Raw genomic sequence first — 112485 nt, 5'->3', positions numbered from 1 at the left:
CGGTATCGCTCCGATAGGCCGGGGGAGGTCAGGGCGGCGGCGTTCTGCGCTGCTGCCCGGGCCTGGGTGAGGGCCAGGCGGTGGGAGTCGGTGCCGGTCCGGATGAGGTTGCCGCCGAAGGTGAGCCGGTCGCAGGCGATGGTCTTGGTCAGCGCCTTCTCGTCCGTGGCCTCGACCAGCTCGTGGTCCACTCTTCGGCGGGTGACGCACCCTCACCGGACGGCGGGCCGCCTGCTTCCGTCAAAGGACGGGTTCGTACCCGGCAGCCGGGGCCCTCGCCGGCCGCACCGTACGGCGTAGATCCACTCTTCCGCCGAGCCGTGTCCGGGACGCCCCGGCGTGACACACGCGGTCCGCCGGAGGAGACCACCGCCTCTGTCGAGCCCCCGTCACCGCTTGCACTGGCAGATCTAACCCGTTCTGTGGCTTTGGTACCGCCGGGGGCATGCAGCGGACTGCCCGTGACCGGAGCCTGGACCGACGGGCAGAGGCCCCGAAGGCTGCAGCCGACGTGCGGTGGCACCATGGCATACATCGGCACACCACAAGCGCTGACCGTCCTCCCCAAGGGACCGGATGCCGCGCCACCGGTACTCCCGGAAGCCCACGCCACCGGGGCCGATCCGCTCCTGCTCAGCGGCACGGTCGGGGCCGCGCGGGCCGACGAGCTGGACACCGCCTTCCCCCAGTAAGAGAAGCGCTCGCCGGCCGCCGGATCATCGACGTGAACTCGACGATGAACGGTGGCGGTGTGGCCGAGATGCTGCGCCGGCTGCAGCGACACTCCCGTGGTGCGGGGCTCGACGCCCGTTGGTTCACCATGCGGGGAGATCCCGCCTTCTTCGCCCTGACCAAGCGGTTGCACCACTTCCTGCACGGGGCCGACTCCCCCGGCCCACCGCTCGGCCGAGCCGGAGCCGAGCATTACACGGCAGTGTGCGAGGCCAATGCACGCGCCCTGTTGGGCGCGGTACGGCCGGGAGAGGTGGTCACCCTCCACGATCCGCAGACCGGCGGCCTCGCCCCCACCTGCGGCGGGCCGGGGCGCGAGTGATCTGGCGGTGCCATGTCGGCACGGAGGACCCCAATGTGCACACCGCCCGGGCATGGGCGTTTCTGCGGCCCTGGCTGGAGACGGCGGATGCCTACGTGCTCTCCCGCGAGCAGTACGTTCCCGGCTGGCTCGCCGGGCGGTGGGTCGCCGTGATCCGGCCGTCGTTTGATCCCCTGTCGGCCAAGAACCGGCCCCTGGCCCCCTCGGCGGCTGCGGCCATCCTAAGCCGGGTCGGTCTGCGCGCACCTGCGGACCGGGACGGGCCGGCGATCTACCGCCGCGCGCAGAGCGCCACATTGCTCTGCACAAGCCCGGCCCGCCGGGCGATCCGCACGGCGACGTCCCCGACCCGCTGCTGCTGCGGATCGGCACCGGCGAGGTCGTCACCGCTTGCCTGAGCCTGCTGCGGCCCACTCCGACAAGCACATAGCCACGCAAGGGAGATGACGTTCGTGGTCCACCAATCCCCCCTCCCCCCCCCACGCCCCACCAGGTCGCGCGGACGGCCCCGACGGGCGTGTCAGGCCGCGGTGATCACCCGCGACCGTCCCACGAGCGTGCTGCGCACGCTGGACGCCTTGGCCGCCCTTCCCGAGCGGCCCCCGGTGATCGTGGTCGACAACGGTTCCGGCCCCCGGTCGACTCGTCCGGCGGCGGCGAGTGCCTGATCCGGCCGGAAGCGGTTCTTTGCGGACCTGACGCCGGGGGCGGACATGGCTCCTGTCGTGGGGCGAGTGAACGAGCATGTTCGTCCTGGACGCCGTACGGCCGCTCACGGCAACCATGCGCAGCGCTGACGGGCGCTGCCCGACTCGTCGCAGCGGGGGCCCGTGGCGGGCCGGTCAGACGCGGGTGGGCTGCGAAGTGAAAGCGCGCTCCAGGAGGGCGTAGAGGGTGTCCCGCTCCTCGGCGCTGAGGTTGTCCAGGCCGGCGCGCGTGGTGTGCATCTTGCCGCGGATCACGTCGATGACGCGTTCGCCCTCGTCGGTGAGGACGACGTTCTTGACGCGACGGTCGGTGAGGCCGGGCTCGCGGCGCACCAGACCGCGCTTCTCCAGCCGGTCGACGATCCCGGTCATGTTGGACGCGTCGCAGCTCAGGATGGAAGCCAGGACGCGCATCGCGGCGGGACCGCGGCGCAGGACGTTGAGCGTCTTGCCCTGGCTGGCCGTGAGGTTCTCGCTCGCTGCGGCCACCGTGAAGTCGCCGTAGTAGGCACCGAGCGACACCGAGAGCAGCTCCATGAGCTGCGCCGTGTCGACACCGCGGGTTCCTGTCATGTGAGTCACCCTAAGCCAGGAAGCTTGACCATCTCAAATATTGCCGGATACGGTCTGGGCTGGTGCTTGAAGTTATCAAGCATCGAGGTTCTCAAACAGTTAGGTCAGAGCTTCCGTGTCCCACGAAACGCACGCAGCGTCGACGAGGCCCTCCGGGCACACCGGGATCGTCCTGGTCCTCGGGCTCGCCGCGATGGTCGTCTCGATGATGCAGACCCTGGTGGTCCCGATCCTGGGCATCATCCAGAGCGACCTGAAGGCCACCACGGCGAACGTGAGCTGGGTGACCACGGCCACCCTGCTGTCGGCCGCCGTGTTCACCCCGCTGCTCGGCCGCTTCGGCGACCAGCACGGCAAGAAGCCCACGCTCGTCGGCGTGCTGATCGTGATGATCGCCGGGTCAGTACTCGCCGCCACCACGACCTCGCTGACGTGGCTGATCGTCGGGCGGGTGATGCAGGGTGCGGCGACCGCGATCTTCCCGCTCGCCCTCTCCGTGCTGCGAGAGGAGATCAGGCCGGAGAAGCTGCACGGAGCGATGGCGCTGGTCAGCGGCACCCTCGCGTTCGGCAGTGGACTCGCCCTGGTCGGTGCGGGCCTCCTCACCCGGGGCTCCGACCCCGACTACCACCGGGTCTTCTGGCTGGCCGCCGTACTCGCCGTGGTGGCCCTGGCGGGTGTGCTGATCACGGTGCCCGCTTCCCGGACGAAAGCCGGCGGACGCACGGACTGGCTGGGCGCGCTGACGCTGGGGATGCTGCTGGTGCTTGTGCTGCTGCCGATCTCGCAGGGGCATGAGTGGGGCTGGACGTCCGGCCGTACGCTCGGCGCCTTCGCCGGTGCTGTCGTCATGACGGGGGTGTGGGTCCTCACCGAAAGCCGGGTCAAGGACCCGATGGTGGACATGAAGATGTTCGTCCACCGGCCCGTTCTGTTCACCAACCTGGCGGGCCTGCTGCTGGGCTTCGCGATGTTCACGCACTTCATCGGCGTCTCGTACCTCGTGCAGATGCCCGAAGACCTCGTCGGCTACGGCTTCGGCGCGTCCGTCCTCGCCGCCTCCGTCGTCTACCTGCTGCCGACGACGCTCGTTTCCCTCATCGGCGCCCAGTTCGGCGGCGTGCTCGTGGGCAGGCTCGGCGCACGCTTCACGCTGGCCGCCGGGGCCTGCTTCGGAGTGCTCGGCTTCACCTGGCTGACCACCGCGCACGACACCACTGCCTCGGTCATCGGCGCGGGCATGCTCATCGGTCTGGCGATCAGCTTCGGCTACGCCTCCATGCCCGCGCTCATCGTCGCCGGCGTCCCGGCCCACCAGACCGGCATCGCCAACGGCATCAACTCGATCTCCCGCTCCGTCGGCAGCGCTGTCGCGAGCGCGGTGATCACATCGCTCCTGGCGTCGAAGTCCGTCCCCCTGCCGGCCGGCATGCCTGCCCTTCCCCAGGAAAGCCAGTTCACGCTGAGCTTCGCCCTCGCCGGAGCCGCGTTCATCCTGGTCGCCGCTGTCGCCCTCATCGGACTCAGGACGGCGTCCACGCCTCGCACTCCCGTGATGCGCAAGCTCGCAACGTCCGAGACGGCGGAGCTCGCGGGGGCCGAGTCCGGGGCCAAGTCAGCGTGAACGGCAGGCTGCTCGCGCCCTGACCGGGCGACGTGGTTGATACGTGCCGGATCCGAACCCCCTCCCTGCGGACCGGCTACGAGGTGGTCCGAAGCCTGCTCCCGCAGGACGGGCTACGAGGCCCTGGGGAAGACCAGCTCCCCCCCGGTCGCGCAGCGCTGGCACAACGCAAGTCCCCCCGCATGACGGCGTCCGACCCGCCGTCACCTCCGCCCCTCACCCCTGGAAAGGCACCCACGATGAACCCCCTGAACCGCCCGGCACACGGAGCCGCAACGGTCGACCACCGCGCCGCGATCGCGGTGGAGACCACCCGATTCGTCGCGGCGCTCGAGGACGCCGACCTGACGACCCCGGTTCCGAGCTGCCCCGACTGGACACTGGCCGACCTGGTCAAGCACACCGGCAGCGTCCAGCGCTGGTTCTCGAGCCTCCTGCACGCACGCGTTCAGGAACCCCCGCGCAAGCGGGAGGTGGACCTGCGGCTCCCGGACCGGCAGGAGGAGTACGCCGAATGGCTGGCCGACAGCGCGACCGTGGCCGCCCAGGCCTTCGCCGCCACCGACCCGGAACTCCCCATGTGGGCATGGGGCGTCGATCAGCACGCCCGTTTCTGGGTGCGCCGGATGCTCTTCGAAACCCTGTTGCACCGGGTCGACGCCGACCTGGCACTCGGTCGCCGGCCCACGATCGACCGCCCGCTGGCGGTCGACGGTATCGACGAGTTCCTCGTCAACCTCCCCTTCGCCACCTTCTTCGCACCCGACGTCGCCAACCTGCGCGCTCCCGACAAGGTCATCCGCTTCCAGGCGACCGACGGTGACGGCGACTGGTCCGTCCGCCTGAGGCCCGACGGCTTCGGACTCGAGGCGAGCCCCGCTTCGACCGACACCGCCGACGCAAGCGTCCGGGGAACCGCAGCGGACCTGCTGCTGCTCCTCTACGGCCGCCTGCACCACGACGCGACGGCCTTCACACACGACGGAGACAAGGACCTCCTGACGCACTGGTTCACCAACTCCGCCTTCTAGCTAGTCGGGGGATGACTCGTCGGCGAGTTGGTTGCTGCGGTCGATCTCCGGCATGTGCGTCTCGGCCCATACCCGCAGGGCGGAGAGCGGTATTTCGAGGGACAGGCCGAGCTCGGTGAGCCGGTAGTGGACGGCGGGCGGCACGGTGGGTTCGACGCGGCGCGCGGCCAGGCCATCGCGGACCAGGCTCTGCAGAGTGACGGACAGCATCTTCTGTGAGATGCCCGGGATACGGCGCCGCAGTTCCGCGAAACGGAGCTCGCCCGGAGCCTCCTCGGCCAGCACCTTGACCGCCATCGACGTCCACTTGGTGCCGATACGGTCGAGCAACTGGCGGGTCGGGCAGCGCGGATCCAGCAAGTCACCGCGCTCACCGGGCCGCCGGCTGGGTTCACCGGGCCTCGACGTGGTCACCCGGGGCTCACCACCTGAAGGGAAAGTGCCGTCTTGGACGGACCAGGTTAGTTCCCTAGCGTGACCTGGTCACTATCCCTCACCATTCCTGGAGTCCCTCCATGCCCGAGCTGCGACGCGTCCTCGCCAACGGTGTCGACCTGAACGTCGCCCTCTGCGGATCGGGGCCGGCCGTCCTGCTGCTGCACGGCTTCCCGCACACGTGGGAGCTGTGGACGGACGTCATGGCCGACCTCTCCGGCCGCTACCGCGTCATCGCGCCGGACCTGCGCGGGTTCGGCGCGAGCAGCCGGCCTGCCTCCGGATACGACGCGGGCACCCTGGCCGAGGACGCCGCGGCGCTTCTCACCACGCTCGGCGTGTCCTCAGCCGCGGTGGTGGGCATCGACGCCGGCACCGCGCCGGCCTTCCTCCTCACCCTGCGCCGCCCCGGCCTCGTCCGGCGCCTGGTCGTCATGGAGTCACTTCTGGGCAGGCTACCCGGCGCCGAGGACTTCCTCGCCGACGGTCCGCCGTGGTGGTTCGGCTTCCATTCCGCCGCACCTGGCCTTGCCGAGACCGTGCTGGATGGCCACGAGGCCGCCTACGTCGACTGGTTTCTGAGCACCGGCACTCTCGGCGACGGGGTGCGCCCCGCCCTCCGGGACGCCTTCGTCCGCGCCTACACCGGCCGCCAGGCGTTGAGCAGCGCGTTCTCCTACTATCGGGCCCTGCCCGAGAGCGCGGTACAGATCGAGCAGGCGGTCGCCACCGCCCGACTGACCGTGCCCACGATGGCGCTGGGCGCCCGGCCTGTCGGTGCAGCGCTGGAACGCCAACTCCGCCCGGTCACCGACGATCTCACCGCACATGTCATCGAGGACTGCGGCCACATCATCCCGCTGCACCGGCCGCGCGCCCTGCTCACACTTTTGCATCCGTTCCTGGCCGGCGAGGACGCGCGCAGCGTGACCGGGGCGGGGACTGACATTCGATACACGCCCTAACGAGCTCGTGCACGGTAAGCGGTGAGGCGTCAGCTTCTGATCGTCGATCATGGTCGCGTGGTTGGGCACGCCTCTCGTGCAGCGATCATCAACGACCGGAGGATTACGCGCCCGCCGCCGTGGCGGCCGGTGCGTTGTGTTCCCGCAGCATCGGCATGACGGTGGCGGGCGAGGGGTGCCAGCCCTTCCTCGCGCCCGTGGCGGTGACGAGCCGCTTGTCGATGTCGCGCCGGGTTGGTCTCCTGTCACGTAGGTGCGGAGCCATGGACAGCATGGACTGATCGGTGACATCCGCACTGCCGATGATCTTGCCGCGCTTGCGGGCGGACTCGTGGCCTTCCAGAGTGCGGTCGCGGAAGTACTCGCGCTCCATGCCGGACTCGCGGCGAGCACCGTGAACGCGTCCCGGAGGGATCGTGCGAGCCCCAAGCCCCTCGCCGAGCATGACGAGTTCAATGCCCCGGCCGAGTCGTTTGCGTTCGTCGAGGACGAAGGTGAGGGGAGCGCCGGAGGAACGGATCCCCCCCGGCGAGCTCCACAGCGGCCGCCGGCTGGGGCGCTTGGTGGCGCGAGTGGAGATCTTCTCCCGGAAGACCAGGCAAGCCGGGCGGAATACGGACGTTCGAACTGGGTGAGGCGGGCGCACCCACTGTGGTCCTGCCCGGCCTGCCGGTCAACGCCGACACCTGGGCGCCGGTCGTCGCGGCGGTCGGGCACGCCCGCGCCGTCGACCTGCCCGGCCTGGGGATGAGCACAGGGCGCCGCGACGACTGGAGGGCCTGGCTGACCTCACTGGTGACCGAGGCCGGTGCCCGTCACCTGGTGGGCCACTCCATCGGCGCCGCGGCCGCCGTCGAGGCCGCGACCGCCCACCCCTGTGCGGTGGACCAACTCACGCTCGTATCACCGTTCTTCTTGCAGATGCACCCGCCTCGCACCGCCAGGTGGACGCCCATGACCCGCTGGCACCTGAGCCGGACAACTCCCACAGCGCTGGCCGAACGGCTGACCGGGACCACGGACCACGCGACCGCACTGCAATCGGCTGTCGCAGATCTTCGCCGCGGCACTGTCGCGGCCACCACCGCCCGGCTCCTGGCCGCCACCGCGAACTCACAGTGGCGCGCAGACCTCCGGGCCAAGTTGCAGCGCTACCCAGGGCGCGTCCACATCGTCACGGGCTCCCACGATCCGCTCACCGTTGAGGGACAGTCCCTGCTGGACACCCTCCCGCACGCCACCGTGACAGTGATTGCCGGCGCGGGGCACCAGCCCCAGCTGACACACCCGGAAGACGTCGCTCAGGCCATCGGTGAGCAGACCACCTTCCCTGGCCCCCAGGGAGGACCTGGCGTCAGGACGGTACGCGAACGCCCGCGGTGACGAGGGGCTGCATGTCGGGGACTGTCCGAGACCTACTTTGGGGCTGGTGTCCGAGCTGGGACACGAGGCCAACCCTTGAGCTTCAAGCAGCTCAGCGCCGGTTTCGTCGACGCCAGCAGGTGCAACAGGTGGTATCACCAGTTCTGGTGAAGCCCCGCGGCGATGGAGCCCGCCGGGGCCGATGTCCGGTCAGCCGCAGCAGGAGGCCTCGCTCGAAGGTGTTGCCTGTGGTTCCACCGAGCCATCGCCCAGCTCGAGCTGGAACAGGCTGCGGCTGGGCCCCGTGCGGGTGTCCGGCAAGGCGATGGGGCTCGTTCTGAAGCGCACTCGTGACGTACGGGTTCTTTGCGCCGGGCGGTCGACGCCGGGTAGGTGCCGACCGCACGGATGACAGGCCTCCTCCGCGATCCAAAGTAGATTTGGCCCACGATGGCCGGATGGCCCGTTTCACGCCCTGGAAGTAGTCCTGCTCTCTGCCCTGGAGGCCCACTGTGCCCCTCGTTGGATCGCGACGGTCAGTCCTGCATGGTCTGACGGTCAGTGCGTGCCTCATCGTGTTCTCTGCGCTGACGAGTGTGCCCCCGGCTGACCGTATGGCAGGGCCCGCCGATCCAATGGATCTGGAAGCGAAGGTGATTCAGGTACTGCCGCATGACTCCAGCGCCTTCACCGAGGGCCTTGAGGTTCTGGCCGGCTCGCTGTACGAGAGCTCCGGAATGTACGGACAGTCCTGGGTACAGAAGGCAGATCTGTCCTCGGGCCGGGTGAGCCGACGGGTGGTGCTGCCCGCCTCATGGTTCGGCGAAGGGCTGACCCTAGCCGACGGCGGGCTGTGGCACCTGACGTGGCGTGAGCACACGGCCGTGTTCCGGGACGGCCGGACCCTGGCCGAGCTGCGCCGGGTGACTTACGACGGTGAGGGCTGGGGCCTGTGCCACGATCGACCACGGGGTCGGCTCATCATGAGTGACGGCAGCGCCACCCTGTCGCTGCGCAACCCGCAGTCCTTTGAGCTGCTGGGCCGGATCACGGTCCGCGACGGTGACGGGCCCGTAGGCGGGCTGAACGAGCTTGAGTGCACCGGCAGGGACGTGTGGGCCAATGTCTGGCCCACCGATGACATCGTCCGCATCGATCCAGGCACAGGGCGCGTGAAGGCGACCCTGCACATCGGTGCCCTCCCAGATCTTCCACCCGCAGCTCGGCGTCCCGGCAACGTGAACGGCATCGCCGTGGACCCTTCCACGCACGACTTGCTCATCACCGGGAAGTACTGGCCGCACGTCTACCGCGTCCGCCCACAGCCCGCCGAATGACAAGCCGACGCAGACCAGCCGTAACGCATCAAGCTGGTGGCTCCAGGTCGTTCTCAGAACTCTCGCAACAGATCATTCTTTTGAGAAGCCGTTGGGTGTGCGCTCAGGAACCCTTCGCGCTTTGGGCGACAGGCGCGCGGGCCAGGATGTGTCACTCACGAGCGGGTGCCGAGGACGTCGGCCAGGTCAACACCGTCGGAGTCGTCGCAGCCGCCAGCGAGGAACGCCTCCACGGCCGGCGCCGCGGCAAGGCGAGCCTGCGCGGTCTTGTCGCCGAGCGTCCGAAGCACCTTGAGGGGAGGCCCGACCCAGGTGAGTCCGGCGCCGGTGCAGCTCTGCGCGAAGTCGGCGTTCTCGGCCAGCAGCCCGTGGCCGGGGTGGACAGCGGCGCAGCCAGCGCTTACCACCGCTCCGACCGTGGCTGCCGCGTCCGGGAAGGCCCCCGACCCCTCGCCGTCGAGCACCACGACCTCGTCGGCCATGCGGGCGTGCAGCGCGTCCGCCTCGTCGCGGGAGTGCAGCGCCACAATCGGCAGGTCCAGCTCGCGGGCTGCGCGGATCACCCGTACCGCGATCAATTGAATGCGGTACGAATGAATCGTCAATCCCATTCCCGGCCAGGGCGACGATCCACGCGCGCAGACCCTTGTATTCGGCAATGGCGCGAATTCGGCTTCATCACGGCTTCACATCCCGACATGCTCTGGGTGCCCAAGCGCCTGCGCCGATGACCGGTCGAGCAGGCGTCTGCCATGGCGGTATGGGAGGAGTCTGCGCGGACTCAGGCTATGGAACGCAGCAGGGACATTCGGGTGTCGCGCCGGGGTGGGCCGCACCGAACGTTCGGCGCTTGCGGCCACACCCTTTCCCCCGGTACTCCGCCAAAGCCGGTTATCGGGTCCCGGCCGCGGTCGGCAGACCGCAAAAGGTAGCGCTCCTTCGAGCGAACACGGCATTTTCGGCCGGAAAGCACTGCGCACAGTTGCGAGATCGACATTCACCGCCCTATTTCAGGAGCAGGTCATGAAGAGAACGCACCATCGCACCGGGGCACTTCTGGCCACGGTGTGCGGATTCACTCTGTGCCTCCCCGGCGTGGCCCACGCGGCCGACGCACCGACGCCAGGTCTTTTCGCCACGACGCTGGTGAACAAGACCGGCACCACGATCACGGTCACCGCCGGAGTCGGCCGGGGCAACACGATCAGCGTCTGGCAGTCGGGCAGCAACATCAGAATCAGAGACACCGGAGACACGGTCGCACCGTCCGGCGACTGCACCGCCATCAGCACGACCGAAGTCGCCTGCAGGGCCGCCGACACGACCGAACTGGTGGTCAACGCCGGCGACCAGGACGACACCGTCACCTCCTCGCTGGCGTCCCTCGGCGTCACCCTCATCGGCGGAGCCGGCAACGACAACCTCTACGGCGGATCCGCCAACGACACCCTCGAAGGCGACGAGGGATCCGACTTCCTTTCCGGCAGCGCAGGAAACGACACCCTGACCGGTGGAGCCGAGGCGGACAGGATCTTCGGCGGCTCCGGCAACGACTCCATCGAGGGACGCGGTGGCTCGGACATCGTGGACGGCGGTGCCGACAACGACGTGATCTACGGCGGCAGCGGCAACGAGCGCATCGTCGCCGGCGCCGGCAACGACTACGCCGAGGGCGGCAACGGCCGGGACACCATCGACACCGTGGACAACGTCAGCGGCAACGACTACGTCGAAGGCGGCGCTGACGTGGACGACTGCCGCGCCGACTTGGGCGACAACGTCAGCGGATGCCCCTGACCAGCGTGAGTGAGCAGCACGCCAGTACCCGTAGACGGCGAGACAACACGAAAGGCGGGCACCGATGAGAACACGTGGTATCTGCACCACGGTAGTGGCCCTCGGCGCACTCACCTGCGCTCCGCTGACCACCGCTTCCGCCGCGCCCGGTGCGGCCCCCGGCGGAAGCCTGGCGGACACCACGGTCGTGCAAGAGGTGGGCGACACCCTCAGCGTCACGGCCGCCCAGGGTGTGGCGAATGACATCACCATCCGGCGTCAGGGCAACGTTGTCGTGGTGACGGACACGGGGGACACCGTGTCCGCCGTTGCCCCGTGTCAGCCGACGGGGACGCACACAGCGGAGTGTCCGCTGCCCGTCACGTCGATACGGGTCAACGCCAACGACTCCGATGACAGCGTCAGCATCTCCCCGAACCTGGAAGCCGCCGGAACGGTGATCGGCGGTGCGGGTGACGACCGCCTCAACGGCGGTCCCCGGGCGGACCGGCTCGTCGGCGACGACCCGGATGCCACTGGCCTGCGGGCGACGCCGGGCAACGACACCATCAACGGCGGCCCCGGCAACGACACGATCTCCGGGCTGGCCGGCAACGACACCATCTACGGCAATGCCGGCAACGACACCCTCAACGGCGACGACGGCAACGACACACTCGAGGGTGCCCAGGGCAACGACACCCTCACCGGAGGCCGCGGCAACGACACGCACATCGGCGGCGAGGGCAGCGACACCCTCAACGCCGTGGACAACGTGATCGCCAACGACGGCCTCGACGGCGGCCTCGGTTTCGACACCTGCAACCGCGACACCGGCGACACGGCCGTCAACTGCCCCTGATCAACCACTCGTTTCCTCAGTACTGCGCTGCTCAATCGGGTGAAGACGTCGCCGGACAGCCGTAGCGGCTGTCCGGCGGCAGGATGACAGCCGGTGATGAACGAGTGCTGTGCAGGTCCGCCCGGCGCCAGGGCGCGGCCGACGAGGCGCCCGGGGTGAGGTTCGCGTGCGGGTGGCATGGGGCACGGTGTCCTCGTCGTCCCTCAACGAGGCCGACCCTCGACCGTCGGCGTCCGCAATTGCCACGTCACCCGGACCGCGGCACTCTGGAACAGGCGGCAGGCGAGACACTCGCCCGCACTTCGCAGGCATCTGGGGCGAACCGGCCCCAACAGTCGGACACCACCCCTACACTCCCGGTCATGACGGGGGTTGAGACGGCGAACCTGGTGATCGGGATCGCGGGTGTCCTCGCCGCGGCGGCGGGTGTCTGGTTCGCCCATCACGATTACCGCGCGCGGCGATCCGGCGCGCGGCGCACACCGGAGCCACCGGACCCGCCGGCGCCCATTGGGCCGCAGGGGCCGTACGACGCCCTCGTGGCGTACGCCGCAGGCGACGCTGATGCCGCGGAAGTCCTCGCCCGTCGGCTGCACGAGGCGGGTCTGAACGTGTTCCTGGCGCGCTGGGTCGAACCCGGACTGGTCCCGCTGCTGGAGACCGAACGTGCGCTGACCGAGTCCGGCTGGGGTGTGCTGGTATTCGGTTCCGGCACGAAGGTCGATCTGCGTGCCCGTGACGAGTACGCGGCGCTGCTGCACCGCAAGTACGAGGGCAGCCTGCGGTTCGTGCCCGCACGCGCCACCCAGGACCAGCTGCCCCCGCTCGCCGCCATCCACCAGCCGCTCGACCTCACCCGGCCGGGCACCGACCACTACGACCGGGAGGTTGCCCGGCTGGTACGGATCATCCGCGCGCCTCGGCGCGCCGCGGGAGCCTGACATGGGGGTCACCCGGCCGTGGCAACTGCCACGGTGGACCGAGGTACGCGAACTGCACCAGGGACGCTGCGGGCGGACCGTCCTTGCCTGGCCGACGCCGTCACGGGCAGGCAGTGGTGAGACGCTGGAGTCTGGGCAGGCCGATGAAGGGCGTAAGGGTCCGGCCGTCGTACGCTATGTGCCCGCGCGGCTGCTGGTGCACCACACGCGCGCGGACGCGTTCCAGGAGGACGTCGAACGACTCAGGGGGTTGCTGCTGCCCGAAGCGGCGGTGCCGCAACGGTTCGTGCGAGCACCCGCGTTCCGGTCGGCGTATGAACGTTCGGTTGCAGCTGTCGGCGGAGCCCTCATCGAAGACGCCGTCGAAGGGACCACCCTGGCCCGCTTGCTGGAGCACCACGGGGCTCTGTCCCGGCACGCCGCGAGCGTAGTCTTCCTCGACCTCCTGCGCGCACTGGCCGCCGTACACACACGCGGGACGGCCCACGGCGGCCTGCATGCCGGGAAGATCATGGTCGATACCGACGGCAAGGTGAGGGTGACCGGCCTGGGCCTCGCGGCGCTCACCACCGGAGATCCGCAACTGCGCGCCCCCGAACTCTGGCAGGGCACCGGCGCCGCGTCCGCCGCAGCGGACGTGTATGCCGCCACATGTCTGCTGTACCAGTGCCTGACCGGTCAACCGCCCTTCGCCGTACCGCAGTTGTTCAGTCTCATGTCCCGGCACACCACCGCACCGCCACCCGTCGGGGGCATCCCCTCCTCGCTGCGCCGGCCGCTCGACGCCGGCCTGACGAAGGACCCCGGGCTGCGCCCGCGCGCCGACACCCTGCTGCGACAGACGTGGCACGGCGCGGCGGACGAGGGTCGGCAGGAACTGGCCGCCCTGGCGGAGCCCCTGATCGAGCCGCTCCCGCACACTCCGCCCGCCCCATCGCCGCCGCGGTGGTCGATCCGACCCGCAGGGCGAGGACCGATCCGTCCGTCACCCTCTCGCCGTACCACCTCCTACGCAGAAGAACCCAGTCAGTACGACAAATTCAACGCCCGCTGCACACGCGGGAGTTAACCCCTAGCCTGGTGGCCCGCAGGCCGACGGATCGGTCCCGAGAAGCGGACTACTCCCAGGAGGTCCAGCCCCTTGAACGACGTGTTCCTCTCCTACGCGGCCGACGACGCCGCCTGGGCCGAACGGCTGGCCGGAGAACTCGTCGCGCACGGGCTGCGGCCCTTCTTCGCCGAGTGGAGCATCGAACCGAGCGACGTCATCGTCCACCGCTTCGACGAGGCCTTGCGCGCCTCCGTCAACGGGATCGCCGTGATAAGCCCGGCCTCCGTACGATCCGCCCGCGCCATGGACGAATACGCGGCGCTGGCCACCGCCTCGGCCGAGCGCGGCCTGCGGTTCATCCCCGTACTGCTCGGACATGTCGCCGTACCGCCTTTCGCCGCCAACCGTGTCTGGCGGGACTTCAGCGAAGTCACCGAGGAGCAGTTCGAGGAGAAGGCCGCCGAACTTGCCGCGGTCGTCGCAGGACGGACCGCCCGCGCCGGCGCGGCGGCCGCCCAGGACAATCTCGGCGCTGCCCACCGCTCTGCCACGCGCCCGCTCACCCCGCCCGAGCGTCCCGCCCTCGTCGTCTGTTACGCCCCGGCCGACGCCGACTACGGCCGGGCGCTCGCCGGCCAGTTACGGCAGGCTGAGCTGCCGGTCTGGTCGATCGACGACCTGCAGCCCGGCGACGCCCACTTCTGGACGATTCGGCAGCAGTTGCGCAACGCACTCGCGGTCGTGGTCGTGATGACACCTCAGTCGCAGGACTCCGACGACATCACTCGCATGATCCTCGAAGGCCAAGTGCACGGGCGGCCGTTCGTCCCCGTCCTGCTGGACGGGGAGGTCAACTATCACCTCGCCGCCGTCTGGCACATCGACGCCCGTGACCGCGCCCTCCTCGACGACAACGAACTCGGCCTGCTGCAACGCCTCCACGACGACGTCACCAGGGCCCGCCCGCCCCGGCTGCCCGAACCACACCGTGGCACCGCACCTCGCACGGTACGACTGACACCCTCCGCAGGCCTGGAGCGGCTGCGCGCACACCTCGCGGAGGCCGAGCTGGAGCATGCCGACCTGCTGACCACCCGCCTCGTCATGGAGTCGGTCGGACGGACGGCGGAGGGCTGGCTCAGCGCCCGGCAGGCCGCGGGCATCCCGTGTGAACTGCTCGCGGGCATCGACGCCCTCTGGCACCGCCACTCGGACGGCCGACATGGCTTCCGGCACCAGCTCGCACTCGCCCCGGCCGGCGGCCGCCGCGGACCGGGCTTCCCCGACCTGGGCGCCGCACTGGGCTGGCGCGACTCGGCCGAATCCGCCGTCCCCCGGCTCTACCGTGACTTCGCCCGCCGTGCGGGACCTGGCAGCCGGCCGGGGTTTTACCCGACCATGCGCGACCCGGGCCACGAGAACGACCCGGACTGGTACGACCGTTGGAGCTCGACCGTGCTCGCGCTGCACGCGCGGCTGCGTGAATGGGGAACCAGACCATGATGTATGTGCTGCTCGTCCTGTCCGTCGTCGCCTTGGCGGTGGCCTGGAACGCCCGGGTCGTGGTCCCCGCCGACCATCTCGGCGTCATCACCCGGAGATATGTCCCCCAGCACCCTGACCGGGCGTACAAGCATGTCAACCCGTACAACGCACGCGGAGTGCTCGCCCGCACCCTGCTCCCCGGCGTCCACTGGCTGTGGCCGCTGATCAACTCGGTGGAGTGCGTGCCCAGGGTGCATGTGCCGCCGGACATGATCGGCGTGGTGACGGCCCTGGAGGGACACAACCGGCCCGGACGGAGCAGGCTGGCGCGGCACGTCGATTGCGACGACTTCCAGGACGGGGAGAAGTTCCTGCTCGGCGACGGCGAACGCAAGGGCCAGCAGGGCGTCCAAGTCAGGACGCTGAGCGGGGGTCAATCCTACTACATCAACCCCAGGCTCTTCCGGGTCGAGATGCGGCCGCGCACCTTCGTGCCCGCGGGCACGATCGGCTTAGTCCAGGCGAAGGAAGGCGGTGTACGGCCGCCGGACCAGCGCTTCGGCCGCCATGTGGAGTGCGACAGCTTCCAGGACGGTGAGGCCTTCCTCGCCGACGGCGGCCAGCAGGGACGGCAACTTGCCCTCCTGGGCGGCGGGATGTACTACGACATCAACCCCGAGCTCTTCGACGTCATCACGATCGACAATGTGACGGCTTCCCGCGAGGGACTGACCGAGGCGCATCTGCGGGAGATCTCCATCGCGGAGGACTACACCGGAGTGGTCATCACCCTCGACGGCGCCGATCCCGAAGACAAACCGGACGGCGCCGTGGCGCCCAGGGTGCCCGGCCACAGCAACTTCCGTCTGCCCTGGGTGTTCCTGGCTAACGGCGGTCGACGCGGCGTGCAGGAGGAGACGCTGGGCAAGGGTCCCACGTACGCGCTCAACCCGTGGTTCGTGCGCGTGATGCTGATTCCCACCCGGGTGCTGATTTTGAAATGGCACAACAAGGAACAGTCCGAGGCCGACAACTACGACGCCGACCTCGGGCAGATCACCGTCAAGGTCCAGGGCCGCTTCGAGCTCTCCGTCGACCTGTGGCAGAACCTCCAGATTCCGCCGCACGTGGCGCCCACGCTGGTCAGCCAGTTCGGGGGCACCAGCACCGCGGGACTGGGCGGACTCGTCGACGATCCGGCGCCCATGAGGCGGTTCGTGCGGGACGTCCTCGGGGTGGCCGTCACCGGATACTTCAACGAGATCGCCATGACCAACTCGGTCTTCGAGTTCTTGGAGAGCTACGAGGATGTCCGCAAGAACCTCACCGACCGGGTCAAGCACGCGCTCGGCAAGTGGGGTGTGGAGACACTGGAGACCAACCTGGGTGATTTCGAGCCCGCCGACCCGGCTATGCTCGAGGCCCTCAAGGCGGAGCTTTTCGAGGAACTGAAGGGCAAGAAGCTCGACCAGGCCGTCAAGAACGCCGAGCGCGAGGACGCGATCGACACATATCTCGCCCGTGCGGAGAGCCGCCGTGTCGGCATGGAGATCAAGGCCGAAGTCGAGGCTCTCGGCCGCGACAACGTGGCGATGATCCGCATCGTGCGGGAGTTCGCCGGCTTCGACGTCCCACAGTTCATCGGCGGCGGGGGTGACATCTCGGGCTACCTCTCCACCCTCCCGCTGCCCGCGGTCCAGGACCTCCTGACACGCCTACGCCAACTCCGCCTGGACCAACAGCTCACCGGGACACCGAACCGACAGGAACTGACCACGGAAGGTGCCGGGGAGAACAAGAACACCGAGAACACTTCCTGACATCCTCACACCCTTCAGGGGGAGGATGCCAACTGTCAGCGCGTGACTTCACAGTGCAGTGCACCTACGAGGAGAGCAAGGTGTAGGCCTTTTTCGCCGGGTCTTCCGGCTTGTCGAGGCCGGTGAACACCGACGCGGCCCGGGCGCAATGGATGGCGCAAGTGCTTGCGCAAGGGAGCCGAACCGGGGACCATCCCGTCGCGCGACGAGCGCCGACAGCTCGCCGAACGGCAGCCCGCCGCGCAGCAGATCCCGAGCGGGCAGGCCGACGCGTGCGGCGATGTCCCCGCGGTGTTGGCGTACGCCCCGAGGAAGCGGCACCATCGCTCACGCTCGTGCTCATCCGGCCGCCACTCGGGAGGGCGGCACGCCGCGCTCGTGGTCTGCGGAGACACCGGCCTGGCGCATCTCGCGGTGGCCCACGGCACCCCGTCCGTGACGCTCTACGGACCGGTCTCACCCCAGCACTGGGGTCCGTCGCGCGCACAGCGCCACATTGCTCTGCGCAAGCCCGGCCCGCCGGGCGATCCGCACGGCGACATCCCCGACCCGCTGCTGCTGCGGATCGGCACCGACGAGGTCGTCACCGCTTGCCTGAGCCTGCTGCGGCCCACTCCGACAAGCACATGGCCAAGCTCCCGATCATAGCGGGAGCACGGCAAGAGCATGACGCAGCTCACAAAGAAAGGGTGACAGGACGTTGTCGCGGGCAGCTGCAACTGTCGGCGGCATGACGAGCACAGATGAAGACTGCCTCCCCAAGACCCTGGCATTCAACGAGCAATTTGAGGCCGCCGCCGCGAGCCGTCCAGCTCGAGACCAAGCGCCGAGCGCAACCGTGCTGGCGCTCCTGAGGCGAAACCGGCTTGGCGGCGACACGCCACCAGTACGACTTCCGCACGGCCAAGACCGTGTCGTCGAGGGCGGAATGAGGGTACGGGTCTTCGTGCCGGACCACGTCGACGGCGTGTACCTGCACATCCACGGAGGCGGCTGGGCGTTCGGGTCCGCGGACGGACAGGACGAACGGCTCTGGCGGCTCGCCGAACAAGCACGGCTGGCCGTGGTAAGCGTGGACTACCGGCTCGCACCGGAACACCCGTTCCCCGCCGGGCCCGACGACTGCGAAGCGGCTGCACGATGGCTGGTGAAACACGCCGCAGCCGAGTTCGGTACCGAACGTCTGCTGATCGGCGGTGAATCGGCCGGTGCCCACCTCAGCGTCGTGACACTGCTGCGCCTTCGCGACCGGCACGGCATCACCGGCGCGTTCCGGGCGGCCCACCTGCTCTTCGGCCCCTACGACCTGTCGATGACACCAAGCCAGCGGACGTTTGGCCCGCGCCGGCTGCTGAGCAACACCGACACGATCCGCGGCAGCTACGAACTGTTCACGCCAGGGATGAGTCAAGAGCAGCGCCGTAACCCGGAGGTCTCGCCCCTGTTCGCGGACCTGACCGGGCTGCCACCCGCTCGGATCGTCGTCGGCACCGAGGACCCACTGCTGGACGACTCGCTGTTCCTGGCCGCACGATGGCAGGCGGCAGGTGAGCCCGTGCAACTCGGCGTCGTAGCCGGCGCGATGCACGGCTTCACCCTGTTTCCCCTGACCATCACCGAGCGGGAACTACGGCGAGAGCGGCACTTCCTGGCCTCCGCATGACGGTAGCGTCGGCAGCATGAACCGTACTGCCCGGCTGTACGCGCTGGTGGAGGACTTGCGTGCGGCGGCGCCGCGGCCGCTGACGGTCGCGGCGCTCGCCACGCGGTTCGAGGTCAGCACACGCACAGTACAGCGTGACCTGCACACCCTGATGGAGACCGGTGTCCCGGTCCGTTCCATACCCGGGCGAGGCGGCGGCTGGTCGATCGACCCGGAGATGACCCTGCCCCCGATCCACTTCACCGCCGACGAAGCCTCGGCACTGACCGCCGCGCTCGCCGCGGCAGACGCCTCCACCCCCTACGCCAGCGCGGCCCGCACGGCGGCCCAGAAGATCGCGGCCTCGATGACGGGCCCCGCCTCCGCAGCGGCACAAGAACTCGCCGCACGAATCGTGGCCCTGCCGACACGCAGCAACTTCGATGTCCGTACCGCGGTGGAGCAGGCCCTCGCCAACGACATGGCGCTCCAGCTGTCCTACACCGACGCGGCAGGACACGAAAGCAACCGTGTCGTGGAACCGGCCGGACTGCTCACCGCCAACGGCCGCTGGTACCTCGTCGCCTGGTGTCGCACACGCCGGGCCGGCCGGGGCTTCCGGCTGGACCGGATCACGGCAGCCGCTCCGACCGGTGAACCCGCCCAGCCCCATGACCTGACCGAACTACTACTCACCTCGGCCGCCGCCAATGCGGTGCGGCCCACCGCACTCGCCTCGCTCGCACCCCGGCCATGAGAAGCCGAAGGCACCGACCCGGCGAGCCTCCCGGATACAGCACTAGGCGGAGTCTGCTTGAGCGACAACGCCCGGCCGCATGGCCGCAGCACACACGGCGTCGAAGCGCCGCCCCCTCCCCCGCACAGACCTGCCAACAAAGCGCAAATGCCGCTCAATGCAGGTGAGCAACCCCGACTCCTGATCAAGTAGCAGCCGCGCGCTCGGCGGCGTCCAGACACTGCCGAGGCGGCGAGGTGCGGTGCGAACGGATCGTGGGGGCCCTCGCTGAGCACTGTCATCCGCTTTTCCACCCCGGACACCGCCCCTATCGGACCGTGCGGAACGACCGTCACGTGAGGCTGGACGGGACAATGCCGTAGCGGCGCATCTTGCGGTACATGGTGGCGCGCGAGATCCCGAGATCCTGCGCTGTTCGCTGGACGTTGAGGTTGCGCTCCATCAGCCCACGCAGAATGGCGTCGCGTTCCAGCGCCTCGATGGTGGTGAGGACCTTGTTCGACGATACCCGGCACTCCGGTGGCAGGTCGTCCGCGTTGATCGTCCGGCCCGTGGGTCGCCGCGCCAGGCCCCGGATCACGGACTCGAGCTGGCGTACGTTCTCCGGCCAGGGGCATCTCTGCAGCGTGGTCAGCGCGTCCGGGGAGAATCTGCCCTCACCGCTCGGCCGGTACTTGCGCAGGAAGAACCGCGCCAGGAGCTCGGCGTCCCCGTAGCGGTGACGCAGGGCAGGCACCTCCACCGAGGCGCCGCAGAGCTGGTCGAACTCGTCGTCGGCGCCGACCATCGACGGCTGACTGGTGATGACCAGTTGCGCGGTCGCGCTGCCGCGCAGCCGCGTCAGCAGGTTCGTCAGCCGCCGCAGCTGGTCGCCCAGCAGATGGGCATCGCTCAGGAGGAGCACGTGGGACGGCACGACGAGCAGCTCCGAGATATCGTCCAGCCAGTGCTCGGTGGCGGCAGGTGCATCCGACAGCGGCGCTTCCCGCATCTCCAGCCGGCGTCCGGCGCCGTGGGCCCGGTGCAGGGCTTCGACCAGCGTCCTCTTGCCGACGCCGGCTTCACCCAGGAGATGAAGCCATGTTCCGGCTATGAATGCCGTTTCACTGTCGGCGACCGCGCGCAGCCAGTGCGGGGACGAGCCCACCAGCCCCAGCTCGGAGCGGGCGGGCGTGGCGGAGACCGCCGGTGTGGGCTGGGCCCGTCCGATCAGCCGGACTCGGAAGACGGCGCCGGCGTCGCTGTCCTCGCGCTGGCAGGGACTGACCCTGAGTTCGGCGACCCGTCCCGAGGGCAGGGGAATGCTGCGGGTCCCCTCCAGCCGGTGATGCGCGGCGATCTCACGGGCGTGGTCGAGCAGCGCGTACTGATCGGGCCCGGTCACGGCGGCGCTGAGCTGCTCGTTCATCATGACGACATCGCGGTTCAGTGCCAGCACGGGTCCGGGGCGTGCCGAGGAGCAGGCCTCCATGTAGGCCTGGAAGAGGGCCCGTTCGCGCCGGGAGGTGATCACCGCTATCTCAGCCTCGATCTGGGCGGCAACGGAGCGTGCGAAGGCCATCAGCATGCCGTCGGAGCCCTGATGGATGGTGGTGAGGTTGAACGCTCCCAGCAGAGTGCGCCGAGTGGGATGCAGGATCGGTACGGCTGCGCAGCGGAACTCCCGCAGCTCCTCGACGTAGTGCTGCCTTCCGGCGATCAGGACCGGGCGACCGCTGGCGAGCGCGGTTCCGATGCCGTTGGTGCCCACGTAGCGCTCGGAGAACACATGGCCCGGGGCCAGACGCACGCGGTTGAGGTGGGTTGTCAGGCCCTGGTGTGACACCTTCCGGGACAGCACGACGCCGCTGCGGTCCGTGATCATCGTCGACACCGGGTCGTCGGCGAGCTGCTTGTGCAGCGTCTCCACGATGGGCAGCGCCGCCCTGGCCAGGGGGCTGTCCAGGTTGGGGTTGTCCAGGTAGGGAGCGTCCAGGCTGCCGGACTTCACCTGGTACTCGATCGAGCGTTGCCATGAGGCGACCACGAGCGGCCGGGCGCTCGGATCATTGGTGACTTCCTGATAGAGCTCTCTGGCTGCTCTCAGTGAGGTCCCGGGTTGGTGTCGGGGCATTTAACACTCCCGTGCGGCGCGCGTCACATTCCTCGGTGCAGTGATTGGACCAGCTCGGCGGCGGCGCGCCTACGACGTGTATCACATTGAGACATCCGCGGACGGATTCTGAGACATCGACCTGCGAGCGGCGGCCTGTGTAATCGGCACCACCCACCCGCCGATTCGCAGGGAGCCGCCATGAAAGCCGTGCAGGTCATCGAGTACGACGAGCCGCCCGTGCTCGTGGACGTGCCGGACCCGCAGATCACCGGCCCACTGGATGTGATCGTGAAGATCGGGGGCGCCGGGGTCTGCCGGACCGATCTGCACATCCTCGAAGGGCAGTGGAAGGAGAAGAGCGGGGTCGCCCTTCCGTACACGATCGGTCACGAGAACGCCGGCTGGGTCGCCCAGGTCGGGGAGGCCGTCACCAACGTCCAGGTGGGTGACCCGGTCATCGTGCACCCGCTGGTGACCTGCGGGTTGTGCCGGGCCTGCCGGGACGGTGACGACGTGCACTGCACGAACTCTGCCTTCCCCGGCATCGACGCCGACGGGGGCTACGCCGAGTACCTGAAGACGAGCGCCCGCTCGGTGGTGCCCCTCGACCCGTCCCTGGAGCCGGCCTCGGTGGCAGCCCTGGCCGACGCCGGGCTCACGGCGTACCACGCCGTAGCCAAGGCGGCCCGGGCTCTGTGGCCCGGTGACAAGGCCGTGGTCATCGGCGCCGGCGGACTCGGGCACATAGGGATCCAGGTGCTGAGGGCCCTGTCGCCGGTCGAGATGATCGTCATCGACCGCAGCCCCGAGGCCCTGGCGCTGGCCAAGGAGCTCGGTGCCGACCACACGCTCCTCGCGGACGGCAGCGAGGCCGACCGCGTACGGGAGCTCACCTCGGGGCACGGCGCGGAGGCGGTCCTGGACTTCGTCGGTGAAGGGGGCGCCGTCGAGACGGGCGTGGCCTGCCTGCGCCGCAACGGCAACTACTACGTCATCGGCTACGGCGGCCACCTCCATGTGCCGACCATCGACGTCATCTCCACGGAGATCAACTTCATCGGCAATCTCGTCGGCTCCTACAACGACCTCTCCGAGCTGATGGTGCTGGCGGCCCGCGGCAAGGTCACCCTGCACACCCAGCGCTACCCCCTCGCCTCCTTCCGACAGGCCCTCGACGACCTGGACGCCGGCGCCGTGCGCGGCCGAGCGATCTTGATCCCGTGACACCGCAGGAGAACCCCGATGCGCAGTAGACCGTACACACGTGTGGTCGCCGTCGCGGCCGTAGCGGCCCTGACCGCCACCGCGTGCACCACACAGAGCGAGGCACAGCACAAGCCCAAGAAGAAGGCCGCGCTGTTCAAGCCCGGCTCGGAGATCAGCTACAAGAAGTACGGCAGGAACTACCCGGCGACGAAGGTCAAGGACGGGCCCGGCTCCTGCAGCTACGAGTCGATCAGCCGCAAGGACTACTCCGGGCAGACTCTGAAGATCATCAGCCATGCCGTCCCGGTCATCGGTGAGCCGACGCAGCTGCACGCCAAGCAGTTCGAGGAGATCACCGGCGGGAAGGTCGAGGTGGTCAACGTCCCCTTCGGTGAGCTGCACCAGAAGATTCTCACGCCCCTCCAGGCAGGCCAGCCGGCGTATGACGTCATGTTCTACCCATCCCTGTGGATCGGCGACATGGCCCCGTACCTGGCACCGGTGCCGGAGGAGTACCTGAACACCCCCGGCATGCGGGACGTCACCCAGTCCTACATGGACGTGGCGACCTGGGACGGGAAGGTCGTGCAGTATCCGGTGGACGGTGACCGGCACTACCTCAAGGTCCGCAGCGATGTGCTGAAGGACCCCAAGTGGCAGGCCGAATACAAGAAGGCCACGGGCAAGGACCTGAAGGTCCCCACGACGTGGGCCGAATACCAGGAGACGGCTGAGTTCTTCAGCGGCAAGGACTTCGACGGCGACGGCAAGAGGAACTACGGCAGCGCCGAGGTCACCAAGCGCGATGACCTGACCTTCTCCGCGTTCATCAGCCGTGCGGCGCCGTACGTGAAGAACCCTAAGGTCAAGGGCGGTGTCTTCTTCGATGCCAAGACCATGAAGCCGCTGATCAACACACCGGGCTTCGTCCGCGCTCTGCAGGACATGGTCGAGGCGAAGTCCACCTGGGCACCCGGCGGCGCCAACTTCGGCCTGGGAGACGAGATCTTCTCCTTCGGAGGCGGCCAGACGCTGATGTCCTACTCCTGGGACGACGCCTTCATCCAGGCCCAGCAGCCGGACAGCAAGATCCGCAACACCGTCGAGGCGGCGCCACTGCCGGGCTCCACGGAGGTCTACAACCGCACCACGAGGTCGTGGGACAAGGAGGCGAACCAGGCTGCCTACTTCACCTGGGGTTGGACCTCCGCGGTGGCCAAGGCGTCCAGCCACCAGGAGATGGCCTTCGACTACCTGTGCTTCTTCAGCAACGAGGCCAACACCGCGCTCGATCTGACCATCGGACGTTTCGGCGTCAACCCCTACCGCATCTCCCACTTCGACCCGGCGTTCTGGGAGAAGCAGGGCTGGGACAAGGACGTCGCCAAGGCGTACGTGAAGACGCTCTCCGGCATGGAAGAGAACCCCAACCGCGTCTTCGACCTGCGTGTCCCCGGTGTCAACCAGTACATGTCCGCGCTGGCCAACGGCGTCGCCGCGGCGCTGGCGGGCCAGCAGCCCCCGCAGCGGGCGCTGGACGGCGTGGCCGACGAATGGGCCAAGATCACCGACCAGATCGGCAAGGACAAGGTCCGCAGCGCCTATCGCAACGTCGTCGCGCTCGAGGACAAGTCCTGATCCGAGCGCAGGGCCCCCGGGTGGCCGGACCTCACCGGCCGGCCACCCGGCGGCTCCCGCCCCCCTTCCGCGAGGAGAACCATGGACGGCCTGCGCCGGCACAAGAGCACGTTCCTGCTGCCGGGACTGCTCACGCTCTTTCTGATCATCATTTTCCCGCTTCTGTTCACCATCCGCGTCAGCTTCTCCGGCTGGAACGTCAGCAACCCTCAGATGGACTTCATCGGAGGCGCCAACTACACCGCGGTGCTGCACGACAGCCGCTTCTGGGCCTCCATCACCCGGCTGGTCCTGCTGGCGGGTGGCACGGTTCTGATCCAGTACGTCATCGGGTTCGGTATGGCCCTGCTGGTCTGGCGCGAGGCACGCGGCCGCAGGTTCTGGCGGGTGCTCTTCCTCGTCCCCATGATGACCACGCCCGTGGTGATGGCCGCCATCTGGCAGACGATCTTCCATGAGTCGCTGGGGCCGGTGAACGACCTGCTGGAGATGCTGGGCCTGACGGGCATCCCCTGGCTCACCGAGTCCGGACCGGCCCTGGCCGCGCTCATGACCGTCGAGATCTGGCAGTGGACCCCCTTCATGTTCCTGTTGCTGCTGGCCGGCTTGCTCAGCCTGCCCAAGGAACCGTTCATGGCCGCCGCGATCGACGGCGCCGGCACCTGGCGCACGTTCTGGAAGGTCACCTTCCCTTTGATGGCACCGGTGTCGGTCGCCGCGGTCGTCATCCGGCTGATCGAGGCGTCCAAGCTCTCCGACAGCGTCTACGTCCTGACGTCCGGCGGGCCGGGCTCCTCCACGGAGACCCCCGGTTATTACCTCTACATCCAGGGGCTCCGCGACCAGCAGACCGGCTACGGCGGGGCGATGTCGCTGACCTATCTCGTCCTGATGATCGTCACGCTCACGGTCGTCGCCGCCCTGCTCACCAGGGCCTTCAAGCTGAAGGGAGACTCATGAGGTCGCGCCTGTATCCCGTGTTCAAGTACACCGTGATCGCCCTGTGGGCCTGCTTCGTCGCGGGACCGTTCTTCTGGGCGATGACGACCAGCTTCAAGAACGCCAACGCTGTTCAGGGCGGTCCCACCTACATCCCCTGGGCGCAGTACGAGCCCACGCTCACCGGCTGGCGCAACATCTTCGGTGGAGCGGGGGGCGTCGATGTGGTCGGTCCCTTCGTCAACAGTGCCATCGTCACGGTCGCCGCGTCGGCCATCAGCCTGGCACTGGGTTCGCTGGCCGCCTACGCGCTGTCCCGGTACCGGTTCAGGCTGGGCTTCATCAAGAACAGCGACATCGTCTTCTTCTTCGTCTCCCAGCGGATCATGCCGCCCGTCGTCCTGGTGATCCCCTTCTTCTACCTCCTGCAGTGGGGCGGCCTCCTGGACACCATCCCGGGCCTGGTCATCGTGACGGTGGCGCTCCTGCTGCCGATCGCCGTCTGGGTGATGGTGGACTTCTTCAACGGCATCCCCCGCGAGATCGACGAGATGGCGATGCTGGACGGCTGCCCGCCGTTCCAGACCTTCGTACGGGCGATCCTGCCGAACTCCCTGCCCGGGTTGACCGTCGCGGCGATGTTCTGCGCCGTGTTCGGCTGGAACGACTTCTTCTTCGCCTTCCGACTGACCTTCACCGAGGTTCAGACCCTGCCCCAGGCGGTCGTCGCCCTCAACTCCTCCATCCCGCCGTGGTGGACGCTGTCCGCCGCCGCGCTCTTCGGCGTGGCACCGCTGATCCTGCTCGCCCTCTGGGTGGAGCGCCTGCTGTCCAAGGGAAACCTGTCGGGAGCGGTCCGATGAACCTCAACGCCACTGATCTGTGCCTGACCGTCGACGGCGTCGACCACCTCAGGAACGTGACCGCCACCTTCCGGCCGGGACGGCTCCACACCGTCATCGGCCGGACGATGGCCGGGAAGACGACGCTGCTGCGGGCCCTGGCCGGCCTGCAGAACGTGGACTCCGGCTCACTGACGCGCGCCGGAGAGGACTTCCTGAGGACGCCGGTGTGGCGGCGCGACACCGCCATGGTCTACCAGCAGTTCATCAACTACCCCCATCTCACGGTGTTCGACAACGTGGCCTTCCCGCTGAAGCGGGCCGGGCTGTCGCGGGACGAGATCCGGCACCGGGTCCAGCAGAGTCTGGCGAGCGTGGGGCTCACGGACTTCGAGAAGCGCAAGCCCTCCCAGCTCTCAGGCGGTCAGCAGCAGCGCGTCGCGATCGCTCGCGCCCTGGCCCGCCGCACCAGCATCCTCCTGCTCGACGAGCCCCTGGCGAACCTGGACTACAAGTTGCGCGAACAACTGCGCGACGAGTTCAAGGCCCTCTTCTCGGACCAGGGCGACACGATCGTCATCTACACGACCACCGAACCTGCCGAGGCGATGATGCTCGGGGACGTGGTCCTCGTCATGCACGAGGGGCGGATCCTCCAGACCGGCACCCCACAGGAGGTCTTCGAACGCCCGGCGACCACCACCGTGGCGTCCATCGTCAACGACCCCCCCATGAACGTGTTCGCAGGCCGGCTCAAGGGCGGCCAGGTCACGGTGGCCGGTTTCCAGGCCGCGCACGTCTCCGCACACCTGGCCGAACTATCCGACGGAGCCTACCAATTCGGCCTGCGTGCCACCGATATCAGCCTGGCCTCCAGCGGAGTCGAGGGCGAGGTCACCTACGTGGAGATCTCCGGCTCGGAGACCTTCGTCCATGTGGTCGTCGGCGAGACCCCCTTCGTCGTGCAGCTCGAGGGCATCCACGACGTCGACCTCGGCGACCTCGTGAAACTCCGGCTCCGCCCCGACCGGCTGTTCGCCTTCGACGAGCGGGGTGCGCTCGTACGGACACCCTCACACGATCTCGTCTCAGTGGAAGGCCGTTGATATGGCGCAGTTGGACATCGTCGACGTCGGGCACGCGTACGCGCCTGGTGCCGAGGAGGAGCGGTGGGCTCTCAAGCCGCTGAACCTGACCTTCGAGTCCGGCAAGACCTATGCACTGGTCGGACCCTCGGGCTGCGGCAAGACGACGCTGCTGAACATCCTGTCCGGACTGGTCAGACCGTCCCGGGGACGGGTGCGGTTCGACGGCGTCGACGTCACCGCCCTGCCCACCAAGGCGCGCAACATCGCCCAGGTCTTCCAGTTCCCCGTCATCTACAAGTCGATGACGGTCTACGACAACTTGGCTTTCCCGCTGCAGTGCCGGCGCTGGGACAAGGCGAGGATCGACGCCAAGGTGCAGCAGGTCGCCGAAGCCCTGGACCTGCACGACCGGCTCAGGCAACCCGCGCGCCGGCTCACCGCCGACGACAAGCAGCTGATCTCACTCGGCCGCGGCCTGGTCCGCGACGACGTGGCGGCCGTCCTGATGGACGAGCCGCTCACCGTGATCGATCCGCAGCTGAAGCACTCGCTGCGACGCAAGATCAGGGAGATCACCGAGCAGTTCCGGCCCACGGTGATCTATGTGACGCACGACCAGTACGAGGCGATGAGCTTCGCGCAGGAACTGCTCGTCATGAAGGACGGCCGCGCGGTGCAGCAAGGCACCCCTGAACAGCTGTTCGAGGCACCCTCCTCTACCTACGTCGGCTATTTCATCGGCTCACCGGCGATGAACTTCCTGACCGTGGACCACGGTGACGGTCCCTTCGCGCTGGGCGGCCGACCGCTGTCCGCGGCCTGGGATGTCCCGGCGAGCACGCTGAAGGCCGGTGAGGTCCAGGTCGGGGTCCGGCCCGAGCACGTCAGGATCGTCACGGATCCCGGCCCCAACACCTTCCCCGGGCGTCTGAAGGGCGTCAGCGACCACGGCGCGCAGCGCGTGCTCGAGGTGGAGATCGCCGGACAGCCCGTCAGGGCCAAGACGCCGCGGGATCAGGGAGTTCCGGTCGGCGAGGAGGTCTTGGTGCACCTGCCGCGCGCCAAGGTCCTTCCCTACGCGGACGGAGAGTTGGTACTCCGGTCCTGACGTCGTTCCGATGCATGAACGGCGGGTGAAGGTGAAGGCGGCGACGACCTGGTCGACGGGCAGCAGCGCACGGTTCCGCACCTGGCCGGGGACCAAGTACCTCGCGTCCTCCCCGCCGACGCGGGGGCATTCCGTCGGATGGATCGCCATGCCGCACAGGCCGTGGTCTCCGCGCCGATGCGCCACTGCTCCACCTCCAACAGCCCGTGCAGTCGTCGCAGCATCTGGCATGTGGCTGGGGCGGCTATTTCGTCCGCAGCATGAGGGCGTGTCGAGTGTTGTCCCCGTAGACGCCGGTCTCGTCTCCGTTGATGCCGTATGCGTTCTGGAATCGGGCCACTGCCTGACGGACCTCCGTGTCGTAACGGCCGTTGATGGCGCCGCCGTCATAGACGTGAGGGATCTGGAGCAGACGTACCTGCAACTCGTAAACACCGTGGCCAGCGTCGCCTGGGCGCAGCAGCCCGGTGCCCGGGATCTCGGGAAGCGAGGCGTTGCCGGGAGCCGGCCGGTTCGGTTGCCCGGTCGGTGAGGACGGGGCTGCAGGTGCTGGATTCTCAGGCAATGGCCGGTCGGGCTGCTCCATGGACGCAGGCGGTGCCGCCGGTGCGGAGTCGCCGTTGCTGAGCAGCGAAGAGGCAAGGACCAATCCGCTCACGGCGCCCAGGCCGAAGACTCCGGCGAGCCGGCTGTGTCGCCGGTCGGTGAAGCGGCGATGTCGTTGGCTCCCCCTGGGCTCAGGCGGGGGAGCCGGTTCTGGGCGCAGCGGCGTCTGGGAGGGCGGGGCGACGAAGCGGTTCGGCTGCGCGGCCTGCGATGGGTAGGGGCAGTCCTCAGTTGAGTCGGTCCATCGGCGCGCACGATCCTGCAGAGCGGCTGTTGGCGGCGGGAAAGCTGCCGGCGGTTCGGCCTGCGCCGGGCCCCCGCCGCGCGCAGTGGGTGGCTGTCCGGCCTCCCGGGGTGCGACCGCCCCGGGGGGCGTGACCGCCTCCTGCCGCACACCGCGTGACCACAGCGGCTCGACCACGGCGTTCCTGGCGGCCGGCCGGTACCGAGCGGGTTGAGGCGGGTCGGCAGACGGTGGGAGGCCTTCCGGACGGACCGGAACCAGCTCGGGCCGGGATCCCAGGCCCTGCGTACCCGGCTGCGGTGGCGGCAGGGACGGGACGGGATGGGTGGGGCCGCCGCATCCGGCTGTTGCGCTGGGGTGGTCCAAGGGTGGTAACGGGCTTCCTTGCCCTTGGTGCTCCTCCGTCGCGTAGAGATCGGCGCGAGCGGCATCCAGGGCGTTCAGAACTGCCTGAAACGAATCTTGGATCTCTTGCGCGGGCTCGCGCCCCCAGTTGAGGGCCCGTGGCGGTTCGGCCTCGTCGAATCCCATCGGTAGTCCTCCTCGACCAACCAGGTCCGGGGTGGGGCGCCACCACGGCCCGCGTAGCGCTCCGTGGAACGCGTGCCGGCCACTCCAGTGATCTGCTGGACTGGCCGGTCAGCGCGGGAGATCGGGTCGATGTCGTCTGTTGATGAGCCGGACCGCAGAAGTGTCCCTACGGTCTCCTTGTCAACCGATACGCACTCGGCATGGCGTTTTCTCAATCCCTGCCACACCTACCGCTCAACGCGCCTTGTCCGGGCGGTCGGGCGGGCCCAACGGAGTCCTGCCCTGCCCTGTCTGGAGATCAAAGACCGCGGATCATGTCCGCGCCCTTCTCCGCGATCATGACCGTCGGGGCGTTGGTGTTGCCCCGCACCACGGTGGGCATCACCGAGGCGTCCACCACCCGCAGGCCGCTCACGCCGTGCACCCTGAGCCGGGAGTCCACGACGGGACCGATGGAGCAACTGCTCGCCGGGTGGTACAGCGTCTGCAACTCGCGCCGGGCGAAGTCGAGCAGGCCGGCGTCGTCCGTGGAGCGCGGCACGCGGAAGTCGGCACGACGGTGCTTGGCCAGGCTGGGCTGAGCGGCGATGTCGAGCAACATCCGCAGTGCCCGGATCATCGTGTCGCGATCCTCCTCGGTGGTCAGGTAGTTGTGCAAAACGCGCGGTTTGGCGCTGGGCAGGGCCGACCGCAGGGAGACCTTGCCCCGGCTCGTGGGGGCGAGGAGGACCGCGCCGAACATGAAAGCGTGGTCGGTCACGGGGCTGATGCCCTCCTCGTGGAACATCACCGGGGTGGCGTGCACCTGAATGTCGGGAGCGTCCAGTCCCTCACGGGTGCGGTGAAATCCGCCGGCCTCGCCGACGTTCGAGGTGAGGGGACCGCGCCCCTCGGTCTCCAGCAGGCGGACGTTCTCCGGTGTCTCGGCGGTGAACAACGACTCGGTCTCGGTGAGATAGCACAGACCGACATGCGGATGGTCCTGCAGGTTCTCCCCCACCGGAAGGTCGACGCGGGGCGTGATGCCGTAGGAAGCGAGTTCGCTGCCCGGGCCGATGCCGGAGAGCATGAGCAGCTGCGGCGAGTTGTAGGCGCCGGCCGACAGCACGACCTCCCGTTCGGCACGGAGGCGCAGCAGTTCGCCGTCTCGTTCCACCTCGACACCGGTCGCACAGTCGCCGTCCAGGAGTACGCGGGTGCACAGGACGCCGGTCAGCACCTCGAGATTGGGCCGGGACAGGGCCGGCCGCAGATAGACCTCGGCCGTGCTGCAGCGCAGACCGCCTCGCTGGGTGAGGTGGTAATAGCCGACGCCGTCCTGCTCTGGGCCGTTGAAGTCGCTCGTGTAGTGGTAGCCCGCCTCCTGTGCTGCCGTGACATAGGCGTCCGCCAACGGATGCCGGGAACGGCCCTCGCTGACCGTGAGAGGCCCGCCGGTGGAGTGCCAGGGCGACGGAGCGCCCTCGAAGTCTTCGGCGCGAAGGAAGTAAGGCAGCACATCCTGCCAGCTCCACCCGTCGGCGTCGCCGGCCGCCCAGGCGTCGTAGTCACGTCGGTTGCCCCGTATGTAGATCATCGCGTTCATCGACGAGCAGCCGCCGAGCATCCGGCCGCGGGGCAGATAACGACGGCGGCCGTCCAGTCCCGGTTCGCACTCGGTGAGGTAACTCCAGTCGTACTTGGTCTGGAAGAGCTTGCTGAACGCTGCCGGGATGCGGATTTGAGGGGCGTCGTCCACGGGCCCCGCCTCGATGAGCAGAACGCGCGTGGTCTCGTCCTCGCTGAGCCGGCGCGCCAACACGCACCCCGCCGATCCGGCACCCACGATGATGTAGTCGTACACCTGTCCCCCTCGCCCGACACGGCTATTCGACCCCTTCACCTAAGCCGCATCCGAGGGCGGATCACACCGCGCTACCGGCCAATTGCCCGAGCCGGTTCGCCTCCGGCCGAGAACCGACCCCGCTCTTCCCGTCACAGCGGCGCACGGTGGTGCGGAAGTCGCTACGCGTCAGGGGGGCAACGACCATCGTGGAGGGAGCTGACGGCCTGCACCAGGGCGTGGGGGCCCTCCCAGTTCAACATGTGTCCGGCGTCCGGCACGGTGATCAGCCGTGCGCCCGGTATGCCGGCGGCGAGGCGCCGGGCGTGGCTGGACGGTGTGCTGCGATCGGCCGAGCCGACCACGACGACGGTGGGAACCGCGATCTCGGCCAGGCGTGGATAGCGGTCTTCGCGGGCGAACGCCCGCACGATCGGTACGAGCGAGGCATGGGCCTGCTGCAGGAAGACCTCGAGGAAAACCTCGATCATCGCGGGAGAGGGGCGTTTGCCGCACTGGGCGGCTCCGAAGAGGAGTCCGCCCGTGCGGGTGCGGGCCAGCCGCTGGAGGATGCCCATCTCCAGCAGCGGGATCTGCAGCCGGTTGTGCGGTGCTCCGTTGTAGATGCGGCCCGCCCAGGTCGCGAACAGCACCAGGCCGCGCAGCCTCCGGGCGACGGCGGGATGGTCGAGCACGGCACGAAGCGCGAGGAACCCGCCCATGGAATGCCCGACTAGTACTGCGTCGCGTACGTCGAAGTGCTCCAGTACCGCCACGTAGTCCTGCGCCATGGGGCCGGAGCCGATACCGTCCGCACCCAGCGTCGACCCTCCGTGGCCGCGCTGATCGAAGACGATGACACGGTGACCGCTGGCCACCAGGGTGGCCTGCACCAGATTCCACTCCAGGAGCGAGGCACCGTATCCGTGGGCCAGTACCACCGGTGGGCCTTCACCCGCGACGATGGTGCGCAGCACCGTCCCGTCGGGGCGGGGGAGGAAGGCTTCCTCGCCCTCGGGTTCGCGGCGGAGCCGTTCGTAGGGGACAGGGTCGGGTTGGCGTTCGATCCAGCCGGCCGCTGCCCGCGCCGCGATGGCAGCGACGGCTCCCGCAGCGGCACCCCAGAGCAGCCGCACCTTCATCGCGATCCTCCGAATCCGCCCCCGTGTGGTGTCAGGCCGGGTCGAAGCGAGCTGACGGCGCCCAGTATGCATCTCAATTGATCGCGCTACGACGACGGTTGGGCGGATTGGCTCAGATGCGCAGCCTCGGTCAACCGAATGTGCTGGTTGGTGGTTGCCGGTGGGGGCGGAGTCTCCGTGTCGCTGAGGGAAGGACGGGCTGTGGTAGCCGTTCCTGGTACGACAGGGAGAGTGAGCAGAGGTCAGGCCCTCATCCCGGTGAAAGGCCGGTGGAGACACGCGAGGGCTGACCGGTGAAACCGTGGCAGCGGATCGAGACCATCCTGTCCGGGTACGACGAAGCAGACCGCCCGGGCCGGAAACATTCGGCCTGCACACCGACGACAGTGGGCAGCACCTGCAGCACCGCGGATGCCCGGCCTGCCACTCCCCCAGCCCTGACCGGCCTCGTCCCCCGTCAGAACCTGATCTCAAGCATCCCTACGCCGTCTGTGCAGATGGCCATCGAGCGGGAAGGACGGCGGCGATGCGGGCAGGACTCGGTCGAAGTCGTACTGACTCTTCTGCGCCACACGACAAGAGGCGAGGTTGTCCACCTGATGCAGGAGCTCAAGCCGCTCCAGGCCGTCGGCGCCGAGGGTGTCGAAGGCCCAACCGGTGAGAACCTCCAGAGCGCGGGGTGCCACACTCCGCCCGCGAGCGTGCGCCGCGGTCCAATAGCCCACTTCGGCCGACGGTTTGCCAGGCGTCACTTCCTTGAGCACCACGTTGCCCACCAACAGTTCCTGCGATGAACCGGGTTGAGCTTCCAGGACCGCGAAGCCGAACCGGTTCCCCGCCGCCCATCCCCGTTCCTGGCCCCGCACCCACTGCTGCGCGTCAGCTTCGTTCTCCACGGTCGAGCTCGTCCAGTGGCGCAGCACAGGATCCCGGAACACCTCGACAAGTGCGGCAGAGTCCTCCATGCACCAGGGGCGGAGAACAAGGCCTGGTGCGGACTGCGTCGCGCCCGCATGCAGTAAGACAGCGTCACTCATCAGCTGATCCTATGGCGGCGTTCTGACCCAGCACCGACAGCCCAGCCCACAGGCGTCCGGGTGAAGTCGAGCGGCCGCGACCCCGTACGCACGTCAGAGAACGCCCGCATGTGGGATTCGGAGCCGGCCCGCCCCCAGTCGGCGAGGACCGCTCCCGATGTACGCAGGGATCCACTTCGGCCTTTTCTCTGCCGGTGCGTAGACACGAACCGGACTGAATGGAACGCTCCCTACAGAGGCGCGGACCTGTTCCCCCGCTCCGCCGGTTCTGCTTCCGCTCGTCCGGTCGGCGTCGCCGCTCCGGCGCGACCACGCGCCGGTGTCCGCACGAGCCGCGCATCCCGCCAGTGCTCAGTTCCCGCAGCCACCGATTTCTCGTACGTCCAGATTCCTCGTAGGGAGGAGTTCACCGCATGAGAGTCCGGGTCGCCCCTGCGACACTCGCCGCCACCGTCCCCACCCTCACGGCGCCACTCGTCGACCCCGCGGAGTTCGTCGTCGACCACACGTCCGAGGCGGTGGACGCCGACCCGCCGGACGGCCGGTGCCGCACCACGTCGGGCGAGTGCAGCCTGCGTGCCGCCGTGACGGCCGCCAACGCCCGGCCTGCCAGTACGATCACACGGTCCCCCGGCCATGACCGGCTCACGATCCCGCCCGATCTCGCCGACCGTGAGAAGGCCTTCGCCACCCTCTCGTCGCTGGGCCGCACCATCGACGGCGACGGCAGCTGCCGACTCTCGGCCGCGGGCCATCTGCCCAGTCGTGACCCGCTGGTCGGACCGCTGGCGAACCACGCCGGCCGCACTGACACCGTGGCGCTGCTGCCGGGCAGTCCCGGCCTGGACGCGGCCGAAGGGCCGCCCGGCCACCGATCAGCGGGGCGTCCCTCGCCCACAGGGTGCCACCTGTGACATCGGTGCATACGAGCACACGCCATGACCCCAACCCCGACACCGGAACCTGGAGCGAGGAATGAGAGCCCTGAGCCTGCGCCTCACATTGGCCCGCGCCACAGCCGCAGTCGCGGCCCTGCTCCTGTCACTGACCGTTCCTCCGCCCACTGCCCTGGCCGCGCGGGGCCCCGACTCCTTGGTCGTACGGACCGACCGGGGCTGGGTGCGGGGCGCGGCCGTCCACGACGGCGGGCGGGTCTTCCAGGGGATCCCGTTCGCCGCCCCGCCGACCGGTGAGCTGCGCTGGCGTCCGCCGCGCCCCGCGCCGCGATGGTCAGGCGTACGCAACGCCACCGCACCGGCCCACCCCTGCCCCCAGTTACCGCTGACGCTGCTCCCCGGCGGCGGCCCCGTCCTGCCCGGCGAGTCCAACCGCACGGGCAGCACCGTGGAGGACTGCCTGTATCTCAATGTCCGGACACCCGCGGGCACCGGCCACCGCCCCCTTCCGGTCCTGGTGTGGCTGCACGGCGGGGGCAACGTCTACGGCGCGGGCAGCGACTACGACGGCTCCGCCCTGGCCGCGCGGGGTGTGGTCGTGGTGACCGTCAACTACCGTCTCGGGGCACTGGGGTTCCTGGCCCACCCCGCCCTGTCGGCCGAGAGCCAGGACCACGCCTCGGGCGACTACGGCCTGATGGACCAACAGGCCGCCCTGCGCTGGGTGCGGCGCAACATCGGTGCCTTCGGTGGCGACCGGAACCGGGTGACGCTCGGTGGCCAGTCCGCCGGATCGGCGGACACCTGCCTCCACATCGCCTCGCCGACCGCGAAAGGCCTGTTCCACCGGGCGATCCAGCAGAGCGGAGCGTGCGCCGCGGACGGCGGTCTGACACCCCTCCCGCTCGACGCGGCCGAGCGGAAGGGAAGCGGCTTCGCGGCCTCGGTCGGCTGCACCGACCCGACGACCGCGGCGGGCTGCCTGCGTGCCGTGCCCACCACCGAGCTCATCCGCGCCTCCGGGACAGGTGCCACCTCCCTGTGGGCCCCGAACACCGGCCCCCGTGTCCTCCCCCGCCCTCCGCGCACGGCGTGGGCCGAGGGACGAGTGAACGCGGTACCGACGCTGAGCGGCAACACCCATGACGAACACCGCTACTTCACCGCGCTGTACGTGGATCTGCTCGGCGACGGCCCTCTGACCCCCGACTCGTACGCCGGCCTCGTCCGACTCCAGTACGGCAGCCGCGCGGCCGCGGTCCTGGACACCTACCCGCTCTCGGCCCATCCGTCCGCCAACCTGGCCTACTCCGCCATCGGCACCGACCAGCGGTTCGCCTGCCCGGCGCGGGCCGACAGCCGGCTGTACGGCAGCCGGGCGCCCGTCTACGCCTACGAGTTCCACGACGCGCAGGCACCGCCGTTCATCCCGGCACCGCACACGCCGCAGGGTGCCTTCCACGCCTCCGAACTGGCCTATCTGTTCCCCATGGACTCGGTAGCGCCCCTGACGCCCGCCCAGCGGCGACTGTCCGCCACGATGACCGCCTACTGGGCCCGCTTCGCGGCCACCGGCGACCCCAACGCGCCCGGGACTGCGCCCTGGCCGCGCTACACGGCCGACAGGGACCACATCCAGGTGCTGGCCCCGGACCGGGTCGGACCCACCACCGGGTTCGCGGCCGACCACCACTGCGCGTTCTGGCAGCCCGCTCCCGTTCCCGGAGGAGCCGTGCGATGACCTCGACACTCGCCCTGATCCGGGAGGGGCGCCGGACGCTGCGGCAGGGTCCGGACGCCCTGGCGCACCGGCAGCGTGAACGGCTGGCCGCGATGATCGATTTCGCCCGCACCCACTCCCCGTACTACCGCGAGCTGTACCGGGCGCTACCCGAACGCGTCGAGGATGCCGCCCTGCTGCCGGTCACGCGCAAGCAGGATCTGATGGCGCGTTTCGATGACTGGGTCACCGATCCCGAGGTGTCCCTCGACCGCGTACGGGCCTTCGTCGCGGATCCCCGGCGGGCCGGCGAGCGCTTCCCGGGCCGATACCTGGTCACCACCACCTCCGGAACCACCGGCCACCGGGGCCTGTTCCTGCTCGACGACCGCGCGGCGGCGGTGTTCAGGGCCCTGTCGCTGCGGGCCGCCCGGCGTACCCTGACGCCCGTGGTGACGGCCCGGTTGCTCGCCCGAGGTATGCGGGCGGCGCACATCGTGGCCACGGGCGGCCATCTGGCCGCGCATACCGTCATCATCCGCTCCCGTGCGGCCGGTCGGCTGCCCGCCCGGGGCAGCCGGGTGCTGTCGGTACACAGCCCGCTGCCCGAGCTGGTGGACCAGCTCAACCAGTACCGCCCGGTGTTCCTGGCCGGCTACGCCACGGTGATCGCGCTGCTCGCCGGCGAGCAGCTGGCCGGCCGGCTGCGTATCGCCCCGGCCGCGGTGTCACTGCTGGCCGAGGGCGTCAGTGCCCGCGACCACCGCAGGATCCGCTCTGCTTTCGGGCCGCACCTGGTCGACACCTACGGCTGCAACGAGAGCCTCGCCCTGGCCTACGGCTGCCCGTCGGGATGGCTCCACGTCCACAGTGACTGGCTGATCCTCGAGCCCGTCGGCCCCGACCTCCGCCCCACCCCGCCGGGCCAGGAGTCCTTCGCCGTGCTCCTGACCAGCTTGTGCCGATGGGCACAGCCGATCCTGCGCTACGACCTCGGCGACAGCGTTGTGCTGCGTCCTGACGCGTGCCCGTGCGGAGACCCGCTCCCCGCGATCAGAGTGCGCGGCCGCGCGGCCGACCTGCTGGCGTTCCCGCGCCGGGACGGCGGCACCGTGCACATCGTGCCCATGGCCTTCGAGACCCTCCTGGAAAGCATCCCGGGCATCGACCTGTTCCAGATCGTCCAGACGGCGCCCACCTGCGTCCGCGTGCGGATCCTGTCCGCCGCCGCAGCCGATCGGGAGCGGCTGTGGACGGCCGTGCGAAAGGAGATGGTCGCCCTGCTCACCGCCCACGGCGCGGGCCACGTGAGCGTCGAACGCGCCCATGAGCCACCCGAGCAGTCTGCGGGCGGCAAGTATCGGGTCGTCATTCCCTGGTCGTGACGCCGGGCGACGGGGCGTCCTCGCCGGGGACGCCCCGCATCCGAACGCCGTGGTGGGCCGCCAGCCCCGGCAACGCCACATGCAGTAGTCCGTCGATCCGGCGTGCGCTGGTGGAGGCCGCGCCGGAGGTGTCCACCGAGCGTGGTCGCATGCGCCGGCGTCGTGTGTCAGGGCGCTGCGGGGAAGCCGAGGGCGGCCGCCGCTCTACTCCGCCAACTTGCGCCTCTGACGCACAACCCGTGCGCGCCTGTTGCCCCGCCTTGGACTGCCGGTTTCGCAGCGCCGTGGGACGTTGTCAACGGTCGGGCCTGGGAGCCCGGGATTCCGTTGCCCGTACGCCAGGGCCGGCACCGGCTGTGGCCGTCCGAAAGCGCCCTGCCGGCCCCTGCCGTGTGCGGCTCAACCGGGGAGGCGAAGGACCGAGCGGCGTGCGGGTGAGCGGCGCGAGCCAGTCCCCGTACCGGTGCGCCCGGCTAACGAGCGGTCGGGGCGCTTGCACGTGGCGGGGGCGTGGAGCAGCAGCGCCCAGGCCGTGGTGCCGTGCTGGGTGTGGTGCACTCCGGACCGCTGGGACAGTGCCTCGACCAGCCAGAAGCCCCGACCGCACTCGGCCAGGCCGTTCTCTTCGGGCCCCGTGCGGTTCTGCCACACACCGGCGTCGACGACCTCGATCCACAGGTGTGACTCGCAGCATGCGAGTCGCAGGGTGACGTGGTGGGCGCCGCTGTGCTGAACGCTGTTGGTGACGTACTCCGACACCACGACGCTCGCCGTCTCGGCCGTCTCGTCCCCGAGGCGCCATGCCGTCAGCCGGTCCCGGGCGAACGCCCTGGCTGTCGCTACCGCACGTTTCTCGGCGGGGAGCGTGCAGCTCGCCGACGCCGAGGGGTTGTCGGGCAGGGGGACCGAGTGAGGCGCCGTCGGTGCTGCTGCGCGCCGGTGCGGTACTGGGTGAAGGGCGGGCTTCACTGCTCAACTCTCTTCCTGTCAGGACGAGATGCTCGGACTCAGACGACGATCAGGGCTTCCAGGGTGCGTGGACCGTGCACGCCCTCCACCCGGTCGAGTTCGATGTCACTGGTGGCCGACGGCCCGGAGACGAAGGTCAGTGGACGCACCGGATCCAGGGCGGTGAACACCTCCGGCACGGACGCCACGACCTGTCCGGCGCGTACGACGCACACATGGACGTCAGGCACCAGCGTCAGGGCGCGCCGGCCCTGGCCGGGGCCGCCGTCCAGGACGAGGGTTCCGGTCGTGGCGATGGCGGCGGCCACGGTCGTCACCACCGCTCGGGCCCGGTCCAGCTCGGCGACCGGAAGTCGGGGCTCGTCGGTCAGCACCCGGTCGGGGTCCAGCGCGGACCGCCACTCGGGCGGGAAGCCACGCGGTACCACGACGGAACCGGTGCCAAGGCCGGCCACCGACTGCCCCACACGGGAGGCGACGTCCTGCGGGGATACGAGATGCACTGACGCCCCGTACTCGGCGAGTCGTTCGGCGAGCAGTTCCACGGCCGCCGTCGACCCGGCCGGCTGTTGGCCGCCGCGGGAGTACTGGCGGGGCACCGGGACGTCCTGTGGACGCTCGCCCGCGGGCACGTCGTCCAGGGCGCGCCTGATCCGGTCCAGCACTTCGGTTCGCGCGTTCATCTCTGCCTCCTTCCGGCGTACGGTCATCGATGCGTCCCTTTCCACCAGGCGCTGAAGGTCTCCGCGGGCGGGACGGGGACGTCGCGGGTGTCGGTCCAGCGGGACAGCGGGCCGGGCAGCCGGCCCACTCGCCCGCGCCGGGCCACCAGCCGTGCGGCCAGGGCTCCCGCTCGCTGCGCGGCCGTCAGACGCGAGGGACGGGAGAGCACCCAGCGTGCGGCGGCCATCGCCAGGCGTTCCGGTTTCGGCACGAGCCGCTCGCGCCCCTCCTCGACGATCCGGGCCCGCAGATGCACCAGCACCTCGGGAATGTTGATCTTGACGGGGCAGACCTCGTAGCACGCCCCGCACAGCGACGACGCGTACGGCAGGGCACGGTCCACTTCCGAGGTGGTGCCCCGCAGTTGGGGACTGAGGACGGCGCCGATCGGGCCGGGATAGACCGATCCGTAGGCGTGTCCGCCCACCCTCTCGTACACGGGGCACACATTGAGGCAGGCGGAGCAGCGGATGCAGTTGAGTACCTGCCGGCCGACCGGGTCGGCGAGAGCATTCGTGCGGCCTCCGTCGAGCAGCACCAGATGGAAGGCGCGGGGCCCGTCGTCGGCGGTCGTGCCGGTCCAGGTCGAGGTGTAGGGGTTCATCCGTTCCCCCGTGGAGGAGCGCGGCAGCAGCTGCAGGAAGACCTCGAGGTCCTGCCAGGTGGGTACGACCTTCTCGATCCCCGCCACCGAGATGAGCGTCTCGGGCAGCGTCAGGCACATCCGCCCGTTGCCCTCGGACTCCACCACGACCGCCGTCCCGGTCTCGGCGACCAGGAAGTTGACACCGGAGACGGCGACCTTGGCCCTCAGGAACTTCTCCCGCAGATGACGCCTCGCGGCGTCGGCCAGCCGCCGCGGATCGTCGTCCAGGTCGGCCGGTGCCGCGGTGCCGTACGCGCCCATCGACCGCAGGAAGATCTCCCGGATCTCCGCCCGGTTGCGGTGGATGGCCGGGACCAGGATGTGGGAGGGTTGGTCCTGGCCGAGCTGCACGATCAACTCGGCCAGATCGGTCTCGTACGCGTCGATGCCGGCGTCGGCCAGCGCCTCGTTGAGCCCGATCTCCTGCGTGACCATCGACTTGACCTTGACGACCTCCCGTTCACCGGTGTCCTGCACCAGGCCGACGACGATGCGGCGTGCCTCCTCGGCGTCGCGCGCCCAGTGCACCTTGCCGCCCGCCGCGGTCACCTTCTCCTCCACCTGCAGCAGATACCGGTCCAGATGGCGCAGGGTGCGTTCCTTGACCGCACGCCCGGCCTCCCGCAGCTGCTCCCAGTCGTCCTGCTCTGCGACGGCCGCCGCACGCCGGGAGCGGATGGTCCCGGTGGCACGGGCCAGATTGCCGCGCAGCTGGGAATCGCGCAGGGCGCTCGCCGCCGCCGTCGGGAAGGCCGGCATGCCCAGGAACGTCGCGTCGTTCACGAGGTCTTCGTCCTTTCGGTGCCGCGCCAGGAGGCGGGTGTGGGTTCCGCCGCGCCGTGTACCGGTGCCTTCTCCGTGGACGCGAGGATCTCGGCGAGGTGCATGACGTTCACTCCGGTGCGCAGGCGGGACAGCGCGCCGCCGATGTGCATGAGGCAGGAGTTGTCACCGGCGCACAGCACGTCGGCTCCGGTGGCCAGGACGTGCCGTACTTTGTCCGTGCACATGGCCACCGACGTGTCGGCGTTCTTCAGGGCGAAGGTGCCGCCGAACCCGCAGCACTGGTCGGCCGCACCGAGTTCCACCAGGTCGATGCCGCGGACGGCCCGCAGCAGGGTGAGGGGCCGGTCGTCGACGCCGAGCATGCGCAGGGAGTGGCACGTGGGGTGGTAGGTGACCCTGTGCGGGAAGTACGCCCCGACATCGGTGACACCGAGTACGTCGACGAGGAATTCGGAGAGTTCGTACACACGTGGTGCGTCATGGACCGCGGCGGACAGCCGGTCGTCGCCGGACACCTCGGCGACCCGCCCGTGGTACTCGCGCACCATGGCGGCGCACGAGCCGGACGGCGTGACCACGGCGTCGTAACCGGCGAAGGCCTCGGCGAAGCGCCGGACGAGCGGCACACAGTGGCGCTGGTAACCGGTGTTGAAGTGCATCTGGCCGCAGCAGGTCTGCTCCGGCGGGAAGTCCACACGGTGGCCCAGCCGCTCCAGCAGCGTCACCACCGCCCGGCCGGTGGCTGGGAAGAGCGTGTCGTTGAGGCAGGTGATGAACAGTGCGATCCGCATGGTTCCGTGAGGGGAGGGCAAGGCGGGCGACGGCGTCTGTACGGGTTTGAGGCTCATGGCAGCATCCAGGCCAGGACGTTGGACTGGAGGTACACCAGCACGCACAGGGCCAGCAAGAGCATCAGGCTCCACTTGATCGCCGCCCGGAAGAGCTGGGACTCGCGGCCGATGAGGCCCACCGCGGTGGCGGCGATGGTCAGGTTCTGCGGGCTGATCATCTTGCCGACGACACCGCCAGAGGTGTTGGCCGCCACCAGCAGCGTCGGATCGAGTCCTGCCTTGTTCCCGGCAGTCTGCTGGAGCGTGGCGAACAGGGCGTTGGCGGAGGTGTCCGATCCGGTGACCGCGGTGCCCAGCCAGCCGAGGACGGGCGAGAGGAACGCGAACGCCGTACCGGCTCCGGCGATCCAGGTGCCGATGGTGATGGTCTGTCCGGACAGGTTCATCACATAGGCGAGTGCGAGGACAGCGGCGACGGTCAGCAGCGCCCAGCGCAGCTTGTGCAGCGTGGCGGTGAATTCCCGGGCGGCGGCCGCCGGGGTCACCCGGTAGACGGCGGCGATCACGACGCCCGACAGCAACAGCAGGGTCCCGGGCGAGGACAGCCAGGGGAAGGTGTAGACGGTGGTGGCCGACGCCTGGCCGGCGGCGGTGAGGACCTCGCCGTCCAGTCCGGGCCAGCCGAACTTCGCGTCGGAGGCGGCCAGGAACTCCTTGAGGGGAGTCCACAGCTTGGCGAGCGAGAAGACCCCGATGATGATCAGGTAGGGCAGGAAGGCCATCAGGATCCTGGGGCCCTCGATCCGCTGAGCGGTACCGGCCATCGGGAGTGTTCCGGTCACGGCACTGCTGTCCGGCCCGGCGGGCGCTCCGGACGGAGCCACGGGCCCGTCGCCGTGCCCGGGCTTCGGCGGCTGTCCTGCCGAACCGTCCCCTTGCTCCTTCTGCGCCGCCTTGCGGAGATCGGTCCTGGCCTCCTCACCGCCCTGCGGCCGCCAGACACGGAGGAAGAGGACGATAGCGGCCAGGGCCGCCAGCGAGGCGATGATGTCGGTCAGCTCCACCGAGAGGTAGGTGGCGCTGACGAACTGAGCCAGTCCGAACACCGCACCGCACACCAGCGCCACCGGCCAGGTCTGGCGCACTCCGCGGCGTCCGTCGACCAGGGCGACAAGAAGGAGCGGCACGAAGAAGGCGACCAGCGGTGTCTGGTGGCCGACGTAGGCGCCGATCTCCGTGTACGGGATCTTCGTCAGGTTGCCGGCCGTGATGATGGGCGTGGCGATGGCGCCGAACGCGACGGGAGCGGTGTTGGCGACCAGCACGGTGACGGCGGCTCGGACCGGGGCGAAGCCGAGTCCCATCAGCATCACCCCGGTGATGGCCACCGGCGCGCCGAATCCGGCCAGAGCCTCGAGCAGTCCGCCGAAGCAGAAGGCGATGATGATGGCCTGGACGCGCGGATCGGCGCTGATCAGGCCGAAGGCCCGGCGCAGGTCCGCGAAGCGGCCGCTGACCACGGTGAGCTGGTAGACCCAGATGGCGGTGATGACGATCCACATGATCGGGAACAGCCCGAAGGCCGCTCCTTCGCTCGCCGAGAGCAAGGCGAGGTCGGCCGGCATGCCGTACACGGCCACGGCCACCGCCACCGCGACGGCCAGTGAGGCGAGCCCGGCCCAGTGAGCCTTCATCCTCAGGCCGCCGAGCAGGACGAAGAGCGTGAGCAGTGGCAGGACGGCAACGAGCGACGAGAGCGCGGGGCTGTCGGCCACGGGAGAGAGATCTGGCTGGTACATGAACCCTCACATTGGGGGCTTGGTCAGACCATTACTTGGTTGTTCACGCTAGGCAGCGGACACCAGGCTTGTCCAGAGCTTCGAACGACCGAATTACGGTTTGGTCAGACCAAAGGGCGGGGCACTCAAGCTATGATCAACACGCAGGGAGTTACGAGACGCGGGAAAGGGCTTTCTATGGCTGACATGGCTGCTGCCTGGGAGCCAGTGCCCCGCTCACGCACCTTCGAACTCGTGCTGGCCCGGATCGAAGAGCAGATCCTCGCGGGCCGACTGCGAGTCGGTGACCGGTTGCCGCCCGAGCGGGAGCTCGTCGACATGCTCGGCGTCAGCAGGGCCGCGGTGCGGGAGGCGCTGCGCGTCCTGGAGGCCCAGGGGGTGCTGCGCTCACGCGTGGGGACGGGGCCGTCCTCCGGCACCGTGATTGCGGCCATGCCGGACGCCGGTCTCACCCAGTTGCTGCGGCTGCATATCGCGCTGGCGAACTTTCCGATGGGTGACGTCGTCGAGGCCCGCGCCACGCTGGAGCGGGCCAGCGCTCGCCTGGCCGCGCAACTCGTCACCGAGGACGGTCTCGAGCGCATCCGCGATCCCCTGCTCCGGATGGACGACGCAAGCCTGCCCCGAGAGCATTTCAACGACTGCGACACCGACTTCCACGTTGCCATCGCCGAGGCCGGGGGCAACCGGCTGATGGCTGACATGACCATCGCGGTCCGCAATGCGGTGCGGCACACCCTGCTCACTGTGTTCAACAAGCTCGACGACTGGGAGAAGGTCGCCTCCCGGCTGCGGGCGGAACACCACGCGATCTACGAAGCCATCGCGGCCGGGGACACGGAGGCGGCCGGCGATCTGGTGGAGGCACATGTGCGCGGCTTCCACCAGGACATCGTGAAGAAGATCATGGACGGCGCAGACCCCGCAGCACCATAAGGCCGTAGTCCCACCGTCCGTGGTGAGACGGGCCAGGCGCGCGCAGCAGCGGTGGTCGGCGTCCAAGAACAAGAAGCCAGTGGGTCGGGCCCGTTCGGCGTCGAGGGGAAGTGTTCTCGGCAGGCTGGGCCACTCGGTCGGTTCCCGCAGCAAGTGCGTGGAGGTTCCTGCCGGGTGCCAAGCGCTCTCCCCGTCCACCTCGGTGTTGACGCATGAGGGCACGGAGATGCCGCTGATGACCCACGCGGCCGTGCCTCGGCCCTCCCAGGAAGCCCACGGCGTTCCAGGGTACGGACAGCGCCTCCAGCACCGTGATGGCGGAGGGGTCTCGGACTCGCGTTCCGAGTGACTCGCGGCGACCCCAGGACAGGAGTTGCCCTGACATCTGTCAGGAGTTGAGCAGCCGCTGCCTCGCTAGGGTTTGTCCAAGGCGCTGTCCGTAGGTCACCGCCTTACCTTTCGAGACGAGGGGAACGCATGAGTCGCTCCATGGATCGCAGGACGCTGCTGAGGTCGGCCGGGTCCGCGGCGGTGGCGGGATCGCTGGGCGCGCTGGGAGTCGCGGCGCTTACCACACCCGCCCAAGCGGCACCCGCGACGATCAACACCGACCAGGTGATGGCCACCACGAATCGCTTGACCCACGCTCCCAACCAGCGTGGAACGGTCGGCATCGAGCTCCGCTCCGGCTACTACAACGGCTACCAGTACGGCTGGGGGCGGCTGGTCGGCTCCGGCTGGGACCCGCGTGGCTGGATCTGGCTGGACATCAGCAGGGACGGCGGCAGAACCTGGTCCTTCGCCGACGGCACCTATCTGTCGGACGGCACCGGCTACGCGCACACGTCAGGGTGGCTCACCCAGTCCGACCCGAACTACGTGTTCAGGGCCAGCTACGACAGCAATCTCCGGGCCGTCAACCCGTACGTCCAGAGCGGAATCTGGTAACAGCCGTGCGGTCGGCAGCCCCCTGCCACAGGCCGCCCGGTGACCGTCCGCCCGCAGCCGCGGTGCACACCCAACTGGAAGCAACTGCCTCGCGATCGGGGTGCTTCCGGACGGGGCGTCATTGCCATGAGTCTTGCGGTCGGCTGGAAAGCACACCTCATACGGCCGAAGCGTCGAGCGTTCCCGATTCTGGGCGTCCTCGACACCTCCACTGACAACTGTGCCGAGCCGCCCTCCGGGGAGAAGGCGTCAGCAACCCGGCTTGCTCGGCGTCGCTCAGCAGCACGCCCACGCAGGCCCGTCGTGACAATGACAGTGCAACCTGCTGCAGAAGAACACCTCGACTATCAGCGAGACCACCTCGGTGCGTCCTTGTTGACCACGCACCGCCGACTCCACCACAGGGGGATCACCTTGAAGACTTCCGCGCGCAAGCTCTCGGCCGTCGTCACCGGCTTGGCACTCACCGCTCTGGGGACCGTCTTCTCCGGCACGGCTGAGGCAGCCAATCCGTGCTGGTGGGGTGATGGCGGCATGCGCATGTACTGCAACAACGTCTCGGGGGCCACGGTCTACGCCACTCCCGACACCAGCCGTCCGGTCGGCACGATGTACTCGAACCCGAGCTGGTTCGAGTGCCGCAGGGACACGGGCGCCTACATCGGCGGCCCACACCCGAACCGGTGGCTCTGGACACAGGCCGACAACGGCAAGTGGGGCTGGATGAAGGACACCGACATCTACAGCGAGACCGACCCGGTGCCCACCCACATCGGCAACGGCATCCCCCAGCCCTGCTGACGCCGGCACCTCGACCGGCCCCGGCCCGCTCCGAGCGTCTCACCGACACTCGGAGCGGCCGAGGCGCGTCCAGGGCGAGGGCCTCTGGGTTCGGTGTGGATGGCGACATCTACAACCGGCAGCCAGGGGCCCCCGTTGTCCCACCGCCTGTGCGCCGGGCCGCGGAACGCTTCCAGGTCAGCCACACCACCGCCGCCCGCTGGGCAGACCGCTACCGCCGCCACAGCAGTACAAGCATGCACGACCGCAACCCTCAACATCCCACCCAGACAGGCAAAATGTCCGCCGTCAAGCCTTCCGCAACACACTTCATGCTTCGTCTTGCTCCGGCCTGAGCCATCATCAGGGGACTTCATCCACCGGGCAGGAAAAGCGGCCGCCGGGCCCCCAGGTGGTGACGGTTCGCGCGCCATCGGCGAGCACTCCGCAGGTGAGGTCTGTGACCCGCTTGCCCTCGGGGGTTATCTCGCGAATGTGGATCTCCTTGTTCGGCGGATAGTTGTGACCGCTGTCCAGTGTGATGACCCCGGATTCCCCGACGTACTCACGGACGCCGGGATTCTGGAGGTAGGTCACGAGCGCACTGGGTGAGAAGGAGCGGTCCGTGGTGAAGATCGCGTTCATGGCCTCGGAGAGGATGTTGGCGGCGTCGTAGCCCACCGCGGCGTCGCTCTCCGCGGACAGGTGGAACGCCTCCCGGAAGGATCTGGCGAACGGCCCGTCAGGGGCCGGCCGGCTGAACTGGCTGTAGAAGAGGGTCAGCCCGCCGTACCTCTGCGACATCAGCCGTGGATGCATGGTCAGGCCCGGGGCGGGGCTTTCAGCCAGCACCGCCACGCGGCCCTGGCGGGCGCGGCATTCCCGGTCGCCCTGCATGGAGTGGAACAGGTCTTCCATGACGCCGGAGCGGCCCGCGTAGAGGACGAAGCCGTTGGTGCGGTGGACCAACGTGCAGACGGTCTCGGCTACGTCGCTCGTCGGGCGCCCGTCTTCCTTCTCGCCGTACGGCACGAGGTGCACAGGCCCGGTCGAGCGGTAGGCGGCGTCGAAGCGGTGGGCGAGGTCGGCGCTGAAGTACTCGTCCCGAGGATCGAACACGACGACGGCGGCCGGACCGGCGTGGCCGGAGGCCGGCTCCGCCAGAGTCCGCAGCCGTGGCGAGTGGCGAGCGAAGGCGGCCATGACCTTGGCGATGCGCGCGTTGGGCGGTGAGAGCTGGAAGTACGACACGGGTGAGTTGCCCTCGACCATGCGCTGGCCGGAGACGCCGGTTCCTAGGACCGTGATGCCCCGGGTCCCCAGTTCGATCGCGGCCTGCTGGGACTCCGGACGGCTCTGGGCGAGTCCGATGACCGCCGCGATGTGGTCCTTGCTCGCCCGGTCGATGATCATTTGCGTGACGTCCACGTCACTGCGGTTGGTGGTATTGAGGCCGCCGCGTGAGCCGTAGCGGAAGTATTCGCCGGCGTTGGCGACGAGCAGCCGCACGGGCACCTGGGACTTCAGGTGGCGATCGTTGATCTGCTTCTGGGCGAGCAGCGCTCCGCGCAGCATCTGGAAGCCCGTGGGCACGGTGCGCTTTGATTCCGAGCCGACGCTCAGCGGCGCGAAGAAGACGAGCGTTCGGTAGGGCCGGTCCGTGTCCACCTGAGCGTTCTGGCGGCCGAGGGTCCGCACCAGTTCTCTGAGGTCCGGCGCGTACAGGCCATGGGCCAGGTCGCAGCCGTCGATGCCGTCGGTGAGGCCGACAACCTCGCCGGTCGGCACCTGCCGACAGGAGGAGGTGGGGTGCCCGACAGCCGAGGGATGTTCGTCGAAGAAGAGCCCCACCAGCTCCCTGGACAAGGCGACGCCACCGGCGCACAGCACCGCCGCAGCGGTGGCGGCAGCCACCGGACGCGCCCAGTCGAGGCGACGGGGGCGACGGAAGTGGACGGCGCGGTGCGAGGCCAGCCGTTCCGCCGCGGTGCCGTCGTCGGGCGTGCGTGGCAGGGGCAGCACGTGCACGGCATCGGCGGCCCGGCCGGCGACCGCCGCCGAGAACAGTGCGGCCGCCGCCCGGCCGGCTCGGTGGGCGTCGGTGCCGCCCTGCACGCCCTGCACGGTCTGGCGCGGCAGACCAGCGGCGTACGAGGGTAGTTCGTCCGTGGCGGCGCCCAGGACCAGCAGCGGACTGGAGCCGTTGTCGCGGGAGACGGCGGCGTACGTGTCGAGGAACTTCCGGCAGGCGGATCCCTCGCCGCCCACGGTCGGCAGGAGCAGGACGAAGGCCCATCTGCGCCGCGGACGGAGGCGGCTCCACAGCCGTGGCCGTGCCGCCCTGGCCAGGTCTCGGATCAGCGCGGTGAGGAGGACCTGGCGGACCACTGCCTCGTCGCGGGCCGCCAGGGAAGCCGCCTCCGGATGACGGCTCTCCGCCGCGTTCTGGGCCAGCGTGTGCTGGTGCGCCGCGCGCAGTCCTGCCGCCGCGTTGAGGAAGCTCCGGCCGGTCTGGCCCAGCATGCGGCCCACCCACGGGTGGCGTCGGTCGAGGCGCACGCTGTACCACCGACGCCGCAGCCCGCCCGGAAGGACGGTCAGCAGTTGCAGGACCGCGCCCCACTTTCCGCCCACGGCCTCGCCGAGCTGCGCGGTCTCGGCGGCCGGCTGGAACCGCTGGGTGTACCTGTCGCAGAGCATGCCCCGCAGGGCCCGCCGCTCCTCCTCCGCGTCCCCGGGCGGGAGGTCAGCGCGCAGCACCGCCAGGCACGTGTCGAACTCGGGTAGCCGCAGGGCCCCGGCCCCCTCTGGCATGGAGGTGCGCAGTTGCCGTGCCACGTCCTCCAGCAGCAGCACGTGCGGCCCGCCCACGACGTCCTCCCGCGCGCCGCCCCGGATGAGCCGGAGGTCGTCGATGACGGCATGCGGCGCGAGGCTGGCCAGATGTCGCGTCGTCACGTTCCCGGCCGGGGACACAAGGCGCTGCCCGTATGCCAGCACGAGTGCGGTGAGCTCCGGATCCGGCTCCGCAGCGCCTGCGGCCGGGTCGCCATCCGGCTCGCGGGCCAGCAGCAGGGCCGGCAGTCGGCGTCCGCGGGATCGTGACAGGGGTGGCAGACCAGTCCGCCGGTCGGCGACGTACCGGTCGATCACCCGGACGATCTCGTCGAAGCCGACGGGCAGGACGAGCTGTTGCTCGTCGCCGAGAGGTGAGTGCAGCACGCGGAACCTCCAAGTGGCATCCCTCGGTGGAGTGTTGCGTGAGTCTATGAACGGAATATGCCATACGGAGGCTTTGCTGCTTATCGACTCCTTCTGATGGGGTGTGACCGCAGTTCGCCCACATTGCTGCTGCCGAAGTGAGGGACTGGTGATCAGCAAGAGATGCCGGGAACGTGTTGCCTGCACGGCTGTAAGGTCTAGCTGTGTCTATATCCCGCGGAGGGAGAACAGCCACTGGGAGCTGCGTGAACACTTCTGCAGGCAGCAACAGGCACTGGTGGCACGGCGAACCCTGCGGCGCAAGAGGGCGAGCCGGCAGGGCATACGACGACATGATCGAACAGTCGTGTCACTCAGGTCGTATTCCTCGGGCACGGCGATCGGTGCTGGTCGCCAGCGAGGAGCAGACCGCGGAGGTCGTCGACCGCCTGCGCGTGCCCTTCATGGCCTCGAACTTCGGCGCACCGCACACTCTCGTCGAACAGAGCACGTCCTTCACCTACTTCGAGTACTCCGACAACTCACTGGTGAGCATCGGAGTCCCGCGCGGCACGGTGCGACTGGCCCTCGGGTACAGCAACGACGTCGCGGCCGTCGTCAAGGACCTGGATCAGTCGCTGTCTCACGTCCTGTCCCGGACCGGGGATTCCGTCGCCTCCTGACCCATCGACCGCCCGCACCGATCCGTTCACGCCTGCGCGGCGGTCGGTGCCCCCGGGTGAGGAGCAATTCGCCGTCCAGCGGGAGGAGCCGTATCGGCCGGGGGGAAGCGCACCTCGGGCGGGACAGTCACGTGTCGTGCCTGACCAGACCGGCCGCCACGAGCAGGCGCAAGCTGTCGGTCACGTGCCGGCCAGCCTCCTCCGAACCGACGGGGAGACCCGCCGCTCCGGCGTAGGCTGTGTGCAACGAGTCGAGGTCGCGCCCGTCACACAGCGAATAGACCGTCCATGAGCGCGCGTTCAACCAGTGCATCCGTCCGGACCGAACGGTGCTGACCACGAGTTGCCCCAGGTCGGGCAGAGCGCACGCGTCCACCGGCGTGACGCGACGCAGAGCACTTGCCGACGCAATCTCCTGAGATGGCACCGCTTGTGGCAGCCGCGTGCCCCCGACCTCGACCCCTTCGTCGGAGTCCGGCGCGTCCACATCCACCAGACGCAGGGCGGTGAGCAGCCAGCGGGCGAACCGGCGCCCGTTCTCGGTGAGGGACTGCTCGGGCAGCGACAGTACGCACTCGGCGAGGTAGCGGGCCCTCTCCGCACTGGTGCGGTACTGCCCGCTCAGCGCGGCGGGAGTGCCCGGACTGGGCTCGTCCAGGTCCTCTACCGACGGGGGCGCGCCGAACCTTTCCCGGATCACCTCGCCCGCCCCCTCGGCCGCGGCCCGGAAAACCATTAGGTGCACATAGAAATGCAGGGCGACGAACACCCTGATGACAGTCCAAGAACCGATCCGCCACGGAATGGGGACGGTCTCGGTGGCGTTCCTGACCAAGGAGCCCGTGCGGAGTGCGTCGAAGAGCTTGAGATGGGCGCCCTCGTGCAGAAGGCTTTCGGCGATGAGCCACGGCGACGTGCAGCGTTCGGGCGCCAGGAGCACCGTCGAAGGAAGTGGATCGCCGCCCGACATGGACTGAAGAGGGCCTTCTTCACTCGCGCGGCGGGTGAAACCCACCATGGTGACGTGCCCGAGCACACCAGCTCCCGAGGCAGGCAGCAGCGTCGCGAGGAGTTCCGCGCCGTCCCGCAGGACGGCACGCTCCGCGTCCGTCGGATCGACAGGACTGCCCGCCCGGCCCCCACCGAGCGCATCGCGGTACAACTCCATGAGGCGCCCGGCCAGCATGTCCTGGGAGGGGCCCTGCGGTGTCGGCTCGCTCAGCACCCAGGCGTCCCCGAGACCGGGCCAGGCAGACCGGTGCGGATGGATGAGGGCTTCGCAGGGGCCCAGCGAGGACGGGATCTCCGCCGCCGGAACAGTCAGGTGGCCACGCACGTACAAGCCGAACGAACTGCGCTCGAGGCGGTCGTTCTCCAGCCGCGCGAGGTCGACCTCGAGGCAGTTGCGCAGCACCGGGTCGTACAGCAGCGGCCGGAGGCGCTCCGCTGATGCGGCGGCCGTCGTCCGCAGCACGTCCGCCGCCTCGCCGTCATGTCGCGCCAGCATGGTCAGGCCCAAGCGGAACCGGGCGAGGTTGCGCGCGCGGATGGCATCGGAATCGCCGAACTGCCGGTCGGCGCAAAGCAACGTGTCGGCTTGCGCTGCCCGGTCCGTGACCGGCTCAGCGGAGGGTGAAGAAGGCAACGACAACCGTCCTTCGGCAGCGGGATGACGGACGCGGGAGGGGCAGCGGCCGGCATCGGGCCCTTCCGTGGGTACGATGCCGACCGGTCACGCGTCAGGCGGTGCGGGCCGCCTGGTAGGACGGGAGCCAGGCGCGCTCCTCCGGCGCGTCGACGGCGACCAGCGCAGAGTCGTCGTCGAGGTACGTCTGCGGAGCCAGCTCCGGCGTTTCGATGGTGTCCACCAGCATGTTTTCCATCCCCTCTGTTCACTGACAGTACGGACCCTGACAGGCCAGAAAGCAGCCCGCCGGAACATCATGTTTCGCCATACCAGGTCTCAAGCCAATGGGACTTTTGTCCCCGATTTCCTCCCACACCCCGTCAGACTTGGTGGAAACTCTGTCGTCTTTCGCCCCGAGCGTAACGATGGACCGACTCATTGAGGGCCAGCCACCCTGCTGCGCATGACCTCCGCCCCCACTCCCGAACAGCGGGCCACCTACCGGGAAGTGCTATCCGACCGGCGGTTTCGGTTGCTGTTCGTGACCAGGATCCTGACAGTCTCCGCCGACTCTCTCCGTATCGTGACCCTGTCAACCCTTGTCTTCGCGGCGACAGGCTCACCCCTGTTCGGCGCCCTGGCGTTCGGCATCGGTTTCCTCCCGCAGGTAGCCGGTTCGCTCCTCCTCGGCGCACTCGCCGACCGCGCCCGCCCGCGCCGGGTCATCACCGTCGGATACGGAATCCAGTGCGCGGCGGCCGCCGTGATGGGGGCGACCCACCTGTCGGTGGCGGCGGTCCTGTTCCTCATCGCCGCCGTGGCCTTCACGACGCCCGCCGTCAGCGGTGCGTCCAACCGGCTCATTGCCGAGCGGCTCACCGGTGACGCCTACGTCCTGGGGCGCTCGCTGTCGAACATGTCCGTGTCCGCGGCCCAGTTGGCCGGCCTGGCCGCTGGCGGTGCCGCGGTCGGGTTCCTCGGCCCACAGAGGGCGCTGCTGGTCAGCGCGGGCGTCTATCTGGCAGCCGCTGCGGCCGTCCGCCTTCAACTGCCCGACCTGCCCCCTGCTCAACAGACGGCTGGCCACGAGGCACGACAGACCAACGGCTCGCTATTACGTCTCAGTTGGTCCGGCACCACGAAGCTGCTCGCCGAACCGAGGGTGCGCGGCCTTCTGTTCGCCCAGTGGGTGCCACCGGCGCTCGTGGCCGGCGCCGAGAGCCTGGTGGTCCCCTTCACGAGCGGCCACGGCATGCCCGCCGGTTCGGCCGGACTGCTGCTCGCGTGCCTGCCCCTCGGCATGTTCGTCGGTGACCTGGCCATCGGGCGCTTCCTCCGGCCAGCCGCCCGGGAACACCTGGTCGTCCCGCTGATCGTGGTTCTGGGCCTGCCTCTGGTCGGCTTCGCGCTGGAGCCGTCGCGCGTGGTCGGCGCGGCACTGCTCCTGGTGTCCGGTACCGGGTTCGCCTACGCACTTGGGCTCCAGCGGCCCTTCCTCGAAGCGGTCCCGGAGGCCCGTCGCGGCCAGGCGTTCGCACTGCTGACCGCCGGGCTGATGTCCGTGCAGGGGGTGGGGCCGGTCTTGTTCGGTGCCGTGGCCGAGCTCACGGGCTCAGGTGACGCCATGGCGCTCGCGGGCCTCGCGACGGTGTGCATGGCGGCATGGTTGGTGATCAAGTAACGAGTGGATCAGTGGCCGGCTGTTCGGGTTCGCTCGCGTCTGGCCGGAGAGCGGCGCCCTGCGGATAACAGCCACCTGTGTCGTGCGTGCCCACACCCTCGACCGAGTCAACGGCCGACGGCCGAGGCCGATGCCGCTGTGCGGCCGAAGGCAGCTCTGCTGCTCAGCGGCAGGAAAGGGAGTTACTTGGCGGCGGAATCCACCGCGACCGGCTCCTTGTCCGGTTCGTGCGCCAGTAAGCCGCGACCAGCAGGGCCCGGTCCTCCCGTGGAAGACTCCACGGCCGGTTGCGAACGGCATCCGCGCCCTGGTGTCGCAGAACGGTCACCAGCTTCGCGAAGTGCCTCGGGCTCAGCCCGGTGAACGGGGCTGTCCAGGACGGTTCCGACGCAGTGATCACACCAGCCACGCGAAGATCATCGCAGGCCGTTAGTGTGCCTTCGTCGCTCCGACGGACTGGAGACGGATGATGGAGCAGGACGAGGCCCTGCAGCTCGCGGTGGAGTTCCTGGCGCACAGCCAGCGCGATGACGAGCCGCCTCTCGCCATCGACATTGAGCGAGTCCGCGAGAGCGACGGGCTACTGATCGCGCCCTACAACTCCGTGCAGTACCTCGCCTCGCGCGATGCGCGACAACAATTGCTGGACTGCTGGCCCATCCTCGTCGACCTTGAACGCGGAGGTGTGCGGTTCGGGACTCTGGAAGAGCGGCATCTGTGGAGGTAGCCGAGTGCCTGACGAGGCTGCCGCTGCCCCGCAACCACAGTCACGGGACAACCCTTCGCCTCCGGCACTTCGCCCAGCACCTCGAACGGGACATCGACGCCGTCACCGCCGGCCGCACACGGCCCTGGGACTCCGGCGTCGTCGAAGGACACGTCAACCGGATCAAGATGGTCGAACGCCAGATGCTCGGCCGCGCGGGCTTCGAACTCCTCAGCAAACGCATCCTGCTTGCGTGACAGAACGTCACCACCCTGGTCCTGTCCCCGCGTGTAGTCCCCCCTCTTTCGTAGGCATGCATGGCTGGGCCCACCTCCGTCGTGCTCTTGAATCAGCTGCTTTGACGATGCAAAAGGGGTGCCCAACTGGATCGGTGAGGACACGCGCCTGGCGCCATGAGGTTGATGATCCGGTCTGCACGCACCCAGCTCCAGCAACACGGCGCCCCACGACCCCACCGACGGCCGAGTGGATCCGCACCTGCGAAGCCTCCAGGACGTCGCTCCCCCGTCCGACGGCCATGCATCCGCCGCAGCCCGGTGCGGCCGGGCGGGTCGGAGGAGACCAAGCTGGAGTGGACGCACGCGTGCAGGTGCCGCAACGGTCCCCCGTCGCCGCCGCGGCGTCGAAAGTGATCACCGAGGAGAAGACGGGGTCGCGGATGATGGGCTCGACGTAGTCGTGCCGTGTGACGATCCATGCGCCGATCCGGTCGGCGTAGTGCACGGGGTGGGTCTCGCGCAGCGGCGCAACCGCGCGTACGGGCTTCGAGCATCGCCTCGTTGAACAGGACTGGCTCTCCCATGGCCACCACCACCCGATCCGTGGCCGTGCGTTCTCTCCAGCTCACACCTCGGGCTCACGCTCTGCAGACGGTCGGGCGTGTGCGAGGGATCAGTCCTGGGCCGGCATGACCCGGGTCACCTTGCCCTTGAGGTCGGCTTCCAGGTAGCCGGTCACGTGCTCGTCGGCGAGATAGACGGCCAGCCCCAGCGGGGTGCCGAACGTGTCGTCCGCCGGGCGGACCAGGACGTAGCGCATCGTCGGCCGCTTCACGTTCAGGTCCTTCTCCGCCCGCTTCAGCAAGGGGGGAAGGACGTCCCAGTCGAAGTCGCCCAGGCGGAACGGGCGTTCGCCGCCGATGAGCGCGCTGCTGATGATGCCCTTCCGGACGCCTTCACCCGGGCGGTAGGTGTAGCTGTCGTACTTGGTGTCGCTGCCCTTGACCATGATTTCCGCGGACACGTAGCCCGGGTAGACGGTGAGGTCGGACGCCCGGTCCGTGCCCGTCGCGGCTTTGATCTCCTTCACAGCCGTCCGGATGCCGTCCGGGGTCAGCAGGTCCGTCTTGGCGTCGGCCTGGGGAACCGATGCTGACCGGGACGCTCTCGGCGGTGCGGAGGCCGGGTTGTTCGCGCCGGTCGAGGCCGAGGCGGTCGGATCGGCTGCTTTGGCACCGTTGTTCTGCTCTCCGTCGGGCAGCAGGGTCCACGTCAGGACTCCTGCCAGAACGGTCGCGACGACGGAGGAAGCGATCGTGATGCGGCTCTTCGTCCGGCTTCCCGGTCGTGGCCGTGTCGGCCGGGTGGGGCCCACTGGGTAGGGGGTCGGGGCGGGGGTCGACGGCCCGGTGGAGCGGGGCACGGCGTCGTGCGGTCCGGTAGGTCCGAAGCCGGTCGGCGGGCCGAAGCCCACGGGCGGTCCGAACCCGGCCGGCGCCGAGGGTGTGGGGGTCGAGACCGGCGGAGGGGCCAGCCGGTACAAAGTGGCCGCACCCGCCCCGTCGAGAGCGCCGGGAGCCGCGCCGCGGCCCTCGGCCACTTCGGCGAGCATCCGGTCGGCGGTCTCCGCGTCCGCTCTGCGCGCAGGATCCTTGACGAGCACGGCGTTCAGGAAGCCGGTCAGCGCTCCGGCCCGCAGAGGCGGCGGAAGCTCCTCGCTCAGGAGAGCCGCGAGCGTCGCCAGGGTGGTTCCCCTGCGCAGTGGGTGGTGTCCTTCGACGGCAACGTACAGCATCATCGCCAGCGACCAGAGGTCGGAGCCGGGGCCTCCCTCGCCGCCGGTGATGCGCTCGGGCGCCATGTAGTCGGGTGTGCCGATGATGGACCCGGTCATGGTCAGGGAGGTCGACTCCCTGATGGCCGCGATGCCGAAGTCGGTGAGGACGGGGCGGCCGTCGGGCCGCATCAGGACGTTGGCGGGCTTCACGTCCCGGTGCTGGATGCCGACGTCGTGCGCGGCGCGCAGCGCGGCCAGCACCTCGCGGCCGAGCCGAGCGGCCTCGACGGGCTCCAGCGGCCTCTTGTCGAGGCGGTCCTGGAGCGATCCGCCGGTCACCAGCTCCATGACGAGCCAGGGGTAGGCGTAGGCCTCGGTGTCGACCACGTGGTGGATGGTGACCACGTTGTGGTGGTCGACGCGGGCGAGCGCCCGTGCCTCGCGCAGCACCCGGGCCCGGAGCATGGCCGCGGCCTGCGGATCGTGTTCGGCGAGTCCGGGATCGGAGGGCCGTACTTCCTTGAGCGCCACGTCTCGGTCCAGGACGAGATCGCGCGCCCGCCACACCATGCCCATGCCGCCGCCCCCGAGCCGCCCTTGCAGTTCGAAGCGCCCGTCTATGACCCGTCTGCCGGATTCCCCGTCGTTCATGGCCGGGAGCCTACGGGATGCGTGGGGCGCGGCCTCACAGAGGTGCGGGGCACGGCCCCGGTGGAGGGATGTTCGTCGGCCGGGCGGTCTCATCCGGTGGTGTGGCTGGGCATCGTTCTTCTGTCCTACGCGGGGGCGGTGCGGTGCTCTGGTTCAGCCTTGCTTTGCTTCCGTCACTGCCCTGCGCAGCGCTTGCAGGAGGAATTCCCCGTCGGCGTCGTCGCCCAGCGCGACGTGGTAGGAACTCGTCTTACCGTGGCCTGACCGCTGGGCCGTGACGCTGACACCGCTGTCGCCGTCGCGGACAGGCCCGTGGTGAGCGTCTCCCACCTGTCCAGGAATGGTAACGAGACCCCGCTCCACCGGGGTTGATCGTGCCCCATCGGGGAGCCCACCTGGGCGAAGGACATATCGATGGTCATTGGGGGTACACAACGCTGGCAGCTCCCCGACTCTGCCGAACGACCTTGGGTCCGGGACGAGTTGGCGGGCCGGTGCCGGGTGGGACCGGGTGAGGGGAGAACGCTAGAGGCCACCTCATGAACTTCCTCAGTGCAGATCGGCCCGGGAGACCTATCGAGTGGAACCGGCCGCGCGCCGGCTTCCGCTGTCCGTGCGTGGCCCCTTGCGGTGGGCCACCAGGTTGCACGGCTGTGTGGAGAAGGTGGAATACCGGGAGTGGGTGCGCGCCTGAGCATGTGGGGTCGGTCGACGGCGCCGACTACGGACAAGTCGTCACCGAGCGCTTGGAGCCGCCGGCAGTTGGTCGTCCACGAGTTACTCGGGGAACGCCGGTCCTCGGGATGGGTGCTGCAGAAGCTGGGCGACGGTCGCGGCCCGGCTGACGAACGTACCTCCCGAGCAGAGCTCTTGGCCGCCCTCGTCGACCGCATGGGGGGCACTGACTCGGGAACTTCAGGCGCGACGTTCCGCAGCGAGCTGCTCCAAGAGTTCGACGTCTGGTACGTCGAGGGCCGGTATCCGCAGCCACCGGAAAGGGAAACCGTATGCGCCGGCTTCGCGGTCGCGGAACTCCATACGCAGATACGCGCCCAGCTCGTCTTCGTCGACGCTTGCGTGAACGAAGCTGTAGCGCAGCACAGTGATGTCTTCCCACGGTATGTGGATGTCCTGGTAGTCCAGGCCGTCTCCGTCAGCGGTCAGCGGACCGAAGTCCACCCGGCCTCCCGCCGCCAGAGTCGCTTTGGCCTTGGCCAGCTGCGCCTCCGTCACATGGGTGTGGATGTGAGCCATCAGTGGCCAGATGGAGGAAGGGGGGCGGTCGGCGATCTGGCCCGTACGGAAGACATCCCCCGGGGTGGTGACCGGTGGGTCGGCCAGTCGGGACGTCACGACGGTGCCGTCAGCGAACTCCAGCCGCTGAATGTACAACCACTGTGTGACGACCGTGTCGCCCGCTGAGGAGTGTCCCTCGAGATCATTGGCGAACCACAGGTGAGTGATCTCCGCCCAGGGATACATCCGAGGGGCGGGGGCCGCCTGCCCGTCGCCGCCATCGCCCGCGCTCAGCATGACACCGCTGCGGTGCACGGACAGCATCACCGTCCGCGGCCCGTCAGGTTTCTCGACCTGCCCGGGCAGCGTTCCGTACTCGGTGCTCGTTGACGGGTCCTGATCCGAGGGGACGGCTCTGGCGCCTTCTGATCTCCGGTTTCTCCCCCACCAGCGAGCCATTCGCCACCCCTCCCAGGTCCCACGGTCCCGAGCTCTGATCCCCGGCCTCTGCTCAACACACCACCGCCAGCAGCCTCCCCAAACCCGGGCCATTCCATTCGGATCACCGATCGCGGTCGACGTGCCGTCAGCCATCAGGAGCGGACACGGGGCAAGTAACCCGGCTCCGCTAATCGGAGCCCCTCGTCCACGATGCCGATCGCCGGGCACGGTTGCGGCCTGGGTGTCCAGCGCTGGGTCGTGGAACGTACCTTCGCTCACTTGGACTGGTTCCGCCGCCTGCGCATCCGATGGGAGATTCGAGACGACCTCCCTGAAGCCTTCCTGAGCCTCGGATGCTCGCTGATCTGCTGGCGTCGACTGGCGGCAGTTCAGACGCCGGCGCTCGACCATCTTGGTCGCGGCAGCTCTGGCCGAGCGGTGCGGTCCCTGCGCGTCGCCGACCGGCTCGGCGAACTGTCTCGGAAAAGCCGAGCCCTACGCCGCGACCACAGCAGGCCGGGAACTGCGCGAGCAGATCCACACCGAACTGGCCGCCGCGCGATGAGTGCCTTTCCTGATCCGGGCTGGAGTATCTCCGGGCGCTACGGAAAAGTCGCGCACGTCATAGGCGGATGATGACGAGAGCGATGTCGTCGGAGGCGCCCCCGGCGACGTCGAGCCGGGTCAGCAGCGAGTCGGCCAGCAGGTCAGGGGCGAGGTTTCGGTCCTGGGCCAGGGCAGTGGTCAGGCGGTCCAGGCCGACGTCGATGTCCTCGCCGCGGCGCTCGATGAGGCCGTCGGTGTACAGCACGAGGGTGTCTCCCGGCCTGAAAGGGAGGCCGGCCTGGGGGCGGGGGACGTGGTGCTCGCGTGTGCCGAGTGGCGGGTCGGTGGCCTGGTCCAGCTGTTCGCAGGTTCCGTCGGTGTGGAGCAGGATCGGCGGTGGGTGTCCGGCGTTGCTGTAGATGATCAGTCTGCTGCGGGTGTCGATGAGCACCTTGACCGCGGTGGCGGCCATGGCGCCGTCCACGGAGCGGGCATAGAGGCCGAGAACTTCCAGGGCCTGAGCAGGGCTGGGGATGGCGCGGATGACGGCGCTCAGGGCGCTGCGGAGCATGCCCATGATGGCCGCGGCGTGCAGGCCGTGGCCGACGACGTCTCCGACCGCCACGGCGTAGCGGTCGGGTGGCAGGTCGACGACGTCGTACCAGTCGCCGCACACGTTCAGTGACGCGGTCGCGGGCAGGTAGCGCACGGCGATGTTGGTGTGCCGGTCCAGGTCGGGGACGGAGAGCATGGCTTCTTGCAGGGTGATGGCGACCTGCTGTTCGCGGGCGTGGGCCTGGCGTAGTTCCTGGTTCAGCCGGTGCAACTCGCGGGCGCGCGCGTACAGCTCGGCTGCCATGCCCTCCGTTCGTTCGGGCGACTCCTTGCTGAGCTGACGTGCCCGGGGTGAGTGGACGAAGGCCGTGACGTCCGTTACCTGTTGGATGATCCACTTCACCATGCCGTCAGGTCCGTAAAGGGGGGTGTGGATCACGGACCACCATCGCTCCTCGAAACCGTCCTGCTGATCGGGGGCGGGAACGTCGTACCGCTGGAGCACCGCGGTTTCCGGATTCCCGGTGCTCAGAAGCCGGTGCAGGGAGGCTTTCAGGTTTCGTTCCGCGTCGCTGCGGAAGCCGGGATTCTCCGGCAGGGCGTCAAAGAAGTACTTCCCGATCAACTCGTCCTTGGTCCGGCCTGCAGTCCGCAGGCAGGCCGGGTTGACGTAGCGGATCACCAGGTCCGCATCCAGCACCAGGTACGGGCTTGGGGTGGCGTCGAAGAACGCCGTGAAATCGATGTCCGCTGTCATCACGCGCTCTCCGTGGCCGCGAGCGCGACTGCCTGGAGTTCCAATCTACGGGCGATCCGGCGCCAGGGCTCGTTCGTTCGCGTTCCTTCGCCCAGCACCGCGGCCTCCGACCGGCTCCCAGATGCTACTGCTCCCCAGCTGGGGCTTTGCCCGCCGACCGGGCCCCGGCTCGTTCTCGCAGTCGAGGGTGAGCCAGAGGGTGCGCACTGGAGCAGTCTCCGCCCGAGGCGTCGGCAAGCTGGGGCGAGGAACTCCCGGCCCTGCCGGCATCGCAGAGAGATCGCCCCAAGCGGTCCAGGGCGACGGCACCGACTCGGCAAATCTCCGTTGCCCACCTCCCGCCAGGCAATACGGAGCTGGGCGGAGTGAGGATGGAGGGGAACCGATCCACCCCTCTACCGGGAGGGGGAGGTGGCATGACCTACCCCTGTGCAGCCGCAGCAGCCACCGGCACCATTCGCCCGCACGACATCGAATCTCAGGACCCTTGCTCGGCGGAAGCCTGGCGACGTTGGCGAACATGGGCTGGCCACTCAATGTCACCGCCTGAGCACCGCAAGGGGATGCGGTGATGGCCATTGCTCGGACAGTCGCCCGGGTGGTGATCGTGATGAATCCACGCTCGGGCGGCGGCAAGGCGTCGCGTTACAGCCTGAAACAGCGGGCCGAGGGCATGGGAGCCCAGGTCTGGACGACCAGCACGCAGGAGGACGCGGCGTCGCTCGCGAGGAACGCCGTGGTGGAGGGGGCGCAGATGCTGGGGGTCGCCGGCGGTGACGGCACCGTGTCGGCGGTCGCCGCGGTGGCCGCCGAGACGGGCCGGTCGCTGGTCGTGGTCCCGGCGGGTACCCGCAACCACTTCGCCCGGGACCTGGGCCTCGATCTGCGCGATCCGGGACGGGCGCTGGACGCCCTGATCGACGGTGAGCCCGCGCAGGTGGACCTGGGCGTGCTCGGCTCGCGTGTCTTCGTCAACAACGTCTCTTTCGGCGTGTACGCCGATGCCCTGCTGGAGCCCGGGTACCGGGAGGACAAGCCGCGCGCGTTCGCCGCAGTGGCACCCGACTATGTAAAGGGCAAGCAGTGGGTCGAGGCCCGTATGGACACACCATGGGGGACCATCGAGTTCCCGCAGGTGGTGCTGATCTCCAATAACCCTTACCACCTGGCCACACCGCGCTGGCTGGGGCGGCGCTTCTCCCTCAGCACGGGACAGCTGGGCGTCATCGTTCTCAAGCGCCGGGCGCAGGCCCCGCCGGATCTCCTGCGGCATCTGCGCGGCGAACTGCTACAGGACAAGCGCGGTGCCGGGTCGGCGGAAGATGGTGCCGTCGTCTGGTCTGCTCCCGGCATCACACTGCACGGCGAGGCGCCGCATCTTGACGCCGGCGTCGACGGCGAAGCGATGCGGCTTCCTCTGCCCGTCGTGTGCGCTATCCGGCCGGGTGCCCTGCGTCTGCTGCTGCCGAAGGACCGGCCGGGGATGCCGCCGGAGCACGCGAGGCGCCACTGAGAGGACGTCCCCGAGTGCCGGACTCCCGCATCCCTTGCCCCGCCGGGGTCGGCGGAGCGTGCGCACGCGCTGCACTCCGCTCGCCCCGTCCGCCTTCGCGGATCATCTGGTACCCGGTCCGGTCCCGGTGATCAGTGCTGGGGGTGTGGGCGGTGGAACAGGGGCCGCCGCTGTGTGGCAGTGCCGCGCGGAGCGAGGCGGCCGACCTCGACGCGCATCCTGATGGCCTGGAACACCTCGACCACCCCGAGGACCACGGCCATGACGGCCACCGCCAGGGTGAATGCGGCGATCGAGGTGAACGGCGAGACGATCAGCACGATGCCCGCCAGAGTGCTGATGATCCCGTAGAACAGCTGCCAGCCGCGTGCCGGCGTGTCCTCGGCGGAGGCCGCCGCTGCCGTCACCATGATGCCGCGCATCAGCCAGCTGAAGCCGATCCACAGGGCGAGCAGGAAGATGGACTGCAGGGTGCCCCGGAAGCAGATCAGCCCCAGCAGGACGGACAGCGCACCCGTGAGGAAGTGCAGCACCCGAAGATGCCGGGGGACGTGCGTGCCGAAGGCGGCGGCCAGCTGGAAGACGCCGGTGGCCAGCAGGTAGATGCCGAAGAGTACGCCGACGACCCGCAGCGTCTCCTCCGGCCAGGCGAAAACGACGACGCCCAGAGCGATCGTGGCCAGGCCCATGGTGAGCAGGATCTGCCAGCCCATGTTCGCCAACGCACCCAGGCCTTCGGTCAAGGGAGCGTCTTGTGGCTCGCTGCCGCGTGGAGGCCGACGCCCGAGGCATCAGAGGGATAAGTCATGCCGCTGCCTCCTCCTGGAAGAGCACGGTCGGCCGTACACCTCCATCGTCACCCACCCGGCTCCGATGCACCTGGCGGCGGCCTTCGCAAGCCCGGTCAGGAACGGCCGCGGTGGCGCAGTAGACGACGCAGCCGCGCGAACAGCGACGGACCGTTCCGTGCGCGGGTAACGCCGGCCGTTCTGTGGCTGCAGATCATCCGCTACGTCGTACCGCTTCGCCGATGCACTGAGAGAACGTCTGCGGGAGTGGCTACCACCGAATGGCGATCAGCGTGCCGGCCACACCGAGCAGCACGGTGCCGCGATCACGGAGCGGAAGGCCACAGCTGGATTGATGCCCACGCTCATGGACGTGTTCGTCCCCTTCGGCGGCAAGGGCGAGCAGGAGCCTGCGGCAGGTCATCGCCCAGAACAGCCGGGTCAAGGTTGAGCGGATGCTTGTCAACTTTCCGGCGTAGTGGTACATCAGATGTGGAGCGGATTGAACGCAGGAACGACGTGAAGGAGGGATGACAAGATGCTCATGCGTACGGATCCTTTCCACGAGCTTGACCGGCTCGTCGAGCGCGTCTGGGGCACGGCCGCACACCCGGCGGGCACACCGCTGGATGCCTGGCGCGAGGGTGACACGTTCTTCGTGGAGCTGGACCTGCCGGGCGTGGACACCGAGTCGATCGATCTCGATGTCGAGCGCAATGTCCTGACGGTGAAGGCTGAACGCAAGCCGGCGTACGGCGAGAACACCGAGACCGTGGTCACCGAACGGCCCGTCGGGACGTTCAGTCGGCAGCTGTTCCTTGGCGAGACCCTCGACGTCGACAAGATCGAAGCCTCCTACGAGGCCGGTGTGCTGAAGCTGCGGATCCCGGTCGCCGAGCAGGCCAAGCCACGCAAGATCACCATCAGCGGCGGCAGCAACCGCAAGGAACTGGACAGCTGACGCCTCAGACACTCCTCTCTTCAAGGGCCTCGGGCATCAGTCCGGGGCCCTGACGCCGTCTTTGCCCCTTCTCCATCGGCGACCACGGGGCGCCGACACGTGACAGCATGGCTACCCGCGTGCCCCGTCCTCCGGCTTCCCGTCCTCCGCGTCGAACACCTTGGTGAAGGTGGCGCCGCACCGGCAGCGGGAGTGCTCGATCAGTTCTCCATCGGCCGACACGCTCAGCCCCTGGCTGAGCCGCACGTGCACATGATGACCCATGAGGAGCTGCCCTCCTTGACCTCGTCTGGTCCGGTCATCGTGGAGGCCGACCGCGTGAACCGGCAATGCCTCAGCTCACACGTGAGTGCCGATGGTGCCGCCTTCAGGGTTCGCCGCAGCGCCCAGGAGATGGGCGCGCAGAATCCCGGATACAAAGGTGCGCGCCCGCAACCCTGGGGCAGGCGCGCACTGTCGGGATCATCCGGACGGCTTCGTGGGCGCCCGCCCTGCTCGTGCGCCGGGTTGCGGCTGCGGGTGGCCGGCGGCGTGCAGCGTCGGTGCTGTGTGCCGCTTGGGACGATGGCCGCCCTCGGCCGGGACGCGGCTGCGGCTGCGGCTGCGGCTGCGGGGCGCCTCGGCGTCACCGGGCAGCGGCAGCGGCCGGCGCGCCATCAGGCGTCCGACCCAGCGGCGGCCGCAGTGCTCGTATAGGGGTGGGCCCTGGGGCGGTACGGGGAGGAGAGCGGCGGTGTTGTCGCGGTAGAAGACCTCCCACTCGGCATTCAGAGATCGCTGCACTGCACCTCCCATCCGGCGTGCGGGCGCTGTCCCGGGTGCCGACCAGACGTAGCTCCCCCTGGTCCTGGTCCAGCAGCGTCCGCACGGACACCAGAACGTCGAGGCCGTCGGCATCGGCACATGGGTCAACTGGGACAGGTCTACCTGGTCAGACTTGACAAGGCATGACTCAAGTTCTATTTCAGAAAGGCAGGCAAGTGAGTAGGAAATGGCAGCTCAGCATGGGCGAGGAGGTGACCGGACGTGCAGGCGCCGGAGTCAGAATCGGACCTGTACGCGGTGCTGGGAGTGCGGCCTTCAGCGACGGCCGAGAAGATCACCTCGGCCTACCGCGCCCGCGTGCGGGAACTGCGCCCCGACACCCGCGTGGGCGCGGACACCACCGCACGGTTCGGTGAGGTGCGGGCGGCGTACGAGACGTTGCACGATCCCATCCGGCGGGCGGCCTACGACCAGCGCCTCGAACGCACGCTGCCTGCGTCTGATCCACGTGCTGCCCCCAGCAAGCCCGTGCGGCCCCCACGGCGGTACGCCGTGGTGCTCGGGGACGTGCGCCCCGAGCCGCCGCTGCGCGCGGGGCCGGTCCGGTGGGTCCCGGGCCGGTGAGACGAGAAACGAGGTGAGGACGAGAGGGAAGCTACAAGCGGGCGGACGATCCCGTCGGTGGTGGCGTTCGCCAAAACGGCGAGGTACTCGTCGGCGAGGTGGCCAAGCGGCAGGCCGTGACGAACGTGGAGCGCGCCGCACACTCCGTGAAGCGGCACATGGGCGACCACGGCCGGCGTTTTCCCGAGTACGGGGACGTCGACGGCAAGCGGTACACCGCGCAGGAGATCAACCAAGGAGGCCGGGAAGATCGCGGGCCTGAACGTAGCTGACAGGCTTACCCCTACCTGGGGTACCGGGGAAGTGGGCATCGCCTTCGGTGCCCCGAGATCACTGGTATGCGGAGGTGACGAACCATGCAGCACCACGAGTTTCTCGCTCGCGTACGCGAGCTCGGCGAATACGCCAGCCAGGACGAAGCCGCGAAGGTCACCGACGCGGTGCTGAGCGTGCTCGCCCAGCGCATCAGCCCCGGCGAGGTCGACGACCTTGCCTCCCAGCTGCCCGCACCGCTGGGACAGGCACTGGCCCAGGCCAAGCAGGCCCAAGCCGAGAGCTTCGGGATCGAGGAGTTCTACCGCCGGGTCGCCGAGCGCATCGGCGCCCGACCGCGCACCGCCCAGTGGGACGCCAGTGCGGTCCTGACCACCCTGGCCGGCGCCGTCTCCGGCGGTGAGCTGAACCAGATCATCAGCCAGCTTCCCTCCGGCTACGCCGTCCTGTTCGGCAAGGCCGATCTGGCCAGCTGACACCGGAATCCCCGGGGCACCCCGAGTACGGCCACGCCGTCGGCGCGCAGACCGGCCTCCGTCCGCTCGGCCAGGACGCGCCGGTGATCCCGATCGCCGAGCGCGCCAAGCCTCGCAAGATCGCCATCAGCGAGTTCCGCGAGGACATCCCCGGACGGCCGATGGCGGCCAGGTCCGGCCGAAGGACGGAGGACGGGCATTTGATCTCCCCTTCCCCCTCCCCCGCCTTCGTCTCCACTGGAGCAAAGAGCCAAAGAAGGGTGGTTGCCACATGCCCCTGCGACGCGAAGCGTTCCTCGAGCGGGTGAAGGAACGCGGCGAGTACGCAACGGAACACGAAGCCGAGCGGGCGGCGCGCGTGGTCCTCGCCCTGCTGGGTGCACACCTGGTCGGCGAGGTGCGCGCCCAGTTGGCGGCGCGCCTGCCAGAGGACTTCGCCCTGATCCTGCTCAACCCCCTGCAGAGCGCCGAGCCGCTGACGCCGGAGAGATTTGTACGGGCGACGGCAGCCTGGATTGAGGGAGCCACCGAGCGGACCGCAGCCTGGGACGTCAGCGCCGTGCTCAGCACCGTCGCCGACGCCGCCGACCCCGACCTCATGGACCAGGTCCTGCTCCAGCTCCCGACAGGCTACGACCTGCTCTTCGGCCGCCCTCAGCCCACCTGACCCTTATCCGGTTCCACACCCGCCGCGCACCGGATGCCGGCGACACAAGGGCAAACGTCCCAGGCCCGCAATCAGCCGCGAGAGTCCCAGACGCGGCGCTGCGGGCCTTCGGCGTGAGAGCACCAGTCTGGTGCACCAGTTCCTGGAGGGTGTGATCACCGGCGTCATCCGCCTGGGCCAGTGCGGCGCCGATTTCGGTCACCAGGGACGTGGTCCTGCGGCCGTAGGTCCGGTGGCAGGTGGTCGACGGTCCGATCGGGACTGTCGCTCATCCCGTGGACGACCCCGTGGGGTCCTCCGGCGGTCGGACGATCGCGCATGTTCTGCGGCGCACGACGCATGGAGACTCCGCCAGGGCGGCTCATACGGTTCTCTCGCCGAACCAACCGAGCTCTGACACTGAGGAGTTGTGTATGAGTGCCTACGTGGTGATCGACCTTGACATCGAGAACCCGGCCGGCTTCCAGAAATACGTGGACGCTGTGACCCCCCTGATCGAGAAGGCGGGAGCCCGCAACCTCGTGGTGGACGACGAGTGCCTGGTGCTGGAGGGCGACTGGCGACCGAACACCCTGGTCATCCATGAGTTCGACAGCAAGGAGGCCGCGCTCGCCTTCTGGGACTCTCCTGACTACCAGCCGCTCAAGGCACTGCGGCGCCGGCACTCCACGGTCAGCGTCGTCGTAGCTCAGCCCCGCTGACCTCCCGCGTTTACCCCTTCCCCTTCCCTCTTCCGTTGCCTGGTACGGATGAAACTCCACATGATCGTCAAAATCACGCCGGCGCAGCTACTCGCGCCTCTGGCCGCCCTGATCGCCTTACTGGCGTGACTGTCCACACCCGCCTACGCCACGGCGGACGGCGTCGGCGGCCTGCGCTCACCGAGCAGGGCCGAGGCTGCGGAGGGCAGTTACAACATTCTGATCTCCCACCGCGCCCTGTTCGTCGCCGACTTCTGCCTGCTGTCGACCACCAGCGGCAACCAGCGTGCCGCGTGCAGCGGCAACAAGCCGCTGGGCACGGACTTCCGGCCCGGCGTCGTGTACAAGCGCGGAGACCGGGTCTGGATCGACGTCAACGTCGTCGCGGGACGCGACACGAAGGGCATCGACCTGCGCGGCAACCGTATGTGCCGGGTCGACAGCACGGCCGTCAACCTGAACGGGCAAGGCGCGCCATAGCTTCTTGACACGGCAGCACGGAGGACGAGAACACCCGTGCCTGCCCCCGAGGCGGCCGCCCGTACGACGATGCGGACCGTCGCAGTTGACGCGTACGTGCGGCCACACATCGGCGCTGGGGGCGAGCACGAGTGTCGTCCGGGCCGATGGCGACCTCGTGGTCGTGCGGCCGCTCAAGCCAGAAGCGTTCGACGCGCGGTTCGCTGCGCACCTCCGGGCACAGGCCGCGCCGCTCGATCCGGGTCCGGGCCTCGCTGACGCCGACGGCAAGTTCGGGTTCGAGCCGTGCCCCATACAGGGTCGTGCGGTAGACGTGGAAGCCGCTGGTGACCACCGTGACTCGGTGACCGGGAGTGGTGTCGTCCACGAGGGCCGCGCTGAGCGGAGGTTCTGCGTGGTGCCGACGCATCGGTCGTCCCGCACGATCCGGTCGGCGGGCACATCGCGTCCGCGCAGACAGTCGGCCATCGCGTCCGCCTCGAAGCGGACCTCGTCGTCGAACGCCGGGTACCGGCGGTCCGCTGCGTCCGGCATTGCGGGCCGGGCGGTGGGATTCCGCCGCCCGGCCTGAGGCGTGAGCACTGGACAGGCCGAGCCCTTCCGGCCCCTGTGATTCGGGCCCTGGGGTGCGGCTGTTGACACTTGCCTGCGAGGGGCGCCCACACACCGCCCCGCAACCGAACGGCCGCGCCGGGTTGTGGAAGGCAGTTGCGGATTGGATGCGGAGCACGCGGATACGCCGTCCTGGACCGCCGCCCTCGTCATGCTTGAGTCCCCCACAGCGGCTACGACCTGTGCGAGACACTCCGTTGCACGAGGGCAGCGATAAGTACTTCGCCCTGCAGAACTACCAGCTGCGGCTGGGAAGCCACAAGGCACCTTGCCATCGCCGAGGCACCCGCATCTCCGACGCTCTTGCGGTTTCGCCGCCCCCGACCGAACGCTATGCCGACCCAGCAGCGGGTCGGCTGGTAGAGCCTGTGCCTCACTGCCACCAGCCAGACTCCGTCCGACGCGGTGATCTTGTGAGAAGGCTCGGCGGGAAGATCACCTGCTCATTCATGCGCTCCCCGGGAACTGGGGGGAAGGGAGTAGGCGGACGCATACTCAGTGATCGTTGCGGTGCCGCCTCAGCGGTGGCTGCTGTGACCGATTCGATGAGCAGACAGGGAAGGATGTGTGGAATATGGGTGACGCGGGTCGGCCGTTGATGCCGGAGGTGGTGGACAGTCCCGCTCTGCGGACACAACCGGCAGGCAAGGCGGCGCGCTGGCTGTTGCGTCACCAGGTACAGCCGGTGGGGCCGGCGGCCGGTGAGGGGCATGGCGAGCCGCATGCCTGGTGGAAGGTCATGTGCCTGACCGGGGTTGACTACTTCTCGAGTCTGGCCTACGTGCCGGCGATCGCCGCGCTCGCTGCTGGGGCGGTTTCGCCGCTTGCGACTCTGTTGATCGTGGCGTTGACGCTGTTGGGGATGCTGCCGATGTACCGGCGGGTGGCCAAGGAGAGCCCGCACGGCGCGGGATCTGTGGCGATGCTGGAGGATCTGCTGCCGTTTTGGTGGGGCAAGCTGTTCGTGCTGGTCCTGCTCGGCTTTGTGGCCACCTCGTGGATCATCACGATCACGCTGTCGACGGCGGACGCCTCGGTGCACGTGGTGGAGAACCCCTTCTTCCCCTCCGTACTGCACGGCCACGAAGTAGCCCTGACCGTGGTGCTGTTGCTGATACTCGGAGGTGTTTTCCTGCTCGGGTTCAGTGAGGCGGTCAGTGTGGCCATCCCGCTGGTCGCCGTCTTCCTGTTGCTCAACGCGGTCGTCATCGGCGTCGGTCTGGTGCATGTGTTCACGACGGACGGAGCGCTGTCGGCGTGGACCGACGCACTCGTCGAGGGGGGAGGCGGCTTCGGCGACCTGGCCGGTCCGGCGCTGCTGGCCTTCCCGCTGCTGGTGCTGGGTCTGTCGGGCTTCGAGACCGGTGTGAGCATGATGCCGCTCGTGGCGGCCAAGGGGGCCGACGCCGAGCAGCGGCTGCGCGCGCGGATCCGCAACGCCCGTCGACTGTTGACCACGGCCGCCGTGATCATGAGCGTGTACCTGCTGTCCGCCAGTTTCGTGACCACCGTCCTCATTCCGCACGACGAGTTCGAGCCCGGGGGCGCAGCCAACGGCCGGGCGCTGGCCTGGCTCGCCCACGAGCAGGTCGGGGAGGCCTTCGGCACCGTCTACGACATCAGTACCATCCTGATTCTGTGGTTCGCCGGTGCCTCCGCCATGGCCGGGCTGATCAACATCGTCCCGCGCTATCTGCCCGACTACGGCATGGCACCGGAGTGGGGGCGCGCGGTGCGTCCGGTCGTCCTCGTCTACACGGCCCTGTGCGTCCTGATCACCATCGCCTTCGACGCCGACGTCGACGCCCAGGCCGGCGCGTACGCCACGGGAATCCTCGCGATGATGGTCTCCGGCGCGTTCGCCGTCACCGTCTCCGTCGCACGTGGCCGCCGGCGTGTGGCGACCATAGGCTTCGGCGTGCTCACCGCGGTGCTGTTCTACGCCCTGGCGGCCAACATCGTCGACAAGCCCGACGGCATCGCCATCTCTGGCTTTTTCATCCTCGGCATCATCACCGTGTCGCTGGTCTCGCGCGTCTCGCGCACCACCGAACTGCGCGCCGACCGCCTGGTCTTCGACGAGAACGCGCGCCGCTTCATCTCAGACACCCTCGCCCACGACGACTCCATCAACATCATCGCCAACCGCCGCCAGGCCGGGGACGCAGCCGAGTACCTCGCCAAGGAACGCGAACAGCGCGGCACCAATCCTGTCCCCGGCCCGGCCGATGTGCTGTTCCTGGAGATCGACGTGGTCGACCCGTCCGACTTCAGCGAGACCCTCACCGTCCGCGGTGTCGAGGTCGACGGACACCGGGTCCTGCGCGCCTGTGCACCGGCCGCGCCCAACGCCATCGCCGCGATCCTCCTCGCGCTGCGCGACGCCACGGGCGTACTGCCGCACTGCTACTTCGCCTGGGCCGAAGGGAGCCCCTTGAAGCACATGTTCCGTTACTTCCTCCTCGGACGCGGTGACACCGCCCCGGTCACCCGCGAGATCATCCGCAGCCACGAACCCGACCCCGACCGCCGCCCCGGCATCCACGTCGGCGGCTGAACCCGACACGGCCGCCGGGCGTCCCGAGCCCGGCGGCCGAAAGGCGGGAGGAGCGATGACGAACCCCTACGGGTCCGACCCCGACCAGATTGTCACCTACACACCCACCTGACCGGGCCCGCCCGACCCGGCCGCCCCATTCGGGCGGTCTGTGGGCGGGCGGTCTCCTCGGGTGGTCAGGCGTTCGTACGGGGGTCGCCGTGCCGGAGCCAGTCGATGAGGGCAACGAAGAGGAAGAGGTTGGGGATGTTCTTGACCGGCATCCTGGCCCAGGGCAGCTTCTTGCCGGTCTTGCGCAGTACCAGCACTCCCTGCGAGATCTCGACCTTCTCGATCTCCGGCCAGGTCAGGCTGCCCTTTGTCGTGGCCACCCCGCCCGGGTTGACCGACAGTTCCCCGCAGGTCAGGGTTTCGCCCTGGCTCAGCCTGGCGAGGAGCCCCGGCAGTTGCGCTCGGGTGATCTCCTGCTGCAACGCTGGACCCCAGCGCTCGGGCTGGTCGTAGAAACCGGTCACCTTGAGTGTCGTGCCGTCCGGGCGGTGGAGGGTGTAGACGTAGGTGGTTCCGACATAGACCCCGTTGGCGTACCGTTCGGTGATCTCCTGGAGCACCGTCATGGAGTCCCAGCGGAAGGCGGAAACCACGCCGTTCTTTCCCACTTCGGCCAGGCCGTGCTCGAACAAGTGCAGTCGGCGGGCGGCCTGTTTGCGCGAGAGGTTGGGCGTTTGGACGGCGAGCCAGAGGAAGTAGGCACCCAAGGGAGGAAGGATCAGGGAGATGGTCCCCATGAACAGCAGGGCGGCGATCCGCACGGTCCCCACGCGCTTGGGCAGGAACGTCTGCCGCAGCTGCCCGAGCCCTTCGGTCCCCGGGGGTGCCGTCTGCTGGGCCATCGTCTGCCCGGGGTCCTGGTGGGCGGTTGATTCCGCCATGAGTCATGCTCCTTGCTTTGGTGGTGGAGGAAAACGCCGACCATTGTGGGTACGGCCCCGGTGCCTTCATGGACTGGGGCGGTACAGGGAAGACCGGCCGGCATCGGTCACCGGGGCACCGGGTTCGTGCCGCCCGTGCTCGACGCGGGCCGGCAGACGGCAGGGGAAGGAGAATCAGCCCGCCAGCAGGCGCCCGAAGTTGGGCGCTCCGGTAGTGGAGACGCCAGTGCCCGAAGGGGTGATACCGGGAGTGCCGCTGGGGGCGATGCCCCCGTCCGAGCGGAGGTAGGCGACGGTGCCGTCGCCGGAGTTCTCGCCGGGGGCGCCGACGACGAGGTCCTCGTTGCGGTCGTTGTCGGTGTCGGCGATGTAGACGGCACCACCGAAGCGGTCGCCGGTCTCGTCGTTCCCCGCGACCCCCGGGCTGTTCTGTGAGAAGGACTGCGGGTCCGTCCCGGCCATGGGCCTCGCGCCGATGAGCCCTTCGGGTCCGCCGTAGAGGAAGGTGACGGCACCGGTTCCGGTGGCGTCACCCAGGCTCTCACCGGGCACGCCGACAGCGAGGTTCTGGTAACCGTAGCCGGCGCGGCTGACCGCGAGCGAGGCTCCGAAGCGGTCTCCTGCCTCGCTGGTGCCGGGGATGCCGGGTGTGTCCTGGGTGATGGTGTACGAGGGAGTGGCCGAGGGTGCGTTGTCGGCACCGCTGTACACGCGGACGACGCCCCCGTCCTGGTCGGGTGAGCCGATGGCGACGTCCTGATGCCCGTTGTGGTCGAAGTCGCCGATCGCGGCGGAGCTGCCGGACGGCAGCCTGGTGGCGCCGGCGCCGTTCAGGCCGAGGGAGGAGCCGAGGACGTAGTACGTGGTGGGCCCGGTGACGACAAGATCGGCGATCACGTCGCCGCCGCCGATATTGCCGGCGGTCATCGACACCGGAGCCGTCGTGACCCAGGACGGCGGGACGACGCGGTAGTTGCCGCCCGTCGCTCCCGACTCGCTGAAACCGCCCCGGTAGACGTCGATGGTGGGAGTAGTCGAGCCGATGGCCAGGTCCGGCTTCCCGTCACTGTCGGCGAGCGCGCTGAGCACGCGCCCGAACTTGTCGTGCGACGAGGGGGCCGGGTCGTTGATCGTCCTACCGCTGGTGAGGCCGGTCTCGGAACCCCACAGGATGGCGACGGTCCCGCCGTCGGTGTCGGTGCCGACGTCTTCGCCGGGGGCTCCGACGGCGAGGTCACCGTAGCCGTCACCGTTGAAGTCTTCGACCGCTATGGCGTCGCCGAAGCCGTCCCCGCTCTCGGCGGTGCCGGGGACACCGGGGCTGTTCTGGCTGATGCCGATGGTCCTGGCAGAGGACGGGTCGCCGACACCGCCGTAGACGATGACGACTTGGCCTGCGCCCGAGCGGTCCCCCACGCGGGCGCCGGCGGCAGCGACGGCTATGTCGCGGTAGCCGTCGCCGTTGAAGTCGCCGTGTGCTCCCGGAACGAGCGCGGCGGCGTTGCCCGCCGTGGCGGTGAGAAGCCCGCCGGCCAGTGCCGCTGCCGCGGCGGTGGCCAGAAGGGTACGAAGGTGCTGGTGCACGCAGAGTCTCCTGCTGCTGGTCGATCACCCGCATGGCATGGAGTCGCCCTCCTGACATGCGGCTTTGGCGAACAGGGAGACAGCTGAGTGTGATCAATGGTTGTACGACACCGGACCCCTGCTCAAGGCTGGTCCGCGGGTCCGTGAACCACTCCGCCCAGTTTGGGACGTGGAAGGAACGCAAGGCTTACAGCGCCGACGACGCGAAGGCGGCCGTCGAGCAGTACGACCAGGAGAACGGCGGCACAGGCAACCAGCGGCGCTCCACCAGTGAGCGGTAGGTGCTCGCGGCGTCGGACGACGCAAGTCCGCCCAGGGCGGCAACGGCGTAGCAGACCGTGAGCAGCGGCGGGCGCCGGGCGCGGCGGGGCCGCGGGGCGGCCCCGGGCAGGGTGTGCATCACCTGTGTGTCTCCTCGGGTGAGGGCTGGGCGGTCGCCCGGTGCCCCGTCCGCTCCCCCATGCGGTCCTCACAGGCCCATGACGCGGGCGACGAAGAACGCGGCGACGAGCAGGCAGCCGATCACGATCAGGTACAGCCACAGGCGCGGATTCCCCCAGCACGGGGGCGTGCGGCAGTGATCAGCACCGGGACAGCGTCTGCGCACAGCGCGGGGGGAACGGAGGCGGTTCACCCGCTCGCGCGCCGGGACCGGGTTCAGGCGCGTACGGCCTCGCCGTATGCGCCGACGCGTGGTCCTGGCCCGAGCCGATGCTCCCGTGGCCGGGAAGGCCCTGCTCTGCCGCTGGCTACGCGGCGGAGCCGAAGTGGGACGGCTACCGCGCGCAGCTCGCCGTGTATGCCGGCGGGCGGGGGCTGCTGCGCTGCCGCCAGGACACGGACATGCTCGGCTCGTTTCAAGAGAACCGGGCCGCCGCCCTCGCACATCCGCCCGCAGAAACCGGCCTGGACGGAGTTATGTGACCTGTACGGGTGTCTCAGACCCAAGTCGTCTCAGGCGGTGCACCTCCGTAGACGAGACGCGTTCGCCACCGATGGTTCGGGGAGCCGAGGATGGAGATAGGGCCGTGCGGCCGTTGTCCGTTCCCAGCGATGTGTAGGCGGGATCCGCATCTGATGGCACGAATTATGCTGAGGCTCCGCCTCATCAGCTCAGGGAGCTTCGTGCCGCCGTCCTTGGCTCATCAGATAACCAAGTACAACCCCGCCGACCGTGACGAGCGCGGACACTACAAGGCTGCTGAGGACACGGTGAGCGACCACGGACCGGTCGAGGCGGCCTACTTGGAAGCGATCGCCGCCTTCGCACGGGAAGCGGGCATCGGCACACTGGAGATACGTGAACCCGAGGTGACCGGCTTCGTCAACTTCGGCCTGGGAGAACCGCTTGACGGCCATGGCCTCGCCGGCCTGTTCCCGCCGGACCTGACTGGCTACTACGACGGTGCCGAAGTTTCACTGTCTGTAGCGTTGGAGCTGGTGCGGACCATGCTCCGCGACGAGGGTGCTTGGTGCCGGTTGGAGCGCGAGGACACGTTGACCATCCACGTCGGGTGCGACCAGTACCTGTACGTCAGCAGCGACCGACCCTGCGACGCAGCGGTCGCTCGGACACGTGAACTCGGCCTGTTTGCACAACCGATCAGCGCCTCCCCCTACGCGGCAGATCTTGAGGAACCTGAAGTGACCGAGGCTGCTGACGAGGACTTCTGGGAACGAGTCCGCGTCGAACTCGCGTCGCAACAGACGCTGCTCCTGGAAGAGGCCTACGTCCGTAACGCGACCCGTTGGCACCGCCTCACCGCGAGCAATCTCGACCCGGTACGCGCTGGGCTCGGTCCTCGCGCGCTTCTGACGATCTGGCCGGACCTCAACCCCGATGTTGACGAGGTCCTTGCTGCGCTGCCCGCGGACGCCTCCGTGGACTTCGTCTGGGAGGCACCGAACGGAGCAATCCGCCACGTCACCATCGACGAAACCGATCACCAACAGCTCGCCTCTCTGGTCGCGGGCGCGAAAGCAGCTTGCTCTTTGCCCCTGATTCTCGACGAGCGCCACCCGTTGTTCCATGCTGCCTTGCCGGATAGCGACGGCGTGCTGCGCGCCAGGTGGTGACCAGGCCACCGCTGTCGTCGTGAGCGACTCATCGTCCTGACTACGGCCGAGTGGGGCATTGGCCGCTCTCGTGTCCCGCTCAACTCCAGGCACCGCAGGTCAGGATCCTCGCACCGCCCACACTGATCCGGGACAGGACAGCCGTCCGCGCGCCGCGGATAATCTGCGCGAATGAAGTGGATTCAGCGGGCCGCTGGCGCGGTCGTCGGCTCAGCGGTGGGTGACGCTCTGGGCGCCCCCTTCGAGTTTGGCCCCCCGGGAGCGTTCTCTGCGCGGTTTCCCGCGCCTGGTGCCGGTGGCGAGATGTGCGGAGGTGGTGGCTGGGACCCTGGCGAGGCCACTGACGACACGCAGATGGCCGTCTTGGTCGCGGAGTCGCTGCTGGAGCGGGGAGGGCTGGATCTGCCGGACATCTTCGCCCGCTTCCAGCGGTGGGCGGCATCAGAGCCGAAGGACATCGGCTTGCAGACCGAAGACGTCCTGACCAACGGCATGCCCTGGGACCTCGCCGCCGCGATCCACTTCCAGGTCAACCAACGAGCAGCGGGAAACGGCTCCTTGATGCGGGCGTCGACCTCCGCAGTCCACTTCGCGGCCGCAGGCCAGGAAGCCACCATGGAGGCGGCCCGCCGTATCGCTGCCCTCACCCACGGGGACCGCGCAGCTTGGGAAGGCACCGCGATCTTCCACGAGCTCATCCGTGTCACGTTCGAGGACATTGACCCCCTCGCCGCGCTCCCGGACGTCCTGGCTCTTGTCCACCCCGACCACCGCGGCCGCTATGCCACCGTCCTCGCGCCCAACTGGCACCCCGAGCAGGCGACCGAGTTCAACGGTGCCATCTGGCCCTGTCTGGGCTCAGCCGTCTGGGCCCTGCGCACCACCACCAGCTTCGAAGACGCGATACGCTTGGCGATCGACCTCGGCGGTGACACGGACACCGTCGCCGCGGTGACCGGAGGCCTCGCGGGGGCGTACTACGGGCTGGACGCAATCCCCGCCCGCTGGACCCACACGCTCCACGTTCCCCTCCCAGGATTCGACGGACGGGTGCTGCATGCGGCAGATCTGCTCAACCTTGCACACCGCCTCGGAGGCTGAACCGGGTGCTGTTCCGCACTCTCCACGAACTCCGGCCCTCAGCCGCAGTCACTTGACCAGTGGCTCCGCAAGGAGGACGACTCGATCTGCTTCGACATCGAATCCGAGCATCGGAAGACCATGGGCACCCCCCGGGTGCATCAGCACCGGCTTACCCAACCGCCGACCGGTCTCCCGCAAGAAGCCGCCGAAAAATACACCGCTGGCCTCACCGACATCGGCCGTTGACAGCTCGGACCAGTCCTGGCGCTCCGGGTCATGGGCGTAGTGCGTCGGCCGTCCTCACACCACGCTCACCGGATGCCGAACCACCGCGTCGAACAGGTAGCCCTGCGTGTTGGGCACCGCGAGGTCCGGCTGAGTACGGCCCGCTGAGTCAGTGGCACAGGCCAGTAGGTGAGTGGCTCCCGGTGCCTCGGGATGCCAGCCAAGGGACCAGCGGGTCCAGGTACCGGTGCTGGGCCGGTCGTGCAGACGGGCGGCCCGCCAGTTCACCCCGCCGTCGGTGCTCACCTCGACCCGGGCGACCGCGCCCGCACCCGACCACGACCGTCCGTGCAGCACGTGCCGTCGGCCCGCCGCGAACGTGGCCCCGCTCGCCAGCTCGAAGGCGCTCTTCATGGTCTGCCGAGTGAGCGGCGCACTGCCGCCCTCGGGGTGGGAGGGGCCGAACAGTCGGTAGAAAGCGGTGTTCCAGGGCGAGAAGAGCGGCTGTGCGGACACCTCGATGTCGCCGACCCACTTGATCGACGAGATTCCCACCCAGGAGGGCACCAGCACACGCACCGGGTATCCATGGTCGTACGGAAGCCGCTCACCGTTCATCTCGTAGGCGAGCAGCACGTCGTTCAGCGCCTTGGCCAGCGGCAGCGGACGCCGTACCCGGCCCAGGTTCTCGCCGCCGCTGACGTACTCGGCGTCCAGGCCCCGCGGCTGCACGTCCACGGCGTACGAAGACACCCCGGCCCTGCGCAGCACGTCCGCCAGGCGTACCCCGCGCCAGCGGGCGACGCCGATCGCGCCCAGGGTCCATGAGGTGCCGCTGACCGTCTCACCCTGCTGACTCGTGTAGTAGGAGCGGCCGTTTCCCGCGCACTCGACGAAGGCGGTCCGGGTGACGGCCGGTAGAGCCCGCAGATCGTCGTACCCGAACTCCACCGGCCGGTCCTCACCCGGGGTTCCGCGCAGCCCGCTCCCCCACAGCCGCAGCCGCCATTCGTCGGCGTTCAGCACGGGAGTGGCGGTGTGGTTGCGTACGAAGAACAGCTCGTTGGGGGTGTGATGGCCCGTTCCGCGCAGCGCGTCCCAGCGGGTCTCGGCGTTGGTGCCGCGCTGGATGAACCACTCGGGCGGCAGGGGCTTGACGATGGGTCCGTCTGCGGCATGGGTGGGCCGGGTGTTCCCGAGTGCGGTTCCGGCGGCGGTGGCGGCGAGCAGGGTGAGCAGCCGCCGCCGGGTCACCCCGTCGGCCCTGGCCTCGCCGGCGAGCCACTGGCGCAGCCTTCGGCGGTCGTAGTCGGATTCCAAGCGATGACCGACGGGGCTGGGAGAAGGCATGGTGGATCCTCGTCATGAGGGGCGGAGGGGCACGGCAGGGGCCGGGCGGGCCGGGCGCGGGCATCCGGCGGTGCGGCTGCCGCCTGCATCCAGGTGCGTGGAAGGCGGCCGGCCAGGTCTACGGGAAGCGCGCGATCAACCGGTCGTCCGACACAGCGCGGCCGCCACGCGGACCAGATCCACGGCGCGGCGGCGAGTCAGAGGCTGCGGCGACGGCATGGCGGGATGCAAGCACGTGGGGCGGAGCGTGTCAACGGTGCCGGCCGCGTCGGCGGATGCGCGACAGCCCGTTCCGAACTACGCACGGCGGTGGAGGAGTTGTCCTGCGTCGTTGATTGGGCGCGATCACCTTGGCTGCTACGCGGGGGCAGTGGCCCGGTCGGCGGCTGGCTGGCGGGTCCGCCTGCGTCACATCGAATGAGACTGCCTGGCCGATCTGTGCCAGGGCAGTACCGGGCCGTCGTCCGCGCGGCCTTCCGGTCGGCCCTGGGGCGGCGACTTCCCCTTTCTGACGCGGCGTGACCAGGTTGCGGCCGAAGCGGTGCTGGCCGATGCGCTGGGCATCGACCGCTGGGCCCTGGTCGTCGGGGGATCCATGGGAGGGATGCGGGCCCTGGAGTGGACGGTGTCCCGTCCCGAACGGACCGGGGCGCTTCTGCTGCTGGCCGCGGCGGCCGAAGCCGGCGCCGAGCAGATCGCCTGGGCCGGCATCCAGGTGCACGCCGTACGCTCCGCCCCGAACTGGCAAGGCGGCCACTACCACGACACCGGTCGAGGTCCCCACGCCGAGCTCGGTCTGGCCCGACGGCTCACCCATGTCACCTATCGCAGTGAGCCGGAGCTTCAGGTCCGCTTCGGCCGCTCGTCCCAGGGCACGGAGAATCCCTGGGGCAGCGGCCGGTACCAGGTCGAGTCCTCTCTCGACCATCGTGCTGCCAAGCTGGTGCGTCGCTTCGACGCGGGCGGCTACGTCGTGCTGTCCGAGGCCATGAACAGCCACGACATCGGCGGAGCTACCTCCGTGGCGCCCTGATCGCCGACCGTCTCGTCACCGCGCCGCGGTGACCATCCACCCTCATCTCAATATGTGAGATAGCCGCGTCCGCCATACGGACAGTCTCTTTGGCTTCAGGCCACCTTCTGCCACTATCCCCAGCATTCAGGTAGGAAAGCTAGGGATCGAGGGGGTGGCCATGCGCACAGTCAGCCGTGCAGCTCAGTCGCTGCCCCTTCTGACCTCACGCCGTCACGTCGACCTCCACCGCACGGCCAGCGCCATCTGTCGGCCTGCGTGATGCTCCCCCACCCTGACCCCGCCGCACCTTCCCGGCATCGGGGGCCAGTGCGGCCCGCTCGTTCATTTCTCCTTGATCGCTCATCCTTGAGAGGACACCTTCGTGTCTGCCGTAAGACCACGCATCGCCCTGCGCACCCTCGCCGTCACAGCCGCACTCCCCCTCCTGCTCACCGCCTGCGGCTACGGCTCCGACGCCACTGACGACGACAAGCAGAGCGGCGTCGCGGCAGACGCCGAGAAGCTCTCCACCGATGACGTGAAGATCGGCTACTTCCCCAACCTCACGCACGCCACCGCGCTGGTGGGCGTCCAGGAGGGACTGCTCCAGAAGGAACTCGGCGGCACCACGATCAAGCCCTCGACGTTCAACGCCGGCCCTTCCGAGATCGAGGCGCTGAACGGCGGCTCCATCGACATCGGCTGGATCGGCCCCTCCCCCGCGATCAACGGCTTCACCAAGTCGAACGGCAAGAACCTGCGCATCATCAGCGGTTCCGCCTCCGGCGGCGTGAAGCTCGTCGTCAACCCGGACACGATCAAGTCCGTCGACGACCTCAAGGGCAAGAAGATCGCCACCCCGCAGCTCGGCAACACGCAGGACGTCGCGTTCCTCAACTGGGCCGCCGAACAGGGCTGGAAGATCGACCCGCAGAGCGGAAAGGGCGACGTCTCCGTCGTCCGCACCGACAACAAGGTCACCCCGGACGCCTACAAGTCCGGCTCCATCGACGGCGCCTGGGTACCTGAGCCCACCGCGTCCAAGCTGGTCGCCGAGGGCGGCAAGGTCCTGCTCGACGAGTCGGCCCTGTGGCCCGACAAGAAGTTCGTCATCACGAACATCATCGTCCGGCAGCAGTTCCTCAAGGAGCACCCGGACGTCGTCGAAGCCGTGCTGCGCGGCGCGGTGAAGACGAACGCGTGGATCAACGCGAATCCGGACAAGGCCAAGGCATCCGCCAACGAGGCACTGGCGAAGCTGTCGGGCAAGGCACTGCCCGCCGATGTCCTCGACCCTGCCTGGAAGTCCATCACCTTCCTCGACGACCCGCTGGCCGCCACTTTGAACACCGGGGCGGAGCACGCGGTGAAGGCCGGTCTGCTGGAGAAGCCCGATCTCCAGGGCATCTACGATCTCGCGCCGCTCAACAAGATCCTCAAGGCCGAGGGCAAGGACGAGGTCGACGACGCCGGTCTCGGCGTCAAGTAGCGGCAGCAACGGATCCGACCCCTTCCCAGGAGGTGACGCCCTGAGGTCGCGCGGGGCGAGTTCGTCACCTCCTGGGAGCTCCGGCCGCGGTCCGGCGGGGCACCCGGTGGCCTCGGTGGTCGCCGGTGGTGTACCGGCCGGATCGGGCCGGTGGCCTGTGTTCCAGAAGCGTGGACGCCAGTTGGTAGGGGCTGCGACTACGGCAGAAAGGGCGCCTTCATGATCTCCGAGTCCTTGGTGCGACGCCTGGTCATCGACCTGTGCCGACACCCGGGCTCGTGTTGTCGTTGACCCAGCCCCTGTGGCCGGACGGGGAGTTCCTGGTGCTGGTGGGTGCCTCCGGCTGCGGCAAGAGCACCCTGCTGCGGCTGATCGCCGGCTTCGAACAGCTCACGTAGGGCTCCGTGTTGGTCTCCGGCCGCCGGCCGCAACCAGGCGAGACAGCGGGGGTGGTGTTCCAGACGCCGCGGTTGTTCCCGTGGGGGACTGTGCGGGGCAACATCGACCTGGCGCTGCGGTACGCAGGTGTCGCCCGTGCCCAATGGCCGCGGCGGCGTGCGGAGTTGCTGGCCCGGGTCGGCCTCGAAGGCACCGAGAACCGGCGCACCTGGGAGATCTCCGGCGGTCAGCAGCAACGCGTCGCGATCGCCCATGCCCTCGCCGCCGAGAATCCGCTCCTCCTGCTCGACGAACCGTTCGCGGCGCTGGACGCCCTGACCCGGGAGCGGCTTCAGGAGGACGTCCGCCGGGTCGCCGACCTCACCGGCCGGACCACGGTGTTCGTCACGCACTCGGCGGACGAGGCCGTGTTCCTCGGCTCCCGCATCGTGGTGCTGACCAGGAGCCCCGGGCCGTGGCGCTGGACCTGCCGATCACACTGCCGCGCGGCGACGTCGACGCGGGGGCACTCCGCGGCCCCCGGGAGTTCGCCGAGCTGCGCGCGGAGGTGGCCCGCGCCGTCAAGGCCGCGGCAGCGGCCTGAACCCCGTCACCAGGAAAGGCCCCCCTTGAGCATCCTCAGCGAGCGGCCCTTCGTGAAGACGGTGAGGGCGCCCGCCTGGGCGATCACTTGCGTCATCGGGGGGACGGGTAGCCGGAGAGGACGAACTCCTTGCTGCGTTCGGCGACCGGCTGACGACCAAGCCGATGCCGTCCCACAGGTTGGGGTGGATCTCCAGGGCGTCCCGGTCGCCGTCACGGGGCGCTGCCCGACTTCAGGGTCATCGGCGACCCCCTGGAGCGGCGCGGCACCATCACCGTGCGGCCACACGCGGAGGACGAAGCCGAGATGTTGCTGATGCTGCAACGCCGCCACGCCGTCTCGGTTCCCGTGGCGTGCGTGATCCGCGCGCGTTGTTCGTACGCAATTCCGGACGGCACCGAGCGGGGGAGACAGACACGGGCTGCTCGCGGACCGGAGGCCGAACGGAGAAGGAAGACCGATTCACCTGGGCGAACCCGCGACGCAGGTAGGCTGCGCCGAACGGCTCCTACCGGTGGGGCGGGAAGTGCTGACGCTTCAGCGAGCGACCGCATGACCACGCGGGCCTGGACGGAGCCGATGCGCTGACGTTGCCGCGACGCCGACGGCCGATGCGTCGCCCTGCACGGCTGCACCGAACACGCGCCAACCTCTCCCCCACCGACGCCCCCTCATGGCCACGCCGCCGAGCCGACGCTTCTCTTGCAGTCGCCTTATCCCCCTTGGTCAGGTCCTCGCAGCGCTGGGACTACGGACCCGGCTCAGGCCGCGGCGTCGTGGTGGGCGCGGTGCGTTCTGGCGGTGGCCAGGTCTGTCGCTCGCCGGACCGAATCGGCGGAGGCGGCCAGCAGGGGCAGCCGGACGGCCGGGCTGGGGATACGGCCCTGGGCGTGCAACACCCCCTTGATCACGGTGGGGTTCGGCTCGGCGAAGAGCGCGGCGGACAGCCGTGCCAGCTCGGCTCCCAGCCTGCGGGCGGGTCCGGCGGCGTCGCGCTCCCACAGCGAGATCAGCTCGGCGTAATCAGCGGTGCGGACATTGGACGACGCCAGGATGCCGCCGTGGGCGCCTGCCGCGAGCAGCGGCGAGATGACGGCGTCGTCGCCGCCGAGCACCGCGAAGCCCGGCGGCGGCGAGCCGAGCAGTTCCATCGCGGCAGCGTCGATCGCACCGGTTGCGTACTTGACCCCCACGACCTCCGGCAGGCTTCCGAGCGCGTTCAGCGTCCTGACGCTGAGGGACTGACCGGTGCGGTACGGGATGTCGTAGACGACCAGCGGCAGACCCCCGTGCTCGGCGAGTGCCGTGAAGTGCGCCATCGTTCCCGCCTCGCCGGGCCGGGTGTAGGGCGGTGCGGGCACCAGCGCCGCGGCGACGTCACCGCTCTCAGCGAGCTCCCGCAGTGTCGTGATGGCGGCGGCGGTGTCGTTGGTGCCGACGCCGACGATCAGCGGAGCTCCGTGCACCCGGCAGGCCGCCGAGCAGATGCGGACCACGGCCCGCTTCTCCTCGGTCGTCAGCGTGGCCGCCTCCGCGGTGGTCCCCAGGGCAACAAGTCCCCTGGCGCCACCGGCCGACAGCGCCTCGTCGGCAAGGCGGGCAAGCGCGTCCGGGGCCAGGCGCAGGTCGTCGGTGAACGGAGTCACCAGGGGGACGAACAGGCCGGTGAGATTCGCTTCGGGCTTCATACGTCCAGCCTGACCGACATGAACCCAGTAGATCCAGTTCACATTTCTTCGCTCATGCGTAAGCTCACCTTATGTTCGATGTCCGACGTCTCCATCTGCTGCGCGAACTGGACCGACGCGGCACCATCGCGGCCGTCGCCCAGGCGCTTACCTTCACCGCCTCTGCCGTCTCCCAGCAGCTGAGCGTCCTTGAACGCGAGGCGGGCGTCCCCCTGCTGGAACGAAGCGGCAGACGGGTCGTCCTCACCCCCGCGGGCCGCACCCTCGTCACTCACGCCGACGCCGTCCTCGAGCGCCTCGAACTGGCGGTCTCCGAGCTGGCCGGGGCACGCGAAGGCATCGGCGGGCCGCTGCGGATCGGGACGTTTCCCTCTGGCGGCCCCGCGATCGTGCCCGCCACACTGGCGGAACTGGCCCGGCGGCATCCCGCGCTGGAACCGATGGTGCAGGAGATCGACTCGGCACGGGTCTCCGACGGCCTGCGCGCCGGCGAACTCGACGTGGCCCTCGTCCACGACTACGACTTCGTGCCCGCGTCACCGGACACCACGGTCGACCAGGTGCCCCTGCTGGAGGAGTCGATGTACCTGGCCACCGGCACTGTGTCGGGCACCGGTCGCGTCGCCCGCGGGAAAACGCTGGCGGAGCTGCTCGGACCGTGGGCCATGTCCCCCTGGATCACGGCCCGGGACGGCACGACCGGTCACGCGATGGCCGTACGGGCCTGCCAGGCGGCCGGATTCCAGCCGCGCATCCGCCATCAGGTCAACGACTTCCGTACGGTCCTGGCACTGGCCGCCATCGGGCAAGGCGCCGGCTTCGTACCGGAGATGGCCACCACGCACGCCCCCGAAAACGTGGTCCTGACCCGGCTCCCCCTGTTCCGCCGCTCGAAGGTGGCCTTCCGTGCGGGCGGCGGCACCCATCCGGCGATCGCAGCATTCGTGGCGGCGGCGCGAACGGCGGTGGGCACCAAGGGCGGCGCCTCCCCCTGATCGCACGCCGCGCCTGACCGCCGTTCCAGTGGGTCTGACCCGTACGACCGGTCGGCATACGGGCAAGTCTGGGCATCGCCGTCTCCGCGCGGGCATGCGGGTGAAGCGGCCAGGTGGCGTCGATTACCACGACGCTCCGCGCGTGGTCAGCGCGGTTCGCGCCAACCCGCGCAGCCAGGCGTGGGCCTGGTCGGTGTCGTAGCGCTGATGCCACGACAGGTAGATCGGTGCCGGCGGTAGTTCGAGCGGGAGGGGGAGCACGACCAGGCCGAGGTCGGCGACCACTGACCGCGTGGTGGCTTCGGGGACGCTGATCAGGAGATCGGAGCCGCGCGCGAACTCCAGTGCGGCCGCTTCCGTGGGCGCGGTCGCCACTACGCGGCGGGTGAGGCCGAGCCGGGCGAGAGCGTCGTCGAGGGCATTGCTGAGGTTTCCACGTCGCGAGACGTTGACGTGCTCAGCGGCGGCGTAACGCTTTGCGGTGACGGTCCTGACGCGGGTGAGGGGGTGTCCCTGCCGCACGACGATGACGAGGGGGGTCTCCCCCACGTTCTCGGCACGGATGTCCGGTGCGCCAGGGAGATTGGCGTTCGCCTCGAGGTCGACCTCGCCGCGCCGCAACTCGGGGGTGTCGATGCTCGATTCCGCGACGAAGCGCAGTCGCACGCCCGGTGCCTGTCCGCGCACGGCCGAGAGCAGTGCGGGGCCGCTCAAGGCGACCAAGGAGTCATGCCAGCGGAGTGTGAAGGTGCGCTCCAGCGTCGCCAGATCGAGTTCACGGCTCGGCGCCAGCACGCCCTGGACTTGGTGCAGCAGCTCGTGCACCTGTTCCCGGACGGCGATCGCATACGGCGTCGGGGTCATCGTGCGGCCTGTGCGTACGAGGATCTGATCCCCGGTCGTGCGCCGGATTCGGCCCAGGCTCCGGCTCATCGCGGGAGCGGTGACGTGCAGGCGGGCGGCCGCCCCGGCCACGCTCCCCTCTTCCAGCAGTGCGTCGAGCGCGGCGAGCAGGTTCAGATCCAATTGCATGTGAGTAACTCTAGCCGTGCTTTACATGCACTTGCAGTTAATTGAGGGGCTGCATACCTTCGAGGCGGGAGCGCAGGATCGAACGCACAGCCTGCCCTGACCCACCTCATCCCCCTCCTCAGACGGGAGTACCACCATGTCCGAAACGCTTCAGACCACTGATGTCGCCGCCTCCGACGCCGACCTGCTCGGTGAGACCGCGATCGCCGTGCGCGCGGCCGGTTCGGCGCTGCGCGAGCGCTTCGGCGAGGTGGTCCGCTACGAGACCCGCGAAGAGCTGATGCGCGCGCTCGCCGCCAACGACGACGCGGCCCTCGACATCCTGCGCCCCCGCCTCACGCGCCTGCGCCCGGACGCCGGCTGGGTGGAGGAGGAGCTGGACGGCGGGGCGCTGCCGCCCGGCGAGTGGTGGGTCGTGGATCCGGCCGAAGGCAACGTCAACCACCTGCACGCCCTGCCGGAGTGGGCGGTGACCGCCACGCTCGTGCGGGAGAACCAGCCCGTGCTCACGGTGGTGCACCTCCCGTTGAGCGGCGAGACCTACACCGCTCTCACCGGTGCGGGCGCCCACCTCGATGGCCGGCCGCTGCACGTCTCCCGGACCACAGACCTCGGACTGAGCATCGTGGCGACCAGCCAGGCCCGGCCGGACGAGGACGAGAAGGTCGTGCGGCGCGTCGGCTCCTCGATCACCGCGATGCTCTTCGACGCGCTCGTCGTCCGCACCGCCGTGCCCGCGACCCTGCACCTGCTGAACGTGGCCGCCGGCCGGATCGACGCCTTCTGGCAGTTCGCCGGCGCCCGTGCGGACCTGCTGCCCGGAGCGCTGCTCGTCACGGAGGCCGGCGGGCAGATCTCCGACGCCGAGGGCCGCCCCTGGACCCCGCAGAGCGAGAGCCTCCTGGCCGCCGCGCCCGGCGTCCACGCCGAGGCCGTCGCCACGCTCTCACGCTGACCGCGCACCGCAACCCGCATTACGAAAGGATCGGATCACCATGACCACGATCGCAGTTCTCGGAAACGGCCGCGTCGGCGGCAGTCTGGCCACCGCCCTCACCCGGGCAGGGCACGACGTGACCGTGGCGGGCCGAGAGCCGGGCGCCGCCGCCGAGGCTGCCCGGACCGCCCGGATCGTCATCAACGCCACCCCGGGAGCCGGCTCGCTGGACCGGTTCGTCGCACTGAGCGAGGAACTGCGCGACACGGTCCTCGTCGACGTCTCCAACGCCACTGTCGACGGACCTGACGGGCTGCCAGGGCACCTGATCTACCCCGGTTCAAGCCTCGCCGAACAACTCCAGGAAGCGCTCCCCGACACGCGCGTCGTCAAGACACTCAACACCATGCTCTACTCGGTGATGACCGCGCCGGCCACGCTCACGCAGGCGCCCGACGCCTTCCTCTCCGGCGACGACCCGCAGGCCAAGCAGACCGTCCGGCAACTGCTCATCGACCTCGGCTGGCGCGAGGAGTGGATCACTGATCTCGGCGGGATCCAAACCGCCCGAGCCACCGAGGCAGCGATTCTGTTCGTACCGCACGTGATTCGGTCCAGCGGATTCGCGCCCTTCGCGATCTCGATCGCCCGCTGATCCGCACACGATGCTGGTGGGCGCGCAGGAGGATGATGCACGCCCGAACAGTCTCTTGGCCTTGAACGACGACTGAGTCATCCCGTTCGAGCTTCCGAGTCGGAGGGCCCGGAGACAGTCACGTCGAACGCCCACGTGTGGTGCGGCGCTTGCGACGTCCGGGACTCATCGGTGTGCGGCGGATTCTTCGATGTCCCGATGCAGATGCCCCATCACGTTGCCCATTTCCAGCACCGCCGGCCCCGGGCTGTCCGTGTTTTCGGCGACGCCCTTGAGCCATGCGGTGGTCGCCAGGGCCAGGGCACTCGCGTCCGCTTCCCGCTGCTCCGCGAGGAGCTTCTCCATGCGGCTGGCCAGCGTGCCCAGGGTCTCGTCGGTGGTCTGCGGCAGCAGGTAGTCGCGCAGACCCGCCGGGAAAGGGTCCTGTTCCCGGGCGGACCGCAGGGCGCCGACCACCGTGGCGTCGTCGCTGTAGCGGTCGAGGTGGCCCATGAGGACGTACAGCCGTGCGATCATCCGCGGACGGCCCGGGTGGCGGTCCAGCCAGGCCATCAACTCCCGCTGGCCGCCCAGATGGTCGATGATCGTGGTCAGGGCCTCCCGCGACTTGGTGGGGATGTCCCAGCTGTGCGGAAGGAGTTCCGCGACCTCGTCGGCGAGCCTCGCCTCGTCCTGCGGTGCGAGCGTTCCGGCGGTGAACTGACCCGCTCTCCAGCTGTCCAGGCCGTAGCCGTCAGGCCCTGACTCGGGGTGGGCGCCCCGGGAGGCACGGTGCCGCCGGTGCAGCAGTTCACCGACGCTCCTGGTGAGCGGCATGTCGTGCACGGTGTACCTCCAAAACGCCAGTCGGGCCGTGGTGGCCGGGCGGCCGTCGGCCGGCCACCCGCCGGCCGGGAGGCGCGGGCCGACACCTCCCGGGAGACGCAGCACCATCCTGACCCCGGCCCCCGCCTCATGCGCGCCCGGCGGCGCGGACGGGCGACCCGGGCCCGAGGCCTGCGAGCAGTGCGCCGCTTCAGCCCCCCGGGGCGCAACACGGCCAGCAGAACGTCCGGGGCCAGGTCCGTGGCCGCGGCGAGCGGTGTGTCGGGCAGCGGACCGTCGGCGGCCGGGACGGCCAGTCCGTGCGCGGTGCAGAAGACGACCTGGGGCCGCCGCACGAAATGGCCGTGGCGCACCACGCCGGTCCGCTGCGCCTCGGCGAGGAGCCGCGCGGTGAGGTCCAAAGCCTGATGTCCGCATCGGCTCCGTGCCCGCCGGTCTCATTGCCCGAGCCAGGTGGTCGAGAAGGATCATCCGGCGCCTGGGAAGAACGGCGCGCCCGGGGCGGGTCTCCGGGCGAAGTGCGGCAGTGAGCCGGTCCCTCGGTGCGGCGATCCGCCCGGCGTCGGGAAAGGTGCGCCGGCGCGCAGGCCCCGTAGTTCGCAGAGCTCGTTCATGCCAGGTCACCGTCGTGTATGCGAGGGTCGGCAGCCGCGTCGGCCGCGGTGCGCAGTTTGTGGCGGACGCCGGCGATGAGCTCGGCGCCACCGCCGGCCAGATCCCTCATGGGCAGATCACCCGTCGCTCGGGTCGATGGACTCGGTGGGGGCCGTGGGGTCGGTGGGTGTCAGGATGGTGGGTGACGCTACCGCCGACAGGTTCGCACCACTCGCTCCTCGCCCCCCACACCACGGACGGGGCCAGCCATTTCATATCGTGACCTTGTGGGCGTGTGCATGGAGGTGCTGATAGTCGACTGGGCTTATCTGCAGTCGGTGGCGGCTGGGCCGAGGGAGGAACTGGTTGAGCAGGCCGCGTTCGGTCCGGACGATGCGTATGACTACGTCCCGCCGCCGGGGTGGACGTGGCCCGCACCGGTCAATGCCCGGTGGTGGGCGCGCTACGAGTTCCTCGACACCATGACCTCTTATAAAGCGCATTTCTGGGCCGGCGAGCGCTGGGACGAACTGCGCGCCTTCGTCGACGCGCCGCTGCGCGACGCTCTCGATCAGTTCAGTGCGCCGCTGTTCTGGGATGGCCACACCTACGCGTCGCAGGCCTCAGGCTTCTCCGCGAGCGTCGCGCCGCACGCCTGTAGGTGGAACTCTCGACTGGAGGTCATGCTCTGGCTGCTGCCGGAGGAGGTGGCGGCGCTGCACCACTTCTGGAGGCAGGTCGAGCCGGACCTCGGCACACTGCGCGAGCCCTTCGAGCGCCACCTCACCGAACCCTTGGGCTGGATCCAGAATTTCGCGTCATTCTCACAGTTGGTCACCGAATGGGGCGACGTCGTCGGCCAGGCCGCACGGCGCAACTGGGCCATCATCGGCCTGCGCTGCTGAGCACGTCCCGCTCAGCGCTCGTCCTCCCAGTCGTAACTCAGGGAACGGCAACGGATCCGTGACCCAGCCCGCCGTCGGGCAGCTGCGGCCCGCGCGCGACCGCGTACCGGCCTTCGAGGATGTCGATCCCGGCTCCGAGCACCTGTCCCGGCATGCCCTGTTCGCCGAGCAGCAGGTGCACGTCAGGGCGTTGTGCCCCAGCACCTTCAGCTCGGTGACACATCCGCCGGGTACGTCCGCCGGCTTGGTGGCCCAGGGCTCGTACGCCGTCTCGAGTTCCACCTCGTGGAAAAGGGATCAGCCACTCCGTGGATATCCTCGGTCAGCGTGACCGGCATACGGTCGCTCAGCCCGCCGGTCCGCTTCACCGTCCAGGCGTCCAGCGCCTGATGGTCGACCGCTCAAGCGTGCGCTTCGTCAACAGTCCCAGAGCAGTGTCCAGCCCCCCGACGCCTCAGTGCTGGAGGATTGCCGTTGCCACCGGCACTGCGAGCAGCAGGCTGAGTCCGATCAGAGGGAGGCGGTCCAGCCACAGGATGGCGGCGAATTCGCGCAGTGTCGCGGCCAGCCAGTAGGCGGGGGAAGTCGGTGCACCCACGACGTGGACGGGCACGCCGACGCGGCGGGCCAGCAGGGTCGTGCGGTAGACGTGGAAGGCGCTGGTGACCACCGTGGCTCGATGGCCGGACGTGGTGGCATCCATGAGGGCCACGCTGAAACGGAGGTTCTGCCCGGTGTTCACGGAGCGGTCTTCCCGCACGATCCGGTCGACGGGCACTCCGCGTCCGCACAGATAGTCGGCCATCGCGTCCGCCTCGGAGCGGACCTCGTCGTCGCCCTGGCCGCCCGAGACGACGAACACCAGACGAGGCGTGTGCGGTGCGCGGGCGGCGTCGATCGCAAGGGCCCGCTCCAGCCTGCGGGTCAGCAGCGGGCCGGGCCGGTCGCCGTCGAGCCCGGCGCCCAGCACGACGACATGGGTGGTTTCCGGCAGGGGGGTGCTACGGCCCCGGACGAACACGTAGCCGGCGAAGACCACGAAGAGCAGGAGGAGGTATCCCGCGGCCGCGTTCACCGCGACCATGAGGGCACCGAACGCCTCGCCGCCTACCGCGTGGAAGAGCGCGTCGAGGCCGAGCACCGCCAGCACCGCGCAGCCGGCGGCACCGGTCGCCAGCAGGGCTGCCTGCGGTCCGTAGCGCCGGACCAGGAGGACGCCGTCGGCCAGTAGCAGCAGGCCGAGTGCGAGCGCCAGGAGCAGGGCGGCGACGGCGAGGACGGTGGCGAGGGTCGGGTGGGCTGCCGCGCTGCGACCGGCCACGCCGAGTCCGGCAGAGGTCACCGCGAGGCAGAACAGGACGGCGGTGGAGAACCGGTGCGGTGCCAGCAGTGCGTTGACGACGCCGCCCGCGGCGAACACGAGCGCGGCGAGGTACTCCGGGTACTCCGGCATGTGCCGCACTGCTCCGCTCCTTCACCCGCCGGGCCGCTGTCCGTACCCGCCCGTCTCTCGCCACCCGCGGGTTCCCGGACCTGGTACGGGCGGCTGGCGGTCATCCTCCCAGACCTGCTGTGGTGCGCCGAACGCGGGTGGGGTGGTGTGTTCAGCGGGACCGGCATGTCGTGCCGGTGGTGGGACTACGCCGTCGGGTCCCCAAGCCAACTCCGGTACCAGCCCCGCCGGTTCGGTGAAGGTCCCCTTGCCCGATGCAACCGGATGATGGCCTCCAGCAGTTCCGGCCGACACGGAAGGTGGTGAGGCGATGGGCCTGGAGGTAGCACTCAGAAGGTCAACGGCTCCCTGCCGAAGGTTGAGCTGCTGAGCGAACGCAGAGTCTGATCGAGGCCGAGCACCTTGTTCCCTCAGCCGTGGCCGTACCCGCATGGATGGAACGAACGCCGGCTTACGGCCCGCCGCTCAGTTCCTGGACTGTCTGGATCACGCTGTCGACCACCTCAGGCAGCGGCTTGGTCGCATCGATGATGGTCGCGCCACGGCGTTCGTACGTCGCTCGCATCCGGGGGTTCCACATCAGGGCCGCTGCGAGTTCTTCGGGATGTCGACCGAACGGGTTCGTCGTGCGGGTCGCGAGCCGGTGGCGCAGAGTGTCCTCGTCGATCACCAGGCACACGATCACGTCGAAAAGGTCGAGGAGGTCTGCCTCGTTCTCCGCCGACCCGCACAAGAACGCGATCCGGGATCGCGATTCCTCAGCCAGGGTCATGACACGCTCGCGGACGATCTCCCACCCGTATCTGTCGAGCCATCCTCGGGGAACCGGGTACGGGGGGTCGGTGACGGCCTCGCCGTTGACTCGGTCGATCCAGCCGCTGAAGCCGTCTTCGTCGGCGTCGAGCGCGATGTGGCCTCGGGCCCGTAGCGCCCCGCAGACCGTGGACTTACCGGTGCCTGAATTGCCCGTCACCCAGACCAAAGTCACGCCGTCAGCGTAGTCCTGAGCAGGCCGGGCGAGGCCGTTTCGCTTGGCGTAGCGCTGGAGATCGGCCCGGTGACCTACGACATGACGTCCGGGCGACGCGGGTGACCGTCGTGCGGTGGACGGTGACGAGCTCGACGATGGTGCCCAGGATGCCACCGGGGCGGACCAGAGCGGTGCCCGGAGAAAGGCCCCGCGCGGCGAGGGGTGCCTTCACGTCTCGGTGCGGCAGAACCTACGGTTTGTGGGTCACCCAGAGCAGTTCCGCCGGCCAGCGGTGTGCCCAGTCGGGTGGGTCGGTTTCGTTGTAGCCGTTGGGCGTTCCGAGTTCGGGCCGCGGCTCGATGAGGTCGTCGATGATGAGACCCGCGCCGCGCAGGACCTTGATCCAGTCGCCGTAGGTGAGCTGATAGCTGGTCGCGCCGTCGCCTTCGGCGATGGTGTTCAGCCCGAAGTAGTCCTTCTGCAGCGTCGTGGTCACGCGGCCGGCGGCTTCGTCGTAGCACGCTTCGAACCAAGGGCTGGCGACGTTGAAGACCAGGCGCCCGCCGCGGCGCAAGACGCGTGCGGCTTGCGGAACGGCCAGGTGCGGGGGCGCCCAACTGAGCCCACCGAAGTCGCAGAACACCAGGTCGAAGCTGTCGGCGGAGAAGGGGAGCTGTTCGGCGGCGCCTTGCACCAGCGGGTACTGAACCGTTCCCATGGCGCGGGCCGCTGCGGCGAGTTGAGCTTCGGACAGGTCCAGCCCGACCACATGAGCGCCCTCGGCGGCGAGCGCCCTGGACCACTGGCCGGCACCACAGCCGAGTTCGAGGACGCGCTTGCCGGTGACGTCGCCCAGGGCGTGCAGGTGCGCGTCCGGGACGGAGTACATGCCCCACAGCCGGGGCGTGGCACCGATTTGCGGGTCGTGCTCGCGCTGGTAAGCGCTGCTGATCCGGTTCCAGAGCCGCCGGTTGGCGGGGATGCTGTCCACGTCCCGACTCCAGCACTGGCTATCGCGGGCGGTCAACACCCTGAGGGCGCTGCCCCTCCGAGAGGCTTCACACCTCCGGCGATCCGGCGGCCCAGGGCGCAGCCGCCGGCGTTCGACTGGTGTGACACGCGACTAGTTTTTCCGAGCCATGCCGGCGGCGATGAGGTGCTCCCAGACCGTGAGCTGCCGGCTTTCGCCGCCGTTCCACGGGCCGTCGGACTCGTCGGGACGCCACAGGGGCGCGGGGACGATCCCGGGGTCGAGGATTTCCAGGCCGTCCAGCAGGGAGGCGACCTCCGCGTCCGTACGCCACCGGCCGCGGCCGAACGTCTGCTGGAGCACCTTCTCGGCCTCCATGGTCTCCGGGTTGTTGCCGGAGCGGAAATGGCTGAGGAAGAAGTAGCTCCCGGACGGGACCTGGTCGCGCCAGTAGCGGACGATGCCGGCCGGGTCCTCGTCATCATTGACGTGGTGCAGGATCGCGCTGAGGATGACGGCGACGGGACGAGAGAAGTCGATGAGTTCGAGCGTGGCCGGGTGAGAGCGGCTACCTTCGGGGTTGCGCACGTCGACCGCGACGACGCGGGTCCGGTGGTTGTCCTCCAACAGGGCGCGGCCGTGGACCAACACCTGGTCGTCGATGTCGACGTAGAGGACCCGGGACTCGGGAGCGTGCCGTTGCGCGACTTGGTGGACGTTGTCCGCGGTCGGCAGGCCACTGCCCAGGTCGATGAACTGCCGGATGCCGGTGGTCTTCGCGATCTCCCTGACCGCCCGGGGGTCAGGGCCGCCCGGTTGGCGAAGGCGATGGCCACCGAACCAGGCAGGTCGCGCTTGAACACGTCACCGATCTCACGGTCCACGGCATAGTTGTCCTTGCCGCCGAGCAGGTAGTCGTAGACGCGGGCAATGCTGGGCCTGGCCGGGTCGATCGACGAGCCTTCGTAACTCATGGCGGCCATTCTTCCCGGCACCATCGCGTGTCCGCCCCCGTTTTGGAAACCCCAGCCACCTGGTCTGCGGCTACCACCCCCTTTGCGGGTCCTCCTGTCCCAGGCACATGAGCACGCTGAGAGGGGCCTCCCCTGCGCGAACACGATCCGGACCTGTGCGGGCCCGGACGTGGCGGAGCCCGCGGTGTCATCGGCGGGGGCGCGGGGCAGGGTGGCTGGTGCCACGGCTGCCGGGCACAGCAGCAGCTCTCACTACGTCCCGCCCGGAGTCGAGCCGATGCAGGCCTGCGTCAGATCACTCCGAGGAGACCGCTGCCGCGTGGACCGCTCGTGCCCCCGGACAGGCCCCATACCGCCCCAGTACTGGCGCTTTCCTCGGCGGCGCTGAGGAGGAGTCCTGGCTTGCCGTCCCCGTTGATGTCGCCGACGGCCACGCTGGTGCCGGACGTCAACTCGTTCTCACCGCCCCGCAGCACCGAGTGGTGGATGCAGACAGCGTCGCAGGCGGTGGACTGCCAGTCGCAGAGGCGTCGGCGTTCTTCCCGGACGAGAGCGACTCCTCGTTGTGCAACGGCGATGCACTCCCACTCTCCGCCCCACAGCACGGGCGTGGTCGCCGACCGGGCGGCTGCCCTTCCGCTACGTCGTCCGCTCCACGCCGGGCACGCGACGTGCCATCGGATGCGGAGGACGAACTCGCCCTCCGCACCAGTCTGATGCCGGGGAACCGGCGACGATGGGCGCTCCGACGCCTCGAACACATGTAGGCACTCGCTCTGCGCAACCACCGGACCCGGGTGCGTGTCCTGCACACCTGACAGCACCTGCTCGCCCTCGGCAAGCCCACGCACCTCCATCGGGGGCCATGCGGTGCTGTGGTCGGCGGAGCACTCGAAGGGACACTGGCCATGGACGACAGACGAGGACGTCCGCTCGGCAACGGCCGCACAGGAAGAACGGGTCCCAGAGCGGCCGGCCGATCCAAGCGCGCGTCCGGCAGGCTCGTACGCATCTACCGGCGCTACCACACATGGCGCGCTCCGTTCCCACTGTGGGCCCGGATCCTGTGCGACATCCTGTTCTGGGCTGGTAGTGCCGCCGCGGCCTACGTCGCGATCGGCAGCCTGTGCGGAGCCATCCTCATCGCAGTCCCGCTCCTCGGCTTCCTCGGACTCGCAGCGAGCAAGGAGCACGACGACGGCATCGACTGGAGCGACCACCGGATGGGAGGGCAACCCAAAAACCCCGGCCCCAAGCTCTAGCGTGCCGCAACGGCCGCTCCCACCACCGGCCCCACCTGCTCGTCATCTGGGTGCGGTGCGGACACCGGCGTCACCCCGGCGAGCCCCATGTACTCTCCGTCAGCCCAACAGGGTTGCCTGTCGGCACCATTCCGGAGTCGAGGACGCGTCGTGCGAGCGGTTCCAGAAGGTGAGCGAGGCGAGTGGTGCCGTCGGCGCCGAGCGTCCGCCACGGTGTGACCGCCGCCGCGTCCGTGTCCGCTTCCACCTGTTCGTGAGCGGCCGCCCCGGCCTTGGTGAGGCGGCCCTCCTCGTCGATCCATCCTCGTTCGCACAACGTCGCCTGCGCCGAACCCCACTCCTCGACACCCCATTGACGGATGCGTCGCTGGAATTCGGCGTCGGTCTCCCCCGTCGCGCTCTTGAGCACCAACGCCTCGACCGGCCCCAGACGACGGCCCACCAGCACGGCGACATGGCCGTCGCCACGGTGTTCGCGCAAGGTGGTCAGCGCCTGCCAGAGCCTGACATGCGGCTGGGCCGGGCGAGGCAGAGCTTGGTTGGCCGCGCCGAGCGCCCGTCCCGCCGTGTCTGCTGCGAGGGCGGCCTCCCAGGCGAGGTCAGCGGCCTCGGCCAGCTCGGCGGAGGCAACGACGTCCGGGCCGTAGAGACAGGTCATCGCGGCGCCCACGGCCCGCTCGCGCGCCTCGATCACCTGCTGCGGAGAGACGGCAGCCCAGGCGTCAGGCAGCGCGCTCGCCGCCCGGTCGGGGTGGAAGACGTAGAAGCAGCTGGTGACGACGGAGGCAGGAACAGGGCCGAGTGGCGCGGCGCGCAGGGCGAAGTAGCCCGTCCAGTAGCCGCGCAGTCCGAGATCCTCCGCGGCTTCGCGCACCTCTGGGGTGAAGTAGACCAGTTGGTGGACCGGTTCGAACCTCTCCCACATCGCCCGTGCGACGCTATCGGACACTCTCAGGCCCTCCCGGCTCGTCCTGCTTGACTGCGGCGAACGCCGAGAGGCAGCATCCATCATGACGGCCGTCATAACAACCCCTCGACTCGGCCTCGAGACCCGACGATTCCCGGGCACCGCCCGTGCCACGTCCGTCCGGCCGGCCCCGGCACCAGATCCGCAGTGGGTTCGCGGAGAGGCACTGAGGACCATCGGGAGGCACGATGGCGTCGACCGGGGCGCCATGAAGAGCTGGGGCGGTATCGCGTCGGCCCGCTCGGGCTGTTGCCTGATCAGGACCTGCCGGGAGGCGAATCGCCGCGCTCGCCGATGGGCATCGCCAGGGACCGGAGAAGGCCCCGGCTGGTTCGCGGGAGCCCAGCCTGGGCCGATCGGGAGCGGGCGCGAAGGGCGGTCACCTCGCGGCAGGGGCTCCATAAGACTTCAGCCGAATGATCGTCCTCATGAGCAAAGGGTGAGTCCCGGGGACGCAGAGCCCTTCACGCCCCCGTACGGATCACCGGTGAAGCACACTCGAGTATTTCCGTGGGAGCGGCTCATCCCTGGAGTCTCCGGACGCTCGTGTGAGCCGGGGCCGGTCACGGCGCCTGTCGCGCGGTTCCCGGCACGATCAGGTAATCAGGAACGGTGAACAGGAACGCGAACGACCCCTTCGTGCATGTCCGGGGCGCCAGTGAGAACAACCTGCGGAACATCGATGTCGACGTTCCACGGGACGCGATGGTCGCCTTCACCGGTGTCTCCGGTTCGGGCAAGTCCTCGCTCGCGTTCGGCACGATCTACGCGGAGGCCCAGCGGCGCTACTTCGAGTCCGTGGCACCGTACGCCCGAAGGCTGTTGCAACAGGTCGGCGCACCGCACGTGCAGGACATCACCGGACTGCCACCCGCCGTGGCCCTGCAGCAGCGACGCGGGGCGGCCAACTCGCGCTCGACGGTCGGCACCATCACCACGCTGTCCAATCTGCTGCGCATGCTGTACTCACGTGCCGGCACCTATCCGCCCCGGGCCGCACGACTGGAAGCCGAGTCGTTCTCACCCAACACCGCGGCCGGCGCCTGCCCGGAGTGCCACGGACTGGGCGTCGTGCACGACGTCGCCGAGGACCTGCTCGTCCCGGACCCCTCGCTGAGCATCCGCGAGGGGGCGATCGCCGCCTGGCCGGGCGCCTGGCAGGGCGCCAATCTGCGCAGTGTCGTGAACGGCCTGGGGATCGACATCGACCGACCGTGGCGCAGGCTCAGGAAGAAGGACCGGGACTGGCTGCTGTACACGGACGAGCAGCCCTCCGTGTACATCGAGCCGGAGGAGGACCGCGTCGATTACGGCTACCAGGGCAAGTTCTGGAGTGCCCGCAAGCATGTCATGCACGTCCTCGCCGACTCCAAGAGCGAGAAGATGCGCGAACGGGCGCTGCGGTTCGTCAGGAGTGTGCCCTGCCCCGTGTGTGGGGGCAGCGGACTGCGGCCCGAGGCGCTCGCCGTGACCTTCGCCGGACGTACCATCGCCGAGATCAACGCGATGCCGCTCACCGAGGTCGTGGCGCTGCTGCGGCCCGTCGCGGGGCGGTCCGAGGCCGACGCCACCACATCGACCGCCCGGTCCGGGGAGACGACCGAGGTCGCGGTCCGCATCTGCGGCGATCTGGTCGAGCGCGTCGACGTACTGCTCGATCTGGGCCTCGGCTATCTCAGCCTCGGGCGCCGCTCGACGACCCTGTCACCCGGCGAGGCGCAGCGCCTGCGGATCGCCACCCAGCTGCGCTCGGGGCTGTTCGGCGTCGTCTACGTCCTCGACGAGCCCTCCGCGGGCCTGCACCCGGCTGACGCGGAACCGCTGCTGGACGTGCTGGACCGCCTCAAGGCGGCGGGCAACTCGCTGTTCGTCGTGGAGCACGACATGGACGTCGTACGGCGGGCGGACTGGGTGGTCGACATCGGCCCCGGCGCGGGCGAGGGCGGCGGACGCGTGCTGTACAGCGGCCCGGTCGCCGGTCTTGAGCAGGTCGGGAAGTCGGCCACGAGCCAGTACCTGTTCGGGCGCGCCGAACAGGTCGATCACCACCCGCGCACACCGCACGGCTGGCTGCACCTGCGCGGCGTCTCCCGCCACAATCTGCGCGACGTGTCCGTCGACGTACCTCTCTGCGTGCTGACGGCGGTGACGGGGGTGTCAGGTTCCGGCAAATCGACGTTGGTGACGCAGGTGCTCGCCGAGGTCGTCCGCGGCCACCTCGGACTCGTGCCCGAGGAGCCCGACGAGGCACAGCTGGAGGTCGACGTCCAGGACGCGTCGGGAGTCGAGTCGTTCGACCGGCTCGTCCTGGTCGACCAGCGGCCAATCGGCCGGACTCCCCGGTCCAACCTGGCCACGTACACCGGCATGTTCGATGCGGTGCGCAAGCTGTACGCGGCGACGGACGAGGCCCGGGCGCGCGGCTACTCGGCCGGGCGGTTCTCCTTCAACGTGCCCGAAGGGCGGTGCGAGACCTGTCAGGGTGAAGGGTTCGTCGCGGTGGAACTGCTGTTCCTGCCCGGCACCTACGCGCCGTGCCCGACCTGCCGGGGCGCCCGGTACAACGCCGAAACGCTGGAAGTCACCTACCGCGGCAAGAACATCGCCGAAGTACTGGCGCTGTCCGTCGACGCCGCCGCCAAGTTCCTGTCCGCCGTCCCGGCCGCCTCCCGCAGTCTGGAGACGTTGCGCGAGGTGGGACTGGGATACCTGCGGCTGGGCCAGCCCGCAACGGAACTCAGCGGTGGCGAGGCGCAGCGCATCAAACTGGCCACCGAGCTGCAGCGAGCCCGTCGCGGGCACGCGCTCTACCTGCTCGACGAGCCGACGGCGGGGCTGCACCCCTCGGACATCGCGCTGCTGCTGCGACAGCTGCACCGGCTCGTCGACGCCGGCAACACGGTCGTCCTCGTCGAGCACGACTTGGACACCGTCGCCACCGCCGACTGGATCATCGACCTCGGGCCGGGCGGCGGTGACGCGGGCGGACAGGTGGTCGCGGCGGGCCCGCCGACCAAGGTGGCGAGGGCCCGCCGCAGCGCGACCGCGCCCTATCTCGCGGCCCGGCTCGCGCGCTCCTGACGACGGTGCCAGGAGCTGAGGACGGTCAGACGGGTCCGGCCTACCGCGAGTGCGGGCAACACGGGAAACGTCTGAACCATCGACCTGGTCCGCGTCGAGGGCACCGATCTGACCGGCTGACCGTACCGGCGGCGGCGCGCCGCCCTGGAAGGGCTCTTCGCGGCTCATGGCCTGGCCGCGCCGCTGACGCTGTGCCCGTCGACCATCGACCCGGCCGCCCCGGTGCAGTGGCTGGCCCGGACGGCGGCCCGGCTGGGGGGCGTGTTCAGCGGGGGGCGGGGAACACAGCGCAGGCTGGACGCGCACACCGCATCCGCTCAGAGATCGGCATGACTGGGGTGCCGCTCTTCGGCGAGTGACTCTTCATTCCCTTGGCCGCTTACTCGCCGATCACGGCTGCCTTGTCCAGGCCGGCGTCGCGCAGGGTGCGCAGTACCGTGCGCCGGGCCCCGTGCACGGTAGCTGTGCCGGAGTGCTCGGTTACGGCTCGCAGCAGGGCGTAGGCGCACGCCAGCTCGATCCGGGTCACTGCGTGCATGTCCAGCACCCAGCGCTCGACCTCCCGCAGGCGCGCATCAGCCAGGCATGCTTCCAAATCGCGCAGCAGCGGGACGCTGATATCCCCGGTCAGGGTCACTTCAGCCAGGTGGCCGTCGACCACGGTGATCTTCACGGGCGGCTGGACGGGGTGGAGTTCAGCTGTCACAACCGGCCTCCCACATGGTGCGGTGCGTCCCCTTCCAGTCTGCATCCGGGCCCGGAGCACGCTGGCCGGCGGGCGGACGGCTGAAGCGCACCTTCATCAAGGCGGACGGGGGCGGAGGAGAACCGCAAAGGTACGGGTGACGGCGCTCGGACAGGTGTATACCGATCATGGTTGAGCACCGTGCAGGGCGGGCGTTCGGGACGACAGGCCTCAGCACTCGCGATCTCGTGAAGGGAAGCACACGGGTGATGCAGGGTTTCAGACGATGGCTGGCCGATTCCACCTGGAGGACGACTGGGCAGGGCCGGACCAGGCCCTTTCGTTTGGACCTTCCGGTCGTTTATCCGGCGGTTGCGGATGTGGGCCGTGAACGGCAGGTGGGAGCAGGTGTTCACCACGCCGGTGGCTCAGGCGGATGCCGACGAGTACCTTCAACTGCAGCCCGCCGCGAGAGCGTCCGATGGCGTGGTTTCCCGGCTCACCGGCGGGGCCTCTTTACGGGCCCACTGCGGGCCAGGCCGGCGAAGCGCCCGCTTTCACTGCGGTGATGGCCCGCTTGGCCCCGCCGAACCCGGCAAACCCGCTCCCCGAGGGTGCCAGTACGTGACCGGGTGACGGTGCGGGTCACAGCCGGGGCTTGGTCTCCCAGCGGGGGCCCATGTCGGGGGTGTCGGCTCCCTCCAGTTCCGTCACCAGGCGGTGCACCCGCGTCAGATCGTGCAGCAGCGCCCGCGTCTCGTTCGGCGGCATGTCCGCCCGCCGGGCGATGTCGTCCAGGAGCACGGCATCGCCGTCGTGCGCCGCCTGCGCCGCCGACACCGCTTCGAACACCCGCTCGTGCTCCTGGGTGTACTCCTGGCGCTCGCCGTCGACGAACGTCCGTTCCGCGCCCGCCGCCGCCGGGTCCTTGATCCGCTCCTCGGCGAGATCGCCGGGGCGCCACTGCTGCTTGCCGCGGTGCTGCGCCGCCCCCCAGCGGTGATCGACACCCAAGGCAGGGTGTCCCTGCTCTCCGTCCCGGTCGGCCCGCCGCTCGGCACCGGCCTCGGCGGATACCAGTCGCACACCCGCCCTCTGGACCCGTCCCAGACGCTGGTGCTGTTCACCGACGGCCTCATCGAACGACGCGACGAAGACATCGACCAGTCCCTGCACCGGCTCACCGAGCTCACCTTCGCCTCGGCCTCGAGTCCGGAGCAGGTCCTCGATCGCCTGCTCGCCGGACTCGGCGCCGATCGTGCCGAAGACGATGTCGCCGTCCTCGCGGCCCGGGTTCAGGCTCGTAGTGACGACGCCGGTGAAACGCAGGCACCACATCGGCGCCTGCCTGGACCATGATCGCCATCGGGTTCGCGGCCGCTCCGGCGTCTTCGGCTTCGCCATCACCCAGTACTACGACCGCAAGGGACTCCACCACCTGGTCGCCGAGAGTCTGAGTGTCGCGCACGCCGCTGCTGTCGCCGAATTCAGAAAGTGCTTACACGGTCTTCAAGGGTTCCTTGAAGGACTTGCGGAATACCGGCCCGGCAAAGGGAATGATCGGAGACAGCATTTTTGCCTTGAAGGAACTGGGATGCCGTTCGAGTTCGACGTCGACGCGGGTGCCGTCGTCCGTGGGAGTCATCTGGAAGTTCCACCCGCCAGAACCGAAGGGCGTCGAGTCGTGCGTGGTGACGGTGACTCTGTTCTGTGAGGGATCCCATTCATAGCGTGCGTGCTCCCACGACTTGTCGTTCCCCTCAGTGACCTCGGCCCAGGTCTCGCCCCTTTCATGGACCTGGAAGTGCTCGGCGTCAATGGAGGGCCACTGTTCGACTCGCGAAGGGCTGAAGTTGGTCAGTACCCCCATCACCTCGGAGGGGCTCAACGAGGAGTTCACGTGGAAATGCAGAGAGGGCATGTTCTGCTCCTGGGTGCTAAAAGGCGGAAGCGGCGAGGCTCCGGACTCACCTCCCAGCATGCGCTCCGGGCTGCCCCTGCGCATCGCCATGTCCCTCCCCCAGCGAGCGTTCTCACACGGCGACGAGAACGGCGCGGACCGGGGCGTGCTGTATGCGGCGGTCAGGCGCTGGGTGAGTGCCTGGATGGCCTCTTCCTCGCGTTGGTCGGCCGCTACCTTGCTCGCCCGGACCTGGAGGGTCGGCTCAGCCGTCACCGGCACGCTCGGGCGCGAGCACCACGCCGAAATGACCATTGCACGGCGGGGGCGGTGCATCGTCGTGATCCGGTCGTCCCTGGTGGGCCTGGAGGGCGACGCTGACCAAGGTCATGAGCAGATCGATGTCCGAGTCGCACTCCAGGCTGAGGGTCGCCCAGTGCGACCCCGGCACGAGCCGGATGGCGCTCGAGTGGCTCAGGTGACTCTCGAAATGCTGGATCATCCTGGTGGAGAGGTGCAGGTCGACAAGTCGGCCGGAGTGGAAGTGCGCGATCTCCGCTGTGGCTGAGCGCAGTGCACGGCCAGTGCCGCAGCTGGACCGGGCCTCCGTGAGGTCCGGCCAGGCCGCGAGCTGCGCCAGGGCACGAGAGGCCGTGGTCATGACTTCATCTTGCTGCGCTCGGCGGCTGTCCCTCAAGGCTTGAAGGAGACGCAAGCGGACACCTCCGCGGCCGCGACCACGACGCTGACGAGGTCCGCTCTGACACCAGGCGAGCGGACCGCCGCGGTCTCCCGTGCAGGCCGCGCTGACCTCCGGCGTCGCAGGGCGGGCAGCCTTAGACGCTGCCGGCGACCTGCTGTGCTGGGCGTCGGATGAACACCTTGCGTCTCCGCAGACCCCGCCTGCGGAGCGGCGCATCCCCGTACGCGGAGCGAGGTGGAAGGCTTGGGGCATGGCTGTTCGACCATGGCTGGATTTCCGGCGTCCTTGGCGGCCGGGTCACTCACCCGCGCTGGTCTTGCTCCCGCTGGGGCTGATCGTCACAGTCTGTGTGGTGGATGTGCTGTCACCGCCGCACATCCACCTCGGGCCCCTGCTCGTGGCGGCACCCGCCATCACCGTGGCATTCTCCGGCGCCGGTGTGACCGCGCTGATGGGAGCTCTGGCGGTAGCGGCCCAGGTCCTGATCGGCGTACTCAGAGGAGTCCTGCCCACCGCCAACATCCAAGCCCAGATCATCGCCCTGGTCGTCGTCTCCACCGCCTGTGTCGCCGTCTGCGTGGTGCGGGACCGGCGGGAGCAGCAGTTGCAACGGGTGCGGTCGGTGGCCATGGCAGCGCAAAGTGTCCTGCTGCAGCCCCTGCCCGCTCGCGCCGGCCCGTTGCGGATCGCCGGCCTGTACCTGCCCGCCGAGGAAGAAGCCGACCTGGGCGGAGACCTGTACGCGGCCGCCCGGACCGACCACCACAGCACCCGGCTCCTGATCGGCGACGTACGCGGCAACGGCCTGGCCGCGATCAACAACTCCGCCCTGTTGCTCGGCGCCTTCCGCGCAGCCGCTCACCGGCAGGCCACGCTGCCCCGTCTCGCCGTCCACCTGGACGGCGCGTTCCGATGGGACACGAGCCAGTGGCGGTCACAGGCGGAGCAGGACACCAGCGAGGACTTCGCCACCGCCGTACTGCTCGACATCCCCGACCACGATCCGGTCGTCCACCTCATCAGCTGCGGCCACCCACCACCGCTCCTCCTGCGCGGAAACCACCTCACCCCACTCACGCCCGAGGCCAGCCATCTCCCGATCGGGTTCGGCGGCCCCTTCGGCATCACCGCCTACGACGTCCAGACGTTCTCCTTCCAGGCCGGCGACTTGCTGCTCCTCTACACCGACGGCGTCACCGAAGCCCGCAACACCGACGGACTCTTCTACCCCCTTGCCGAACGAGCGCCCAAGTGGACCAAGGACGACCCCGACGAACTCCTGCACCATCTCCAGGACGACCTGCTGGTCCACATCCACGGACACCTCAACGACGACGCCGCCGTAGTCGCAATCCGCCGCCTGGCAGTCTGAGACCCACCTGGTTCGAGCACGACGCTCACGAGCCTGTGCGCGGCCCTGTTGCGACACCGCCGTCGAGTGAGGCCGTCACGGTGGGGCACGGGACCGCAGCGCACACGGGCATCGGTCGCGGTCGGCGGCGGCTCACCCTCTCCGACTGACGGCGCCGGTGCGGAGTCGGTCGAGCAGCCAGAAGGTGAGGGCGGTGCCGGTGCCGTAGGCGACGTGCGCGCCAAGATCCCAGGCCACGATCTTCTTGTCGTATTGCCAGATCGGCTTGTAGAGCCCTGCGATCGGCAAGGCGACGTAATCACCGGCGAACACCACAGCGCCGAAAGGCACGCCATATACAGGGGAGGGCCTGGGCAGTGATCCGGCCACGATGCCGTAGGCCCCGCCCGCAAGTGATCCGTAGGCCCAGTGAGCGATGGTGCTCGTGAGCCAGGCTGAGTCGTCAGGAAGCCGACGCTGCGTGAAGCCCTCGATAAGCCGCTTCGCCACCAGCCCCGGATCCGGAGCCTTCTCCCAGCTTTCCACCGGAGCGAATTCCCAGGCCAGCGGGCTGTTCGTCGCGCCTGCCCGACGGTACTTCACGTAATGGACGGCATCCAGACACACCGTTCCCACTGCCCCGGCCAGCAGGCCGGCCGCCACCGCCGCGAGTGGAGTCAGCGGCTTCCTTCGGGAGCGCATCACGCAATCTCCTCATCGGTCAGGGCCGGAAAGGTCGATGTTCCTCAGCATCTGGGCCGGGCGCTGAGGCATGCGGCCCGCATCGAGTATCCGGCGGCCGGGAAACGTCCGCGAGCGCACGCACGTCCGGTCCGTCCTTCGAAGGAGAAACCGCTACGACTGCTACGACGCTGTCCCGTGTGTCGCCGCGTCGCTGCGCCGAACAGCATGCCGGCGCCACACCGGTGACCGCGGCGGCCCGGTCAGCATCCGCTCTGTGCGGGGCAGCCGGCCGGGCCGGTCCGGCTCTTCGGCGGCAGCTGGGCATGCCGCAGTAAGCGCAGCGTCCGTCACGTCTTGAGGACAACCTTTTCGCAGTGGTCCTTCTTGTTCTTGAACAGGTCGTAGCCGGTCGGTGCCTCGGTCAGGGGCAGCCGGTGGGTGATGATCCGGGTGGGGTCGATCGTGCCCTGCTCGATCATGCCCAGCAGGGGTTGCATGTACCTCTGCACGTGGCACTGGCCGGTTCGCAGGGTCAGTGACCTGTTCATCCAGGCACCCGCCGGGAACTTGTCGATCATCCCGCCGTAGACGCCGATGACCGAGACCACGCCGCCGCTCCGGCAGGACATGATGGCCTGGCGCAGGGCATGCGGCCGGTCGGTCTCGGAGCGGACCGCCTGCTTGGCACGGTCGTAGAGCTGAACGTGGGAGGCGCCGTGCGTGGCCTCCATGCCGACCGCGTCGATGCACTTGTCGGGGCCACGGCCGCCGGTGAGTTCGAGCAGAGCGGACCGTACGTCGGTGTCCTCGAAGTTGATGGTGGTGTAGCCCTGGGCGGCGGCCATGTCGAGGCGGTAGGTTTCCTTGTCGATGGCGATGACCTTTTCCGCGCCCAGGACCCGGGCGCTGTCCATGGCGAACTGGCCGACCGGCCCGGCACCCCAGACGGCGACGACATCACCGTGCTTGATGTCGCACATGTCAGCGCCCATGTAGCCGGTCGGCAGGATGTCGGACAGGAAGAGCACCTGCTCGTCGGTCAGATCCGATTCGATCTTGAAGGCGTTGGCGTCGGCGAGTACCACCCGCGCGTACTCGGCCTGGCCGCCGGCGAAGCCGCCGGTGAGATGTGAGTACCCGTAGATGCCGCAGGTGGGATGACCGAACATCTTCTCCGAGATGCCGGCGTTGGGGTTGCTGTTCTCACAGCACGAGTACAGTTCCGCGCGGCAGGACGCACAGGCGCCGCAGGCGATGGGGAAGGGCACCACGACCCGGTCGCCGACGCGCAGTTTGCCGTCGCTGATACCCCGGCCGACCTCGACGACCTCTCCCATGAACTCGTGGCCCAGGATGTCGCCCTTCTCCATCGTCGGCACGTAGCCGTCGACCAGATGGAGGTCGGAGCCGCAGATCGCCGTCGAGGTGATTTTCACGATGACGTCGCGGCTGTTCAGGATCGAGGGGTCGGGGACGTCCTGCACCTCGACCGAGTTGCGTCCCGTCCAGCAGTTGGCCTTCATGCCAGGGCCTCCTTCAGTTCGTCCTCGGTCAGCGGCCGGGCCGGGTGCTGCGGGAACTCGCCCCGGGCCCGCTTGCCGCCGGGCGCACCCTCGGAGCGGACGACCTCACCGGTTTCCGCGATCTGCTTGAAGCGGCGAAGGTCGTCGTCCAGCTGCTGGTGCGGCTCCTCGCCGAAGTAGCGCGCCGCCGCCTTGCCCAGCGCTCCGCCGGGCAGCTCGTAGCGCAGGGACACCCGTATCTCCGTGCCCTGGCCGCCGGGGGCCGGCACGAAACGGGCTTCGCCGGAGTTGTCGACGTCGGCACCGTCCACCGACCGCCACGCGATCAGCTGGCCGGGGACGTCCTGGGTGATCTCGGCGTCCCATTCGACTGTCTTGCCGAACGGTGCGCTGGCTTGCCAGTGACTGGTGCGCGGGCCGGTCACGTGCACCTCGTCCAGGTGCACCATGAACTCCGGCAGTCGTTCCAAGTCCTTCCAGAGGGTGTACGTCTCGTCCGGCGACCGGGTGACGGTGGTGGCCGCGGTCAGTTCCATGGGGGTGCTCCTACGAGTGCGGGTCACGGCCGCGTAAACGTCCGTGGCGGTGATGGCGGTGACCGCGGCCGTCGCAGCGACGGTGCGTCCGAGGCCGCGACCGTCGTGGTTCCTCAAGGCCCGGGCGAGCATCGTCAGGTCCATGAGGTCGCCACCGACGCGGCCCCAGAGCCAGACGGGATGCGGCCGTCCCAGCAGCCCGGTGGCCGCCGCCAGTTCGCGCACACCGACGGCGGTCGTGGCCGATCGGTGCCGGGGGGCGTCGCCCACGCCCAGGGCCCGCGCGAAGCCCGCCGGGGCGACGACCTGGGGCACTCCCAGGAATGCACTGGCCCAGCCGAGACCACGTACGAGCGGATCGTGCCGCAGGCGGGAGGTGGAGCGGGTGTCTGTTGTCATCAGTGGCTCCTCACGTGCGGTGAGGTGAAGGGAAGGCGAGCCGCTTCAGGTGCGAAGCGCCCACGGCGGACGACGCCGGAGTATCCGCATGCTCCGCGGCCAATCCACATCTGCTCTTCGCAGTCCCGGCGCGGCCGTTCGGTTGCCGGGACTGTGTGGGCGCGCCTCGCGGGCAAGCGTCAACGGCCGATCCCACCGCCCGTCTTACAGGGCCGGAAGGGCTCGGCCTCTCCAGTGCTCACGCCCGGGGCCGGGCGGCGGAATCCCGCCGCCCGTAACGCAATGCCGGACACGGCCGACCGCCGTTGCCCGGCGTTGTGGGAGGTTCAGGCGAGGAAGGCCCGTCCGGCCCCTGCCGTAACCGGGGCCGGCCGCCGGTCGTCCCCGCCCGCCCGGTGCTGGAGCGGCTGACGACCCTGGTCTCCTTACTGCTTGTGGCCGTTGCCGTGTCCGTTGGGATGCAGGACCACCTTGGTCCAGCCCTCGTCACGGGCGTCGAAGTGCTCGTAGGCGGTGGGGGCCTCGTCCAGGCCGAGCTCGTGGGAGACGATGAAGCTCGGCTTCGCCTTCCCGCCGGCGATCAGGTCCCGCAGAGCCCGGTTGTACTTCTTCACCGGCGCCTGTCCGGTCCCCATGCGCTGGCCCTTGAACCACATCATGCCGAAGTCGATCGGCACCTTGCCCTGTGCCTCCAGCTCGCCCTGGGCCTCTTCGCCTCCGGGGTCCTGGGGCAGGAAGACGCCCACCACGCCGATGTCGCCCGTGAACCTCACCGAGTCGATCAGGCCGTTGAGCGTGAGGCTGGCGTCCTCGTGTCCCTCGGGGTCGTGTGCCTGGTAGCCGACGCACTCACACCCGTTGTCGGCGCCCAGACCGAGGGTGGCTTCCTTGACGACCTCCGCCGGATCCTGCTCGGCGGTGTTGATCGGGATGGCCCCGATCTCCTCCGCCTTGCGCAGCCGGTCGGGCTGGTGGTCGGCCACCCAGACGCGGCCGGCGCCCTTGAGCACGGCGGAGTAGGCCGCCATCAGCCCGACGGGACCGGCCCCGAAGATGATCGTCTGGTCGCCTGGCTTGACGTTGGCCATCTCCGTGGCGTGATAGCCGGTGGGGAAGATGTCGGCGAGCATCACGTAGTCCGTCTGCCGCTCGGCGGCGTCCTCGCCCAGGCGCAGCGCGTTGAAGTCGCCGTAGGGCACGCGCAGCAGTTCCGCCTGGCCGCCCTGGTAGGGGCCCATGTCTGCGAATCCGTAGGCGGCTCCGGCGAGGGCCGGTTCCGGCTGCATGGTCAGGCAGTAGTTGGTCAGCCCCCGCTCGCACTGCTTGCAGAAGCCGCAGGCGATGTTGAAGGGCAGAACGACATACTCGCCGACCTGGACCTTGCGCACGGCCGAGCCGACCTCCACGACCTGGCCCATGTTCTCGTGTCCCAGCGTGCGGCCGGACTCGAACGAGGTGCGGCCCTCGTACATGTGCAGGTCCGAACCGCAGATGTTGGTGGTGGTGATCTTGACGATGATGTCGCAGGGGTGCTCGATCTTCGCGTCCGGTACGTCCTTCACCGTGACCGTTCGCGGGCCTTCGTATACCGCTGCTTTCATGGTGACTTCTCTCGGTGCCGCGGCACGACCGCGGCACGGCGGTGAGAGAGACGGCACCCGAGGCCAGAACCCCGGAAGTTGCGGATGACGGGGTCTGTGCCTTCGGTACGCCTCTGCGGGCCGTTCACCCGAATCAGGTGGACGGTGGAGCCGCCGTCGGCGCACCAGGCGGAGCTTCGGCGCTCCGGCGGCGTGCTGCGCGGGTCCCCGTCGGTGTCCGGCACGAAACCGCCATATACCGAATGATCAACGGATTCCTCGCATCAGCTGCCGGCTCGGCGAACCGGCTCGTCCTGGTCGTTGTCCAGCATGCGGCGGCGTTCCTGTTCACGCTTGGAATAGGCGGCCGCCCGGACCGCCTCGTCGCACTCCAGGCCTGATCCCAGCGCACCGCCCACGGTGGCGACCGAAGCGACGAACCAGGCCGGCGTCCAGTACTCCGCGGCGTTCAGCGGGGTGCGTGTCGGCGAACACCTGGCCGTTGAGGATGAAGAGCGCCCACACCAAGTTGATGACCAGCAACCCCTCATAGCAGACGGGCACCCCGATGCCCACTGTGACGACCGTCGACGTGTTGTAGAGAGCTGCCCGCTTCCTCGCTTCCGGCGAGGTATCCGCCGATCGATGCCACAGGCGCGCGTCCACAATCAGCCAGCCGATCATGAGTGCGACGGAACCGACCATGGCGAGCCGGTTGGCCCGGACCATACCGCCGAGCACCCTCAGGTAACCGCGCGGACCGCTGATGACATACCGGAGATCCGCGGCCTCGTCGTCGCCGACCGGGGCCCGGTGCACAGGCGCAAGACGACTGGCGAAGCCTTTCAGCGACCGACGGTGGCCTCCCTCGGCCTCAGCGGCCTGCGCTCCCGCCAGGCTGAGCACGGCCTCTTCGACCGTCCGCCGGGCCCGTCTGCGAAAGTGCAGAGCACCCAGCGAGGGGAGGGACAGGAGCGCCATGCCGTGTTCATGACCCAGATCCACGACGAGCTTGCGCCCCCTGAGTGCAACGGAAGGTCGGTGAGCGCTACGACGATGTCCCAATCCTCCGAACGCCCGCGGTCCGAGATCCGGCGTGTCAACGTGGACAGGTCCTCGGTCCCGGCGGTGAAGGGCTCACTCACCACCTCGACGTCGAACCGCCGCTCCCGACCGAACTCGTCCGCGAGCCGAGCGGGAGGTCCCGGGCTATGCGCAGCACGACTTCTGTCGGCGCGTCCGGGTCCGCCAGGAGAGCCACGACCGTGACGCTTTGCGACGACTCACCCATGACGGCCTCTTCTCGTCGGCTACTCCGGCGTTCAGCAGTGCCCAGCGGTCTGCTGCCCGGCCGAGACGAGGACCGGCAATGCCTGCACTGGTCGATGCGGTCCCGGCAACGGCAGGAACTGGGCGAGATCCATGTTGCCGGCCGTGCCTCCATCTTCTTGCCCCTGGGCCCGAGCGGCCCTGGAAACGCAGGCTGACAGCCGTGCCGGTGGTGATGTTGTCGAGGCGCCCCGGTCGACGGGTACGGCACCGGCCGACGGGGCCGTCCGTGCCGGATCGTTCCCGCCCCGGCCTCACCTGAGGGATCCGGTCGCCAACTTCCCCGGGATCGCCCATGAGACAAGGACCTCTCGGCCGCGGGAGGGACTTGCTGCGTGCATGGCGCGGATGGTGTTCCGCTCGGCGTCAGAGCCAGTGGCGCAGAACCAGGCTTGGTGCGCGGCGGATGAGCCAGGCGCCGGTCAGGCCGATGGCGGCGCCGACGGCCACGTCGCTCGGATAGTGGGCGCCGCTCTGCACGCGTTCGACTGCCACCATCGCGGCCGGTACCGCACACACGGCACCGGCCAGCGGCCAGGCCGGGGCGACGGCGGCTGTGAAGGCGACCGCCGCGGCGGTGTGCCCCGAGGGGAAGGATGAGGAGTCGGGACGGTCCTCGGTCTCGTCGTGCGGGAACCACTCCTTGGGCGGCCGGGGACGGTCGGCCAACTGCTTGCACACCCCGTTGGACGCCAACTGCGCCAGGGCAACAGCGGCCAGGCCCGCGGCGGCGGCCTTGCGGCCCCGCCAGCCGCCCAGGGAGGCCATCACCGCGGCCGCCCCGCACCACAGCTTGGTGCCCTCCGCCGTCTCCTCCGCAGCCGACAGCACCCGGTGGACGCAGGGCGAGGCGTTGGCAGCCAGCCACTTGGTCAGCCGCCGGTCGGTCTCACGCATCAGAGCCAGCACACTCATGGCCTGTGGGGTATCCAGCCCGTCACCGGCCATGCCAGGCGCTCAGGTCCCGTCGACTGCCGACGCCCCCGTCGGCAGGTCGACGGCATCGCCGGCATCGGCGTGGTCAGTTGTGGTCCGGGCTGCGCCGGTCGTCTCTGTCGACGAGGTGCCCCGCAAGGCACAGGCTCGTGCCTCGCGAGGACGGATCAGCGCTGCGCGGCGCCCCTGCCCGAAGTGCCCTTACGGATGGCCGGAGAGAGTTGGGTCGCGTGCTCGGAGGTCACCGTGCTGGGCTGCGTGCCGGGAGGGTGAACCAGGTGGTCTTGCCGTGGTCGGTGGGGCGTACGCCCCAGCTGTGGGCGAGGGCGTCGACGAGGAGGAGGCCGCGGCCGGATTCGTCGTCGGGAGCGGCCAGGCGGGGCTGGGGCAGATGGGGGCTGTGGTCGCTGATCTCGACGGTGAGCTCGGTGGCGGTGCGGCGCAGGTGGAGCCCGAGGGGGCCCTGGGCGTGCTGCACGGCGTTGGTGAGGACTTCGGAGACCAGGAGGCGGGCGTCGTCGGCGAGGTGGGCGCAGTTCCACGCGGTGAGGGTCTTGGTGAGGAAGCTGCGTCCGTCGCCGACGGAGGAGGCGTGGGCGGGCAGGTCGGTGGTGGCGGTGGCCAGCGGGGCGGCGGGAAGCTGGGCAAGGAGCAGGGTGACGTCGTCGTCGTGGTTGTCGGTACCGGGCAGCAGGGCGGCCAGGACACGGTCGGCGACGGCCTCCAGGGCGTCGGTGCCGGTGAAGGCGGTCCCGAGGGCACGGGTGAGGTCGGCGAGGCGGTGTTCGATGTCGCTGCCGGGGGTTTCGATCAGGCCGTCGGTGTAGAGGACGAGCGTGGCCCCGGGGGGCACGGCGGTGCGGGTCTGCTGGTGGAGGATGCCGCCGACGCCGAGCGGCGCGCTGATGGGTGCTTCGACTACCCGCACTTCCCCCGAGTCGGCGAGGAGGGCGGGCAAGTGGCCGGCCGAGCAGACGGTGATCTCGCCGGTGTCGGGGGCGAGGATCAGGTAGCAGCAGGTCACTAGTTGGTCGGGCAGGTCGAGGTCGGCGACGACGGCGTCGAGGGCCTGCATCAGCTGGCGGGGTTCCATGCCGGTTTTGGCCAGGGCATGGGCGGCGGCCCGCAGCTGGCCCATGACCGCGGCCGCGTCCAGGCCGCGCCCCATCACGTCGCCAATGAGGATGCCGACCCGGCCCGCGCCCAGGGGGATGAGGTCGAACCAGTCGCCGCCCACCCCGGCGCCCTGGGTGGCGGGCAGGTAGCGGTGGGCGGCGGCGAGGCCGGGGATGGCCGGCGGGGTGCCCATGAGACTGCGCTGCAGGGTGAGGGCGATGTGCCGCTGCTGCTCGTACAGGGCGTGGAGTTCGGCCTCGGCCCGCTTGCGGTCGCTGATGTCGCGCACGATGGCGCACGCGCCCCGGACCGTGCCGTCGGCGGCGCGCGTGGGCCACAGGGTGACGTCGACGTCGAGCAGTTGCCCGCCGCGGGTGACGCGGAGCGTCTCGAAGTGCTCGATCTTCTCGCCGCGGGCCAGTCGTTCCAGCAGCGCGGTGATCTCGTGGGTGCGGTCGGGCAGGGCGAGCAGCGCCACGTGGCGGCCGATCGCCTCCTCGGCGCTGTAGCCGTACAGGCGTTGGGCGGCGGCGTTCCAGTAGGTGATGTGCCCGTCGAGGGTCTTGGCGAGGATCGCGTCCTGAGAGGACTCGACGAGCGCGGCGAGCTGGTTGATGTGCTGTTCGGCGGCTTTGCGGTCGCTGACGTCGCGGACGGCCGCGGAGACAAGGAGGCCGTCGGCGGTCTCCAGCGGGCTGAGGCTGATCTCCACGGGGAACTCGGTACCGTCCTTGCGCAACCCGTGCAGCTCCAGCCCGGCCCCCATCGGCCGCACCTGCCGGCTCGCGGCGTACGCCTCCCGGTGCCGGGAGTGCTGAGGGCGGAACCGCCCAGGGATCAGCAACTCCACCGACTGACCCAGCAGTTCCGCGCGCCCGTACCCGAACAGCGACTCCGTCTGCGCGTTGACCAACCGGATCAGGCCCGCATCGTCCACGATCACCATCGCGTCCGGCGCCGCCTCCAACAGCCCCCGGAACCGCTCCTCGGCGGCTTTGCGGTCGCTGACGTCGCGGACGGCCGCGGAGACAAGGAGGCCGTCGGCGGTCTCCAGCGGGCTGAGGCTGATCTCCACGGGGAACT

At 69.3% G+C, this 112485-nt stretch carries 99 protein-coding genes and 13 pseudogenes; 60 read left to right on the top strand and 52 right to left on the bottom strand.

Annotated elements, in window-relative coordinates; all coding sequences use genetic code 11:
* Positions 1–524: 524 nt before the first annotated feature.
* From ACFZDI_RS10910 to ACFZDI_RS10895, 4 genes and pseudogenes are all read left to right on the top strand, one after another.
* The gene (locus tag ACFZDI_RS10910) at positions 525–692 is read left to right on the top strand and encodes a hypothetical protein (protein WP_391249361.1); all 168 of its coding nucleotides are present in this window, start codon (positions 525–527) and stop codon (positions 690–692) included.
* Positions 693–724: 32 nt separating this feature from the next.
* Positions 725–1054, top strand: a complete 330-nt coding sequence (locus tag ACFZDI_RS10905) for a hypothetical protein (protein ID WP_391249360.1) — start codon at positions 725–727, stop codon at positions 1052–1054.
* A complete protein-coding gene (locus ACFZDI_RS10900) occupies positions 937–1452 on the top strand; it encodes a hypothetical protein (RefSeq protein WP_391249358.1) in 516 nt (171 codons plus the stop codon). The genes ACFZDI_RS10905 and ACFZDI_RS10900 overlap by 118 nt, the downstream gene beginning before the upstream one ends.
* Before the next feature lie 129 nt (positions 1453–1581).
* Positions 1582–1683, top strand: a pseudogene (locus tag ACFZDI_RS10895) (glycosyltransferase family 2 protein); the annotation flags it as partial.
* A 213-nt stretch (positions 1684–1896) separates the two neighbouring features.
* On the opposite strand, the gene ACFZDI_RS10890 reads toward ACFZDI_RS10895, so the two are convergent.
* Positions 1897–2334: a MarR family transcriptional regulator gene (locus ACFZDI_RS10890; RefSeq protein ID WP_391249356.1), complete on the bottom strand. Its 438-nt coding sequence runs from the start codon at positions 2332–2334 to the stop codon at positions 1897–1899.
* Between the two features lie 115 nt (positions 2335–2449).
* Here ACFZDI_RS10890 and ACFZDI_RS10885 point away from each other — a divergent pair, with 115 nt between their 5' ends.
* Both ACFZDI_RS10885 and ACFZDI_RS10880 read left to right on the top strand, forming a co-directional pair.
* Positions 2450–3958: an MFS transporter gene (locus ACFZDI_RS10885; protein WP_234847151.1), complete on the top strand. Its 1509-nt coding sequence runs from the start codon at positions 2450–2452 to the stop codon at positions 3956–3958.
* 239 nt (positions 3959–4197) lie between these two features.
* A complete protein-coding gene (locus ACFZDI_RS10880) occupies positions 4198–4989 on the top strand; it encodes a maleylpyruvate isomerase family mycothiol-dependent enzyme (RefSeq protein ID WP_391249353.1) in 792 nt (263 codons plus the stop codon).
* Here the strand turns inward: ACFZDI_RS10880 and ACFZDI_RS10875 are convergent, their stop codons facing one another.
* On the bottom strand, positions 4990–5403 hold the full coding sequence (locus ACFZDI_RS10875) for a helix-turn-helix domain-containing protein (protein WP_234847153.1): 414 nt from the start codon (positions 5401–5403) through the stop codon (positions 4990–4992).
* 101 nt (positions 5404–5504) lie between these two features.
* Here ACFZDI_RS10875 and ACFZDI_RS10870 point away from each other — a divergent pair, with 101 nt between their 5' ends.
* On the top strand, positions 5505–6389 hold the full coding sequence (locus tag ACFZDI_RS10870) for an alpha/beta fold hydrolase (protein ID WP_391249351.1): 885 nt from the start codon (positions 5505–5507) through the stop codon (positions 6387–6389).
* A 103-nt stretch (positions 6390–6492) separates the two neighbouring features.
* Here the strand turns inward: ACFZDI_RS10870 and ACFZDI_RS10865 are convergent, their stop codons facing one another.
* Positions 6493–6762, bottom strand: coding sequence for a hypothetical protein (locus ACFZDI_RS10865; protein ID WP_391249349.1), 270 nt, complete (start codon positions 6760–6762; stop codon positions 6493–6495).
* Positions 6763–7040: 278 nt separating this feature from the next.
* On the opposite strand from ACFZDI_RS10865, the gene ACFZDI_RS10860 reads away from it, so the two are divergent.
* Together ACFZDI_RS10860 and ACFZDI_RS10855 are read left to right on the top strand one after the other, a co-directional pair.
* Complete coding sequence (locus tag ACFZDI_RS10860; RefSeq protein ID WP_391249347.1) at positions 7041–7772, top strand: alpha/beta fold hydrolase; 732 nt, start codon at positions 7041–7043, stop codon at positions 7770–7772.
* A gap of 554 nt (positions 7773–8326) precedes the next feature.
* Positions 8327–9088, top strand: a complete 762-nt coding sequence (locus tag ACFZDI_RS10855) for a glutaminyl-peptide cyclotransferase (protein ID WP_391249345.1) — start codon at positions 8327–8329, stop codon at positions 9086–9088.
* Between the two features lie 155 nt (positions 9089–9243).
* On the opposite strand, the gene ACFZDI_RS10850 is transcribed toward ACFZDI_RS10855, so the two are convergent.
* Positions 9244–9693, bottom strand: coding sequence for a biotin carboxylase N-terminal domain-containing protein (locus tag ACFZDI_RS10850; RefSeq protein ID WP_391249343.1), 450 nt, complete (start codon positions 9691–9693; stop codon positions 9244–9246).
* A 418-nt stretch (positions 9694–10111) separates the two neighbouring features.
* On the opposite strand from ACFZDI_RS10850, the gene ACFZDI_RS10845 reads away from it, so the two are divergent.
* The 9 genes and pseudogenes from ACFZDI_RS10845 (at position 10112) to ACFZDI_RS10805 (ending at position 19422) form a co-directional block, all read left to right on the top strand.
* A complete protein-coding gene (locus ACFZDI_RS10845; protein WP_391249341.1) occupies positions 10112–10885 on the top strand; it encodes a calcium-binding protein in 774 nt (257 codons plus the stop codon).
* A 64-nt stretch (positions 10886–10949) separates the two neighbouring features.
* A complete protein-coding gene (locus tag ACFZDI_RS10840) occupies positions 10950–11726 on the top strand; it encodes a calcium-binding protein (protein WP_391249339.1) in 777 nt (258 codons plus the stop codon).
* A 362-nt stretch (positions 11727–12088) separates the two neighbouring features.
* On the top strand, positions 12089–12667 hold the full coding sequence (locus ACFZDI_RS10835) for a TIR domain-containing protein (protein ID WP_391249337.1): 579 nt from the start codon (positions 12089–12091) through the stop codon (positions 12665–12667).
* A gap of 1 nt (position 12668) precedes the next feature.
* On the top strand, positions 12669–13736 hold the full coding sequence (locus ACFZDI_RS10830; protein ID WP_391249335.1) for a hypothetical protein: 1068 nt from the start codon (positions 12669–12671) through the stop codon (positions 13734–13736).
* Positions 13737–13817: 81 nt separating this feature from the next.
* The gene (locus ACFZDI_RS10825) at positions 13818–15221 is read left to right on the top strand and encodes a TIR domain-containing protein (RefSeq protein ID WP_391249556.1); all 1404 of its coding nucleotides are present in this window, start codon (positions 13818–13820) and stop codon (positions 15219–15221) included.
* On the top strand, positions 15203–17023 hold the full coding sequence (locus tag ACFZDI_RS10820; RefSeq protein ID WP_391249333.1) for an SPFH domain-containing protein: 1821 nt from the start codon (positions 15203–15205) through the stop codon (positions 17021–17023). The genes ACFZDI_RS10825 and ACFZDI_RS10820 overlap by 19 nt, the downstream gene beginning before the upstream one ends.
* Positions 17024–17392: 369 nt before the next feature.
* A pseudogene (locus ACFZDI_RS10815) lies at positions 17393–17671 on the top strand (glycosyltransferase family 9 protein); the annotation flags it as partial.
* A gap of 82 nt (positions 17672–17753) precedes the next feature.
* Complete coding sequence (locus tag ACFZDI_RS10810; RefSeq protein ID WP_391249331.1) at positions 17754–18686, top strand: alpha/beta hydrolase fold domain-containing protein; 933 nt, start codon at positions 17754–17756, stop codon at positions 18684–18686.
* 16 nt (positions 18687–18702) lie between these two features.
* On the top strand, positions 18703–19422 hold the full coding sequence (locus ACFZDI_RS10805; RefSeq protein WP_391249329.1) for a WYL domain-containing protein: 720 nt from the start codon (positions 18703–18705) through the stop codon (positions 19420–19422).
* A gap of 331 nt (positions 19423–19753) precedes the next feature.
* Here ACFZDI_RS10805 and ACFZDI_RS10800 read toward each other — a convergent pair whose 3' ends face one another.
* A complete protein-coding gene (locus tag ACFZDI_RS10800) occupies positions 19754–21535 on the bottom strand; it encodes a GAF domain-containing protein (RefSeq protein ID WP_391249327.1) in 1782 nt (593 codons plus the stop codon).
* A 180-nt stretch (positions 21536–21715) separates the two neighbouring features.
* Between ACFZDI_RS10800 and ACFZDI_RS10795 the strand changes: the two genes are divergently transcribed.
* The 6 genes from ACFZDI_RS10795 to ACFZDI_RS10770 all read left to right on the top strand — a co-directional run bounded on the left by ACFZDI_RS10795 (position 21716) and on the right by ACFZDI_RS10770 (position 28338).
* Positions 21716–22741: an alcohol dehydrogenase catalytic domain-containing protein gene (locus ACFZDI_RS10795; protein WP_391249325.1), complete on the top strand. Its 1026-nt coding sequence runs from the start codon at positions 21716–21718 to the stop codon at positions 22739–22741.
* An 18-nt stretch (positions 22742–22759) separates the two neighbouring features.
* Complete coding sequence (locus ACFZDI_RS10790) at positions 22760–24361, top strand: extracellular solute-binding protein (protein ID WP_391249323.1); 1602 nt, start codon at positions 22760–22762, stop codon at positions 24359–24361.
* 81 nt (positions 24362–24442) lie between these two features.
* Entirely contained in the window at positions 24443–25321 is an 879-nt protein-coding gene (locus ACFZDI_RS10785; protein ID WP_391249321.1) for an ABC transporter permease subunit, read from the top strand.
* The gene (locus tag ACFZDI_RS10780; protein ID WP_234847170.1) at positions 25318–26163 is read left to right on the top strand and encodes a carbohydrate ABC transporter permease; all 846 of its coding nucleotides are present in this window, start codon (positions 25318–25320) and stop codon (positions 26161–26163) included. The genes ACFZDI_RS10785 and ACFZDI_RS10780 overlap by 4 nt, the downstream gene beginning before the upstream one ends.
* The gene (locus ACFZDI_RS10775; protein WP_391249318.1) at positions 26160–27248 is read left to right on the top strand and encodes an ATP-binding cassette domain-containing protein; all 1089 of its coding nucleotides are present in this window, start codon (positions 26160–26162) and stop codon (positions 27246–27248) included. Before ACFZDI_RS10780 ends, ACFZDI_RS10775 begins: the two co-directional genes overlap by 4 nt.
* Position 27249: 1 nt before the next feature.
* Positions 27250–28338, top strand: a complete 1089-nt coding sequence (locus ACFZDI_RS10770) for an ABC transporter ATP-binding protein (RefSeq protein WP_234847172.1) — start codon at positions 27250–27252, stop codon at positions 28336–28338.
* Between the two features lie 244 nt (positions 28339–28582).
* On the opposite strand, the gene ACFZDI_RS10765 is transcribed toward ACFZDI_RS10770, so the two are convergent.
* From ACFZDI_RS10765 to ACFZDI_RS10750, 4 genes are all read right to left on the bottom strand, one after another.
* Positions 28583–28924, bottom strand: a complete 342-nt coding sequence (locus tag ACFZDI_RS10765) for a peptidoglycan-binding protein (RefSeq protein ID WP_391249315.1) — start codon at positions 28922–28924, stop codon at positions 28583–28585.
* A gap of 1093 nt (positions 28925–30017) precedes the next feature.
* Positions 30018–31562: a GMC family oxidoreductase N-terminal domain-containing protein gene (locus ACFZDI_RS10760; RefSeq protein ID WP_391249313.1), complete on the bottom strand. Its 1545-nt coding sequence runs from the start codon at positions 31560–31562 to the stop codon at positions 30018–30020.
* 161 nt (positions 31563–31723) lie between these two features.
* Positions 31724–32683 carry an alpha/beta fold hydrolase gene (locus ACFZDI_RS10755; RefSeq protein WP_391249310.1) on the bottom strand — a complete coding sequence of 320 codons (960 nt, stop codon included), beginning with the start codon at positions 32681–32683 and terminating at the stop codon, positions 31724–31726.
* A gap of 470 nt (positions 32684–33153) precedes the next feature.
* Positions 33154–33720: a GNAT family N-acetyltransferase gene (locus ACFZDI_RS10750; RefSeq protein WP_391249308.1), complete on the bottom strand. Its 567-nt coding sequence runs from the start codon at positions 33718–33720 to the stop codon at positions 33154–33156.
* A gap of 413 nt (positions 33721–34133) precedes the next feature.
* On the opposite strand from ACFZDI_RS10750, the pseudogene ACFZDI_RS10745 reads away from it, so the two are divergent.
* The 3 genes and pseudogenes from ACFZDI_RS10745 (at position 34134) to ACFZDI_RS10735 (ending at position 37721) form a co-directional block, all read left to right on the top strand.
* Positions 34134–34662, top strand: a pseudogene (locus ACFZDI_RS10745) (choice-of-anchor Q domain-containing protein).
* A gap of 33 nt (positions 34663–34695) precedes the next feature.
* On the top strand, positions 34696–36357 hold the full coding sequence (locus ACFZDI_RS10740; protein WP_391249306.1) for a carboxylesterase family protein: 1662 nt from the start codon (positions 34696–34698) through the stop codon (positions 36355–36357).
* Positions 36354–37721, top strand: coding sequence for a phenylacetate--CoA ligase family protein (locus tag ACFZDI_RS10735; protein ID WP_391249304.1), 1368 nt, complete (start codon positions 36354–36356; stop codon positions 37719–37721). Before ACFZDI_RS10740 ends, ACFZDI_RS10735 begins: the two co-directional genes overlap by 4 nt.
* Here the strand turns inward: ACFZDI_RS10735 and ACFZDI_RS10730 are convergent.
* The 6 genes from ACFZDI_RS10730 to ACFZDI_RS10705 all read right to left on the bottom strand — a co-directional run bounded on the left by ACFZDI_RS10730 (position 37705) and on the right by ACFZDI_RS10705 (position 43435).
* The gene (locus tag ACFZDI_RS10730) at positions 37705–37872 is read right to left on the bottom strand and encodes a hypothetical protein (RefSeq protein ID WP_234847180.1); all 168 of its coding nucleotides are present in this window, start codon (positions 37870–37872) and stop codon (positions 37705–37707) included. The two genes, ACFZDI_RS10735 and ACFZDI_RS10730, sit on opposite strands and share 17 nt — an antisense overlap.
* A 248-nt stretch (positions 37873–38120) precedes the next feature.
* A complete protein-coding gene (locus tag ACFZDI_RS10725) occupies positions 38121–38690 on the bottom strand; it encodes an ATP-binding protein (protein WP_391249302.1) in 570 nt (189 codons plus the stop codon).
* Between the two features lie 38 nt (positions 38691–38728).
* The gene (locus ACFZDI_RS10720; RefSeq protein WP_234847182.1) at positions 38729–39373 is read right to left on the bottom strand and encodes an LUD domain-containing protein; all 645 of its coding nucleotides are present in this window, start codon (positions 39371–39373) and stop codon (positions 38729–38731) included.
* A gap of 23 nt (positions 39374–39396) precedes the next feature.
* On the bottom strand, positions 39397–40818 hold the full coding sequence (locus ACFZDI_RS10715; protein ID WP_391249554.1) for a LutB/LldF family L-lactate oxidation iron-sulfur protein: 1422 nt from the start codon (positions 40816–40818) through the stop codon (positions 39397–39399).
* A gap of 20 nt (positions 40819–40838) precedes the next feature.
* Positions 40839–41636: a (Fe-S)-binding protein gene (locus ACFZDI_RS10710; protein WP_234847183.1), complete on the bottom strand. Its 798-nt coding sequence runs from the start codon at positions 41634–41636 to the stop codon at positions 40839–40841.
* Between the two features lie 53 nt (positions 41637–41689).
* Positions 41690–43435 carry an L-lactate permease gene (locus tag ACFZDI_RS10705; RefSeq protein ID WP_234847184.1) on the bottom strand — a complete coding sequence of 582 codons (1746 nt, stop codon included), beginning with the start codon at positions 43433–43435 and terminating at the stop codon, positions 41690–41692.
* Between the two features lie 234 nt (positions 43436–43669).
* On the opposite strand from ACFZDI_RS10705, the gene ACFZDI_RS10700 reads away from it, so the two are divergent.
* From ACFZDI_RS10700 to ACFZDI_RS10685, 4 genes and pseudogenes are all read left to right on the top strand, one after another.
* Positions 43670–44371, top strand: coding sequence for a FadR/GntR family transcriptional regulator (locus ACFZDI_RS10700; RefSeq protein WP_234847185.1), 702 nt, complete (start codon positions 43670–43672; stop codon positions 44369–44371).
* Between the two features lie 489 nt (positions 44372–44860).
* The gene (locus ACFZDI_RS10695; RefSeq protein WP_391249299.1) at positions 44861–45319 is read left to right on the top strand and encodes a hypothetical protein; all 459 of its coding nucleotides are present in this window, start codon (positions 44861–44863) and stop codon (positions 45317–45319) included.
* Between the two features lie 414 nt (positions 45320–45733).
* A complete protein-coding gene (locus ACFZDI_RS10690; RefSeq protein ID WP_234847187.1) occupies positions 45734–46120 on the top strand; it encodes a hypothetical protein in 387 nt (128 codons plus the stop codon).
* Positions 46121–46266: 146 nt separating this feature from the next.
* Positions 46267–46380 (top strand): annotated as a pseudogene (locus ACFZDI_RS10685) (IS481 family transposase); the annotation flags it as partial.
* A gap of 82 nt (positions 46381–46462) precedes the next feature.
* On the opposite strand, the gene ACFZDI_RS10680 reads toward ACFZDI_RS10685, so the two are convergent.
* The gene (locus ACFZDI_RS10680) at positions 46463–49321 is read right to left on the bottom strand and encodes a hypothetical protein (RefSeq protein ID WP_391249297.1); all 2859 of its coding nucleotides are present in this window, start codon (positions 49319–49321) and stop codon (positions 46463–46465) included.
* A gap of 383 nt (positions 49322–49704) precedes the next feature.
* Here ACFZDI_RS10680 and ACFZDI_RS10675 point away from each other — a divergent pair, with 383 nt between their 5' ends.
* Positions 49705–49983 (top strand): PLP-dependent transferase, encoded by a 279-nt coding sequence (locus tag ACFZDI_RS10675; RefSeq protein ID WP_391249295.1) that lies wholly within the window; start codon positions 49705–49707, stop codon positions 49981–49983.
* Positions 49984–50110: 127 nt separating this feature from the next.
* Here the strand turns inward: ACFZDI_RS10675 and ACFZDI_RS10670 are convergent, their stop codons facing one another.
* On the bottom strand, positions 50111–51628 hold the full coding sequence (locus tag ACFZDI_RS10670) for an aKG-HExxH-type peptide beta-hydroxylase (protein WP_391249293.1): 1518 nt from the start codon (positions 51626–51628) through the stop codon (positions 50111–50113).
* 94 nt (positions 51629–51722) lie between these two features.
* Positions 51723–51851 (bottom strand): hypothetical protein, encoded by a 129-nt coding sequence (locus ACFZDI_RS10665; protein ID WP_268839088.1) that lies wholly within the window; start codon positions 51849–51851, stop codon positions 51723–51725.
* Positions 51852–52073: 222 nt separating this feature from the next.
* Between ACFZDI_RS10665 and ACFZDI_RS10660 the strand changes: the two genes are divergently transcribed.
* Complete coding sequence (locus ACFZDI_RS10660) at positions 52074–53291, top strand: MFS transporter (RefSeq protein WP_391249290.1); 1218 nt, start codon at positions 52074–52076, stop codon at positions 53289–53291.
* A gap of 217 nt (positions 53292–53508) precedes the next feature.
* Here ACFZDI_RS10660 and ACFZDI_RS10655 read toward each other — a convergent pair.
* Positions 53509–53700, bottom strand: a pseudogene (locus ACFZDI_RS10655) (IS5/IS1182 family transposase); the annotation flags it as partial.
* A 57-nt stretch (positions 53701–53757) separates the two neighbouring features.
* On the opposite strand from ACFZDI_RS10655, the gene ACFZDI_RS10650 reads away from it, so the two are divergent.
* The gene (locus ACFZDI_RS10650; protein WP_391249288.1) at positions 53758–54018 is read left to right on the top strand and encodes a YrhB domain-containing protein; all 261 of its coding nucleotides are present in this window, start codon (positions 53758–53760) and stop codon (positions 54016–54018) included.
* Positions 54009–54254, top strand: coding sequence for a hypothetical protein (locus tag ACFZDI_RS10645; RefSeq protein ID WP_391249286.1), 246 nt, complete (start codon positions 54009–54011; stop codon positions 54252–54254). The genes ACFZDI_RS10650 and ACFZDI_RS10645 overlap by 10 nt, the downstream gene beginning before the upstream one ends.
* A gap of 655 nt (positions 54255–54909) precedes the next feature.
* On the opposite strand, the gene ACFZDI_RS10640 is transcribed toward ACFZDI_RS10645, so the two are convergent.
* Entirely contained in the window at positions 54910–56664 is a 1755-nt protein-coding gene (locus ACFZDI_RS10640) for a protein kinase (RefSeq protein WP_391249284.1), read from the bottom strand.
* Between the two features lie 915 nt (positions 56665–57579).
* The gene (locus tag ACFZDI_RS10635; RefSeq protein ID WP_391249282.1) at positions 57580–58224 is read right to left on the bottom strand and encodes a hypothetical protein; all 645 of its coding nucleotides are present in this window, start codon (positions 58222–58224) and stop codon (positions 57580–57582) included.
* Between the two features lie 342 nt (positions 58225–58566).
* Between ACFZDI_RS10635 and ACFZDI_RS10630 the strand changes: the two are divergent.
* Positions 58567–58713 (top strand): annotated as a pseudogene (locus ACFZDI_RS10630) (IS5/IS1182 family transposase); the annotation flags it as partial.
* A 250-nt stretch (positions 58714–58963) separates the two neighbouring features.
* Here the strand turns inward: ACFZDI_RS10630 and ACFZDI_RS10625 are convergent.
* Positions 58964–60199 carry a SpoIIE family protein phosphatase gene (locus ACFZDI_RS10625; protein WP_391249280.1) on the bottom strand — a complete coding sequence of 412 codons (1236 nt, stop codon included), beginning with the start codon at positions 60197–60199 and terminating at the stop codon, positions 58964–58966.
* A gap of 610 nt (positions 60200–60809) precedes the next feature.
* Between ACFZDI_RS10625 and ACFZDI_RS10620 the strand changes: the two genes are divergently transcribed.
* A complete protein-coding gene (locus ACFZDI_RS10620) occupies positions 60810–61712 on the top strand; it encodes a diacylglycerol kinase family protein (RefSeq protein ID WP_391249278.1) in 903 nt (300 codons plus the stop codon).
* Positions 61713–61843: 131 nt separating this feature from the next.
* Here ACFZDI_RS10620 and ACFZDI_RS10615 read toward each other — a convergent pair.
* A pseudogene (locus tag ACFZDI_RS10615) lies at positions 61844–62520 on the bottom strand (HdeD family acid-resistance protein).
* A 518-nt stretch (positions 62521–63038) separates the two neighbouring features.
* Here ACFZDI_RS10615 and ACFZDI_RS10610 point away from each other — a divergent pair.
* Positions 63039–63461, top strand: coding sequence for an Hsp20/alpha crystallin family protein (locus ACFZDI_RS10610; protein WP_234750222.1), 423 nt, complete (start codon positions 63039–63041; stop codon positions 63459–63461).
* A gap of 111 nt (positions 63462–63572) precedes the next feature.
* On the opposite strand, the gene ACFZDI_RS10605 is transcribed toward ACFZDI_RS10610, so the two are convergent.
* Both ACFZDI_RS10605 and ACFZDI_RS10600 read right to left on the bottom strand, forming a co-directional pair.
* Positions 63573–63725 (bottom strand): hypothetical protein, encoded by a 153-nt coding sequence (locus ACFZDI_RS10605; RefSeq protein WP_234750221.1) that lies wholly within the window; start codon positions 63723–63725, stop codon positions 63573–63575.
* 198 nt (positions 63726–63923) lie between these two features.
* On the bottom strand, positions 63924–64244 hold the full coding sequence (locus tag ACFZDI_RS10600; RefSeq protein WP_391249276.1) for a hypothetical protein: 321 nt from the start codon (positions 64242–64244) through the stop codon (positions 63924–63926).
* 243 nt (positions 64245–64487) lie between these two features.
* On the opposite strand from ACFZDI_RS10600, the gene ACFZDI_RS10595 reads away from it, so the two are divergent.
* The 7 genes and pseudogenes from ACFZDI_RS10595 to ACFZDI_RS10565 all read left to right on the top strand — a co-directional run bounded on the left by ACFZDI_RS10595 (position 64488) and on the right by ACFZDI_RS10565 (position 70616).
* Entirely contained in the window at positions 64488–64850 is a 363-nt protein-coding gene (locus ACFZDI_RS10595; protein ID WP_391249274.1) for a DnaJ domain-containing protein, read from the top strand.
* A gap of 42 nt (positions 64851–64892) precedes the next feature.
* Positions 64893–65083, top strand: a pseudogene (locus tag ACFZDI_RS10590) (Hsp70 family protein); the annotation flags it as partial.
* Between the two features lie 123 nt (positions 65084–65206).
* A complete protein-coding gene (locus tag ACFZDI_RS10585) occupies positions 65207–65599 on the top strand; it encodes a DUF2267 domain-containing protein (RefSeq protein WP_234750218.1) in 393 nt (130 codons plus the stop codon).
* A 271-nt stretch (positions 65600–65870) separates the two neighbouring features.
* Complete coding sequence (locus ACFZDI_RS10580; RefSeq protein WP_234750216.1) at positions 65871–66266, top strand: DUF2267 domain-containing protein; 396 nt, start codon at positions 65871–65873, stop codon at positions 66264–66266.
* Positions 66267–66679: 413 nt separating this feature from the next.
* A complete protein-coding gene (locus tag ACFZDI_RS10575) occupies positions 66680–66967 on the top strand; it encodes a DUF1330 domain-containing protein (protein ID WP_391249272.1) in 288 nt (95 codons plus the stop codon).
* Between the two features lie 339 nt (positions 66968–67306).
* On the top strand, positions 67307–67447 hold the full coding sequence (locus ACFZDI_RS10570) for a hypothetical protein (RefSeq protein ID WP_391249270.1): 141 nt from the start codon (positions 67307–67309) through the stop codon (positions 67445–67447).
* 1210 nt (positions 67448–68657) lie between these two features.
* Positions 68658–70616 (top strand): amino acid transporter, encoded by a 1959-nt coding sequence (locus ACFZDI_RS10565; RefSeq protein WP_391249552.1) that lies wholly within the window; start codon positions 68658–68660, stop codon positions 70614–70616.
* Positions 70617–70792: 176 nt separating this feature from the next.
* On the opposite strand, the gene ACFZDI_RS10560 is transcribed toward ACFZDI_RS10565, so the two are convergent.
* From ACFZDI_RS10560 to ACFZDI_RS10545, 4 genes are all read right to left on the bottom strand, one after another.
* The gene (locus ACFZDI_RS10560) at positions 70793–71548 is read right to left on the bottom strand and encodes a DUF6585 family protein (RefSeq protein WP_391249268.1); all 756 of its coding nucleotides are present in this window, start codon (positions 71546–71548) and stop codon (positions 70793–70795) included.
* Between the two features lie 174 nt (positions 71549–71722).
* Positions 71723–73132 carry an FG-GAP repeat protein gene (locus ACFZDI_RS10555; protein WP_391249266.1) on the bottom strand — a complete coding sequence of 470 codons (1410 nt, stop codon included), beginning with the start codon at positions 73130–73132 and terminating at the stop codon, positions 71723–71725.
* Between the two features lie 187 nt (positions 73133–73319).
* The gene (locus tag ACFZDI_RS10550; protein WP_391249560.1) at positions 73320–73532 is read right to left on the bottom strand and encodes a hypothetical protein; all 213 of its coding nucleotides are present in this window, start codon (positions 73530–73532) and stop codon (positions 73320–73322) included.
* Between the two features lie 69 nt (positions 73533–73601).
* The gene (locus tag ACFZDI_RS10545; protein WP_391249264.1) at positions 73602–73739 is read right to left on the bottom strand and encodes a hypothetical protein; all 138 of its coding nucleotides are present in this window, start codon (positions 73737–73739) and stop codon (positions 73602–73604) included.
* Positions 73740–74257: 518 nt separating this feature from the next.
* On the opposite strand from ACFZDI_RS10545, the gene ACFZDI_RS10540 reads away from it, so the two are divergent.
* Together ACFZDI_RS10540 and ACFZDI_RS10535 are read left to right on the top strand one after the other, a co-directional pair.
* Positions 74258–75208 carry an RNA-binding protein gene (locus ACFZDI_RS10540; RefSeq protein ID WP_391249262.1) on the top strand — a complete coding sequence of 317 codons (951 nt, stop codon included), beginning with the start codon at positions 74258–74260 and terminating at the stop codon, positions 75206–75208.
* Positions 75209–75379: 171 nt separating this feature from the next.
* Entirely contained in the window at positions 75380–76309 is a 930-nt protein-coding gene (locus ACFZDI_RS10535; protein WP_391249260.1) for an ADP-ribosylglycohydrolase family protein, read from the top strand.
* 282 nt (positions 76310–76591) lie between these two features.
* Here the strand turns inward: ACFZDI_RS10535 and ACFZDI_RS10530 are convergent, their stop codons facing one another.
* The gene (locus tag ACFZDI_RS10530; protein ID WP_391249258.1) at positions 76592–77866 is read right to left on the bottom strand and encodes a molybdopterin-dependent oxidoreductase; all 1275 of its coding nucleotides are present in this window, start codon (positions 77864–77866) and stop codon (positions 76592–76594) included.
* A gap of 135 nt (positions 77867–78001) precedes the next feature.
* Complete coding sequence (locus ACFZDI_RS10525; RefSeq protein ID WP_391249550.1) at positions 78002–78085, bottom strand: putative leader peptide; 84 nt, start codon at positions 78083–78085, stop codon at positions 78002–78004.
* 220 nt (positions 78086–78305) lie between these two features.
* Here ACFZDI_RS10525 and ACFZDI_RS10520 point away from each other — a divergent pair.
* From ACFZDI_RS10520 to ACFZDI_RS10500, 5 genes and pseudogenes are all read left to right on the top strand, one after another.
* A pseudogene (locus ACFZDI_RS10520) lies at positions 78306–78875 on the top strand (alpha/beta fold hydrolase); the annotation flags it as partial.
* A 184-nt stretch (positions 78876–79059) separates the two neighbouring features.
* A complete protein-coding gene (locus tag ACFZDI_RS10515; RefSeq protein ID WP_344368416.1) occupies positions 79060–79161 on the top strand; it encodes a putative leader peptide in 102 nt (33 codons plus the stop codon).
* A gap of 102 nt (positions 79162–79263) precedes the next feature.
* A complete protein-coding gene (locus tag ACFZDI_RS10510) occupies positions 79264–80370 on the top strand; it encodes an aliphatic sulfonate ABC transporter substrate-binding protein (RefSeq protein WP_391249255.1) in 1107 nt (368 codons plus the stop codon).
* A 305-nt stretch (positions 80371–80675) separates the two neighbouring features.
* Positions 80676–81352 (top strand): annotated as a pseudogene (locus ACFZDI_RS10505) (ABC transporter ATP-binding protein); the annotation flags it as partial.
* A 222-nt stretch (positions 81353–81574) separates the two neighbouring features.
* Positions 81575–81843: pseudogene (locus tag ACFZDI_RS10500) on the top strand (hypothetical protein); the annotation flags it as partial.
* A gap of 270 nt (positions 81844–82113) precedes the next feature.
* Here the strand turns inward: ACFZDI_RS10500 and ACFZDI_RS10495 are convergent.
* The gene (locus ACFZDI_RS10495) at positions 82114–83040 is read right to left on the bottom strand and encodes a dihydrodipicolinate synthase family protein (RefSeq protein WP_391249253.1); all 927 of its coding nucleotides are present in this window, start codon (positions 83038–83040) and stop codon (positions 82114–82116) included.
* A 71-nt stretch (positions 83041–83111) separates the two neighbouring features.
* Here ACFZDI_RS10495 and ACFZDI_RS10490 point away from each other — a divergent pair, with 71 nt between their 5' ends.
* Entirely contained in the window at positions 83112–84035 is a 924-nt protein-coding gene (locus ACFZDI_RS10490) for a LysR substrate-binding domain-containing protein (protein WP_391249251.1), read from the top strand.
* Between the two features lie 123 nt (positions 84036–84158).
* Here ACFZDI_RS10490 and ACFZDI_RS10485 read toward each other — a convergent pair whose 3' ends face one another.
* The gene (locus ACFZDI_RS10485; protein ID WP_391249249.1) at positions 84159–85067 is read right to left on the bottom strand and encodes a LysR substrate-binding domain-containing protein; all 909 of its coding nucleotides are present in this window, start codon (positions 85065–85067) and stop codon (positions 84159–84161) included.
* Positions 85068–85203: 136 nt separating this feature from the next.
* Here ACFZDI_RS10485 and ACFZDI_RS10480 point away from each other — a divergent pair, with 136 nt between their 5' ends.
* Together ACFZDI_RS10480 and ACFZDI_RS10475 are read left to right on the top strand one after the other, a co-directional pair.
* Entirely contained in the window at positions 85204–86022 is an 819-nt protein-coding gene (locus tag ACFZDI_RS10480; RefSeq protein ID WP_391249247.1) for an inositol monophosphatase family protein, read from the top strand.
* A gap of 40 nt (positions 86023–86062) precedes the next feature.
* Complete coding sequence (locus ACFZDI_RS10475) at positions 86063–86659, top strand: NAD(P)-binding domain-containing protein (protein WP_391249245.1); 597 nt, start codon at positions 86063–86065, stop codon at positions 86657–86659.
* A gap of 165 nt (positions 86660–86824) precedes the next feature.
* On the opposite strand, the gene ACFZDI_RS10470 is transcribed toward ACFZDI_RS10475, so the two are convergent.
* On the bottom strand, positions 86825–87475 hold the full coding sequence (locus ACFZDI_RS10470; protein ID WP_391249243.1) for a hypothetical protein: 651 nt from the start codon (positions 87473–87475) through the stop codon (positions 86825–86827).
* Between the two features lie 902 nt (positions 87476–88377).
* Here ACFZDI_RS10470 and ACFZDI_RS10465 point away from each other — a divergent pair.
* Positions 88378–88983, top strand: coding sequence for a hypothetical protein (locus ACFZDI_RS10465; RefSeq protein WP_391249241.1), 606 nt, complete (start codon positions 88378–88380; stop codon positions 88981–88983).
* Between the two features lie 37 nt (positions 88984–89020).
* Here ACFZDI_RS10465 and ACFZDI_RS10460 read toward each other — a convergent pair whose 3' ends face one another.
* The 6 genes and pseudogenes from ACFZDI_RS10460 to ACFZDI_RS10435 form a co-directional block, all read right to left on the bottom strand.
* Positions 89021–89164, bottom strand: coding sequence for a hypothetical protein (locus ACFZDI_RS10460; RefSeq protein ID WP_391249239.1), 144 nt, complete (start codon positions 89162–89164; stop codon positions 89021–89023).
* 273 nt (positions 89165–89437) lie between these two features.
* A complete protein-coding gene (locus tag ACFZDI_RS10455) occupies positions 89438–90436 on the bottom strand; it encodes an ElyC/SanA/YdcF family protein (RefSeq protein WP_391249548.1) in 999 nt (332 codons plus the stop codon).
* A 451-nt stretch (positions 90437–90887) separates the two neighbouring features.
* Positions 90888–91424, bottom strand: coding sequence for an AAA family ATPase (locus ACFZDI_RS10450; RefSeq protein WP_391249237.1), 537 nt, complete (start codon positions 91422–91424; stop codon positions 90888–90890).
* A gap of 232 nt (positions 91425–91656) precedes the next feature.
* Positions 91657–92397: a methyltransferase domain-containing protein gene (locus tag ACFZDI_RS10445; RefSeq protein WP_391249235.1), complete on the bottom strand. Its 741-nt coding sequence runs from the start codon at positions 92395–92397 to the stop codon at positions 91657–91659.
* Positions 92398–92529: 132 nt separating this feature from the next.
* A pseudogene (locus ACFZDI_RS10440) lies at positions 92530–93359 on the bottom strand (SAM-dependent methyltransferase).
* Positions 93360–93640: 281 nt separating this feature from the next.
* Positions 93641–93955: an FG-GAP repeat protein gene (locus tag ACFZDI_RS10435; protein ID WP_391249233.1), complete on the bottom strand. Its 315-nt coding sequence runs from the start codon at positions 93953–93955 to the stop codon at positions 93641–93643.
* 303 nt (positions 93956–94258) lie between these two features.
* Between ACFZDI_RS10435 and ACFZDI_RS10430 the strand changes: the two genes are divergently transcribed.
* Entirely contained in the window at positions 94259–94612 is a 354-nt protein-coding gene (locus ACFZDI_RS10430; protein ID WP_391249231.1) for a hypothetical protein, read from the top strand.
* A gap of 70 nt (positions 94613–94682) precedes the next feature.
* On the opposite strand, the gene ACFZDI_RS10425 is transcribed toward ACFZDI_RS10430, so the two are convergent.
* The gene (locus ACFZDI_RS10425; protein WP_391249229.1) at positions 94683–95561 is read right to left on the bottom strand and encodes a hypothetical protein; all 879 of its coding nucleotides are present in this window, start codon (positions 95559–95561) and stop codon (positions 94683–94685) included.
* A 630-nt stretch (positions 95562–96191) separates the two neighbouring features.
* Between ACFZDI_RS10425 and uvrA the strand changes: the two genes are divergently transcribed.
* The gene (gene uvrA, locus ACFZDI_RS10420; protein ID WP_391249227.1) at positions 96192–98660 is read left to right on the top strand and encodes an excinuclease ABC subunit UvrA; all 2469 of its coding nucleotides are present in this window, start codon (positions 96192–96194) and stop codon (positions 98658–98660) included.
* Between the two features lie 379 nt (positions 98661–99039).
* Here the strand turns inward: uvrA and ACFZDI_RS10415 are convergent, their stop codons facing one another.
* Both ACFZDI_RS10415 and ACFZDI_RS10410 read right to left on the bottom strand, forming a co-directional pair.
* Positions 99040–99366, bottom strand: coding sequence for an STAS domain-containing protein (locus ACFZDI_RS10415; protein ID WP_391249225.1), 327 nt, complete (start codon positions 99364–99366; stop codon positions 99040–99042).
* Between the two features lie 624 nt (positions 99367–99990).
* On the bottom strand, positions 99991–100359 hold the full coding sequence (locus ACFZDI_RS10410) for a hypothetical protein (protein WP_391249223.1): 369 nt from the start codon (positions 100357–100359) through the stop codon (positions 99991–99993).
* Positions 100360–100365: 6 nt separating this feature from the next.
* Here ACFZDI_RS10410 and ACFZDI_RS10405 point away from each other — a divergent pair, with 6 nt between their 5' ends.
* A complete protein-coding gene (locus ACFZDI_RS10405; RefSeq protein ID WP_391249221.1) occupies positions 100366–100704 on the top strand; it encodes a SpoIIE family protein phosphatase in 339 nt (112 codons plus the stop codon).
* Between the two features lie 139 nt (positions 100705–100843).
* Here the strand turns inward: ACFZDI_RS10405 and ACFZDI_RS10400 are convergent, their stop codons facing one another.
* Both ACFZDI_RS10400 and ACFZDI_RS10395 read right to left on the bottom strand, forming a co-directional pair.
* Positions 100844–101527, bottom strand: coding sequence for a hypothetical protein (locus ACFZDI_RS10400; RefSeq protein ID WP_391249219.1), 684 nt, complete (start codon positions 101525–101527; stop codon positions 100844–100846).
* A complete protein-coding gene (locus ACFZDI_RS10395; protein WP_391249217.1) occupies positions 101511–101906 on the bottom strand; it encodes a luciferase family protein in 396 nt (131 codons plus the stop codon). Before ACFZDI_RS10395 ends, ACFZDI_RS10400 begins: the two co-directional genes overlap by 17 nt.
* Positions 101907–102198: 292 nt before the next feature.
* Here ACFZDI_RS10395 and ACFZDI_RS10390 point away from each other — a divergent pair, with 292 nt between their 5' ends.
* Positions 102199–103320 carry a SpoIIE family protein phosphatase gene (locus ACFZDI_RS10390; protein WP_391249214.1) on the top strand — a complete coding sequence of 374 codons (1122 nt, stop codon included), beginning with the start codon at positions 102199–102201 and terminating at the stop codon, positions 103318–103320.
* A 132-nt stretch (positions 103321–103452) separates the two neighbouring features.
* Here ACFZDI_RS10390 and ACFZDI_RS10385 read toward each other — a convergent pair whose 3' ends face one another.
* The 7 genes and pseudogenes from ACFZDI_RS10385 to ACFZDI_RS10355 all read right to left on the bottom strand — a co-directional run bounded on the left by ACFZDI_RS10385 (position 103453) and on the right by ACFZDI_RS10355 (position 112369).
* A complete protein-coding gene (locus ACFZDI_RS10385) occupies positions 103453–104004 on the bottom strand; it encodes a hypothetical protein (RefSeq protein ID WP_391249212.1) in 552 nt (183 codons plus the stop codon).
* A gap of 326 nt (positions 104005–104330) precedes the next feature.
* Complete coding sequence (locus ACFZDI_RS10380) at positions 104331–105506, bottom strand: zinc-dependent alcohol dehydrogenase (RefSeq protein WP_234750167.1); 1176 nt, start codon at positions 105504–105506, stop codon at positions 104331–104333.
* On the bottom strand, positions 105503–106441 hold the full coding sequence (locus ACFZDI_RS10375; RefSeq protein WP_391249209.1) for an SRPBCC family protein: 939 nt from the start codon (positions 106439–106441) through the stop codon (positions 105503–105505). Before ACFZDI_RS10375 ends, ACFZDI_RS10380 begins: the two co-directional genes overlap by 4 nt.
* 425 nt (positions 106442–106866) lie before the next feature.
* Positions 106867–108042 carry an alcohol dehydrogenase catalytic domain-containing protein gene (locus tag ACFZDI_RS10370; protein ID WP_391249207.1) on the bottom strand — a complete coding sequence of 392 codons (1176 nt, stop codon included), beginning with the start codon at positions 108040–108042 and terminating at the stop codon, positions 106867–106869.
* 263 nt (positions 108043–108305) lie between these two features.
* Positions 108306–109312 (bottom strand): annotated as a pseudogene (locus tag ACFZDI_RS10365) (hypothetical protein).
* Between the two features lie 404 nt (positions 109313–109716).
* On the bottom strand, positions 109717–110265 hold the full coding sequence (locus ACFZDI_RS10360; RefSeq protein ID WP_234750163.1) for a phosphatase PAP2 family protein: 549 nt from the start codon (positions 110263–110265) through the stop codon (positions 109717–109719).
* 262 nt (positions 110266–110527) lie between these two features.
* Positions 110528–112369, bottom strand: coding sequence for a PAS domain S-box protein (locus ACFZDI_RS10355; protein ID WP_391249546.1), 1842 nt, complete (start codon positions 112367–112369; stop codon positions 110528–110530).
* Positions 112370–112485: the final 116 nt, after the last annotated feature.

This window comes from Streptomyces sp. NPDC007907, from assembly GCF_042959365.1.
Classification (GTDB): Bacteria; Actinomycetota; Actinomycetes; order Streptomycetales; family Streptomycetaceae; genus Streptomyces; species Streptomyces indiaensis.
The sequence above is the reverse complement of the archived record's forward strand: the minus strand, read 5'-3'. Positions and strand labels throughout refer to the sequence as shown.

What these genes read in the sequence shown, in the direction of transcription:
- ACFZDI_RS10910 (WP_391249361.1), top strand. Translation starts at nt 525, where the DNA reads ATGGCATACATCGGCACACCACAAGCGCTGACCGTCCTCCCCAAGGGA.
- ACFZDI_RS10890 (WP_391249356.1), bottom strand. Translation starts at nt 2,334, where the DNA reads ATGACAGGAACCCGCGGTGTCGACACGGCGCAGCTCATGGAGCTGCTC.
- ACFZDI_RS10880 (WP_391249353.1), top strand. Translation starts at nt 4,198, where the DNA reads ATGAACCCCCTGAACCGCCCGGCACACGGAGCCGCAACGGTCGACCAC.
- ACFZDI_RS10870 (WP_391249351.1), top strand. Translation starts at nt 5,505, where the DNA reads ATGCCCGAGCTGCGACGCGTCCTCGCCAACGGTGTCGACCTGAACGTC.
- ACFZDI_RS10865 (WP_391249349.1), bottom strand. Translation starts at nt 6,762, where the DNA reads ATGGAGCGCGAGTACTTCCGCGACCGCACTCTGGAAGGCCACGAGTCC.
- ACFZDI_RS10845 (WP_391249341.1), top strand. Translation starts at nt 10,112, where the DNA reads ATGAAGAGAACGCACCATCGCACCGGGGCACTTCTGGCCACGGTGTGC.
- ACFZDI_RS10840 (WP_391249339.1), top strand. Translation starts at nt 10,950, where the DNA reads ATGAGAACACGTGGTATCTGCACCACGGTAGTGGCCCTCGGCGCACTC.
- ACFZDI_RS10835 (WP_391249337.1), top strand. Translation starts at nt 12,089, where the DNA reads ATGACGGGGGTTGAGACGGCGAACCTGGTGATCGGGATCGCGGGTGTC.
- ACFZDI_RS10830 (WP_391249335.1), top strand. Translation starts at nt 12,669, where the DNA reads ATGGGGGTCACCCGGCCGTGGCAACTGCCACGGTGGACCGAGGTACGC.
- ACFZDI_RS10820 (WP_391249333.1), top strand. Translation starts at nt 15,203, where the DNA reads ATGGGGAACCAGACCATGATGTATGTGCTGCTCGTCCTGTCCGTCGTC.
- ACFZDI_RS10810 (WP_391249331.1), top strand. Translation starts at nt 17,754, where the DNA reads ATGACGAGCACAGATGAAGACTGCCTCCCCAAGACCCTGGCATTCAAC.
- ACFZDI_RS10805 (WP_391249329.1), top strand. Translation starts at nt 18,703, where the DNA reads ATGAACCGTACTGCCCGGCTGTACGCGCTGGTGGAGGACTTGCGTGCG.
- ACFZDI_RS10800 (WP_391249327.1), bottom strand. Translation starts at nt 21,535, where the DNA reads ATGCCCCGACACCAACCCGGGACCTCACTGAGAGCAGCCAGAGAGCTC.
- ACFZDI_RS10795 (WP_391249325.1), top strand. Translation starts at nt 21,716, where the DNA reads ATGAAAGCCGTGCAGGTCATCGAGTACGACGAGCCGCCCGTGCTCGTG.
- ACFZDI_RS10790 (WP_391249323.1), top strand. Translation starts at nt 22,760, where the DNA reads ATGCGCAGTAGACCGTACACACGTGTGGTCGCCGTCGCGGCCGTAGCG.
- ACFZDI_RS10785 (WP_391249321.1), top strand. Translation starts at nt 24,443, where the DNA reads ATGGACGGCCTGCGCCGGCACAAGAGCACGTTCCTGCTGCCGGGACTG.
- ACFZDI_RS10780 (WP_234847170.1), top strand. Translation starts at nt 25,318, where the DNA reads ATGAGGTCGCGCCTGTATCCCGTGTTCAAGTACACCGTGATCGCCCTG.
- ACFZDI_RS10775 (WP_391249318.1), top strand. Translation starts at nt 26,160, where the DNA reads ATGAACCTCAACGCCACTGATCTGTGCCTGACCGTCGACGGCGTCGAC.
- ACFZDI_RS10770 (WP_234847172.1), top strand. Translation starts at nt 27,250, where the DNA reads ATGGCGCAGTTGGACATCGTCGACGTCGGGCACGCGTACGCGCCTGGT.
- ACFZDI_RS10765 (WP_391249315.1), bottom strand. Translation starts at nt 28,924, where the DNA reads ATGGAGCAGCCCGACCGGCCATTGCCTGAGAATCCAGCACCTGCAGCC.
- ACFZDI_RS10755 (WP_391249310.1), bottom strand. Translation starts at nt 32,683, where the DNA reads ATGAAGGTGCGGCTGCTCTGGGGTGCCGCTGCGGGAGCCGTCGCTGCC.
- ACFZDI_RS10750 (WP_391249308.1), bottom strand. Translation starts at nt 33,720, where the DNA reads ATGAGTGACGCTGTCTTACTGCATGCGGGCGCGACGCAGTCCGCACCA.
- ACFZDI_RS10740 (WP_391249306.1), top strand. Translation starts at nt 34,696, where the DNA reads ATGAGAGCCCTGAGCCTGCGCCTCACATTGGCCCGCGCCACAGCCGCA.
- ACFZDI_RS10735 (WP_391249304.1), top strand. Translation starts at nt 36,354, where the DNA reads ATGACCTCGACACTCGCCCTGATCCGGGAGGGGCGCCGGACGCTGCGG.
- ACFZDI_RS10730 (WP_234847180.1), bottom strand. Translation starts at nt 37,872, where the DNA reads ATGCGACCACGCTCGGTGGACACCTCCGGCGCGGCCTCCACCAGCGCA.
- ACFZDI_RS10720 (WP_234847182.1), bottom strand. Translation starts at nt 39,373, where the DNA reads ATGAACGCGCGAACCGAAGTGCTGGACCGGATCAGGCGCGCCCTGGAC.
- ACFZDI_RS10715 (WP_391249554.1), bottom strand. Translation starts at nt 40,818, where the DNA reads ATGCCGGCCTTCCCGACGGCGGCGGCGAGCGCCCTGCGCGATTCCCAG.
- ACFZDI_RS10710 (WP_234847183.1), bottom strand. Translation starts at nt 41,636, where the DNA reads ATGCGGATCGCACTGTTCATCACCTGCCTCAACGACACGCTCTTCCCA.
- ACFZDI_RS10705 (WP_234847184.1), bottom strand. Translation starts at nt 43,435, where the DNA reads ATGTACCAGCCAGATCTCTCTCCCGTGGCCGACAGCCCCGCGCTCTCG.
- ACFZDI_RS10695 (WP_391249299.1), top strand. Translation starts at nt 44,861, where the DNA reads ATGGATCGCAGGACGCTGCTGAGGTCGGCCGGGTCCGCGGCGGTGGCG.
- ACFZDI_RS10660 (WP_391249290.1), top strand. Translation starts at nt 52,074, where the DNA reads ATGACCTCCGCCCCCACTCCCGAACAGCGGGCCACCTACCGGGAAGTG.
- ACFZDI_RS10650 (WP_391249288.1), top strand. Translation starts at nt 53,758, where the DNA reads ATGATGGAGCAGGACGAGGCCCTGCAGCTCGCGGTGGAGTTCCTGGCG.
- ACFZDI_RS10640 (WP_391249284.1), bottom strand. Translation starts at nt 56,664, where the DNA reads ATGAACGACGGGGAATCCGGCAGACGGGTCATAGACGGGCGCTTCGAA.
- ACFZDI_RS10635 (WP_391249282.1), bottom strand. Translation starts at nt 58,224, where the DNA reads ATGCTGTCCGTGCACCGCAGCGGTGTCATGCTGAGCGCGGGCGATGGC.
- ACFZDI_RS10625 (WP_391249280.1), bottom strand. Translation starts at nt 60,199, where the DNA reads ATGACAGCGGACATCGATTTCACGGCGTTCTTCGACGCCACCCCAAGC.
- ACFZDI_RS10620 (WP_391249278.1), top strand. Translation starts at nt 60,810, where the DNA reads ATGAATCCACGCTCGGGCGGCGGCAAGGCGTCGCGTTACAGCCTGAAA.
- ACFZDI_RS10610 (WP_234750222.1), top strand. Translation starts at nt 63,039, where the DNA reads ATGCTCATGCGTACGGATCCTTTCCACGAGCTTGACCGGCTCGTCGAG.
- ACFZDI_RS10605 (WP_234750221.1), bottom strand. Translation starts at nt 63,725, where the DNA reads ATGGGTCATCATGTGCACGTGCGGCTCAGCCAGGGGCTGAGCGTGTCG.
- ACFZDI_RS10585 (WP_234750218.1), top strand. Translation starts at nt 65,207, where the DNA reads ATGCAGCACCACGAGTTTCTCGCTCGCGTACGCGAGCTCGGCGAATAC.
- ACFZDI_RS10580 (WP_234750216.1), top strand. Translation starts at nt 65,871, where the DNA reads ATGCCCCTGCGACGCGAAGCGTTCCTCGAGCGGGTGAAGGAACGCGGC.
- ACFZDI_RS10575 (WP_391249272.1), top strand. Translation starts at nt 66,680, where the DNA reads ATGAGTGCCTACGTGGTGATCGACCTTGACATCGAGAACCCGGCCGGC.
- ACFZDI_RS10565 (WP_391249552.1), top strand. Translation starts at nt 68,658, where the DNA reads ATGCCGGAGGTGGTGGACAGTCCCGCTCTGCGGACACAACCGGCAGGC.
- ACFZDI_RS10560 (WP_391249268.1), bottom strand. Translation starts at nt 71,548, where the DNA reads ATGGCGGAATCAACCGCCCACCAGGACCCCGGGCAGACGATGGCCCAG.
- ACFZDI_RS10550 (WP_391249560.1), bottom strand. Translation starts at nt 73,532, where the DNA reads ATGCACACCCTGCCCGGGGCCGCCCCGCGGCCCCGCCGCGCCCGGCGC.
- ACFZDI_RS10535 (WP_391249260.1), top strand. Translation starts at nt 75,380, where the DNA reads ATGAAGTGGATTCAGCGGGCCGCTGGCGCGGTCGTCGGCTCAGCGGTG.
- ACFZDI_RS10530 (WP_391249258.1), bottom strand. Translation starts at nt 77,866, where the DNA reads ATGCCTTCTCCCAGCCCCGTCGGTCATCGCTTGGAATCCGACTACGAC.
- ACFZDI_RS10525 (WP_391249550.1), bottom strand. Translation starts at nt 78,085, where the DNA reads ATGCCGTCGCCGCAGCCTCTGACTCGCCGCCGCGCCGTGGATCTGGTC.
- ACFZDI_RS10515 (WP_344368416.1), top strand. Translation starts at nt 79,060, where the DNA reads ATGCGCACAGTCAGCCGTGCAGCTCAGTCGCTGCCCCTTCTGACCTCA.
- ACFZDI_RS10495 (WP_391249253.1), bottom strand. Translation starts at nt 83,040, where the DNA reads ATGAAGCCCGAAGCGAATCTCACCGGCCTGTTCGTCCCCCTGGTGACT.
- ACFZDI_RS10490 (WP_391249251.1), top strand. Translation starts at nt 83,112, where the DNA reads ATGTTCGATGTCCGACGTCTCCATCTGCTGCGCGAACTGGACCGACGC.
- ACFZDI_RS10485 (WP_391249249.1), bottom strand. Translation starts at nt 85,067, where the DNA reads ATGCAATTGGATCTGAACCTGCTCGCCGCGCTCGACGCACTGCTGGAA.
- ACFZDI_RS10480 (WP_391249247.1), top strand. Translation starts at nt 85,204, where the DNA reads ATGTCCGAAACGCTTCAGACCACTGATGTCGCCGCCTCCGACGCCGAC.
- ACFZDI_RS10475 (WP_391249245.1), top strand. Translation starts at nt 86,063, where the DNA reads ATGACCACGATCGCAGTTCTCGGAAACGGCCGCGTCGGCGGCAGTCTG.
- ACFZDI_RS10470 (WP_391249243.1), bottom strand. Translation starts at nt 87,475, where the DNA reads ATGCCGCTCACCAGGAGCGTCGGTGAACTGCTGCACCGGCGGCACCGT.
- ACFZDI_RS10465 (WP_391249241.1), top strand. Translation starts at nt 88,378, where the DNA reads ATGGAGGTGCTGATAGTCGACTGGGCTTATCTGCAGTCGGTGGCGGCT.
- ACFZDI_RS10455 (WP_391249548.1), bottom strand. Translation starts at nt 90,436, where the DNA reads ATGCCGGAGTACCCGGAGTACCTCGCCGCGCTCGTGTTCGCCGCGGGC.
- ACFZDI_RS10430 (WP_391249231.1), top strand. Translation starts at nt 94,259, where the DNA reads ATGGACGACAGACGAGGACGTCCGCTCGGCAACGGCCGCACAGGAAGA.
- ACFZDI_RS10395 (WP_391249217.1), bottom strand. Translation starts at nt 101,906, where the DNA reads ATGACCACGGCCTCTCGTGCCCTGGCGCAGCTCGCGGCCTGGCCGGAC.
- ACFZDI_RS10390 (WP_391249214.1), top strand. Translation starts at nt 102,199, where the DNA reads ATGGCTGTTCGACCATGGCTGGATTTCCGGCGTCCTTGGCGGCCGGGT.
- ACFZDI_RS10380 (WP_234750167.1), bottom strand. Translation starts at nt 105,506, where the DNA reads ATGAAGGCCAACTGCTGGACGGGACGCAACTCGGTCGAGGTGCAGGAC.
- ACFZDI_RS10375 (WP_391249209.1), bottom strand. Translation starts at nt 106,441, where the DNA reads ATGACAACAGACACCCGCTCCACCTCCCGCCTGCGGCACGATCCGCTC.
- ACFZDI_RS10370 (WP_391249207.1), bottom strand. Translation starts at nt 108,042, where the DNA reads ATGAAAGCAGCGGTATACGAAGGCCCGCGAACGGTCACGGTGAAGGAC.
- ACFZDI_RS10360 (WP_234750163.1), bottom strand. Translation starts at nt 110,265, where the DNA reads ATGAGTGTGCTGGCTCTGATGCGTGAGACCGACCGGCGGCTGACCAAG.